The 114481-nt window shown below is 58.0% G+C and carries 111 protein-coding genes and 2 tRNA genes (1 of these 113 cut by a window edge); 49 read left to right on the forward strand and 64 right to left on the reverse strand.

The genetic code is table 11. The features are described from left to right. The 4 genes from I9182_RS13025 to I9182_RS13040 form a co-directional block, all read left to right on the forward strand. Positions 1-193: hypothetical protein (locus I9182_RS13025; protein ID WP_209598541.1), on the forward strand; the 193-nt coding region annotated here is incomplete at its 5' end. Positions 194-519: 326 nt separating this feature from the next. Then, on the forward strand, positions 520-1269 hold the full coding sequence (locus I9182_RS13030) for a carboxyltransferase domain-containing protein (protein ID WP_209598542.1): 750 nt from the start codon (positions 520-522) through the stop codon (positions 1267-1269). Continuing rightward, positions 1266-2264: a biotin-dependent carboxyltransferase family protein gene (locus I9182_RS13035; protein ID WP_209598543.1), complete on the forward strand. Its 999-nt coding sequence runs from the start codon at positions 1266-1268 to the stop codon at positions 2262-2264. The genes I9182_RS13030 and I9182_RS13035 overlap by 4 nt, the downstream gene beginning before the upstream one ends. A gap of 12 nt (positions 2265-2276) precedes the next feature. Continuing rightward, positions 2277-3038 carry a 5-oxoprolinase subunit PxpA gene (locus I9182_RS13040; protein ID WP_209507808.1) on the forward strand — a complete coding sequence of 254 codons (762 nt, stop codon included), beginning with the start codon at positions 2277-2279 and terminating at the stop codon, positions 3036-3038. Between the two features lie 258 nt (positions 3039-3296). Here I9182_RS13040 and I9182_RS13045 read toward each other — a convergent pair whose 3' ends face one another. Then, positions 3297-4229: a choline/ethanolamine kinase family protein gene (locus I9182_RS13045; protein ID WP_209598544.1), complete on the reverse strand. Its 933-nt coding sequence runs from the start codon at positions 4227-4229 to the stop codon at positions 3297-3299. Positions 4230-4246: 17 nt separating this feature from the next. Then, positions 4247-6670 (reverse strand): FAD-dependent oxidoreductase, encoded by a 2424-nt coding sequence (locus I9182_RS13050; protein WP_209598545.1) that lies wholly within the window; start codon positions 6668-6670, stop codon positions 4247-4249. Between the two features lie 147 nt (positions 6671-6817). Between I9182_RS13050 and I9182_RS13055 the strand changes: the two genes are divergently transcribed. The 4 genes from I9182_RS13055 (at position 6818) to I9182_RS13070 (ending at position 11842) form a co-directional block, all read left to right on the forward strand. Continuing rightward, positions 6818-7579: a DeoR/GlpR family DNA-binding transcription regulator gene (locus I9182_RS13055; RefSeq protein ID WP_209598546.1), complete on the forward strand. Its 762-nt coding sequence runs from the start codon at positions 6818-6820 to the stop codon at positions 7577-7579. A 142-nt stretch (positions 7580-7721) separates the two neighbouring features. Further along, the gene (locus tag I9182_RS13060; RefSeq protein WP_209507816.1) at positions 7722-8741 is read left to right on the forward strand and encodes an AraC family transcriptional regulator; all 1020 of its coding nucleotides are present in this window, start codon (positions 7722-7724) and stop codon (positions 8739-8741) included. 193 nt (positions 8742-8934) lie between these two features. Beyond that, positions 8935-10113: an acyl-CoA dehydrogenase family protein gene (locus tag I9182_RS13065; protein WP_209598547.1), complete on the forward strand. Its 1179-nt coding sequence runs from the start codon at positions 8935-8937 to the stop codon at positions 10111-10113. A 481-nt stretch (positions 10114-10594) separates the two neighbouring features. After that, positions 10595-11842 carry a hypothetical protein gene (locus I9182_RS13070; RefSeq protein ID WP_209598548.1) on the forward strand — a complete coding sequence of 416 codons (1248 nt, stop codon included), beginning with the start codon at positions 10595-10597 and terminating at the stop codon, positions 11840-11842. Between the two features lie 55 nt (positions 11843-11897). Here the strand turns inward: I9182_RS13070 and I9182_RS13075 are convergent, their stop codons facing one another. Then, positions 11898-13292, reverse strand: coding sequence for a D-alanyl-D-alanine carboxypeptidase family protein (locus tag I9182_RS13075; RefSeq protein WP_209598549.1), 1395 nt, complete (start codon positions 13290-13292; stop codon positions 11898-11900). A 279-nt stretch (positions 13293-13571) separates the two neighbouring features. Continuing rightward, positions 13572-14273, reverse strand: a complete 702-nt coding sequence (locus tag I9182_RS13080) for an HAD family hydrolase (RefSeq protein ID WP_209598550.1) — start codon at positions 14271-14273, stop codon at positions 13572-13574. 93 nt (positions 14274-14366) lie between these two features. Here I9182_RS13080 and clpS point away from each other — a divergent pair, with 93 nt between their 5' ends. The 4 genes from clpS to hemF are packed head-to-tail and all read left to right on the forward strand — an operon-like array spanning position 14367 to position 17446. Continuing rightward, the gene (clpS, locus tag I9182_RS13085; protein WP_209598551.1) at positions 14367-14708 is read left to right on the forward strand and encodes an ATP-dependent Clp protease adapter ClpS; all 342 of its coding nucleotides are present in this window, start codon (positions 14367-14369) and stop codon (positions 14706-14708) included. A 44-nt stretch (positions 14709-14752) separates the two neighbouring features. Beyond that, a complete protein-coding gene (locus I9182_RS13090; protein ID WP_209598552.1) occupies positions 14753-15718 on the forward strand; it encodes a class I SAM-dependent methyltransferase in 966 nt (321 codons plus the stop codon). 37 nt (positions 15719-15755) lie between these two features. Further along, the gene (locus I9182_RS13095; protein ID WP_209507832.1) at positions 15756-16556 is read left to right on the forward strand and encodes an SDR family oxidoreductase; all 801 of its coding nucleotides are present in this window, start codon (positions 15756-15758) and stop codon (positions 16554-16556) included. A 5-nt stretch (positions 16557-16561) separates the two neighbouring features. Next, positions 16562-17446 (forward strand): oxygen-dependent coproporphyrinogen oxidase, encoded by an 885-nt coding sequence (hemF, locus tag I9182_RS13100; protein ID WP_209598553.1) that lies wholly within the window; start codon positions 16562-16564, stop codon positions 17444-17446. Positions 17447-17449: 3 nt separating this feature from the next. Here hemF and I9182_RS13105 read toward each other — a convergent pair whose 3' ends face one another. Next, positions 17450-17899 (reverse strand): hypothetical protein, encoded by a 450-nt coding sequence (locus I9182_RS13105; protein ID WP_245222642.1) that lies wholly within the window; start codon positions 17897-17899, stop codon positions 17450-17452. Positions 17900-18039: 140 nt separating this feature from the next. Here I9182_RS13105 and I9182_RS13110 point away from each other — a divergent pair, with 140 nt between their 5' ends. Both I9182_RS13110 and I9182_RS13115 read left to right on the forward strand, forming a co-directional pair. Next, complete coding sequence (locus tag I9182_RS13110; RefSeq protein WP_209507836.1) at positions 18040-18552, forward strand: toxin-activating lysine-acyltransferase; 513 nt, start codon at positions 18040-18042, stop codon at positions 18550-18552. A gap of 39 nt (positions 18553-18591) precedes the next feature. Beyond that, complete coding sequence (locus tag I9182_RS13115) at positions 18592-19479, forward strand: Hint domain-containing protein (RefSeq protein WP_348540401.1); 888 nt, start codon at positions 18592-18594, stop codon at positions 19477-19479. A gap of 2 nt (positions 19480-19481) precedes the next feature. On the opposite strand, the gene modC is transcribed toward I9182_RS13115, so the two are convergent. Genes modC through modA form a run of 3 tightly spaced genes read right to left on the reverse strand, consistent with a single transcriptional unit; the run spans position 19482 to position 22056 of the window. Continuing rightward, positions 19482-20582: a molybdenum ABC transporter ATP-binding protein gene (gene modC / locus I9182_RS13120; RefSeq protein ID WP_209598555.1), complete on the reverse strand. Its 1101-nt coding sequence runs from the start codon at positions 20580-20582 to the stop codon at positions 19482-19484. Beyond that, entirely contained in the window at positions 20579-21271 is a 693-nt protein-coding gene (modB, locus tag I9182_RS13125) for a molybdate ABC transporter permease subunit (protein WP_209598758.1), read from the reverse strand. Before modB ends, modC begins: the two co-directional genes overlap by 4 nt. A 5-nt stretch (positions 21272-21276) precedes the next feature. Beyond that, entirely contained in the window at positions 21277-22056 is a 780-nt protein-coding gene (modA, locus tag I9182_RS13130; RefSeq protein WP_245222643.1) for a molybdate ABC transporter substrate-binding protein, read from the reverse strand. Positions 22057-22299: 243 nt separating this feature from the next. Here modA and I9182_RS13135 point away from each other — a divergent pair. Continuing rightward, a tRNA-Val gene (locus I9182_RS13135) sits at positions 22300-22375 on the forward strand. Between the two features lie 265 nt (positions 22376-22640). On the opposite strand, the gene I9182_RS13140 is transcribed toward I9182_RS13135, so the two are convergent. The 11 genes from I9182_RS13140 to I9182_RS13190 all read right to left on the reverse strand — a co-directional run bounded on the left by I9182_RS13140 (position 22641) and on the right by I9182_RS13190 (position 33798). Then, complete coding sequence (locus tag I9182_RS13140; RefSeq protein ID WP_209598556.1) at positions 22641-24494, reverse strand: hypothetical protein; 1854 nt, start codon at positions 24492-24494, stop codon at positions 22641-22643. Between the two features lie 9 nt (positions 24495-24503). Beyond that, positions 24504-24725: a hypothetical protein gene (locus I9182_RS13145; protein ID WP_170534732.1), complete on the reverse strand. Its 222-nt coding sequence runs from the start codon at positions 24723-24725 to the stop codon at positions 24504-24506. A 1232-nt stretch (positions 24726-25957) separates the two neighbouring features. Continuing rightward, positions 25958-26908 (reverse strand): DarT ssDNA thymidine ADP-ribosyltransferase family protein, encoded by a 951-nt coding sequence (locus tag I9182_RS13150; protein ID WP_209598557.1) that lies wholly within the window; start codon positions 26906-26908, stop codon positions 25958-25960. A 12-nt stretch (positions 26909-26920) separates the two neighbouring features. Continuing rightward, complete coding sequence (locus tag I9182_RS13155) at positions 26921-27766, reverse strand: macro domain-containing protein (RefSeq protein ID WP_209598558.1); 846 nt, start codon at positions 27764-27766, stop codon at positions 26921-26923. Positions 27767-28273: 507 nt separating this feature from the next. Continuing rightward, a complete protein-coding gene (locus I9182_RS13160; protein ID WP_209598559.1) occupies positions 28274-31288 on the reverse strand; it encodes a primase-helicase family protein in 3015 nt (1004 codons plus the stop codon). Between the two features lie 90 nt (positions 31289-31378). Next, positions 31379-31537 carry a hypothetical protein gene (locus tag I9182_RS13165; protein ID WP_209598560.1) on the reverse strand — a complete coding sequence of 53 codons (159 nt, stop codon included), beginning with the start codon at positions 31535-31537 and terminating at the stop codon, positions 31379-31381. Between the two features lie 207 nt (positions 31538-31744). After that, entirely contained in the window at positions 31745-32134 is a 390-nt protein-coding gene (locus I9182_RS13170; protein WP_209598561.1) for a hypothetical protein, read from the reverse strand. Positions 32135-32367: 233 nt separating this feature from the next. Next, positions 32368-32565, reverse strand: coding sequence for a hypothetical protein (locus I9182_RS13175; RefSeq protein WP_209598562.1), 198 nt, complete (start codon positions 32563-32565; stop codon positions 32368-32370). Further along, positions 32562-32801, reverse strand: coding sequence for a hypothetical protein (locus I9182_RS13180; protein ID WP_209598563.1), 240 nt, complete (start codon positions 32799-32801; stop codon positions 32562-32564). Before I9182_RS13180 ends, I9182_RS13175 begins: the two co-directional genes overlap by 4 nt. After that, positions 32801-33277 (reverse strand): hypothetical protein, encoded by a 477-nt coding sequence (locus I9182_RS13185; protein WP_209598564.1) that lies wholly within the window; start codon positions 33275-33277, stop codon positions 32801-32803. Before I9182_RS13185 ends, I9182_RS13180 begins: the two co-directional genes overlap by 1 nt. Positions 33278-33279: 2 nt before the next feature. Beyond that, a complete protein-coding gene (locus I9182_RS13190) occupies positions 33280-33798 on the reverse strand; it encodes a hypothetical protein (RefSeq protein ID WP_209598565.1) in 519 nt (172 codons plus the stop codon). A gap of 411 nt (positions 33799-34209) precedes the next feature. Between I9182_RS13190 and I9182_RS13195 the strand changes: the two genes are divergently transcribed. Next, a complete protein-coding gene (locus tag I9182_RS13195) occupies positions 34210-35679 on the forward strand; it encodes an SEC-C domain-containing protein (protein WP_209598566.1) in 1470 nt (489 codons plus the stop codon). A gap of 142 nt (positions 35680-35821) precedes the next feature. Here the strand turns inward: I9182_RS13195 and I9182_RS13200 are convergent, their stop codons facing one another. Continuing rightward, on the reverse strand, positions 35822-37327 hold the full coding sequence (locus tag I9182_RS13200) for a tyrosine-type recombinase/integrase (RefSeq protein WP_209598567.1): 1506 nt from the start codon (positions 37325-37327) through the stop codon (positions 35822-35824). Positions 37328-37618: 291 nt separating this feature from the next. Here I9182_RS13200 and I9182_RS13205 point away from each other — a divergent pair, with 291 nt between their 5' ends. Continuing rightward, entirely contained in the window at positions 37619-38617 is a 999-nt protein-coding gene (locus I9182_RS13205) for a LacI family DNA-binding transcriptional regulator (RefSeq protein WP_209598568.1), read from the forward strand. On the opposite strand, the gene I9182_RS13210 is transcribed toward I9182_RS13205, so the two are convergent. Beyond that, positions 38618-39751 (reverse strand): Gfo/Idh/MocA family oxidoreductase, encoded by a 1134-nt coding sequence (locus tag I9182_RS13210; RefSeq protein ID WP_209598569.1) that lies wholly within the window; start codon positions 39749-39751, stop codon positions 38618-38620. Between the two features lie 37 nt (positions 39752-39788). Then, positions 39789-40892: a Gfo/Idh/MocA family oxidoreductase gene (locus I9182_RS13215; RefSeq protein WP_209507848.1), complete on the reverse strand. Its 1104-nt coding sequence runs from the start codon at positions 40890-40892 to the stop codon at positions 39789-39791. A 124-nt stretch (positions 40893-41016) separates the two neighbouring features. Here I9182_RS13215 and iolC point away from each other — a divergent pair, with 124 nt between their 5' ends. The 3 genes from iolC to I9182_RS13230 are packed head-to-tail and all read left to right on the forward strand — an operon-like array spanning position 41017 to position 43667. Beyond that, positions 41017-41985: a 5-dehydro-2-deoxygluconokinase gene (gene iolC, locus I9182_RS13220; RefSeq protein WP_209598760.1), complete on the forward strand. Its 969-nt coding sequence runs from the start codon at positions 41017-41019 to the stop codon at positions 41983-41985. A gap of 9 nt (positions 41986-41994) precedes the next feature. Then, a complete protein-coding gene (locus tag I9182_RS13225; protein ID WP_209507850.1) occupies positions 41995-42831 on the forward strand; it encodes a 5-deoxy-glucuronate isomerase in 837 nt (278 codons plus the stop codon). Next, positions 42828-43667 (forward strand): class II fructose-bisphosphate aldolase, encoded by an 840-nt coding sequence (locus tag I9182_RS13230; protein ID WP_209507854.1) that lies wholly within the window; start codon positions 42828-42830, stop codon positions 43665-43667. The genes I9182_RS13225 and I9182_RS13230 overlap by 4 nt, the downstream gene beginning before the upstream one ends. A 15-nt stretch (positions 43668-43682) precedes the next feature. Here the strand turns inward: I9182_RS13230 and I9182_RS13235 are convergent, their stop codons facing one another. The 12 genes from I9182_RS13235 to I9182_RS13290 all read right to left on the reverse strand — a co-directional run bounded on the left by I9182_RS13235 (position 43683) and on the right by I9182_RS13290 (position 54733). Next, positions 43683-44441: an SDR family oxidoreductase gene (locus I9182_RS13235; protein WP_209598570.1), complete on the reverse strand. Its 759-nt coding sequence runs from the start codon at positions 44439-44441 to the stop codon at positions 43683-43685. Beyond that, on the reverse strand, positions 44438-45244 hold the full coding sequence (gene iolB / locus I9182_RS13240; RefSeq protein ID WP_209507858.1) for a 5-deoxy-glucuronate isomerase: 807 nt from the start codon (positions 45242-45244) through the stop codon (positions 44438-44440). The genes I9182_RS13235 and iolB overlap by 4 nt, the downstream gene beginning before the upstream one ends. A 48-nt stretch (positions 45245-45292) precedes the next feature. Beyond that, positions 45293-46474 carry a phytanoyl-CoA dioxygenase family protein gene (locus I9182_RS13245; protein ID WP_209598571.1) on the reverse strand — a complete coding sequence of 394 codons (1182 nt, stop codon included), beginning with the start codon at positions 46472-46474 and terminating at the stop codon, positions 45293-45295. 47 nt (positions 46475-46521) lie between these two features. Then, positions 46522-47421 (reverse strand): myo-inosose-2 dehydratase, encoded by a 900-nt coding sequence (gene iolE, locus I9182_RS13250; RefSeq protein WP_209507862.1) that lies wholly within the window; start codon positions 47419-47421, stop codon positions 46522-46524. Continuing rightward, positions 47418-49250: a 3D-(3,5/4)-trihydroxycyclohexane-1,2-dione acylhydrolase (decyclizing) gene (gene iolD / locus I9182_RS13255; protein ID WP_209598572.1), complete on the reverse strand. Its 1833-nt coding sequence runs from the start codon at positions 49248-49250 to the stop codon at positions 47418-47420. The genes iolE and iolD overlap by 4 nt, the downstream gene beginning before the upstream one ends. A gap of 151 nt (positions 49251-49401) precedes the next feature. After that, complete coding sequence (locus I9182_RS13260; RefSeq protein WP_209507866.1) at positions 49402-50223, reverse strand: ATP-binding cassette domain-containing protein; 822 nt, start codon at positions 50221-50223, stop codon at positions 49402-49404. A 1-nt stretch (position 50224) separates the two neighbouring features. Continuing rightward, positions 50225-51331 (reverse strand): ABC transporter permease, encoded by a 1107-nt coding sequence (locus I9182_RS13265; RefSeq protein WP_209507868.1) that lies wholly within the window; start codon positions 51329-51331, stop codon positions 50225-50227. A 68-nt stretch (positions 51332-51399) separates the two neighbouring features. Next, a complete protein-coding gene (locus tag I9182_RS13270) occupies positions 51400-52320 on the reverse strand; it encodes a sugar ABC transporter substrate-binding protein (protein WP_209507870.1) in 921 nt (306 codons plus the stop codon). A gap of 124 nt (positions 52321-52444) precedes the next feature. Continuing rightward, complete coding sequence (gene iolG / locus I9182_RS13275; RefSeq protein ID WP_209598573.1) at positions 52445-53458, reverse strand: inositol 2-dehydrogenase; 1014 nt, start codon at positions 53456-53458, stop codon at positions 52445-52447. Between the two features lie 388 nt (positions 53459-53846). Then, positions 53847-53923 (reverse strand) — tRNA-Arg (locus I9182_RS13280). Between the two features lie 21 nt (positions 53924-53944). After that, positions 53945-54421 (reverse strand): GNAT family N-acetyltransferase, encoded by a 477-nt coding sequence (locus I9182_RS13285; RefSeq protein WP_209598574.1) that lies wholly within the window; start codon positions 54419-54421, stop codon positions 53945-53947. Beyond that, positions 54422-54733 (reverse strand): ETC complex I subunit, encoded by a 312-nt coding sequence (locus tag I9182_RS13290; protein ID WP_209507877.1) that lies wholly within the window; start codon positions 54731-54733, stop codon positions 54422-54424. Between the two features lie 270 nt (positions 54734-55003). Between I9182_RS13290 and uvrB the strand changes: the two genes are divergently transcribed. After that, positions 55004-57190: an excinuclease ABC subunit UvrB gene (uvrB, locus tag I9182_RS13295; RefSeq protein ID WP_209598575.1), complete on the forward strand. Its 2187-nt coding sequence runs from the start codon at positions 55004-55006 to the stop codon at positions 57188-57190. 79 nt (positions 57191-57269) lie between these two features. Continuing rightward, the gene (locus I9182_RS13300; RefSeq protein ID WP_209598576.1) at positions 57270-57920 is read left to right on the forward strand and encodes a hypothetical protein; all 651 of its coding nucleotides are present in this window, start codon (positions 57270-57272) and stop codon (positions 57918-57920) included. Positions 57921-58098: 178 nt separating this feature from the next. Here the strand turns inward: I9182_RS13300 and I9182_RS13305 are convergent, their stop codons facing one another. Then, positions 58099-58389: a hypothetical protein gene (locus I9182_RS13305; protein WP_209507883.1), complete on the reverse strand. Its 291-nt coding sequence runs from the start codon at positions 58387-58389 to the stop codon at positions 58099-58101. 256 nt (positions 58390-58645) lie between these two features. On the opposite strand from I9182_RS13305, the gene I9182_RS13310 reads away from it, so the two are divergent. Together I9182_RS13310 and I9182_RS13315 are read left to right on the forward strand one after the other, a co-directional pair. Then, a complete protein-coding gene (locus I9182_RS13310) occupies positions 58646-59437 on the forward strand; it encodes a formate/nitrite transporter family protein (RefSeq protein ID WP_209598577.1) in 792 nt (263 codons plus the stop codon). A 111-nt stretch (positions 59438-59548) separates the two neighbouring features. Then, on the forward strand, positions 59549-60256 hold the full coding sequence (locus I9182_RS13315) for an ORF6N domain-containing protein (protein WP_209507887.1): 708 nt from the start codon (positions 59549-59551) through the stop codon (positions 60254-60256). 21 nt (positions 60257-60277) lie between these two features. Here the strand turns inward: I9182_RS13315 and I9182_RS13320 are convergent, their stop codons facing one another. The 6 genes from I9182_RS13320 to I9182_RS13345 form a co-directional block, all read right to left on the reverse strand. Further along, positions 60278-60706 (reverse strand): excalibur calcium-binding domain-containing protein, encoded by a 429-nt coding sequence (locus I9182_RS13320; RefSeq protein WP_209598578.1) that lies wholly within the window; start codon positions 60704-60706, stop codon positions 60278-60280. A gap of 132 nt (positions 60707-60838) precedes the next feature. Continuing rightward, the gene (locus I9182_RS13325) at positions 60839-61246 is read right to left on the reverse strand and encodes a universal stress protein (RefSeq protein ID WP_209507891.1); all 408 of its coding nucleotides are present in this window, start codon (positions 61244-61246) and stop codon (positions 60839-60841) included. A 64-nt stretch (positions 61247-61310) separates the two neighbouring features. Further along, positions 61311-61637, reverse strand: a complete 327-nt coding sequence (locus tag I9182_RS13330) for an antibiotic biosynthesis monooxygenase family protein (protein WP_209507893.1) — start codon at positions 61635-61637, stop codon at positions 61311-61313. 141 nt (positions 61638-61778) lie between these two features. Then, entirely contained in the window at positions 61779-64067 is a 2289-nt protein-coding gene (locus tag I9182_RS13335) for a glycosyl hydrolase family 28-related protein (protein ID WP_209598579.1), read from the reverse strand. A gap of 138 nt (positions 64068-64205) precedes the next feature. Beyond that, positions 64206-64607 carry a DUF4864 domain-containing protein gene (locus I9182_RS13340; RefSeq protein WP_209598580.1) on the reverse strand — a complete coding sequence of 134 codons (402 nt, stop codon included), beginning with the start codon at positions 64605-64607 and terminating at the stop codon, positions 64206-64208. A gap of 48 nt (positions 64608-64655) precedes the next feature. Further along, positions 64656-66230 carry a lysine--tRNA ligase gene (locus I9182_RS13345; RefSeq protein ID WP_209507899.1) on the reverse strand — a complete coding sequence of 525 codons (1575 nt, stop codon included), beginning with the start codon at positions 66228-66230 and terminating at the stop codon, positions 64656-64658. Between the two features lie 388 nt (positions 66231-66618). Between I9182_RS13345 and I9182_RS13350 the strand changes: the two genes are divergently transcribed. From I9182_RS13350 to I9182_RS13360, 3 genes are all read left to right on the forward strand, one after another. Beyond that, on the forward strand, positions 66619-67356 hold the full coding sequence (locus tag I9182_RS13350) for a class I SAM-dependent methyltransferase (RefSeq protein WP_209598581.1): 738 nt from the start codon (positions 66619-66621) through the stop codon (positions 67354-67356). Beyond that, a complete protein-coding gene (locus tag I9182_RS13355; RefSeq protein ID WP_209598582.1) occupies positions 67353-67727 on the forward strand; it encodes an EamA family transporter in 375 nt (124 codons plus the stop codon). Before I9182_RS13350 ends, I9182_RS13355 begins: the two co-directional genes overlap by 4 nt. Positions 67728-67829: 102 nt before the next feature. Next, positions 67830-68252, forward strand: coding sequence for a tellurite resistance TerB family protein (locus I9182_RS13360; protein WP_209598583.1), 423 nt, complete (start codon positions 67830-67832; stop codon positions 68250-68252). A 26-nt stretch (positions 68253-68278) separates the two neighbouring features. On the opposite strand, the gene dacB is transcribed toward I9182_RS13360, so the two are convergent. The 3 genes from dacB to I9182_RS13375 all read right to left on the reverse strand — a co-directional run bounded on the left by dacB (position 68279) and on the right by I9182_RS13375 (position 70944). Next, positions 68279-69757 (reverse strand): D-alanyl-D-alanine carboxypeptidase/D-alanyl-D-alanine-endopeptidase, encoded by a 1479-nt coding sequence (gene dacB / locus I9182_RS13365; protein WP_209598584.1) that lies wholly within the window; start codon positions 69755-69757, stop codon positions 68279-68281. A 66-nt stretch (positions 69758-69823) separates the two neighbouring features. Beyond that, positions 69824-70444, reverse strand: coding sequence for a nicotinate-nucleotide adenylyltransferase (locus tag I9182_RS13370; RefSeq protein WP_209598585.1), 621 nt, complete (start codon positions 70442-70444; stop codon positions 69824-69826). A gap of 32 nt (positions 70445-70476) precedes the next feature. Then, a complete protein-coding gene (locus tag I9182_RS13375) occupies positions 70477-70944 on the reverse strand; it encodes an MOSC domain-containing protein (RefSeq protein WP_348540402.1) in 468 nt (155 codons plus the stop codon). Positions 70945-71084: 140 nt separating this feature from the next. Here I9182_RS13375 and ettA point away from each other — a divergent pair, with 140 nt between their 5' ends. Together ettA and I9182_RS13385 are read left to right on the forward strand one after the other, a co-directional pair. Next, a complete protein-coding gene (gene ettA, locus I9182_RS13380; RefSeq protein WP_209507912.1) occupies positions 71085-72752 on the forward strand; it encodes an energy-dependent translational throttle protein EttA in 1668 nt (555 codons plus the stop codon). A gap of 18 nt (positions 72753-72770) precedes the next feature. Then, positions 72771-73625, forward strand: coding sequence for a hypothetical protein (locus I9182_RS13385; protein WP_209598586.1), 855 nt, complete (start codon positions 72771-72773; stop codon positions 73623-73625). 184 nt (positions 73626-73809) lie between these two features. On the opposite strand, the gene I9182_RS13390 is transcribed toward I9182_RS13385, so the two are convergent. Both I9182_RS13390 and I9182_RS13395 read right to left on the reverse strand, forming a co-directional pair. After that, positions 73810-74409: a transposase gene (locus tag I9182_RS13390; protein ID WP_209598587.1), complete on the reverse strand. Its 600-nt coding sequence runs from the start codon at positions 74407-74409 to the stop codon at positions 73810-73812. Positions 74410-74543: 134 nt separating this feature from the next. Then, complete coding sequence (locus I9182_RS13395; RefSeq protein WP_209598588.1) at positions 74544-74981, reverse strand: hypothetical protein; 438 nt, start codon at positions 74979-74981, stop codon at positions 74544-74546. A gap of 520 nt (positions 74982-75501) precedes the next feature. Between I9182_RS13395 and I9182_RS13400 the strand changes: the two genes are divergently transcribed. Continuing rightward, a complete protein-coding gene (locus I9182_RS13400; RefSeq protein WP_209506380.1) occupies positions 75502-75708 on the forward strand; it encodes a cold-shock protein in 207 nt (68 codons plus the stop codon). Between the two features lie 168 nt (positions 75709-75876). Continuing rightward, entirely contained in the window at positions 75877-76431 is a 555-nt protein-coding gene (locus I9182_RS13405; protein ID WP_209506382.1) for a L,D-transpeptidase, read from the forward strand. 18 nt (positions 76432-76449) lie between these two features. On the opposite strand, the gene I9182_RS13410 is transcribed toward I9182_RS13405, so the two are convergent. Next, a complete protein-coding gene (locus I9182_RS13410; RefSeq protein ID WP_209598762.1) occupies positions 76450-77076 on the reverse strand; it encodes an arylesterase in 627 nt (208 codons plus the stop codon). A gap of 66 nt (positions 77077-77142) precedes the next feature. On the opposite strand from I9182_RS13410, the gene I9182_RS13415 reads away from it, so the two are divergent. After that, positions 77143-77838, forward strand: coding sequence for an ATP-binding cassette domain-containing protein (locus I9182_RS13415; RefSeq protein ID WP_209598589.1), 696 nt, complete (start codon positions 77143-77145; stop codon positions 77836-77838). Next, positions 77835-80363 (forward strand): FtsX-like permease family protein, encoded by a 2529-nt coding sequence (locus tag I9182_RS13420; protein WP_209598590.1) that lies wholly within the window; start codon positions 77835-77837, stop codon positions 80361-80363. Before I9182_RS13415 ends, I9182_RS13420 begins: the two co-directional genes overlap by 4 nt. Before the next feature lie 2 nt (positions 80364-80365). Here the strand turns inward: I9182_RS13420 and I9182_RS13425 are convergent, their stop codons facing one another. Continuing rightward, positions 80366-80812: an Rrf2 family transcriptional regulator gene (locus I9182_RS13425; protein WP_209598591.1), complete on the reverse strand. Its 447-nt coding sequence runs from the start codon at positions 80810-80812 to the stop codon at positions 80366-80368. 93 nt (positions 80813-80905) lie between these two features. Here I9182_RS13425 and I9182_RS13430 point away from each other — a divergent pair, with 93 nt between their 5' ends. Next, positions 80906-81475, forward strand: a complete 570-nt coding sequence (locus tag I9182_RS13430) for a gamma-glutamylcyclotransferase family protein (RefSeq protein ID WP_209506390.1) — start codon at positions 80906-80908, stop codon at positions 81473-81475. A gap of 48 nt (positions 81476-81523) precedes the next feature. On the opposite strand, the gene gltX is transcribed toward I9182_RS13430, so the two are convergent. Then, positions 81524-82849 carry a glutamate--tRNA ligase gene (gene gltX / locus I9182_RS13435; protein WP_209506392.1) on the reverse strand — a complete coding sequence of 442 codons (1326 nt, stop codon included), beginning with the start codon at positions 82847-82849 and terminating at the stop codon, positions 81524-81526. Positions 82850-82924: 75 nt separating this feature from the next. Further along, the gene (locus I9182_RS13440; protein ID WP_209598592.1) at positions 82925-83359 is read right to left on the reverse strand and encodes a DUF1801 domain-containing protein; all 435 of its coding nucleotides are present in this window, start codon (positions 83357-83359) and stop codon (positions 82925-82927) included. 116 nt (positions 83360-83475) lie between these two features. On the opposite strand from I9182_RS13440, the gene I9182_RS13445 reads away from it, so the two are divergent. Continuing rightward, positions 83476-84408: an MBL fold metallo-hydrolase gene (locus tag I9182_RS13445; RefSeq protein ID WP_209598593.1), complete on the forward strand. Its 933-nt coding sequence runs from the start codon at positions 83476-83478 to the stop codon at positions 84406-84408. 4 nt (positions 84409-84412) lie between these two features. On the opposite strand, the gene I9182_RS13450 is transcribed toward I9182_RS13445, so the two are convergent. From I9182_RS13450 to I9182_RS13460, 3 genes are all read right to left on the reverse strand, one after another. Then, entirely contained in the window at positions 84413-85744 is a 1332-nt protein-coding gene (locus I9182_RS13450) for an FAD-binding oxidoreductase (RefSeq protein ID WP_209598594.1), read from the reverse strand. Between the two features lie 136 nt (positions 85745-85880). After that, positions 85881-86105 carry a hypothetical protein gene (locus I9182_RS13455; RefSeq protein ID WP_245220582.1) on the reverse strand — a complete coding sequence of 75 codons (225 nt, stop codon included), beginning with the start codon at positions 86103-86105 and terminating at the stop codon, positions 85881-85883. A gap of 308 nt (positions 86106-86413) precedes the next feature. Beyond that, the gene (locus I9182_RS13460) at positions 86414-88072 is read right to left on the reverse strand and encodes an NAD+ synthase (protein ID WP_209506401.1); all 1659 of its coding nucleotides are present in this window, start codon (positions 88070-88072) and stop codon (positions 86414-86416) included. Between the two features lie 153 nt (positions 88073-88225). Between I9182_RS13460 and I9182_RS13465 the strand changes: the two genes are divergently transcribed. Further along, the gene (locus I9182_RS13465) at positions 88226-89707 is read left to right on the forward strand and encodes a 2-isopropylmalate synthase (protein ID WP_209598595.1); all 1482 of its coding nucleotides are present in this window, start codon (positions 88226-88228) and stop codon (positions 89705-89707) included. A gap of 4 nt (positions 89708-89711) precedes the next feature. Here the strand turns inward: I9182_RS13465 and I9182_RS13470 are convergent, their stop codons facing one another. Further along, positions 89712-90377: an SDR family NAD(P)-dependent oxidoreductase gene (locus tag I9182_RS13470; RefSeq protein ID WP_209598596.1), complete on the reverse strand. Its 666-nt coding sequence runs from the start codon at positions 90375-90377 to the stop codon at positions 89712-89714. Between the two features lie 290 nt (positions 90378-90667). Between I9182_RS13470 and I9182_RS13475 the strand changes: the two genes are divergently transcribed. After that, a complete protein-coding gene (locus I9182_RS13475) occupies positions 90668-92236 on the forward strand; it encodes a 2-isopropylmalate synthase (protein ID WP_209598597.1) in 1569 nt (522 codons plus the stop codon). Between the two features lie 105 nt (positions 92237-92341). On the opposite strand, the gene rlmJ is transcribed toward I9182_RS13475, so the two are convergent. Then, complete coding sequence (gene rlmJ / locus I9182_RS13480) at positions 92342-93127, reverse strand: 23S rRNA (adenine(2030)-N(6))-methyltransferase RlmJ (protein WP_209598598.1); 786 nt, start codon at positions 93125-93127, stop codon at positions 92342-92344. Positions 93128-93282: 155 nt separating this feature from the next. Here rlmJ and I9182_RS13485 point away from each other — a divergent pair, with 155 nt between their 5' ends. Genes I9182_RS13485 through I9182_RS13510 form a run of 6 tightly spaced genes read left to right on the forward strand, consistent with a single transcriptional unit; the run spans position 93283 to position 99849 of the window. Beyond that, entirely contained in the window at positions 93283-94329 is a 1047-nt protein-coding gene (locus I9182_RS13485; RefSeq protein WP_039523195.1) for a rod shape-determining protein, read from the forward strand. 58 nt (positions 94330-94387) lie between these two features. After that, the gene (gene mreC / locus I9182_RS13490) at positions 94388-95290 is read left to right on the forward strand and encodes a rod shape-determining protein MreC (RefSeq protein ID WP_209598599.1); all 903 of its coding nucleotides are present in this window, start codon (positions 94388-94390) and stop codon (positions 95288-95290) included. Further along, on the forward strand, positions 95283-95819 hold the full coding sequence (locus tag I9182_RS13495) for a rod shape-determining protein MreD (protein ID WP_209506413.1): 537 nt from the start codon (positions 95283-95285) through the stop codon (positions 95817-95819). Before mreC ends, I9182_RS13495 begins: the two co-directional genes overlap by 8 nt. After that, positions 95816-97765 (forward strand): penicillin-binding protein 2, encoded by a 1950-nt coding sequence (gene mrdA / locus I9182_RS13500; RefSeq protein ID WP_209598600.1) that lies wholly within the window; start codon positions 95816-95818, stop codon positions 97763-97765. The genes I9182_RS13495 and mrdA overlap by 4 nt, the downstream gene beginning before the upstream one ends. After that, positions 97762-98901, forward strand: a complete 1140-nt coding sequence (gene rodA, locus I9182_RS13505) for a rod shape-determining protein RodA (protein ID WP_209506418.1) — start codon at positions 97762-97764, stop codon at positions 98899-98901. The genes mrdA and rodA overlap by 4 nt, the downstream gene beginning before the upstream one ends. A 15-nt stretch (positions 98902-98916) precedes the next feature. After that, positions 98917-99849, forward strand: a complete 933-nt coding sequence (locus I9182_RS13510) for a glyoxylate/hydroxypyruvate reductase A (protein WP_209598601.1) — start codon at positions 98917-98919, stop codon at positions 99847-99849. A 2-nt stretch (positions 99850-99851) separates the two neighbouring features. Here I9182_RS13510 and I9182_RS13515 read toward each other — a convergent pair whose 3' ends face one another. The 6 genes from I9182_RS13515 to I9182_RS13540 all read right to left on the reverse strand — a co-directional run bounded on the left by I9182_RS13515 (position 99852) and on the right by I9182_RS13540 (position 106422). Further along, positions 99852-101867 (reverse strand): M3 family metallopeptidase, encoded by a 2016-nt coding sequence (locus tag I9182_RS13515; RefSeq protein WP_209598602.1) that lies wholly within the window; start codon positions 101865-101867, stop codon positions 99852-99854. 75 nt (positions 101868-101942) lie between these two features. After that, on the reverse strand, positions 101943-102992 hold the full coding sequence (moeB, locus tag I9182_RS13520) for a molybdopterin-synthase adenylyltransferase MoeB (protein WP_209598603.1): 1050 nt from the start codon (positions 102990-102992) through the stop codon (positions 101943-101945). Next, complete coding sequence (gene dut, locus I9182_RS13525; RefSeq protein ID WP_209506428.1) at positions 102992-103447, reverse strand: dUTP diphosphatase; 456 nt, start codon at positions 103445-103447, stop codon at positions 102992-102994. The genes moeB and dut overlap by 1 nt, the downstream gene beginning before the upstream one ends. 15 nt (positions 103448-103462) lie before the next feature. Continuing rightward, complete coding sequence (gene coaBC / locus I9182_RS13530; protein WP_209598604.1) at positions 103463-104659, reverse strand: bifunctional phosphopantothenoylcysteine decarboxylase/phosphopantothenate--cysteine ligase CoaBC; 1197 nt, start codon at positions 104657-104659, stop codon at positions 103463-103465. A gap of 63 nt (positions 104660-104722) precedes the next feature. After that, entirely contained in the window at positions 104723-105547 is an 825-nt protein-coding gene (locus tag I9182_RS13535) for a ChaN family lipoprotein (RefSeq protein WP_209598605.1), read from the reverse strand. Then, positions 105544-106422: an RNA polymerase factor sigma-32 gene (locus tag I9182_RS13540; protein ID WP_209598606.1), complete on the reverse strand. Its 879-nt coding sequence runs from the start codon at positions 106420-106422 to the stop codon at positions 105544-105546. The genes I9182_RS13535 and I9182_RS13540 overlap by 4 nt, the downstream gene beginning before the upstream one ends. Positions 106423-106523: 101 nt before the next feature. Between I9182_RS13540 and cobU the strand changes: the two genes are divergently transcribed. Genes cobU through I9182_RS13560 form a run of 4 tightly spaced genes read left to right on the forward strand, consistent with a single transcriptional unit; the run spans position 106524 to position 110124 of the window. Continuing rightward, entirely contained in the window at positions 106524-107045 is a 522-nt protein-coding gene (gene cobU / locus I9182_RS13545) for a bifunctional adenosylcobinamide kinase/adenosylcobinamide-phosphate guanylyltransferase (RefSeq protein ID WP_209598607.1), read from the forward strand. Further along, positions 107042-107620, forward strand: a complete 579-nt coding sequence (locus I9182_RS13550; protein WP_209598608.1) for a histidine phosphatase family protein — start codon at positions 107042-107044, stop codon at positions 107618-107620. Before cobU ends, I9182_RS13550 begins: the two co-directional genes overlap by 4 nt. Before the next feature lie 58 nt (positions 107621-107678). Then, on the forward strand, positions 107679-108563 hold the full coding sequence (locus I9182_RS13555) for a glutathione S-transferase (protein ID WP_209598609.1): 885 nt from the start codon (positions 107679-107681) through the stop codon (positions 108561-108563). Positions 108564-108609: 46 nt separating this feature from the next. Next, positions 108610-110124, forward strand: coding sequence for a YifB family Mg chelatase-like AAA ATPase (locus tag I9182_RS13560; protein WP_209598611.1), 1515 nt, complete (start codon positions 108610-108612; stop codon positions 110122-110124). Here I9182_RS13560 and gshB read toward each other — a convergent pair. From gshB to rsmI, 3 genes are all read right to left on the reverse strand, one after another. Continuing rightward, the gene (gshB, locus tag I9182_RS13565) at positions 110121-111053 is read right to left on the reverse strand and encodes a glutathione synthase (protein WP_209598613.1); all 933 of its coding nucleotides are present in this window, start codon (positions 111051-111053) and stop codon (positions 110121-110123) included. The two genes, I9182_RS13560 and gshB, sit on opposite strands and share 4 nt — an antisense overlap. A 61-nt stretch (positions 111054-111114) precedes the next feature. Next, positions 111115-111486 (reverse strand): YraN family protein, encoded by a 372-nt coding sequence (locus I9182_RS13570; protein ID WP_209598615.1) that lies wholly within the window; start codon positions 111484-111486, stop codon positions 111115-111117. A gap of 1 nt (position 111487) precedes the next feature. Then, complete coding sequence (rsmI, locus tag I9182_RS13575) at positions 111488-112345, reverse strand: 16S rRNA (cytidine(1402)-2'-O)-methyltransferase (protein WP_209598617.1); 858 nt, start codon at positions 112343-112345, stop codon at positions 111488-111490. An 88-nt stretch (positions 112346-112433) separates the two neighbouring features. On the opposite strand from rsmI, the gene I9182_RS13580 reads away from it, so the two are divergent. Together I9182_RS13580 and I9182_RS13585 are read left to right on the forward strand one after the other, a co-directional pair. Then, positions 112434-113606 carry a penicillin-binding protein activator gene (locus I9182_RS13580; protein WP_209598619.1) on the forward strand — a complete coding sequence of 391 codons (1173 nt, stop codon included), beginning with the start codon at positions 112434-112436 and terminating at the stop codon, positions 113604-113606. Next, a protein-coding gene (locus I9182_RS13585) for a [protein-PII] uridylyltransferase (RefSeq protein ID WP_209598621.1) crosses the window boundary here: on the forward strand, positions 113566-114481 show its 5' end (the start). 1904 nt of this gene lie beyond the right edge of the window; 916 of the gene's 2820 nt are visible here — the first part of the coding sequence; it begins with the start codon at positions 113566-113568; the stop codon falls past the right edge of the window. The genes I9182_RS13580 and I9182_RS13585 overlap by 41 nt, the downstream gene beginning before the upstream one ends.

The raw sequence follows: 114481 nt of genomic DNA on the forward strand, positions 1-114481 counted from the left end.
CAAGATGCCCCAGTCTCTCCTGAGCGTCTCAACCGTCTTTCCAGTCCGTCAGGCCAACCTATGCTGCGCCGGTGAAGGGCGTTCTAAGTATTACTCTCAAAACCCGCAAGCAGAAAATGACGTTATTGATCTTTTTTTTGAACTTTCTTTTATAATTACGCTATTTCAACGACTTAAACGCCGTCGAAATTGACCGCCGCCCTTCTGTCCGGGTGCAGTTGGGCATGATCTGACTGGCAAGCCCCATAAAACAAAATGGGCCACTACAAGATATAGAGACTCCGCGATTTCAAGATACAAGTCAGGGCGACTCGAAACTGGAAAACGAGTCGGAAATGCGGCCAGAATCCGGTCGAAATCCCCTCTCCCCTACCGGACGCCTAATACTGCGGGTCGCTCCCTACAGGGATGTGGACGGAACAGGCACGATGTCCGCTATTGAACACCCTGTCTTGCGTATCCCCTAAAGATGCGGTCAGGTTCCACCAATTCACTCTTCGATCCGAAAGCAGATCAGCAATGGCGCGCAATGTTCAGTTTCCTTTGGTCAGAACCGTCGGATTTGACGGCGCGCTGGTGACCTTTGCAGATAGGATGACCGACACCGCGAACCGGGCAGCGCTGGCATTTCGAGCCGAAGTCGATCGTCTGCACTGGGATGAGGTGACCGAGTCGTCAGCCTCCCTCGGCTCGGCCTTTGTTCGGTTCGACACGCAGCGCATCTCTCATCAGAAAATGCTGCAAAAGCTTCGGGATCTGGTTGAGCAGAAGGACTGGTACACTACACCGCTGCCCGCGGGCCGCAGGTTGTGGCGCGTTCCGACGGTTTACGGGACCGACCTTGCGCCCCAGCTTGACGATGCCGCCGCTGCTGCCGGCCTGACACCAGACGAAGCAATACGAAGGCTTGGACAGTCCCGCGTGCGGGTTCTGACCATCGGCTTCGCTCCGGGGCAGCCATATCTTGGGCCTTTAGGGCCCGAGTTCAACATTCCCCGGCTGCAAAGCCTGACCCCCATGGTGCCGGAAGGCGCTTTGGTTCTGGCGATCTCGCAATTTGTTCTGTTTTCCGGGCCGACACCAACCGGGTGGCGGCATATCGGTCAGACCGCCTTTCGGTGTTTCCGCCCCGAAAGGGCCGAGGCTTTTACCCTCAGACCCGGCGATGAACTGTTGTTCGAGCCCGTTTCCCGAGACGTTCTGGAACACATCACGGTCAACAACGAGGACGGCACAGGCGGCGCAACCTGTGAGGAGATCGCGCCATGAGCCTGATTGTCCACCGGATTGGCCCGGCCTGCACCATTCAGGATCAGGGGCGGACAGGCTATCTGGATCAGGGGCTGTCCCGGTCCGGGGCTGCGGACATTCTGGCCTTGCACGAAGGGGCGGCGTTGCTGGATCAGAGCCCAAACCTTGCGGCGCTGGAAATGGCCGGGATGGGGGGCGAGTTCGAGGCGACGCATAACATGCGCATCGCCCTGACTGGCGCACGAATGCAGGCCAGCATTGATGGCAGCCCTGCGGCCTGGAACGCGTCGCACCAACTGAGCGCCGGGCAAAAGCTGAACATCGGGGCGACGCTGGCTGGAAACTATGGCTATCTGCATCTGAGCGGCGGCATTGATGCCGAAGTTTTTCTGGGGTCCCGCTCTACCCATCTGACAGCGCGGATTGGCCGGGCGCTGCAGCAGGGTGACAGGCTGACCTGTGGACCGGATGCAGGCAACAGCGGGATGAAACTGGCTGCTGCCGAGCGGTTTTCGGGTGGGGTGCTACATGTGGTTGCCAGCTTTCAGACCCCTTTGTTTGATGGCGCAACACTTGAACGGTTTGCCCAAACCAATTTCCGGCGCGGCGCACGCGCCAACCGAATGGGCATGCAGGTGGACAGCGACGGCGACGGCTTTGCGGCCTCGGGCCAGTTGAACATCTTGTCCGAGGTGATCACCCCCGGCGATATCCAGATGACCGGCACTGGCGACCCGTTCATCTTATTGCCGGAATGTCAGACCACGGGCGGGTACCCTCGTATCGCGACCGTTCTGCCATGCGATATGCCCCGCGCGGCACAGACACCCGCAGGCGGCGACATCCGGTTCGAATTTGTCAGCATGGAACAGGCTGAAGTAATGCATAAAACGTTCCTGTCAGACCTTGCGCGCCTGCCCTCAAAAGTCGAGGCACTGGTGCGTGATCCCCATGACATCCCGGACCTGTTGTCCTACCAATTGATCGGCGGAGTGATCTCTGCCACCGACTAAGGAGATGTGCCAATGCCAAGCGTCGATCTGAATGCCGATATGGGGGAAAGCTTTGGCCCCTGGAAAATGGGCGATGATGAAAGCCTGCTGAAAATCATCACCTCGGCCAACATCGCTTGTGGGTTTCATGCCGGTGATCCGGATGTGATGGCATCGACGATGAAACTGGCGGCCGAAAATGACGTAGGCATCGGCGCGCATCCCGGCTTTCCCGATTTGCAGGGGTTTGGTCGGCGGAACATGAAGTTGCCCCATGACAACCTGCGCAATCTGGTCCGGTATCAACTGGGGGCCGCAATCGGCATGGCCACCGCAGTTGGCACCAAAGTGCGGCATCTGAAACTGCACGGGGCGCTGGCCAATATGTGTTCGGCCGATATCGAAATGGCGCGCGCCTGTTATCAGGGCGCATTGGATGTTGATCCCGATATCATCGTCATGGTGCTGGCCGTGACAAAGCAGGAAGAGGCCGTGCGTGAGCTCGGGTGCAACTGGGTGGGCGAGATTTTTGCCGACCGTGCCTATAACGACGATGGAACATTGGTCGACCGCAGCCTGCCCGGCGCCGTCATCCACGATGCCGAGGTCGCAGGCCCGCGCATCCTGAACATGATCCGCGAAGGTGCGATCATCACCGAAAGCGGCAAGCGACTGGAAACATCCATCGACACGATCTGCCTGCATGGAGACGGCCCGACCGCGGTTCAAATCGCCCGCTCCGTTCGCGAAAGCCTGATCGGGGGCGGTGTCGAGGTCACGACGTTCACCCACTAGTCAGCTTGGCCAAGCGGCTTCGCTGTACGTAGTTCTTCCTTTTTGGCAGCAGGAGTTTCCCTTGCGGCCAAACCAGACCTTTGAGCAATGTGCAAAGATTTTGTGACAGAGCCAAAATTAAATATGCTTCACACCAGTCAAATGAACGCGAGCTTTACAAAGCGGGCTTTGCCGCTATGAGCGCGCGTCATTTCACTATGTTGTCAAACTAGATTGACCGGCTTTCAACAAGAATGTGGGTTGGAGATTTTTTGTCCGCTATTCGTTTGCAATTGCTTGGGCATGTTTGGGGAATTCCGGTGAAAACATCAGCGCTTTGCATCTGTCGAACCGACCCGTAGCATATGCCCAGAAGTCCTCAGCCGGATTGCCGTCGGCGTGTTGGATAAGACCCCAGAGGGTCCACAAGAGATCACACATAGCTTTGTAAATAACCATCCGCCCGATCTGCGCCGCTGTTGGAGTTGCGCCGAAATACACCGTCAGCATTTCGATCTCCTGCGTCTCGGTCAGCCCTGCTTCAACCGACAGGTCGCCAAGGTCCCAAAGGGCGTCGTTCATGCCGGAATACTCAAAGTCGACGATCCACATTCGGTTACCATCATCAAGAAAGTTTTCGCAAAGCGGATCGCAATGGCTGGGCACCAGATTGCCAGGTCTGTCCTGCAAAAGTTGCTTGATCGGAGCGGCCTCGGCGACAATTTCTGTATAGCCATCGGGGAGATTGATATCTTTGGTTGCAAGGATTTTCAGATACTCATCGATCATCGAAAACAACTCAAAACGAAACTTGAACGGACGCGGGGCATCATGCAATTGCCGCAGGGCAAGACCAGCGCGCCCAGCGGCGCCCTCACGTGTCGCAAAATGCTCGGGTGTCATGGTGACGATGTTTTTAATGCATTCGCTGATCATTACCCCGGTTTCGGCATCTGCCCACAGTACCGCGGGGCCAATGCCGGCATCGGCTGCGACCCTGGCGTTATGGATTTCAACCGCGCGGTCGATATAATCTTCGGTGCCATCGCCGGGGATCCGCACGATCACAGCCCGCTCGCCAGATTTCACGCGGTAAACCAGATTGGTCAAGCCACCCAGACGCTGCACGTCGCTGCTCTGCGCCGAGATAGCCTCGAATCCGTCCAAATTGCGGAGTTCTTTCAACACGCGCTCGATATTGTCAGTGTCCATCACACCCCCCCCTCCGATCAGGCTTTCAATTTTTCATTTTCCGGATCATAAACCGGCCCGTCAACGCGGCGGATCGGGCAGCGATCTCCGAAGAGTTCTAGTTCAAACTCCGTCTGCTCCCACATCTTCTTGGGCAGATACCCGTAGATGATTGTTTGTCCGGTGAAGTGCCCATATCCGCCGCTGCTGGCCCGTGAGACGGTTTCGCCATTGTGGAGGATGGTTTCGCCTCCGGTCATGGGCAATTTTTCGTCGGTCACAAAGGTGCACAATTTCTGAGACGCGCCGTTGGCTTTCTGCTCCTCCAAAACCGCACGACCAATGAACTCATCTTTGGATCTCAAATGAACGCGCTGGCCTAATCCCGCCTCAATCGGGGAATAGTCCGGTGTGATATCGGCGCTCCAATAGAGATATCCCTTCTCCAGGCGCAGAGACTCGATCGCCCGGTAACCGATGTCACAGATACCGTGGGGCTGGCCGGCCTGCCAAAGCAAGTCGTAGACATGTAGGGCAAACTCTGTGGGGATATGAAGCTCCCAGCCTAGCTCGCCCACATATCCGATCCGGGCGGCAAGGAGTTTTGCGGCCCCGATGGTGATTTCCCGTGCGGTTGCAAAGGGGAAGATCGCGTTCGAAACATCCTCTTCGCTGACGGCGGCCAGCACCTCACGCGCTTTCGGGCCACAAATATTGATCACTGCCCGCGCCGAGGTCATCTCGATCAGATGTACCGATCCGTCGTCAGGCAGATGGCGCTTGATCCAGTCGGCGTCGTGCACACCAAACCCGGAACCTGTCACAACATAGAAACGGTCCCGCCCTAGGCGGGTCACCGTAATATCTGCTTCGATGCCACCATTTTCGTTGCAAAGCTGCGTGTAGATCACGCTTCCAATCGGTTTATCCATGTTGGAGACCGCCAGACGTTGGATTGCGTCCAAAGCCCCGGGGCCGATCAAATCGAACTTTGAGAAACTAGATTGATCAATCAACACCACGTTTTCACGAGTGGCGCGGTGCTCGCGGCCTGCATATTCGTGCCAGCCGGGATTGAGGAAATCGAGCTGATCCACGGGTGCGACGTCCGCAGGGGCAAACCATAAGGGTCGTTCCCAGCCGTTTTTCGACCCGTAAACAGCACCGTGTTCTTTCAGCCGGGCGTGCAGCGGCGATAGGCGCAAGTTGCGGGCTGTTTCGGCCTCCTGACCAGGATATCGCATTTTGTAGTGATGCGCGTAATGCTCGACGGCGCGCGGGTACATAAAGGCCCGGGTCGCGTGATGCGGGCTGAATCTGCGCACGTCCAGCGGCCAGAGATCAAGGCTTGGCCGACCTTCAAGGATCCATTCAGCAATCATTTCACCAGCACCACCACCAGCGGCAATCCCATACAGGAACCCGGTTGACAGCATCAGGTTCTTTAGTTCCGGGGCCCAGCCCATGACAAAATCGCCATCAGCTGAATAAGGAATCGGGCCGTTAATCACCTGCCGGATACCCACCTCGTTGACAATCGGTGTTACTGCCCCGGCAAGCTCCGCAAGCGGGGCAAACCGGTCGAGATTGTCCGGCAGCAATTGGCGGACAAACTCACCCGGAATGCCCCGTTCACCAAATGGCAACGTGTCGTCTTCATATCCGCCGATCACCAACCGCCCCCCGGCATCGGGCTTGTAATAGACCAGTCTTTCGGGGTCGCGCAGGGTCGGCAAGGTTTTGACGAGGTCCTGATCCGGCAATGGTTCAGTCACGACATACTGGTGCTCGACCGCGCAGGCAGGCACCACAACGCCCAGTTTAGCTGCAAGCTCACGGCTCCACATGCCCGATGCCAGCACCACGGTTTGCGCCTCGTAATCGCCATCGGTTGTCATCACTCGGCTGATGCGCCCATTGGTTATTTCAAAATCCTCGACCTTCACGCCCTGACGGATCTGCGCACCGTGAAGGCGTGCTCCAGCGGCAATGGCCTGACACAGACCGGCTGGATCAACATGCCCATCTGTAGGAATAAAGGCGGCCCCTTCCAGCCCTTCAGCGTCAATGTACGGAAACAGCTCTTTTGCTTCTGCCGGAGAGATAATCTCCATTTCCAGATCGAAACTGCGCGCCATTGTGGCCAGGCGTTTCGCTTCCAGTAATCGTTCTTTAGTTGCAGCCAATCGTAAACTGCCAACCTTCTTCCAATCGAATTCCATGCCGGTTTCCGAGGCCAGCCGGTCGTAGAGCGCAACCGAACGCTTCAACATGCGGGTGGTATTGCGCGAAGACCGCAATTGTCCAACCAGACCGGCGGCGTGCCAAGTGGCCCCCTCTGTCAAAGACGCCTTTTCCAGCAGCACAACATCTTTTTCGCCAGACTGAGCAAGATGATAAGCAATCGAACAGCCGATGATGCCACCACCAATAATCAGATGCTTTGCCGAGTGGGTCGTCATTGTTTGCTCCTGTGCAAGGTGTCGGAGCCAGATCAGTGTAAAATTCAACAAATATCAACAAAAATATTCTTTCGATATTGATTTTTGTTGGTTGTGAAAGAGATCCGGGCCTATTATCGTCTTAAAATCCAACATTCCCGAACCTGTATGTCCAAGTACGAAAAAGATATCCTCAACGCGGTCAATCTCCATGGGCGGATCTCGGTCATGGAATTGGCGCAGTGTCTGAACGTATCAGATCAGACCATTCGCCGAATCGTGAAGCCACTGGTTGACGAAGGCAAAATTGAAAAAGCACACGGCGCTTTGGTGAGTATCCAAAAGGTTCTGGACCCGCCGTTCTTCGCGCGCATGGCAACAAACCGTGCCGCGAAAGTTGCGATCGCAAATGCAGTCCTGGATCTGATTCCCGACGATGCTTCTATCGCCATCGATACCGGTTCGACATCGGGTTTCGTCGCTCAGGTGTTGCGGGCTCGGAAGAACCTTACGGTTGTGACGAACTCTGCCTTCATCGCAGCCACGTTGGCCATGGAAAACGGAAACCGAGTTTTTATGGCAGGAACCCAGTTACGAAACCACGATGGGGCTGCATTTGACCGCGCTGCATTTGACGTTATCGGCAAAATGTCCGTCGATTTTTCCATCCTGTCGGCATCACTCGTCAATCCAAAGAGGGGATTTATGGTTTTTGAACAGTGCGAAGTGGATATGGCTGTTGCGATGAAGACGATTAGCGAACGCTGTTTCATGGCTGTTGATTCAACAAAGTTTCACGCGTCGGGCGCCAATCCAGCCTTACGTCTACCGGAACTATTGGGACGCGATTTATTGATAACCGATCAGGCGCCTGCCTCAAAATTCAAAGATGTCATTGGTCAGGCAAAGGTCGTGTTAGCTTCCCACTGAAACTCTAATGCGTCCTTTGACACCAGCCAGCTTTACGTATCAGGCGTTGCGCATGGGGTATGGCTGTACATTCGTTCCAATCCGAATTCGCGGGAAATTGATGGGTTGCTGTTGCATTGCGAGTTAACGTGACAAAACTGTTATGACCGATGTCACTCCAACGATCCTTTCCACGGTTTCCAGCCAGTTTGTCGATGATTGGCTGGCGGCGCTGCGTGTCCTTTGCCCAGAGGCGCAGATGGCGTCGCTGCTTAGCCGGTCCGGTCTGAACGCGGATACGCGCTCGCCGAATGGTCGCGTGACGCTGGATCAGATCGTGTGTCTCTATCAACTTGCCGCAGTTGAGACCGGTGATGAGATGATGGGGCTTTGGAGCAGACCCGTCCGGCCAAGGGCCCTGCAACATCTTTTGACGACTGTCAGAGAGGCAACGTCTCTTGCATCAGCACTCTACCGGTTTTCGACCTTCTGGAACCTGCTGCTGGATGACTATCAGTTCGGTCTGGATGATGTCGAAGGCGCATTGGTGCTAACCCTGAAACCACAAGGCACGGCATACGTACAGCGGTTTGGGCATATGCTGATCCTCAAACTTGCCCACGGGCTCATGTCCTGGCTGGCAGGGCACGAGGTTCCGGTCAGGGGCGTCGATTTCGCGTTTGACCGCCCGAACTTTGATCAGGATTACGCGATCATCTTTCCGGCACCGATCCGGTTCGTACAACCCGCCACCGCGATCTCGTTCGATCCGAATGCACTGGGTCCCGTGCAGGCGCGCAGTGCCTCTGATCTTGATCGGTTTTTGCAAAACGCGCCGCGAGACTGGATCTTCACCTCTTCGCGGGAGCACACCCAATCGCTGCGGGTACGCACATATCTGGGCCAAACGGGATGGGAGGCTGCCACCCTGACCCAGACAGCATCCGCCATGCACATGACCCCGCGCACCCTGATCCGCAGGTTGCATGCGGATGGGACGTCGTTTCAGGCCATAAAGGATGCCCTGCGCCGGGACATCGCGATTCGTGATCTGCAGGCGGGGCGCAAAAGCGTTGAGGCCATCGCACATGATGTCGGCTTTTCTTCGGCTGCCAATTTTCACCGGGCATTTCAACGCTGGACCGGCAGCACCCCCAGTTCGTACCGCAAGGCGAACATCTGAGGCGCGTTTTTTGTCACTTTTGGACAATACCCTGTCACCACGCGAGATAGATCAAAATTTTTTTCCGGCTAATTCTTTCGCAATACAACGCGACCGCACCGGATTTCCCTCATGAAGCATGACCCGCTACCTGCTCAGCAGGAGCTGGAGTGTGGCGTCATGTGAGAAGAGCCGTTCACAAAAGGACCGACCAATGTCAGACAAATTCGCCACCATACTGCAAGCCGCACGCGACCACGCCGAGCAGGTCATCCTGCCCAATGTCGACGCCTGGAACGCCACGAAGACATGGCCGCGCGATGCTTCGGACAAGGCCGGGGCCGCTGGCCTGACGGGGCTATACGCCCCTGAAGAATTTGGCGGCCAGGGCTTGCCACTTTCAGAAGGCATTCAGGTCTACGAACAACTGGGACTGGGCGATGGTGCCTATGCCTTTGCCTTGTCGATGCATAACATCTGTACCTTCGCGGGCTGCGGCTATGGCACCGATGCCTTCAAGGAAAAATGGGCGCGGGATCTGACGTCGGGCCGCAAACTGGCGAACTTTGCGCTGACCGAACCGCAATCCGGCTCTGACCCGATGAACATGTACAGCCGCGCCACCATCAATGGTGACGGCACTTGGACGATCAGCGGCGCGAAGGCATGGGTCAGCCTGGCGACCGAGGCTGATATCTATTTCACCGTGGTCAAAACCAGTGACGCACCCGGCCACAAGGATATGGCGATGATCGCCATTCCCGCTGACACTCCGGGCCTCAGCTTTGGTCCGTTGTACGACACCCCGTCCTACAACTTCCTGCCTCTGGCCGAGATGTACATGGACAAAGTCGTGGTTAGCGAAGACAACATCATCCTGCCCATTGGCCAAGGTCTGCAAGGTTCACTCATGGCGATCGATATCGCCCGCGTTTCGATTGCGTCAGGATGCTGCGGATTGATTCAAGCTGCCTTGGATACGGCGCTGTCTTATTCCAAGAACCGCAAGATGTTTGGTGGCAAGAACCTCGATCTGGACGGAATCCAGTGGATGCTGGGTGAGGTTGCGACCGATCTTGAAGCCTCCAAGCTTCTCTACCGAAAGGCAGCAGAGGCGCTTGGCACGTCTGAGGGCCCCCTGATGGCCGCTCATGCCAAACGGTTTGTGCCGGATGCTGCAGTGAAGGCTGCGAACACCTGCACGCAAGTGTTGGGCGGCATGGGGCTTTTGCAGCCTTATGGTCTGGATCGTTTGTCCCGTCTTGCACAAATGCTGCGGATCGTGGACGGGACGACGGAAATCAGCCGCGTGGTTATCGGACGGGCCTTGCAGAAACGTGCTGCTGCCTTGCCCGACCTGCCAGTACCAAAAGGATTCGGTGAGACCGGCTGAACATTCTAACCCGCCGGAGAAGCGGAACCGATCTGAACATACCCTCGAAGATCAGTATAACTGAAAGACCGGCCGCAAACATGCGGCCTGTTATCAAATAACGCAGACCTTGGCGCAAAACGCAGCGAATTCTCCCTTTGTCCCCGATGTGTTGATCGCTGGTCTGTTTTCGAGTGCTAGCTGTTGAGGCTTGGGCAGTTCCAACCCTACAGATCGTGACCGGCTTTTCGGGGAACAACTATGCTACCGGAATGGAAACTAATGTGCGTTTGTCAGAAATACCGGCTCTGATTCTATGCGAAAATTGGTAGTGCCGAACGAAGATCACTGAGCGTGCAACTCTAAACCTTCGTGCCCAGTTTCTCAGTTGTTGCCCGTACAGGTCTCAGCGCCTAGCATGACGGGCAAGCACATGTTCTGAAACCTACAATTTCAAACGATCGCTCGCCCCGGTTGGGGTGTCGCGCAAGGAGGTAGTCGAATGTCCTTTGATCTGATGTCCTATCAACCCCGGGGCGACAAGAAGAACTCGGACTTCTTCGCGGAATACCTGCCGAAAATCTACGAGCGCCGGACAAGCTCGGGCATCGCCGATCAGGTCGGGCCAATGCGCGCAATCTGTATGCAGGTCGAAACCGACGCGCTGTTCGATACGCTGGTCGAACTTTACGTAATGACACCCTATCGCCACACAGCCAGCTATCTGGGGCAGACCCACAAATTTTCGGTCCTGCATTCGCATCCCGACTATCCCGCGCTGATCGTGATGGCCCCGCTCAGCCCGGGTTTCGAAGACTTCATTCCCCGCATCAATCGCATGTACCCGCTGGCCCGCAACACGCCGCAAACGCGGTATGTTGGCGAGGTTTTCGCAGCCAGTGATCTGAAGGCGCTGACCGGGACGCTTGAGGATCAGAATATCCGCTTCGAATATGCCGGAGATACCGAAAACCCGTTCTACACATTGGACGGCTTCCGTTTTACGACCCCGTCCGATTTCACCTGTAACCGGGTCGGGTATTCGACACTTGATTTCAACGACACAGACAGCCTGGGCCTTGGTGATCGTGTGTTATTGAGCGACGCGGAACAAGCGCGGCTGGATCAGGCAGCCGCGTTCGGATCGGACAGCAAAATAGCGCCCTTGATGCTGGGCATCGATCATCTGGCGACGCGCGTGCTGGCGGGTGAGCGCGAGGATGCGATCCTCGAATTCCTGACCATGGTGCCCTACTATTTCTGGGGGGCTTACAACATCTTCGACATGAACTCGTCCACCAATGTGAACCGCAAAGCCAATGTGGACGATGACAAGAAATCTCCGGCCAAGGTTTTCACCGCCAACAACACGCCGTCCTTCGTCAACTCATTCGCCAAGCTGCCGATGCCGACCGAGGATTTTGTGCGCAATTTTGGCCGTCGCCTGCATCACATGGCCGTCGAGATCAAGGATGGCGACCATGGTGCTGGGGAAAAGAATGTCGACTTTGTCGTGAACACGCTTAAGGACAAGGGCGTGCCGTTCCTGGCCCATGTGGTGGGCGAATGCAAAGACGACCCGAACCTGAAACAGATCTTCTCGAAACACTCGAAGAACACGCTGCTGATCACTGAATATATCGAACGGTGTCACAAGTATGACGGGTTCTTCACCAAGGACAATGTCGCCGCCCTGACCGCCGCCGCGGGACAGGACGAACAATATCAGCACGGTCACGTCTTCGATTAAAAAAGGGCCGCGGATGACCGCAGCCCAGACCCAACAGGAGAGAATATGCCGGACCTTATGATGGCCCGATCATGAAACAGGTGACATTGCGGGCTTGCAGACGGCGACACGCCAGATCGGCCTGTTCCCGCGTCATGCCCTGGAATGTCGCATCAAAGCCGCGCGAGCTCTGACTGACCTTGCGCAGACTGCCATCCAGCGTGGTCATTTCCGACAGCGCCGTTTTCAGCAGAATCTTCTCGGCCTCGTATCGTGTGGTGTAGCGGCCCACATTGACCCCCCACAGATGCCCACCGGACGAGGACAGACGGGTAATCACTTCCTGCTCGGGCTCTGGTGGGCTGGCGGGTTCGGTCGAGGCCAGCACCAGATTGTCCGGGCGCAATGCCGGGCGGGTGTCGGATGTTTCAACCGGCGGGGCGGTTGGGGCAACATCCGCTTCGGCAATCGCCGCAGCAATACCGCTGCTGATACGGTCGCTGTTCTGGTCCGCAACGACCGCGACCGCACTTGCAACCTGTGTTGTGGCACTCGGGCGCCCAAGCGGGCGCAGGCTGGATTTCGGTGCTCCGCTCAGCGCTGCAACTTGGGTATCGCCCCCCAGCCCGACATTGCCCGCATAGACCGGGCGCTCAGGTTTGCGGATAGGTGCACGAGACGGGGCACGGCGAAACCCCAAATCCAGCAATTCCGCAACCTTGGCATTCCGCGACGCCCCGGATTTACCACCAAAGACAGTTGCAATGATACGCTCATCCTTGCGTTTGGCCGACGCCACCAGGTTGAACCCCGCCGCACGTGTGTATCCGGTCTTTATTCCGTCCGCACCCTTATAGGCCGCCAGCAGGCGGCGGTTGGTGTTGGGAACAGTCTTGATACCGGCATCCGTCGATTGGCGCGAGAACAGGTTATAATACTGCGGGTAATCATACAGCAGATGCCGTCCCAGCGTGGTCATGTCACGCGCGCTGGACAGGTGCCCTGCCTCAGTCAGACCATGCGCATTCTTGAAGGTCGTGCGGCTCATCCCCATCGCTTTGGCGGTTCGGGTCATGCGGCGGGCAAAGGCCGCTTCCGAGCCACTGATGGCAATGCCGATCGCCGTGGCCGCGTCGTTGGCCGATTTTACCGCAGCGGCGCGGATCAGATAGCGGAACGCAATCGTCTGGCCCGCGCGCAGGCCCAGCTTCGACGGGGGCTCTGCAGCTGCCTTCTGGGTAATCCGAACGGGTGTATCCAGTGTGATCTCGCCGTTTCGAACCGCCTCAAACGCGATATAGAGCGTCATCATCTTGGTCAGCGAGGCCGGGTGCAGCCGCGCATCCGCATTTCGTGAATGCAGCACCTCGCCAGTTCGGGCGTCAATCACCATAGCTGCATAAGGCGCCGCCATGGACCTGAGCGGCGCAAACGCCAGCACACATAGCAACGCTATAAGGATAAAGCCCATTCGGGCCGGAACTGTCCGCCGAATCTGCACGATCTTTGCCTCTGTCTGCCTCGCGCTGCCGGGTTTTCCCGGTCAGCAATATTTATTTTATTGTCTCCAAGGCTATCACAGCGACCCAATGAAATAAACCGAAAGCTGAGGTTTTCGCAGTTTCGTTTTGCCTCTGGGCTGAGGCTATATCTTGCGAATTTCCCCCTCAGAACCACCAGATGTGCGATAAAGGCAAAACTGCGCCCGGTTGCGGCAGGGTTTATGTGAAACTGAGGCGAAAAGGCAACATCACTTCAGGTCGCGCAACAGATCGGCCAGATCACCCAAATCCCTTAACTCGCGGAATCGGGGGCTGTCGACCGGGGCTTCTGCATGTTCCACCTCCCAGACCAGACCGTGGGGCACGTAGACACCCCAGCACCCGGCCTGAATCGGGGCCACGACATCTGACCGCATCGAATTGCCGATCATCATTGCGGCAGTCGGCCCATCACCATGACGGTCGAACACGAACCGATAGGTTTCGGGCGTCTTTTCGGAAACGATTTCCACACCATCGAACAGATCACCCAGCCCGGACTGGGCCAGTTTGCGTTCCTGATCGATCAAGTCGCCCTTGGTGATCAAGATAACCCGATACGCATCGGCAACACCTTCGACGGCCTCGCGGGCATGGGGCAACAGCTCGATCGGATGGGCCAGCATCTCTTGCCCCGCTTCGATCAGCTGCCGGATGACCCAGGCCGGAACGCGGCTTTCGGTGACTTCGATCGCCGTCTCGATCATCGACAGGACAAATCCCTTGATGCCATACCCATAGTGCCGAATGTTGCGCTTTTCAGCCGCAAGAAGTCGCTCCATCAGGTGATCACGATCAGCATGATCGGCCAAGAGTTCAGCAAAACGAGCCTGCGTCATCTGAAAAAACCGTTCGTTATGCCAAAGGGTGTCGTCTGCATCAAACCCGATTGTCGTCAGCTTGGTCGTCATCCCGTTTACGTCCGCTTGCTCTTTTCACTGGCCATGCACACGTTATATAAGCGCCAAGATAAACCCCAAGCCTGAATCGGACAGTTGCACACGATGCTTGAAATGATCTGGATGATGTCTGACAAGCCGGACGACGACAGTGACGCGTCCGTCCTGGTACAGACACGCCCAAAAACCAAGCGTCCACCTTTATACAAGGTCCTGTTGCTGAACGACGATTATACACCGATGGAGTTTGTGGTGCATGTGCTTGAACGCTTCTTCGGCATGACCCATGCGCAGGCGTTCGAGATCATGCTGACCGTTCACAAGAAAGGCGTGGCCGTTGTCGGGGTTTTCAGCCACGAGATCGCCGAGACCAAAGTTGGACAGGTGATGGACTTTGCCCGCCGGCACCAGCACCCTTTGCAATGCACAATGGAACGCGAAGAGTAAGGCCTTTGGCCTGACGCGCGCGCCTCTCTCAGCCGGAATTGCCCATGTCCCCTCGTCTGGAACTTGCCCTGCAAAACGGCCTGACGCTGTCCCCCCCTCTTAGTGTGATCTGCCCCACGCCCGACCATGATCTGTCTGCGCTGGCGGGCGGCGCACAAGTTGTGCAGCCCTTCAAACCCTTTCACGACCATTTCGCCGCGCAGGGTTTTGAAACGGTGCCCGACGCAGATGGCCCCTGTCAGGACGCCATTGTCTTTCTGCCCCGCGCCAAGGCACTGGCCCGGTCGCTCATTCATCAGGCCTGTGCGCGGGCGAGCGGCCTGATTGTCATCGACGGTGCCAAGACCGATGGTGTGGACAGCATATTGAAGGATGTGCGCAAGCGGGTTCCGGTCGAGGGACCGCTTTCCAAAGCACATGGCAAGATTTTCTGGTTTCAGGCCGATGATCAGGCTTTTGCAGACTGGGCCACGCCGAAACATCAGATGGTTGACGGATACCACACAGCACCGGGTGTGTTTTCAGCCGACGGCATTGATCCTGCCTCGGCCCTGCTGCTGAAGACTCTGCCTGACCGGCTTGGCCCCTGCGTGGCCGATCTGGGTGCGGGATGGGGGTATCTGTCTGCAGAAATCCTGAAACGCGGCGGGATAACCTCGCTGCATCTGGTCGAAGCAGGCCATGCGGCCCTGACCTGCGCGCGGCTGAACGTCACCCAATCCCAGGCGCATTTCCACTGGAGCGATGCCGTATCCTGGACCGCCCCGGAACCTATCGACACCGTTGTGATGAACCCGCCATTTCACACGTCACGCAGCGCAGATCCCGCCTTGGGGCAAGGGTTTATAACCTCCGCCGCCCGCAATCTGACACGCAACGGAACCCTTTGGATGGTCGCCAACCGGCACCTTCCCTACGAAGCTACACTGAACGAACATTTCGCTCAGGTCGGTGAAATTGCCGGCAACAACCGGTTCAAGGTGTTCCAGGCCTCTCGCCCTCGGCGTTAAGGCCCGTTAACCTGCGCCCAAATTCAGGAGGATTCGGATGTCCTTTTCCATCGCTGGCAAGACAGCAATCGTTACGGGCGGAGCCAATGGCATCGGCCTGGCCATCGGGCGGCATTTCGCGGATGCGGGCGCAAATGTCATGTTTGCCGACATAGATGAAAAACGCCTGATCGACGAGCTTGGAGAACAGGCCGAAGGCAGCAATATCCGGTACTTTGCGGGTGATCTGCGCGAAAAGCTGACCATTGCCAACCTGTTATCTGCAACGCTGGATGCGTTCGACCAGGTGGATATTCTGGTCAACGGCGCACGACAGGTGATCCCGTCTGATCCGCTGGATCCGGATGACGATTCGATGCGCACCCTGCTGAACCAGAACCTGATGCCCGCCTTGCGGCTCAGCCAGCTGGTCGCAAATCGCATGATCAAGCAGGCCGACGGCGATGTCGAAAACCCGGCGGGGACGATCATTAACCTGTCCTCGATCGCGGCCCGGCGAACCCACCCCGACCTGATGGCCTATTCCGTTTCGACCGCTGCACTGGATCAGCTGACCCGATCCCTTGCGGTTGCGCTGGCTCCGAAACGGATCCGCGTCAACTCGATTGCGCTGGGTTCGGTCATGAGCGCATCGCTGCAATCGACCCTCAAGGACAACCGAGACTACCGCGTCGATATCGAAAAGCATACGCCCCTTGCCCGTATCGCCTCGGCAACAGAACTGACGGAAACCGCGCAATATCTTGCGTCTGATGCAGCTGGTTTCGTTACCGGGCAGATCCTGACAATTGACGGTGGTCGTACCCTGCTTGACCCGGTCGCGGCCCCTGCACATTAAGACCCATGTTCGAAACAAAAAAATCTACCGCCTCCGCCTGGTTTCGCCAATTGCGCGATGACATCGTTGCAGCATTCGAAGCCCTTGAAGACAGCCACATCGACGGGCCGTTTGCCGATGCCGCACCCGGACGGTTCGAGGTCAAGGAAACCAAACGCCAGTCGGACGATGGGTCAGACGCAGGCGGCGGGCTGATGTCGGTCATGCGCGGCGGGCGTGTGTTTGAAAAGATCGGAGTCAATGTCTCGACCGTCTACGGCACGCTGGGCGACCGGGCGCAACAGGCGATGGCGGCGCGCAAGGGCATCCCCGGAATGACCGAAGATCCGCGCTTCTGGGCGTCGGGTATCAGCCTTGTCGCCCATATGCAGAACCCCCATGTCCCGGCGGTCCACATGAACACACGCATGTTCTGGACACCCCATGCCTGGTGGTTCGGTGGCGGCTCGGATCTCAACCCGTGCATCGAGTATGACGAGGACACCGCGCATTTCCACGCCACGCAAAAGGCGCATCTTGACCCGCACGGACCCGCCCATTACCCGCGCCTCAAGGACTGGGCTGACGAGTATTTCTACATCCCTCACCGCAAACGCGCGCGCGGCGTCGGCGGGATCTTCATGGACGACTATTGCACCGGTGACTGGCAGGCGGATTTTGCCCTGACACAGGACATTGGCAGGGCTTTTCTGCCCGCCTTCCTGCCCTTGGTCGAAAGACGCCGCGTTCAGAACTTCTCAGAGGCGGACAAGACCACCCAACTGGTGCATCGCGGCCTTTATGCAGAATACAACCTTGTCTATGACCGGGGCACAAAATTCGGTCTGGAAACCGGGCATGACCCGGATGCCGTTCTGATGAGCCTGCCGCCGATGGCAAAATGGGTCTGACGATCAGAACGTGTCCATGATGAAATTGTCGTAGCAATAGTTCTGCGCCGACACCGCCGACATGTTTGCTCCGACTTTCTTGACCGTGATCGAATAGCCGGGTTTCGTATCGGCCCCCGGCGGCGGAGTCATGGAAAACTGCACCGTTCGCACGCCGGGTTCATACGCCCGCCAGATATAGATCCTCTGCGAGTTCGGAACGCCCAGTGTGCGAATGGCATAATCTCCGATCCCGCACCAATAATTGACCGGCGCGGATGAACCGACAGCCTTTACTTCGTAAACCCCGTCCGGCAAGGGCGTGATCTCGGTTCGGAACTGCGGCCGGACTGACAGGCCGAACCCAACGGCCCCGGCCACCGCAGGCGTCAAAACAAGTGTGGCAGCGATGACTGGCTTGAGAAAACGCATGATCCAGATATCCCGAAACAATTGCACCAATACCGATAGCATAACCACGACACCCTGCGAGTAAAGTGGGGCAAACCAGCTGCGCCGGCACAGTTATCCGGGGAAATTCCACTATTCATATCGCCGGAAACAAGTACACTACCCGAAAGAATTAATAACGCATCAAACTGTCGGCAGTTCCGTTGAACAAGAGTTTTCCAAAAGACTGGTTCGATTTCCCACCCGAGAAATATGCGGATCTGGGGGCGATGTTCTATCTCGCGGGTCTGACAAAAACGCACCAGAAACGTAACCTTGCGCAAGTTCTTTATGCGTTCGAAACCCCGTTCCGTCTGGGCCAATACCAGATCTTCAGGCAAAATGGCTTTCCCCGCGGATTTGTCACTTTTGCCGGTCTCAGCCCCGACGCCGAATATCGCTATGCGGTGAAAGAAACGTCACTGACAGACAAGGATTTTACCAGCGGGTCTTCCTTCTGGATCATCGACCTTGTCGCGCCGTTTGGACAGACCAGCCAGATTGTTGATATCCTCAAGCAAGAGATCCCGCATCCGCGCGTGCGCACCAACCGAATGGACAGCGACATGACACGCAACCGGATTGTCGAATGGACGCGGGACGATGCAGGCGAGGTTCATATGCGCCTGTACCGAAAGAAGGAATTTGAACGGATGCTGCAACAAGGCGAGGTCTAGTTGGTTTCAGTTCCGATCACAGGTGAATTGACCGGCAACGTGACCGGGTCCCCACCCAATGTGGCGATGGGGCAACCCACGCTGAACAACGGAAACTTTACACCGCTCACCCAAACTTGGACAATTGCGACACCCCCTGCCAACGGTACAGCCACGATCGACCCAAATACCGGAGAGTGGACCTATACGGTCGATCCGACGTTTTTCGACAGCCTCGACAATGGTCAAGTTGTCTTTGATTCCTTCTTCATCAGTGTCTCGGGAACAACGCAAGCAGGTCCGATTACACTTCCGTTTACCGGCTCTCCGGACCCGGTAGAGGTGGTCATCAGGATCGAAGGCGTGTGTTTCGTAGCCGGAACCCTGATCGAGGCCGAAAACGGCCCCCGCGCCATCGAGACCCTGAAGGTCGGGGACAAGGTGGCGACAGCCGATCACGGGTTGCAACCCATTCGCTGGATCGAAAGCAGCACGATCCCACCCGACCGATTACGCGACGAACCCGCAATGTGGCCCGTTCGCATCTCGGCAGGCAGTCTGGGACCCAACATACCCTCGCGGGATCTGCTGGTGTCTCAGCAGCACCGTATTCTGGTGAAGGGCCCCCGGGTTGAGCTGCTTTTCGGAACCACCGAAGCGCTGGTTGCCGCCAAGCACCTGTGCAGATGGCCCGGAATAGGGCTCGATACCTCGGTTGAAACGGTCGAGTATCTGCACATCCTGCTGGATCGGCACGAAATCCTCTCGGCGGATGGGGCACAGGCAGAAAGCCTGTTTCTGGGGGAAGAGGCGCTACATACCCTTTCATCCGACGCGCTCCAGGAACTGGCCGCCATATTTCCCGACCGTCCCTCCTCCGGCCATCAGGGGTTTGGGCGCGCCGCGCGCCTTATCCTGCTGGAACACGAAGCCCGCGCACTTGCCTGAGGTCAGGTGCCAGTCCCGATACGGCCACCGACATTCTGCGGGGCCAGTGCAACCGTCTTGATCACGGCATGGCACGTGCTGCCCGGCTGCAAGTTCAACGCCGCAACTGACCGGCGCGTGACCCGTGCAAGAACAGTCCCAGCCAGTGTCCTGACCGACACGATCGCTCCGGGACCATCGCCCGACCGGATCGAGTCGACCGTCCCGCTGAGCACGTTCAATGCCGACAGACCCTCGGGCTTTTGGACGGACAGGATCACCTCTTGCGCCGGAATGCGAATTCGCAGATGCGCGCCGACCTCCTGCCCGATACGTGGCAGAAACAGACGCGCGCCATTTGCGTTCAGCTCGGTCAACCCGTCAGCGTGGTGCTGGTGCACCTGCACTTCCAACACGGCCCCGACCGCGCGCACACCTGCGGGCGCCACGGACGGATCCGACAGAACCTCGGACGCGGGGCCATGGCGGACGACCCTACCATCCTGCAAAGCGACAACCGATGTGGCCAGACGGGCCACCTCGTCGGCTGAGTGGGTCACATACAGGATCGGGACAGACACCTCATCCCTGAGACGCTCGAAATAGGGCAGAATCTCCGCCTTGCGGGCCTCGTCCAGCGCCGCAAGCGGTTCATCTGCAAGGATCAGTCGCGGACTGGCCAGCAACGCCCTGCCAATCGACACGCGCTGTTTCTCGCCCCCTGACAACCCGGCCGGACGGCGATTCAGAAGGTGGCCGATCCCCAGCATCTCGATGACTTTTTCCGGGTCTTCACGCCGCGCGCTTTTGGGGGCGAACCAGCGGCCATAGGCAAGGTTCTGGCGCACGGTCAGATGCGGGAACAACCGCCCTTCCTGAAAGATATAGCCCAGCCGCCGCCGGTGCGGCGGCAGCCAGTGCCCGCGTTCGGTGTCAATCAACACCCAGTCATCCACGGCCACTCTGCCCGCGCGCGGCCGCAGCAATCCGGCCACCGCGTTGACAATCGTGGTCTTGCCCGACCCGGAACGCCCGAACAGCACAGTCACACCGGGTGGCGCGTCAAAACTGACCTCCAGATCGATCCCCGGCAGCTGATGATGCAAGCGAACAGACAGGCTCATGATCCGGCCACCCGCGCGGCGGCGCGCCGTCCCACATATTCCGACAGCAGTAACGCGCCCATGGCGATGACGATCGAGATCAGGACCAGCCGCGTTGCAGCAGCCTCGCCCCCCGGCACCTGCAAAAAGGCGTAAACAGCCGATGGCAATGTCTGCGTCTGGCCCGGAATATTCGACACGAATGTAATCGTGGCCCCAAACTCACCCATGGCTTTTGCAAAGGCCAGAATGGCCCCGGCGATGACACCCGGCAGGATCATCGGCAAGGTCACGGTCAGAAACACCATAGGCCGCGACGCCCCCAGCGTCGCCCCCGCCTGTTCCAGCTTCGGGTCCACCGCCTCGATCGACAGACGTATCGCCCGGACCATCAGCGGAAACGCCATGATACCAGCGGCCAGCGCGGCCCCAGTCCAGCGAAAGGCAACCACAATGCCGAACTCGGCCAAAAACCGCCCCAACGGCCCCTGAATGCCGAAGGTCAGCAACAACAGATACCCCGTCACAACCGGCGGCAGGATCAAAGGCAAATGCACCAGACCATTCAGTACCTGCCGCCCGGGGAACCGCCAGCGGGCCAGAATGTAGGCCACGAATATCCCGACCGGCAAAGTCGCCAGCGTCGCCCAGAAAGACACGCGCAGCGACAGCTTCAGCGCTTCGACTTCAGCGGGGCCCAACCACTCCAACGCGATCACCCGCCCGGCAGGGAAAATCCCTGCTCCTGAAAAATAGCCAAAGCCGCATCGCTGTGCAGATGATCCAGAAAAGCCCGCGCCGCACCCGTGGCATTACCTGTCATCGCCGCCGGATAGATGATCGGAGGGTGCAAATCGGTCGGAATACTGGCCACAACACTGACCCGCTGTTCCGCCTGCGCATCCGATCGATAGACGATCCCCAGAGGCGCAGCACCCGTTGCCACAAGGGCCAGCGCAGCGCGCACATTGTCGGTTTGTGCCACTCGGTCCTGCACCGCCTCCCACAGGTTCAGCCCCTGCAAAGCCGCCTTGCCGTAGATACCGGCGGGCACCGCATCGACCAGCGCCATGGCCAGAAAGCCTTCGCCAAGCTCGGCCCTGAGGTCATGAACCACCCGAATGTCGCCCAGAACAGGACGCCCCGCAGCGCCGATCAGAACCAGACTGTTGCCCAGCAAATCCGACCGTGTCCCAGGCCGCAACAAGCCCTGCTGTTCCAGAAAATCCATCCAGTCGGCATTGGCCGAGATGAAAATGTCCGCAGGTGCACCCTGGTGAATCTGCCGCGCCAGCACCGAAGACGCTGCGTAAGACACGGTGACATCCTGCCCCGTCCGCTCTGTGTATTCCGTTGCGATTTCGTCCAAAGCGGTCTTGAGGCTGGCTGCGGCGAAAACCAAAACCCCTTCTGCCCCGGCCCGGACCGGAGCCAGCACAAATGCGCCAAGGACCAGTGCCACCATCCAGATACGGCAGGCGAAAGGTAGGATCATGTGTGCTCCCAACCGGAAAGTTGCAGTCTCTTCGGGCATATCGGAGGCCATAGGGCGCTTGCAAGCGCCTTTGATCTTTTTCAGACCACACGCCTGAAACCCACGCAGACCTGCCTCATTAGCCCATTCTCACCGAGGCTGGCGTCATTGAGGGCGGCATTTCCTATCCGCAACCCATCGCGGAATAAAAATCTCACAGACCCTCTTGCGCCCGCCCGCTGGCTTGGCTACATGCAGCGTCACGGGTGATTAGCTCAGTTGGTAGAGCGCTTCGTTTACACCGAAGATGTCGGGAGTTCGAGTCTCTCATCACCCACCACTTCCACAACCTCTCAAATACCTTATTTTTATAGGCCTTCGAGCGCTGCGATTTCCCGAATGTCTAGCAGGCAGTTCGAAAATGTCTAGCAGACACGACTGGCAAAACAGTCCGAGACACCTTCCAGTTGGATAGGGATTGATAAGTTTGAGGGGGCTCAACCACACTGTCCTTGTTCAATTCTAATTCCGATTCGAGCGTCTGCCCCACTTCGTGCTACGGATTGCTGCGTTGGTTTACTGTGATCACGAAGCGTTCTTCCCAATCAAACAGGTTCAGATTCTGTTACCCCACCAGACTCTGTCTTCAACTCAGTCCGCATCCATTTTCGAGCTGCATTGAGACTTTGACGGTAGTCGTCAGCCGCCACACTAAGGGACTCTGGAGAAGTGGCTCGGTCAAGGTCATCGACTGACCAATCTTCCGCTAGTCTTTTGCTGATTGCGTAGCACGTGGCTTTTCCAACGCGAAAGGCAGTGAACCGCTGTGCAGCTTGCAACACCAGCTTTCGAAGCATCTCAGCTTCCACTTGTCCCGAAAATGACAACTCAAGCTCTGAGGCCATTCTGTCGACTGCAGAATACTTGCCATTAACGAATAGTGTTTGAGCGTCCTTGTAGAACTTTCCAGCGCGCCCCTTGATGCCTTTAGCTTCAATTTCTTCGGGCTTTACCAAGATTTCTATCTGGGGCACTCGTTCAAGTGCTTTGGTTTCCTTTGACAGCTTGGCTCCATCTGGAGCCCTTCGCACGCGACGCGGAGTGGCACGTTTGGATCGTTCGTTAATGCGATCAAATATGCCGTCGACATCGTCGTCGACACCCTCTGTTTCCGCAGGTTCAGTTTCATCTGTACCTTGATCAAACAGATCGACACGGTCGGGCAGCGCCTTTGAAGGCGAGAATGCGACCGTCGGAACTTTGAACTCATCCAGCAACTTCTGAAGGTCCTTTTGGAGGTCATCAAGGTTGTCATCGCTCGGTGGATGCGCATCTTTGATAACTTCCTTCACCCACTGCGGCATAAGCTCCCTCACTTGTGCAGCGAAGTGTTCAATCGTTAACGCGGAACGATCGCTGGGCGAGGTAAGGCCATCTCGGTACTGGTTGGGAAGTGCCATTTCTTCAGGCAACATGATCTCCACTGTCAGCACTGTGGAACCAAACGGAATTCCAAAGTTTGGAGCGGCGGCAGACCAACGCTTTTTGTTTTTTAAGTCATAGCGTTCACCTTTGTGAACCAACGCACAAAAGGTCGTTGACTGCGTTGCAGGGTTTTTCAAAGAGCTTAACGTGTGCCCGTGGTTGAGGTGCTTCGGATCATGCACGTAGTGAACGATTACACCTGTTTCTGGGCAAGTCACCTGCTCGGCGTGTGGCAAAGATGGGATCACAGACGCGAGTGGTTTCAGGGAGCGAAACCTACCTTCTTCGTTCTTCCCCCCACCTTTCGTCATGGCCGTGTTGATGAACACTTCAACCCCCGGCCGGAATTTGGCAAACCTCTGAAAAATCTGAGTTGTGACGTAGCTTCGATCTACCGCAACATCTCTTCCTATCGGGCGCTCAACGGTGTCGTGTTCGCGATCCTCACCAAGCAGGACAACCTCGGTCCAGTCGATGTTCTTCGGCATCCCCTCTGAGGTCGCAGCCCAAGTAACGTCATACACTGTGTCCTCTTTTCCATCGTCGAACTGCACCGGAAATCTTACGTATGTCTTCAGTTCTTCATCGTAACCAATGGTGACTTCATGGATCACTCCGTCTTTGCAAGACCGATAGCGTATGCCCTCAGGATTTATGGTTAACCCTGAAACCTTCGCTCCGATACCAAAGTTCTCGTCCAGCGCTAGTTGCTTGTTTATTGATGACGATAGGTTGGTCGCTACACGCAAGTCACTCTCACTCATCCCCGGCCCCGTATTCCAGAAAGTGAGTTTTCGGACACCCTCGATATTCGTTGGGTAGACTCGGACTGTTCTTTCGCCTTCTGGAGCCAAGGCGGCGTTCTCTTGAGCGTTCATAAAGAATTCCCGCACGAGAGTATGGGTTGGTGCTTGCTCAATTAGACGGTTGATTAAGAATCGGTCGTTATCAATTTGAAGTGGCTCGGCACTCATACTGGTATCCTAAAGCTTAAAAGTGTCGGAATCGCTCGAAGAGGATGGGTTGAATTTTCTTTCGAGTTCGCTGGTAGCCTCTCGAAGGGCTTTGATTATCTTCTTCACGTCTTTTTCGTCGTAGTCGTAGGCCCTCTTGTTCGAGAGGTTCCCAATCTTCCGTATTGCATCCAACGCGGTACGCGTCCTTCCCTCTGCAAGTTTTACAAATTTCTCACGCTTCTCAGACATGAATGCCTCACGATTCCCAATGGTGAATCAAACATGTGCACTGAATTTCTTGATGTCAATAGGCGCATATTTGTGAATATTCTCGAGAATTTCACAATAATATTCGGCTTTTTGCCGTGCATTATCATCAGATCACGTTTCTTGACGAAGGGTACCCGCCAAAACTCGCCCCGCTCAATGCACGCATGCGGCTCATCGTGACCCCAGCTTTGACCCCGAGACGAACTTAATGATTATAGGCCATAAATGGCTGTTGCATCGCTTTGCATTGGAAAAGTGGTTGGACAAATCGCACTCTATACGCGCGAAATGTCTACCGCTGAGAAGGTAGAGAGAGTTGCCACAAGTACAATCCCATCGAGCACGGACATTGTTCAAAGGTGGTGGATGCGACCCAGCAAACCAACAGAACGGTTCATCCGGATCGGGCAGTGTTCGAACGTCGACTATGCAACACTTTTTCAATGAAATTGGAAATTTATTGAGACCGCTCTGCAAACCAAGCAAGGGGGGCCTTGGCTGCTGGTGGGTCCCCGGCTTTGGGCAACCTCGGACGCAGATTTGAGCGCGGTTGCATTAACAAATTGGGAAAGTTGCTCTGGCGCTCACGGGTAGCAACTGCGCGCCCATTTGGCGCACCCCTATACCCCCTCTCGGGTCCCTTTAAGTATATATAATTAAACAACTTTATCCGAGACCGCTCCGCTGACGCGGACTATGCCACCTCATTCAGTCTGTACGTTTCGCGCCACTGAATTCAATCAATCCAGATATTGTGAGTTAAGTGGTTTTGGGACCAGATTTAGTGGTGGTTTTCAGGATCGGGATAACTCGCGTCAGCGGGGCGGTGTTTCCCCCGTCGCCCGTGCTATACTGGCCTTCCGAGGTGCAGGGCGGAACGCACCATAACAGCCATTATGTTAAATTCGTAATTTGCAATACATACTGCAAGCCATTGTTTTTAAATAGTTATTTTCTGACCGTGATTCTTCTGCCCTGAGACGAAATCCCACGAAATATTATTACTCGACAGCACTTCTCGTAACACGTTGAAATATAATGCTTTACTCAACTTCACTGGAATCCGATTAGTGACTTGCGATGCCCTCGTGGTCGCTTCGGGAAGTGTGTCGATCACGTAAAATATGTATATACGCTGACTATGCAACATTTGCGAGTTGCACAGAGCCGCGTCAGCGGCGGCTGATAGCGCTTAGTGATGTTTGTGAGAACTATCTGGTCAGATTGACCTGTGACTCATGAGCGAAGCAATTTTCTAGATGAAACACCACTCTGTAGTTACCTGCCGGAAGATTGTGCTCGGTGTAGTAGCCCTGATGCGCTTTCAAGTTGGCATCTACCATCTGGTAGAAGCATGCGTTTGCATCATCAAAAATACTCATCTGGGTGTGGATGTCCCCACTTGATCTAGATTCCATCAGCTTGAAGTTAATTCTGCCCGGTGCGGAATCCACGTATTGAACCGCAGTGTGCTTGTGAAAGAAAACGCCGGTCCCTTGGGATTTCCTAATCTTGGGGACAAAGTGATGAAGACCTTCGCGAGTTAGTAAGAACTTCATTGTTGCGACATCCGCATCTGTTCGCACGATAATTGCGCTGAGTGCCGTTGCCACGTCGAGAGGACTTTGAGCTAAAACCTCAGCGCATCTCTTCTTTTTCTGATCATCACTAGGATTCGCCTCATCATGGAAGATTCCCTCGAAGTCCAGTTGTTCGAAGCCATCATCGCCGTCAAAGACTTGAGACAAAGGTGACTGCATATTGCACGTGGAGAACCTAGTGCCCTCCATCGTGAGAATCTTTTCACTGCTAAATGCGAGCATTACCAAGAGCCCACCGTGCCTACCCATGTAGTAGTCTGCAGGTTTACGAATCCCTTCAATGTGGAATTGGGTTGGTGTTCTTGGTCGAAAGTAAAGACGGGCGAATTGGTGTGCCACGTCGCGGTTCTGAACAATATCGGCTGGAGCAATATCTTGACGCAATACTTCTCCGGCGATGGCATCGTCGCGCGACAATAACTGGCCGCTCTTAAGAATATCAATCGCAGCTCCTATATTCGCGTGATGGAAGAGGTGCTTGGGCCACTTCTTCTTATAGTTGCTGAACCTGCCCAGCCATTCCTCAAGGTGCGCGTGGTAACGCGCAGAGCTAATTCCCATTGCTAATACCTTTTAGTGCGTACCAACTGCCACGGACGGGGGGTTACTGCTCCTAACAAACTCAACGGCGAGATTAACTCGACCACATCGATCAGCCATGCTGACAGGCCGGACGTAGGGCAATTGAGACAGCACCGAGAAAACCTTGAGTGCAGACCGCTGTACATTCTCCGGTAGATCAAATCTGGAAACGGGACACACCGTGAGGAGGTTCCATATGCGGAACAAGTCTTCTTCGGCGGCTAGGAGTTGGTCGCAACCTTTTGCACCGCGCAGTTCGCGCTTTTCGTTTAACCAGACATGGAAGGGTTCGGTCATCATTAAGGGTCGAACTTCACCACCTTGCGCGTCGATGGTAGCTTGCAGGTCCTTGTAGAAGCCATCAAATGTGTTCGGCTTGTGCCCGTGTTGCATAAGTGGCAAGTCGTGCTCTAAGCGACCAAGCTTCTTTTCGAAGTCGTGAATATAAACTGTGATTGGCAAATCATGGAGATAGTCGATCATCGTGGGTTTGACATCGGCCCAGTCCAAACCACCGTTCCCACACCCTAAACGTGGAAACGCAATCTCGCGAATTCCGTGTTCATCATAGCTGCGTCTGAATTCCATCAACCCTTCTCGGATGTACTCAATTTTGGATGGATTCCGCCAGTGCTTCTTGGTTGCAAAGTTAAGCACCCACTGGTCAGGACCTTTCCAAAGCCAGAATGAACCCGGTTTGAGTTCTCCTCGTTTACATAGTTCCTTGTACTCAAGGAACATGTCTGGGTAACGCTCCTTAAATGCTGCTGCGAGGCCTTTGCCCATGACACCGACAGTATTGACGGTATTCACAACTGTTTGTGCGGAAGATGTCATTAGGCTAGTTCGGTGAAACTGTAGCATGCAATATCCTCCCTTTCTTGCCGACTTGGGGTTGGCTCTTGTTACATCTAAGAACAAAAAGAGAACACCTCAAGAATCAAAGTCTTTTCTCTCAACATATGGTTGGTTTGCCTCCGACGTCCACCTTTTCTATGCGGTGCTCAAACATGTGACACAATTCGTGTCAATCCAAACCAATGAGAGGCAGCCGATCCCTCTGCCTCCAAGCCTCCAAGCAACCTCCAAGGTCTTGGAGGCGGATTTGGCCATAAAAATAAGGGGCGAGGCCGCCACCTCCAAACCTCCAATAGAAACTACCTCAATAAAATTTGGTTTAGACACACACACCAACAAATTCAGGTGTGTGTGTCCCCATCTGTTTTCCACTAGGGTTCGCGTTCGCCGGAGGTTTGGAGGCTGTCGCCGTACTTCCCTTTAGAATAAGCGTTTTCGTGCCTCCAAGTCACCTCCACCCCTCGACACCATTGGAGGTAGGGCCACTCACGCGGCCCCCAGCAAAACCTTGTCCACGTTCTCGCCCAAGATTTCAGGCGGAAACACCCAAAGGCGCATATCGCGGTGGTCGCCGACCTTCCCGCGCATTTCAGTGATCTCAACACCAAACAAGCGCCAAACCATCGCCACCACGTCCGTGTCGTCAACATCGTGCTTGTTAGCCGCCACCTCAATGTAGGCGCGGAACGCCGCCTTAGGAACGCGCAACCCATCTTTTCCGGGCGTGAAAACCTCATCATAGCCCGAGACCTTCAGGGTTACTTCGCACTCACGCAGGACATTCAACAAACGCCGCTGCCCCGGACGCATTGAATGGACAGCCATGACCTTCCGTTCAGGCGTTTCAGGAGCCGTACGAACGTCCGCCCAACTCTTGCCCGCTGACGCGGGATCGTACCGTTCCAGATAACCAAGAAGGCACCGCATCTCATCACCTTCAATAGCCTTGGTCAGCTTCTCAAAATACTTCGTGTTTCCTTGCTCTTCTGAATTGAACCGAAGGACGAAATAGCGACGTTCAGAACCGTTGTTCTCGATCAACACCGGCACGGCCTCGTTGGAGTCGAAGTAGTACCGCGCGCAGGAAGGCACAGTAACGATACTCATCCCCTTTGCCTCAACCTGAATCGTCACCGAGTCGACGTTCGCCTTCAAGGTACTGGAAACGCGCCGTGATGCACCGAAAACAGCTTCATTGACCACCACCAGAACGCACTTACTCAGGTGCTCACCGGCGAACTGACCGATCACATGGTTCTCATTCTCAAGCTGCTTGAAATGAGGTGCCGCCAACTTCGACAAGAGAGTGCCAAACCGACCCTTACCGATGCCGCCGTCGCCAACACCGATGATAGACGTCCCCGGCTTCTCACCGGGGCGCTGAACCATTTGCGCCATCCAAAGCAGCAGCCAGTCCAACTTGTCCTGATCGCCATCACAGACAATGCGAAGCATGAAATCGTGCAGGACCGGGAAATCCCGTTCGTCACCGAACTCACCCACAAGCGAAGTCAACTTCCGACCCTGATACATGTTGAAGTCATTCTGCCCCGGCACCAGCGGCGGCGGCGCGAATACCAAGCCGCTCTTTCGCTTTGCCGTTTCAAGAAAAACCTTCGCCGGGTTGACCAGAGCCTCCCCTACAATGATCTGCCGATCCAGATGCAGGTTCAGGAAGTCGTCCTTGCGGTAAACGGCAATCGTGGAATCAAAATCGGAGTTAAATGCGTTCAAGTCCGGCTTGCGGACAATACGGAACTGCCCGCCCAGATCGCAGGGTGCATAGCGATACGCCAAAGTCGCCAATGCGGTTTCCATGTCGTCGCCCAAAGGGTCCGCAGGGTCCAGAGACGTGTTCGCAGGTTCGGCATTCAGGGCGGCGAGGTTATCTTCGCGCTGTTCTTCCGCCTTCTCCGCCGCGTAAGCGGCCTTTTCTGCGTCCAGCAAGTCACGCCCATGCTTCTCAGCGCTCTTGCGTCGGTTCGCGTCAAGATGATCGCCGATCAAGTTGGTCCACATCGAAACGGCATTGCTCCGTTCACCACCCTTGAGAACACCAGCATAGATCGCGGCGAAATGGTCCTTGCCCGCGTTAGCGGGCAGAGCGGCGAAAGCTCGCTTTACCGCCGCAGGGGTCTTGAGCCTTTCAACCCTGATTTCCGCGTCTACGTAGTCTGCGCGGTCAATGGTGATCGCTTCACCGTCAAGTTCGTTCGGGTAGAATGCGGGATCGCACAGCAGACCAGAAAAGGTCTCCCCGTCCGGCATGGTGATCTGCTCTTCGATAAGGCGGAGGAAATCGCAGGTGTACAAGCCCTCGCAATGACTGTGGTGACAATAGATAATCGCGCTTTCGTCAGCACTCTCGCCCTCCGCTGCCCATGCCATATCCTCACCGGACGTATGCGCCGCTGCGTTTGGACAAAGAACATCGACGCCACGCCCAGCGTCTCCCCGAACGTCCCAGCCGATCATTTCCAGAAAGTCCGGCAACAGGAAGTATTCGCCGTGATCATGCCACCATGCCAGAAGATCAAAGCCATCGGAAAGATAAGCGGGTTCGCCGCGAACGGCACCACTACCACCCTTAGCGCCTGACGGCGCGCGGCGGGTGTACTGGGAAACATCTCCGACCGGCATGTCGTCCAGAGTCAGCCCACGGCCTGCAAGAATGTAGTGCTTGAAGTCAGCCCCCTTTGGACGCGCGGGCATATACATAAGCTGAGAAGGCAAACGCCCACGCGCATCAAACTCACCGGGGATCAGGTATTCACAGAAGCCAACGTAACGCGCCTGCCACTCTGCATACCTGGTCTGCCAGCCGTCACCATCTTCGCCAAGTTCAAACGGCGCTGCCAACGGAATGATAACCCGGAAACGATCACTGCTGGGTGCGCCCTTGGTGGTGTGGGAATGCGTGGTGTAGACCACGGCGAACACGCCCAATTCGCGCAGTCGAGCAATTACCGGCTCAACAGCGCATCCCCCGTCAACGTCGATGGCAACCGCATACACCCGCCGCAGCCTGTTCTTGAGCTTATACATGTACTGAAAGCGCTGCCCATTCGTCGCGACCGACTTTCCGGTCAAGTCGCCTTCCGCGAAATACAACGCATCCCCGCCCTTGTCCGAGCGTTCCGGGTGCGGGGTCATCATCTTGACCACCTCTGCCCACGTACCGCTGAACCGAACCCAATCACTGCCAAAAACCTTGGGCGCGTGGTCAGTCACACCAATCACCGCCTTGGAATTCAATAATGCATCGCAAGCGGGGGCCTCAAGGTCCCCGATGACGGTAGCAGCACTAGTCTTACTCAGCGCCGGACGGGTAAACTTGACTACATTGCCATCGCTGAAATGGTCATACACCCACAATGACGGTTCAGGCCGGTCCGGGCAATCCTGCGACGGTTCATCTCGCAACCCACGCGCAAACGCATAGACGCTCAGCCCTCCAGCTAAATAGGGATTGTTGAAGGGTGCGACTGCATCCTTTGCCATTCTGTTCTTGCTCCTCGATTTTTTGCCATCTTAGCGCCCGCTGACGCGGGCCTTGTTGGGCGGAGCGCACTAACGCGCGCCGCCACCGTTTCACTGTGCCGCTGACACATCCGCTGCTTGCTCCAGCAAGTCGGTAAGTTCCTCGCCCAACCGCGCTAACTCTTCTGCGTTGTCCCGCGTCAGCGGGCGCAGCCCAGCAGCCCGAATTGCATCCGTCACCTGCACCAGTTTCTGCTCAATTTCGTACACCCTTAATCTCCTTCTGATTGAGGTCGTGCGGAACTGATCCGCCGACACCAGACTGATTAGCAGAGCGACGGTTTCAGATCAAATTATTTAGCAATATCAGTATCTTAACTACTTGAAGTGAACTTTTCACATTGAAGTTTGACTTCAAGTCGCAGCATTTTGGCTGATCCATCTACTTCAAGTGAAGTTTCCCAGATCAGCGGTCAGTTAGACTGACAAACGCCAGTCTCCGAGATTGCCGATTGCGACTTCAGACGCCGAATCATGGTTGCCATAAACACCGGGGCGGACCTCGTGCGCGCCAAGCAATTCCAGCGCCCAGACACATTCCGTCAGGTCTGACTCTGCCTCTTCCCGGACCTCGCGCAAAGACACAGCAAAATTCAGACCGTGCCCGATATCGACTAGCTTCATATCGATAGCTTCGGCGAGACGGAGCGCGTCAGCGTAGTCCTGCGGATCAAGATGCGTAGACAGCCATGCTCGGCGTTCAAGCATTCTATGGCGAATGGTCTGCGGGTCATCGCTGATCTTCAAAGCATCTACCTGCGCCAAATACAGACGGGACTTCTCGACGGGGGTCAGCTCGATACTCATTTCTTTTCTTTCTTGTTGGGGTGATTAGTGCGCCCCAGCAATGTGGCAACCATCGCTGGGGCTGGCATTAGCGCGCAGGCTCGGGGTATTCGCGCGCCAACGTCTCCGCCACTCGGGCGGCTATCTGAGGCCATGCAGCCACAAAGGACTCATTGTCCGGGAACTGCTGGCGCTCGGCATGCCATAGCTGACAGCGCCGCAAATACCGGTCATGAGCACGACGCCGCATAGCGTCACGCTGCTTTACGGTCAGCCCAGTCTTCGATCTCTTTTGCAAGGCGTTCTTCCTCTTCCTGAAACTGTTCAGGGGGCCACTCGGATCGCTTTTCGATTGCACGTCGCCAACGCTCGTCACGCGCTGATTTTCTGCGGCGGGCGTCTTTATCCAATTCGAAGCATGCGCCGGACCCGGCTGCATCGAAAAAGCTCATCGTGCGCCTGCGCGGACATCAGCGGCGTCAGCAACCGCGCGCGCCTTATTCCGGAGGCGTTGCCGTTGCTGCTCTTCAGCCGAAAGCGACGGGGTCAGGCGTTGCCTGAGGCTGCAAAATGCTGCTGCGGTAATCGTGTCACCGGTCAAGTGGCAGTAGTAGTTGACACCGACCTTGACGAAGTGCTGTTCAATCGCCCCGCCAGCGGCTCGGAGGGCGGTTTCAAGCTCATTCATCACATCAACCCCCAAGCGCGGGCCTTAGCCAGACGCTCAACGGGATTTAGCGTCATGAGGCGGCGGAGAAGCACGGCCTCATCCTCGATACTAGTAGGTGCGGACTGCTGGCGCTTGTCGGTCATGCCAAGTTCTCGGGCGCGGGTGATGCGCTTCTCCGGCGGCAGGCGCGATAGCTCTGCATGAGCGTCTTCGTCGCCCTGCTCAAGTGCTTCGCGAAGCTCCTTCTGCCGTACCTGCTCCTTGACCCCCTCTAGCTGCTGAATTTCAGCGACATAGAGTTCTGACAGCGGCTCGTCGCTCAGGGTGAAAATGCGCGCGCTCGGCATCGACATCACGTCTTCGCGGGTCAGTTCGACTTCGAACAAACGGGCGGCGTCTGCAATGATCTTGTCAGACACAGCTTCCCACCGGGCGCGGGTCAAATCTCCCCCGGACGAAACTAGATTGCGGAAATTCTCATTCGGGTCGCTCATTCTTATGCGGCCTCCTTACTGCTCAATGATTCAAAGTGTCGTGCATTCGCCAATGCGAAGGAGAATGCGAAATGCTCGAAGTCAGGCAGATCAGCATCATCCCCCGTCGTGACGAAACGGCAGATGCCGGGGTGTAGGCATAGCTTCAGATGTAGGGCGTCGATGAACTGCCAAATCTCACTGCTAACGGTCGTGTTGTAGAGCGCAGCCGTGAAATCCACACGGCAATCCAGCAGCCGTTGCCTTTGCTCGTCGTCCAGCCATCCCTCAAAGGCCTGACAAACCGGGATAACATCGTCCCCGACGAAAAGGGTGTCTTCTAGATCGGCGACATCAATCAAACTCCGCACGGCCTCACCAGCGCGCTCACGCGCGGTCAGCGTCGGCAATACTGCGGCGACGTAATAGCGCTTGGGTAGCCCGCTGGTGGCGGGCACGATATTCTTCAATCTTGCGCAAGCGGTATTGCGAACGACGCCACACGCACGCGCATAGCCTTCCTGAGTGATGGTGATAGGCACTGCTTCCTCAATTTTCGGGGAGAGTTGGTATTGTTGTGCCTAGTTTACCACGAGAAGCACTCACGACCTAGCATTTGGCCAAAACGGGTCACGGCAAAGCTCCTACGGGAAAAGCACTCTAGCGCAAACGGAAAACACATTAACTTGCCGGAGTGCTGGCAATGTCTGAATCTGGCGAAGTTCGACTTTTCCGGCGAAGCACCAATTCTCTGAGGTCGCGTCGCTGCCGCTTTCTAAGCATTCCCCAACGTCGAAATGCGGTTGATAGAAAATTAAGTTGAAGACTAAGGTGGGAAACCCACCCGCCAATCCTAGGTGGCAGATACACCACGAGTTTGTTAGAGCCAAAACCAACCGATAGTTATTCGGTCGACATAGAGGTCGGTTCAATTCGCTTAAGATGATTGATTGATGAAAGAGAAAAAAATGGTGGGAACACGGCGAAAAGAACGCCGGGTGTATTGGAAGCCTAAGCTAAGTGAATTGTGTCCTTGCGGGTCAGGGCAAAGGTACAGGGACTGCTGTTGGAACCGGCTCCCCGGTTTCGACATCGGCAAAGCTTACACAGCAGCATGTAATGAGGATAAGCTTGGGCTCGCGCTTGTCGCTGCGCGTGCCGATGTTACCCAATACACGATTTGGCACAGGACAAATACAGCACCCGTGCTCCATGTCGGCGAGCCGATAGAGCCGTTATTGCGGATCGATGTTAATGCACTTGGGGAGTACGTAGATCGTCTTTCATGGCTCTATTTCAACACCGGAAAGTGGAATAGCTGGCCAGCAGCCCTTGAGAGATTGAGCACAAACATCGATCACAAATGGTGGCGAAAGAAGATAATTTGCAAACGGGCCGTGCTGCATCTGGCACCCGGAGGCAGTCGGTACAAGGCGCGGCAAGAACTGGCCAAGCTAGGCCCAATCACTCCCGCCGAAGATGACATTGAGGTTCTGCAAATCTTCATCGACCTTGAACTGCGAAATGCGTCGTACTCGGAACGTACCGCATTTTTTGATCGCCTAATTGATCTTGATGAGTCCGCAGAAAGCCAAATCCAATATCGAGGCGGTAAAGCTTTTGATCTTCTATTGCATGGCGACCCAAAAGCTGCGGAGACAAGGCTAAGCGACCTTTTGGACGAATACCGAAATGATGAAAATTTGTCAGCGTTTGCGATGCAAAAGCTCTACGATGTCAAAGAAACACTTGGCACCATCACTGATGACGCTGCATTGCTTCGCGAAACCGCTTCAGAGCTATCAGCAGCGGTTCAAGACGGTAGTTGGACGGATCATGGACGTTCAAACATGTATCTTCAGATAGGCGATTGTTATCGATATGCCCGGGAGTGGGAGTTGGCAATTGGTGCCTATGAAGAGGCGATTGCGTTAGATGGCAGTCAAATCTGCCGCATACATTTGGCTGAGTGTTTCTTGTACCAACAGAAGATAGAGAAAGCGATAAGTCAGATTGAATGTGTAGCTATTGAGGAACTCGATGAGCCGGGCGTGATGGACTTTGTCTTCGCGTATTCGGCGGTCTCCATTTGGAGCGCAGAAATCGAAATGTTGAATAAGGCTAAGGACTGGCTCAAATCGTTGAAGGCATCACAGCCACTTTTCGAACAACGGCGTTTGAAGCTTCTGGTGCGGGTAACAGAGACCGCTGCAAAAGGGACTGCATCCTCAGAAGCGAAAGAGGATAGCACTCCTGAAGGGGGTGTTGCGGGTGCATCGCGTGCGCTTTTGCTTCAACCGAATTTCTTTGGCATTGGGATCAACTTCAACGAGATCATTGAGCGTTTTGGACGGCGAAAGAAGGGAACACAGCTTTCTATCGAGCACCACGATACGGAGGATGGAAAGCCCGGAGACGCCTAAACACAATTCTCAAGTGGAATAAACTACGCTGTGTACTGCCCTCACACGACACGATCAACATTCCTGTGTGAACGGCATTTCTATATCGAGCACAGCGCGGGTCGGCGGGCTCCAGCGTCGCGCGCGTATGCGCACCCGGTCACTACCAATACGTTATCGCATCCAGAGATTTCTTCATGGCTGCTCGACCATGCGCAGTCTCGCCGTACGGCGTCTTGTAGTGTCGTAGCTTTCCCTGCCCGACCACATGGCCGATAATGCCGCGAATGATGTCGTCATTCATCCCTTCCTGTCGTTGCAATCGGTCAACCAGCGTATCCTTAAGACTGTAAAGGACATGCCGGTCGTTGTTGTATCCGGCGGCGCGGATCACCTTTCGGAAGTTGTCGGACAGGGTGACGGCTATCGTTTTTGATTTTCGCTCCGTATCGAAGCCGCCACTGGCGAGAAATTTTGGGAAGTCTGCGATATGATCAGAGAGTGGTAGTTTTCGAGGTGTCGTCTTTGTTCGCCGGATCGTTAGAACTCCGTTATCAATGTCTGCCGCCGTCAGGCGGAACACTTCAGCGGGGCGCAGCCCAGTATACAACATGACCCTGACAGCCATTAGAAACGCCTTACGGCGTCGGGGCGTCATTCGGCTACTAGACTTCGGTCCCCAAGCTTCGTTCAGGTGCCGCCATATCGCTTTCATTTCTTCGTCACTGAACGCCTGCCATCTCGCCTCTTCTACTGTCGTGTCACGCTTCGAAAGTCGGACGCGGGGGAATTGCAGGTCTGCCAATTCATCATATTCATCAGCCGCCCAACGCCACAGCGCCTTTAGCGGTGCAAAGTGCTTCTCAACCGTTTGAATGCTGACATTTGGATTGGCTTCCAGCATGTCGCGATGCTGGCGTAGCTTGTCCCGGTTGTAGTATGGCAACGGATGATCGCCGTTGCAGTTTGCAATCAGCTTGTTGACCATCTGGCGATATGAGCGCGCCGTATTGGCGCGTAAGGCTTGTACCTTGATATACCTTTCCATCAGTGCCGAAGCACGCATCTCCGGGCGTCCCTGATCGGGCAAGGGGGCAAGCTCATCAAGCCGTTTGGCGAGCATTGCCTTGTAAGCATCGTAGAGCATTCGATCTGCTGGATCGGTGGGCGGTGGAATCTTCGGGAACTTATTGCCTTCGACACGGCTGTCATCACCGAAAGCTATTGCTTGGGTGGCGGACAGCCGAAAATACTCGGTTCGATCATCACGGACGCTCTGCATGATCTGAGGAATACGCTTCCACATCGAACCAGTTAGCGATTCAACAGTGCCCTCGTCCCCCTCAATCGCATCCGGCGCGCCTCTCTTTTCCAATTCTGCAATGCGCGCTGAGGTACGTTCTGCGGCAAGTCTCGCAGCTTCCTGCCGCGCTGTATCTGGTTCGCGCAATCGGGCAATTGCCATGTCGTGTTCCCGGCGAAGATCAGAAGCTCGTAATACTGCCTGATCAAAATTGCGGCCTATAGAAAGGTTCCAGAGTTTCTTCCTGAATGCCTTTTGGCAATCGTCCGGGACTCGCCTATTGTATCGGTAAAGGCCGTCTTTGGTCTGAACGATATACTTTACTTTCGCTGCGTGATTTTGAGACACAGAGCTACCAATCTTCATCGCCAAAATTGGCTAATGTCTAGCAGGCAAGGTCGAAATGTCTAGCAAAAATGGAACGTAGTGAGCTTAAGAAGCCCATACATATCAACAAAATATGGGTGCGGAGATGCTATTGCGTGGTTCGAGTCTCTCATCACCCACCATCCTTTCACAATACCGAACGACCACACGTGGCTTTCGCCGCCAGTTGCCGATTGCAACCGGTTGCAAGTTTGTAGCGATGGTGCATAATGAATCTCTGATGCAAAACACCTTGATATCTCTGACCATCAACGACCGGAGCCGCACTGCGTGAGCGTGACCCTGAAAGACGTCGCCGCTTTGGCTGGTGTATCGCGATCTGCCGTGTCGCGCACCTTTACCGAAGGTGCCTCGGTCTCTGCAAAAACACGCAGCAAGGTCGAAAAGGCCGCGCGAGAGCTTGGCTACAGTCCCAACGCCCTCGCCTCTTCTCTGACCACCGGGCGCACCAAGCTGATCGGGTTGATTTCGAACAACTTTCACAACCCGATTTTTCTTGAGGTGTTCGATCAGTTTACCCGCGCCTTGCAGGAACGCGGGCTACGCCCTTTGATCGTGAACCTGACGGACGAGACCGAGCCCGCAAACTCGGTCCGCATGCTGCGCCAGTATTCGGTTGACGCGGCCATCGTTGCCTCTTCGACGCTGCCGCCCAGCTTTGCCAAGGCGTTCCACGATGCGGGCGTACCGGTGGTGCACACGTTCGGGCGCTCGGCCACCTCGCCCGAAGTGCATGTGGTGGGAATCGACAACGTCGAATGCGGGCGCATGGCCGCGCGAGAGCTTTTGGCGCGCGGATACAGGCGTGTCGGCTATCTGGGCGGGCCTGAAGATGCAACCTCGGCACTCGACCGGTATCGCGGGTTCATGGAAGAACTGGCAGATCATCCCGATATCGAAGTAAGCCATTGTTTCGCGGGGGCTTATTCCTTTGAGGCCGGCCGCGCCGAAATGTTGCGCCTGTTGGCCAACTCCCCGTCCGAGGCGTATTTCTGCGGCGATGACATCCTGTCTGTAGGCGCATTGTCCGCACTGGCTGATCATGGGCTGAAACCCGGTCAGGACATTGGAATTATCGGACTGAACGACATGGAAATGTCGCGCTGGGAAAGCGTTAACCTGACAACGATCCACCAGCCGATCAAGCAGATCATCACCTCATCCGTCGATCTGGTTGTCGAGATGCTGAAAGAGCCTCAGCGCTATCCCGAGGCCCGCATTTTCCCCTGCCGCGTGATCGAACGGGGCACATTGCGGCCCCGCCCCTGATCAGCAAAACATCGGCGGCCGCGCATCCCGCCACGCGCCATCAGCCTTGCCCGACGCAACAGCCGCGTGAACGGCTGCAATGGACCGCAGCCCATCTGCCGCACCGGGCAGACCGTCGCGCCTTTCTCCGCGGATTGCATCCGCCAGATCGCAATAGATATTGGCGATGGCCAGCGGGAACCCTTCGGGGTGCGCGATAGCGACCCGAGACAGGCGTTGCACCTCGTCGTGCAAACCGCCCTCACCCTTTTCGATGATCTGAGTACGCCCGCCGACCGGAGTATAGATCAACTGGTTGGGCTGTTCGGATGCCCAGCGCAGCCCACCGGTTTCGCCAAAGACCTGAATGTCAAAGCCATGTTGCCGCCCGATCGCCACCGAAGATGTCCACAGGCGCCCAACCGTGCCGCCCTCCATCCGGAAATTGATCATTGCATCATCTTCCAACTCACGGCTGGCGATGGTTGAGGCCATGTCGGCAGACAGGGTTTTCACCTGATCGTCACAGATGAAACTGGCCATGTGCAATGCATGGATACCGCAATCGGCAAACTGCCCCGACACCCCGGCCATCGCAGGGTCATAGCGCCAGCGTACGCGCGGGTTATCCGCATCTGTGGCGTCGCCATGATGACCGTGGCTGAAATTGGTCACCACCAGACGCACCTTGCCGATTTCACCTGCGCGCACCATCGCGCGGGCCTGACGCACCATCGGATAGGCAGAGTAACAGTAGTTCACCGCGCAGATCCTGCCCGAGGCTTCGGCCACGCGCACAATCTCTTCTCCCTCTTCAACGGTCATGGTCATCGGCTTTTCGCACAAAACGTTAAAGCCTGCCTCAAGATACGCCTTGGTAATCTCGAAATGGGTCGAATTGGGTGTCGCGATGGTTACCAGATCAATCCGATCCTCTCGGTCTTTTTCACCCGCCAGCATCTCTTGCCAGTCGCCATAGGCGCGATCGGCAGCAACCCCCAATCGCTGCGCGTATTCGCGGCCCACGTCGGGCCGGTGATCCAGCGCGCCAGCAGCAAATTCGAACAACCCGTCCGCCTGCGCCCCAAGGCGGTGTGCCGGACCAATCTGGCTGCCTTCACCACCCCCGATCATGCCCCATCTCAACTTAGCCATGGTCATTGTCTCTCATTGGAATTGTCACATAGAGCGATCAGAAATCGCTGATGTCCTGCCATTGCCGCTGATCGGACGAGGCCAGCGCGGCGGCCAGCACGCGGTTGACCTCATGCCCGTCGCGGAACGTGGGCCAGATCGCCTCGCCGGTGTGGATGGCCTGTAAAAAGTCCTTGGCCTCGATGATGATCTGATCCTGATAGCCGGTTCCGTGACCCGGACCCTGACAGAAGGGCTCATAATCCGGGTGTGCTGGGCCGGTCAGGATCTTGGTGAACCCGCGCGCGGCTTCGGGCCCTTCGCGCTTGTACAGCCACAGCGCGTTCTGGTCCTCCTGATCGAACCGGATCGCGCCTTTTGTGCCTGATATTTCATAGGCATAGCCCATTTTCCGGCCCGTCGCGACGCGGCTGAAATACAGGTTTCCCATCACCCCGTTTTCAAACCGACACATCATCTGGGCATGATCGTCATTTGTTACCTCACCACCGGGGCGGGTTTTGTGAACGGTCTCAACATCGGCCATCACCTGCGCAATGGGCCCGATCAGCGCTAATGCGCCGTTGACCATATGCGGGGCAAGATCGCCGATTGTGCCGTTGGCCCTACCGGTTGTGCGCCAGGTGGCCGGGGCCTGCGGATCGGCATAGAAATCCTCGGTATGTTCGCCCCGGAACCAAGTGATGTCACCAATCGCGCCATCGGCAATTAACTGGCGGGCATATTGGCTGGCGGGTGTGCGGATATAGTTGAACCCCACCATGTTCACCGCTCCCGAAGCCTCAGCTGCGGCAACCATCGCCCGACTGTCTTCAAGCGATGCGCCCAATGGTTTCTCGCACAAGACCGGTTTGCCCAAGGCAAAAGCCGCTTCGGCGATCTGACGATGTGTTGACTGAGGCGAGGCGATCACGATTGCTTCGACCCTGGGGTCTTCAACCAAGATGCGCCAGTCATCGGTCGCCCTCTGAAATCCATAGGCCGCCCGGTAGCGTTCGGCACTGTCCGGGCTCGACGCGCAGATGACCTCGAGCCGGGGGCGCAACGCCGTGTTGAACACCGCACCGACGGCCGACATGGCAACGGAATGGGCCTTGCCCATATAACCGCCACCCACGATTCCCACTCCGATTTCAGGCATCTGCCATGGCCTCGCACATTGTGTTTGCAACCGGTTGCAAAATCAGTATCGTGTGAATCGATTCAACGCAAGGTCCAAACTTTGCCCACCCCACTTTGCCGGAGGATATGACGTGAGCGCTTTGATGGAGGGTATCAAAGGAAACCGCTTTGCCGTTCTGGGGCGTGCGGGTATGGACCTTTACGCAGACCCGATCGGTGTCAAAAGCGAAGAGGCCGATACGTTCCATGCCGATCTTGGCGGCTCGTCCGCGAATATCTGTGCCGGTCTGGTCAAGCTGGGCAGTCAGGCATCCTTGATCACCTCCATCTCGGACGATGCAATTGGTCGGTTCTGCCTCAACCGGTTGCAACATTACGGGGTAGACACCGCTTATATCCGCGTGTTGGGGGGTGAGTATCGCACCTCTCTGGCCCTGTATGAAAGCCGGACTGAGAACTTTCAGAATGTCATCTACCGCAACGGCGCGGTCGATTTTCAGGTTACCGACGCGGATATGGACAGGGTTGATTACACATCCTTCTCGGCCCTGATCTCGGCTGGCACCGTCTTTGCATCCGAACCCTCGCGCAGCGCCACGTTCCGAGGGTTTGAAAACGCGCGCAAAGCTGGTCTTCCGATCATTTTCGATGTTGATTACCGCCCCTACAGCTGGCCATCGCCAGAAATTGCCGCTGACGTTCTGTCCCGTGCGGGCGAAGCCAGTGACCTGATTGTCGGCAATGATGAAGAGTTCGGGTTCATGGCCGGCGGCATGGAAAAGGGCTTTGCCAAGGCACAGGACCTAGCCAGAAAACCGGGCCGGGTAGTCATTTACAAGATGGGCGAAAAAGGCGCCGTCACGCTGGCGGATGGGCAGGAAATCAAAACCGGGATCTACCCAGTCGACGCCATCAAGCCCGTCGGGGCTGGTGACAGTTTCATGGCAGGGCTTCTGGCTTCGATCGCGGCGGGGCACGCGCTGAAAGACTCGGTGATGCGCGGGTCCGCCTGCGCATCCATTGTCGTTTCCAAACCCGGCTGCGCCCCCGCCATGCCCACGACCCCCGAACTGAACGCGTTCCTCGCCTCTCACCCCGGTCCGGCCACATAGGAGTATCCCATGCATATCGCGCCCTATGACAATCAGAACAAGCCCATCGTTGACGCCGGTGATCCGACCGTTCCGCTGAACTATTTCAACATCGTCAAACTGAAAAAAGGCGAGGCGTTCGAATACCAGGTGCCGGGCTACGAGACCTGCATCGTCCCTGCAACCGGCAGCGTTGATGTGGATGTCGAAGGCGTTTCCTTCCCCAGGCTGGGCAACCGGGGCGAAGACGTCTGGGATGGCGAGCCCGAGGGCGCCTACGTGCCTGTCGGCGCAAAGGTACAGATGGTCTGCGTTTCTGACGCGGCCGAGGTGTTTATTGCCGGTGCGAAATACGACAAGGTGCTGGACCCGTTCGATGTGCGCGAACACGACCTTGTGCAATATGGCAGCGACGACACCAAAACCCACCGCAAAATCAAACACATCCTTGGCCAAAAGCAACACGACAAGGTCGGCCGCCTATTGGTGAGTGAGCTGTTCACCGTCGGTCAGGGCGGCTGGTCGGGCTTTCCCAGCCACAAGCACGACACCAACCGCCTGCCGGACGAAACCCGCCACGACGAGACCTACAATTTCAGGTTCAAGCCCAACTGGGGCTCGGGCCTTCAGATGTTGCAGCGCGAAGATAACCAGCCGGGCGACGCCTATCACATCGTGGATGGATCGACCGTTTGCATCGACAAGGGTTATCACCCCTGCTGCGTTTTGCCGGGGTACGAGATGTATTATTTCACCATCCTCGGCGGCCTGACCCAGCGTTCTCTGGTGCAGTATTTCCAGCCCACACATGCCTATCAGATCGAGACCATTCCCGGCATCAAAGACATGATTGCGAAATTCAAATGACCCTCGTGACACTGAAAGACGTCCTGCAACCCGCTTATGAACAGGGCTATGCCGTGGGCGGGCTGGTCACACTCGGCTGGGAAGATATGCGCGCCTATGTGGCCGCGGCCGAGGCCGAGAATGCGCCCGTGATCCTGCAAGCCGGACCCAGCTGCCGCGACCACACTCCGCTACCCGTACTGGGCAAGATGTTCCGGTATCTGGCGGAAAACGCCTCGGTGCCCGTCGTTGCGCATCTGGATCACGGCTACACGTTCGAAGACTGCAAGATCGCGCTCGACAGCGGTTTTACGTCCCTGATGTTCGACGGATCGCGCAAGCCCCTGCGGCAAAACATCGATGAAACTGCCGCAATTGCCGAGATGGCGCATACGGCAGGGATTTCCTGCGAAGGCGAGATTGGTTTTGTCGGGTACTCGGGCGGTGAAGGATCGAACGGCACCGACCCGGCAGAAGCGGCCCAGTTCGCACGTGAAAGCGGTGTGGATGCGATGGCGATATCGGTCGGCAACGTCCACCTGCAACAAAACAAGGAAGGCGGTCTGGACGAAGCCCGCATCGCCGAGATCGACGCCTTGACCACAGTGCCTCTGGTCATTCATGGCGGGTCGGGCGTGCCGGTAGATCAACGCATGAAGCTGTCCCGCGAAACCTCGATCTGCAAATTCAACATCGGGACCGAGCTGCGCATGGCCTTCGGCAATGCCCTGCGAGACGCTGTCAATCGCGATCCCGAACGGTTTGACCGCGTGACCATCCTGAAAGAAACCCACAACCCGGTCGAAGCTGCCGCGCGCATGGTCATCCGTGCCTTTGGTGCACCCCCGCAACGCTAACGCGCGCTTTCGCCTTCAGATCGAACCGCCCTCGACCATGAAGTTGCCCGCGCTGCACATGGCGGCGTCGTCCGAGGCCAGAAACAGCACCATGCGCGCGACATAGACAGGCTCAATCGGATCGGGCAGGCATTGGCGGTCGACCTGTTTGGCCAGCGCCTCGGGCGTGACCCACAGGTCTTTCTGGCGGTCGGTCATGATCCAGCCCGGCACAACCGTGTTCACACGAATGCGGTGATCGCCCAATTCGCGCGCCATGGTGCGCGTCAGGCCGTGCACCGCCGATTTCGCGGTGGCATAGGCCGGAAAACCTGCCCCGGCCTCCCACCACGAATTCGATCCGATATTGACGATCGAACCTGCGCCCTTGGCGATCATACCCGGGGCCACTGCCTGAATGGCAAAGAATATATGGCGGATATTGGTCGCCATCCGCTCATCCCAATAGTCCGGCGTCACCTCGCGCCAGTCGTGGCGGTCATCCTGGGCAGCGTTGTTGACCAGCACATCCGCCTCGCCCAGCTCCTCGACCAGTTGCTCCAGCGCAGCCCGCATTGCTTCGATATCGCGCAGGTCGCATCGCGCAAAGGCGTGTTCACCGTCCAGTTCCGCCAGCAGAGCAAGGCCCGCATCCGCATTGATATCCAGAAACCCGACCTTCGCCCCTTGTGCCGCAAAGGCGCGAACGGTTTCCGCACCAATCCCCCCGGCCCCGCCCGTGATGATAACCTTTTTGCCCGCAAGGCTTGGGTAATTGGCGAAGTCTTGGCTCATCCGTCACGCTCCATGATCCATTCGACCTCGGGGGCCAGGGCAAACCGCCATTTGCGCAGGGGGCCCGCCATGACGTTCAGGTAATACATCTCAAACCCATAGGGCGCGCCGCAAGGGTGATGGCCACGCGGAACGATCACAACATCGCCATCGGAGACGGCCATCGTCTCATCCAACTGGCCGTCATCGGTATAGACCCGCTGAATTCCGAACCCGTTGGCCGGGTTGAGGCGGTGATAATATGTTTCTTCCAGATAGGTGATGCGGGGAAAATCATCCTCATCATGTCGATGACTGGGGTAAGAGGACCAGTGCCCATTGGGCGTAAAGACTTCGGTCACCAGAAGACTGTCAGCACAATCCTCGTTCTCCATCGCTATATTGTTGATATATCGCGTATTCACACCCTTGCCGCGTTCGGTCAGCGTGATGCCATCCGGCCCGATCCGGCGCGCTTTGTGGCCGCCCTTGCCCGGGGCCGAGCAGACCGCCACAACACAATCGGTTTCCGCCACAGCCTCCCACTCGGTTCCGTTGGGCAGATACAGGCTATGCGGCGGCGTCTTTTCGAACACGTTCATCCGACCGCCCAATACGCCCCAGTCCTGCCCGGCCCCGGTGATCCGCGCCTTGCCTTCGACCATCACCAGAATGACTTCGCGGTCTCCTGTCGCCTCGGCCGCCCTGTCGCCCGCTTGCAGATGATACAGCCCAAAACCCACATATCGCCATCCGGCACTGTCCGGGGTTATGTCATGTACCTTGCCACGGGTTCCAATAGGCTTCTTCAGCAGGTCTGCCATTCTTGTTCTCCTTATTGGGCGGGCCTAAACGGCCCGCCTGTATCGCCCTCAGGCCGCTTGCCGTGCTTGCAGGGCCGAAAGCGCCTCGGACAGTCGGGCCTCGGCCCACCCTTCCGATACGGCCCGGTGCAATATGTCGGCCTGGCTTTCAGGCGCGTTGCCACCAATCGGCGGGTCGGTGTCCAGATTGGTCGGGAACGGATAGCCCTCAGCCGTTGCGGCAATCGCCGCATTCAGCTCTGCCGCACTCAGCGCCCCACGTTGTTTCAGGGTGACCAGCGACGGAAACACCGTCTGCGACATGGACTGCCGGTCAACCATCTCCATCGCACGGCCGAAGGCAGATGAGACCTGCAACAGGTTCGCCATCCGCTGAATATCCGCACTGCTGTTTTCCCCGGCAGCGTGGAACAGCGCCGGGTTGAAGAACACCGCATCCCCCTTTTCAAGGGGCAACTGAATGTAGTTCTCTTCGAAAAACGCCCGGTGTGCCGCGTCATGGAAGGCGAGATATCCCGGCGCATAAAGCTGCGAAAACGGCAACAGTTTGGTTGGGCCGCTTTCCACGGGCATGTCACAATGCGCAACCGCCCCCTGCAAGGTCAGCGAAGCCGTCACCAGATGGGCATGGGCCGGATACCGGGCGGCGCTGTCGGCGGTTTGAAAGCCCAGATGATAATCCCGATGCGCCTGCTGTGCCTTGCCGCCGGGGCGCACCTGATTGATTTGCGCGGTCATTTGATAGTTCGGCCCCAGCCACGCCTCGCAAGCCGCTGCAATGGCCACATTCCCGAAATAGAGCGCAAAGCCCTCGGGATCGCGCAAGCACTGTTTCTGCAATGCGTTCCATATCCGGTCATTCGCGCCCGAGGCCGCGAAGTGGTCACCTTCCCCGGCCCCGCCCTGACGTTCTTCCTCGATGATCTGATGGAACACAGCGGTCGCCCGGTCGATCACGGACGTATCCGCAAATGCGCCTTTTAGAACGATCACACCCGCAGATTTGTCCAACACGCCTGCCCATTCTGCCAGCAGTTCTTTTCTTTGATCCGCATTCTCCAGCGCCGGGCGCAGGGCGTGCATATCATAGATCGGAACGTTCTTTTGCACCGATGCGGCATGAGGCACCGCACCGGTTGTCAGGTTTTGCGAGGTCAACACCTTGAACTCATCCAGATCGCAGGATTCCCGGTCAAAATAGCCGACGTATCCAAGTTCTTGATGTACCATGACAAACTCCTCTTTCATGGCTTCGGTGTTGCCCCGAGGGGCGGTGATTAAACGGTGATCTCCAACCCTGCCTTGCCGCAAACCTCGACGATGTGGTCATAGCCCAATTTGGAGTACTCATAGGGCGGCGCCTTGGCGGGGTCCTGCTCGGCCTCGACCACGATCCAGCCGCTGTAATCCATTGCTTTCAACGCGTTGGCTACGGCCTGAAAGTCGATGCACCCATCACCCGGCACGGTGAACGCGCCGGCGATCACCGCATCCAGAAAGCTGCGATTGTTCTCGCGCGTGTCCCGCACGATGTCCGGGCGGATATCCTTGAAGTGGACATGGTGCACACGGTCGCCCCAACGGTTCAGTGTGGCCATCACGTCGCCGCCACCAAACAGCAGATGGCCCGTATCGAAGCACAAGCTCAATTCGGGGCCGGAACCCTCCATCAACCAGTTCACATCCTCTTCGCTTTCGATGATCGTGCCCATGTGATGGTGATAGGCCATCGGCATACCCTGATCTGCCATCCATTTGGCAAGCTCGGTCAGTTTGCCCGCATAGGCCAACACATCGTCTTTGGACAGCTTCGGGCGGTCATTGACCGGCGTTCCGATCTGCCCCTGAACGGTATTTGAACACTCGGCGTAAACGATGCAGGGGCTGTTCAGGGCAACAAACTGTTCCACCTGTTCACGCACGATGGCGATTTCGGCCTCAAGGTCATTGACCAGAGTACTGCCCGAACACCAGCCGCCACACAGCGCGATGTCACTGGCATCCAGATAGGCGCGCAACCCTTCGGTGTCGCCGGGCATCCGCTGGCCGCGCTCAACACCGGTATAGCCGATCTCGCGCGCTTCTTTCAGCGCCTGCTCCATCGTGTAGGCTGCGGTCAGGTCCGGCAAATCGTCATTCTGCCAGGCAATCGGAGAGATACCGATCTTCACGCTCATTTCGTGTTTCTTTCCTTGATGGCGACCTCATAGGCCGCACGTTTTTCGTTTACTTCCGGACGGATGCTGACCTCGGGCACCGCCACTTCCCACCACGTTCCACCATATTCGGTCGATGGGTAGGGATCGGTGTCGATCACCACCACATAGGGGCCTTTGACCTCGCCACGTTTGGCCAGTGCCTCCTCAAGCTCGGCGATCGAGCTGACCTTGACCGCCGTCGCCCCCATTGCTTCGGCATGTTTGGCAAAGTCGATCACCGAATTTTCACCGCCGATTGCGTGATCCAGCAGGTTGTTAAACTCGGCCCCGCCGGTTCCTATCTGCAAACGGTTGATGCAGCCAAAGCCGCGATTGTCGGTGACCACAACGGTGAACGAAATCCCCATCATCGCCGCCGTCGCCATTTCCGAGTTCGCCATCATATATGTGCCGTCACCGGTAAAGCAGATCACGTCGCGGTCGGGCTGGGCCATCTTGATGCCCATGGCACCGGCGATCTCATACCCCATGCAGCTGAAGCCATATTCCATGTGATAGGCACCGGGGCGCGGTGCCTTCCACAGCTTGTGCAGCTCACCCGGCATCGTGCCTGCGGCACACATGGCAACGGTGTTTTCATTGGCCGCCCGCTGCACGGCACCAATCACCTGCATGTCCGTGGGCAGCGCATTGCTGTCCACCGGCGCGTCGGTCAATGCGTCGACCTTGGCAAACCACTCGGGTTTCAGCGTCGCGGACATATCCGGCGCGCGGTAACCGCCCAACGCGTCGCTCAGGTCACCCAGCCCTACGCGGGCGTCAGCCTGCAGCGGCATCGCGCCGTGCTTTGCCGCGTCATAGGCGGCGGTGTTCAGGCTGATCAATTCCCGCTCGGGGTTCGCGAACAATCCCCATGACCCGGTGGTGAAATCCTGAAACCGGGTGCCGACGCCCAGCACAAGATCCGCCTTTGCGCAGATATCGTTGGCAGGCTCACCACCCGTGACGCCAATCGGACCCAGGTTCAGGGGGTGATCCCAGGCCAGCGCGGATTTACCGGCCTGCGTCTCGGCCACCGGCACGTTGTGCGCTTCGGCAAAGCGCTGCAACGCGGCGGTCGCATCCGAATAATGCACACCGCCCCCGGCCACGATCACAAGGCGCTTGGCTGCCTTGATTGCGGCCACGGCTCGTGCCAATTCACCTTCATCCGGACGAATGCGGCGCTGATACCAGACGCGCGGCTCAAAAAAGCTTTCGGGATAATCATAAGCCTCGGCCTGCACGTCCTGACAAAAGGCCAGCGTCACCGGACCGCAATCCGCCGGGTCCGTCATGGTGCGGAAGGCACGCGGCAGCGCCGTCAACAGATGCTCCGGCCGGGTGATGCGGTCGAAATAGCGGCTGACCGGTCTGAAACAGTCATTCGCACTAATAGTTCCGTCCGAGAACACTTCGGGTTGCTGCAAGACCGGGTCAGGGCCACGCGTGGCGAACACGTCACCGGGCAGCAACAAAACCGGCAGGCGGTTCACATGGGCCAGCGCCGCAGCGGTAACCATGTTGGTGGCCCCCGGCCCGATGGACGAAGTGACCGCCATCGCACGCCTGCGCCCCAACTGCTTGGCATAGGCAATCGCACAATGTGCCATCGTTTGTTCATTATGACCGCGATAGGTGGGCAGGCTGTCTTTCACACCGTGCAGCGCCTCGCCCAGACCGGCCACATTGCCGTGGCCGAAAATCGCCCAGACACCTGCGATAAAGGGCTCTCCAGCCTCGTTCATCTGCGCGCCCAGATAGCGCACCAGAGCCTGCGCCGCGGTCAGTCGGACTGTCTTGCTCATCATGATCCCTTTCAACTCAGCTCCGCCTTTGGCGGCCTGCGGGTTTTCTCATTTACGAAGGTGCCAGCTTTTGTATCAAAGCCTGAAAACAGAGTGGCGTCACGTGCCACCGCCCGATGGATGCCCCATTGGGGCATCCAAGTTCTGAACTTTAAACCGTGCCGCCCAGCGATCCTTCAAGCTCGGCCATTTCCTGACCGCCCGCCATCAGGTCCTGCAACTGCTCTGGCGTGATCTCGCCACGCGTTGCTGTGCCCAGCGTCTTGCCCCGGTTCAAAACGGTGAACCTGTCGCCCACCGCCAACGCGTGACGCACGTTGTGGCTGATGAAAACCACGCCGACGCCCTGACTTCGCACCTTGTCGATGGTGGCCAGAACGTTCGAGGTCTGGCGCACACCCAGGGCCGAGGTCGGTTCGTCCAGGATCAGGATCTTGGCCCCGAAGTACACGGCGCGGGCAATGGCGACGGTCTGCCGCTCCCCCCCAGACAGGGTGCCAACCGCCTGATCCGGCCCGCGCAGGTTGATGCCCATCTTGCGCATCTCTTCCATGCAGACCTCATTCGCGTGTTCAACATCGAACCGTTTCAGCAGACCTTTACCCTTGGTCGGCTCGCGCCCCATGAAGAAGTTGCGCGTGACGCTCATCAGCGGGATCATCGCAAGGTCCTGGAACACGGTCGCGATACCTGCCTCCATCGCATCCCGAGGGGTGTCGAAATGCAGCGGCTTGCCTTCGAAATAGATCTCGCCCTTGGTGGGTTTATGTACCCCGGACATGGTCTTGATGAAGGTTGATTTACCCGCGCCGTTATCGCCCAGCAGGCAGTGGCATTCACCCGGCTTGACGTCGAAACTGACACCCGCCAATGCGATGATGTTGCCAAAGTGCTTTTCGATATCCTTCATTTCCACGATGGGGGCCTGATCACCCGCCGCATCGCCGTGGTGGAACTTGGTATCTTCGGTCATATCAGCGCTCCCCGGTTACGCGTTTGCGGATCGCGTTGTTGAACAGAACGGCTATCAGCAGCATCGCGCCCAGGAACACCTGGAACCAGTCCTGATCGAAATCCGTATAGGTCAGTCCGATGACAACCATGCCAAAGATGATCGACCCAAAGAACGCCCCGATGGCCGAGCCATATCCGCCCGTCAGCAGGCAACCCCCGATCACGGCGGCGATGATCGCCTCGAATTCTTTCTGAAAACCGCGCCGCGCGTCGGTCGAGCCCGCGTCGATCACCGTAATGATGGCCACCAGTGCAGCGCAGCAGGCGGTCAGCATGAACAGGGACACCTTGATCTTGCTCACGGGAACACCTGAGTTCGAAGCAGCAGTGCTGTCACCGCCCGCCGCGAAAATCCAGTTCCCGGCAGGGGTCCGCAGCAACACGTAGGTGGCTGCCAATGCCAGCACGATGAACCACAGGATTTCGACCGGAACGCCGGGTACCTTGGGTGCCCCGCTTTTGAAGGTGTCAATCATGCCGTTGGCCGCCAGCCAGGTAAACAGGCTGCCAAAGGCTTCGCCCGAAAAGAACGGTGCCAGCCAGTCGTTTTCAACCACGTCACGCACACCGCGCAACTGGGTCGATCCTCCGGTCGCCGCCTTGAGGCCAACCAACGACAGACCGCGTAGAATAAACAGGAAAGCCAGCGTCACGATAAAGGACGGCAGGCCGGATCTTATGACGATATTGCCGTTCACCGCCCCGACGAATGCCGCGAATACAAATGTCATGGGGATCGCAACGATCAGTGGCAACTGCCATGTCACCACACAGACGCCGAAAAACAAGCCCGCGAACGCCACCATTGAACCGATGGACAAATCAAACTCGCCACCGATCATCAAAAGGGCCGCACCGATTGCCAGAATGCCCAGCTGTGCCGCAGGTGTCATGAAGTTCATGACCCCGGCCAGGGTAAACATCGAATCGTCTGCTGTGATGGCAAAGAAGATGACCACCAGAACGACGCCCGCCATCGCACCGAGTTCGGGCCGTTTCATGAGCTTGGTCATGAAAGGTTCTTTCTTGACCCTTTCGTCCCCGGCGATTTGCGCTGAGTCACTCATCGTTTCCTCCCACTTGGGTGGGAACGGCGCCACCGCGCCGCCCCGTTTTGTTCAGGTTGCGGTATGGATCAGCGGATGCCCTGCGCGGACAGCTCGATCACCTGCGCGGCCTTGTCCTGAGTGATCAGGTTCGGACCCGAAGGAACATTACCACCGGGCATCAGGCCGTATTTGGCGTGCAGGCCCATGAAGTTCACCGACAGGTACCCTTGCAGATACTGCTGCTGGTCGATGGCAAAGGCCGCGTCGCCATCCGCAATCGATTGCAGGAAGTTGGCCGACAGGTCGAAGGATGCAACATTCACGTCACGGCCCGACGCTTTGACAGCGGCAACAGTCGGCTCACCGGCCGAGCTTGCACCCAGCGCCATGACCGTATCGACGGCTTCGTTTGCAGCCAGAGCAGCCGCAACTTTAGACTCGATCTCCGACGGGTCGTTCGAGGTCGGCAGAACTTCGACATTACCGCCAAAGCCTTCCGCGAAACCTGCACAGCGCAGGTCCAGCGCAACGTTGCCCACTTCGTGGTTCACGCAGATCGCGGTTTTGCCCCCCATCGAAGCCAGTTGTTCGCCCGCAGCTTTACCTGCGTCAAACTCGTCCTGACCCACGTGCAGCAATGCACCCAGCTGTTTCGACACATCCGACCCCGAGTTGATCGAGATCACCGGGATGCCTGCGGCAACGGCACGTTCGATTGACGGGCCAAGCGCATCCGCATCCGGGATCGAAACGATCAGGCCATCGGGTTCCTGGTTCACGGCAGCGTCGATCAGCTGCGACATGGCCACCATGTCGAAAGTTTCCGGCGCGCGGTATTCCACATTCACACCGACGTCCTTGCCAGCCTGTTCAACACCGTTCTTCACGACGTTCCAGAATGCGTCATTGGCCTGGCCATGCGATACGACCACGATGTCCTGCGCAAGTGCGGGCGTAGCCAGGGCCAGTGCCCCCGCGGCAAGTGCACCCTTAACGAATTTCTTCATTTCAGTTTCCTCCCATTGGTTCAGTCTGATCTTCTGCTGGGGTACCGGCCCCAATCATCCGGCAGTGCCGAATCTCAGTGGCTGCGGCGCAAAGCCGAGCTGTCTTTAGTTTGAAGAATTTCGGTCATTTTGCAACCGGTTTCAAAATTTCCTCCATTCGAACGGGCTTTCCCGTCTGCGCTGACAGGGTCGCGGCCTCGGCCATTGCCAGCGCCGCCACACCATCCTGCAACGTGACGGGAACGTCGGAACCGCCGCCGACAGCATCAACAAATGCGGCCCATTCAACGCGGTAGGCCGGCATATAGCGTTCCAGAAAGAAATAAGTCGGCTTTGCGCCCACAACGCCATCCGCCGTCGATTTCACGACGGTGTTTTCCAGCATGTTATGCGCCTGCAACAACCCTTCCGAACCCAGCAACTCGACCCGCTGATCATACCCATAGGCCGCCCGGCGCGAGTTCTTGATGACCGCAATCCGGCCGTCTGCGTAAGTCATTGTGACCACAGCCGTGTCCACATCGCCTGCCGCGCCGATCTCTGCATCCACAAGCGACGATCCCACCGCCGTGACGGTCTGGGGCACATCCCCCATCAGAAAGTTCGCCATGTCGAAATCGTGGATCATCATGTCCCGAAACAGTCCACCGGACACTTTTACATAGCTGACCGGTGGCGGGGCCGGGTCAAATGACGTGATCGACAACAGTTCGGCCTTGCCGATTTCACCTGCGTCCAAATCGGCCTTCAAAGCTGCAAAATTAGGATCGAACCGCCGGTTAAACCCAATCATGACAGGTTTGCCGCGCCCCGCGACGGCTTTCAGACAGTCCTGTGCCCTCTGAAGGCTCAGATCGACGGGCTTTTCGCACAGAACGGCTTTGCCAGCACCCGTGGCCGCCTCGATCAGGTCGGAATGCGTATCCGTCGGCGTTGCAATCAGAACCGCGTCAATTTCGGGATCAGCGATAATTTCTTCTGAACTGCGTGCCTCGGCCCCATATTCATCCGCGAGGTTGTTCGCCGCCTCGGGCAGCGCATCGGATACCGCACACAGCCTGCTTCCCGGATGGGAAGATATGGCCTGCGCATGAACGCGCCCGATACGTCCGGCACCCAGCAATCCGACCCTCAACATGCAGCTCTCCCGAATCTTGTTGTTGTGCGTAACAATGATTTTCTTTGCAACCGGTTGCAATATATTTTTTACATCACCCTCGGTTTTGCCAGCGGTTCCCGCAGCCTCAACACGAATACCGCGCAAAAAACCGGTCTGATCTCAACAGGATTGCACTGCCTGACACGCATATTTCCGCGCAAATACCAGCCTACGGGAATCCCCCAATATCGCCGCACGGTGAATCACGTTAGATTGTACGTAAGGAACACGTACTACCACTCTGTGACCCCCTTAGAGGGGCTGGCATGACCCCCTCGTCCAGCCCCTCATACCACACCAAACAGCCACAAAATCACGACGCGCCAACCAAAGCAGGCGCATGTCCGGTATTGATCTGGTTTGACAATGGCGATCCCTGAAGGACTCGAACCCTCAACCTGCTGATTAGAAGTCAGCTGCTCTATCCAGTTGAGCTAAGGGACCGCTGCGCCCTTCTTGCGGTTTTTACCCGCGGGGTTCAAGAGGCAAGCGCATGAATGCGCTGTTGGGATCGTCAACATACCCAAAGATAGGCCCGCAATAGGAATAACCCAGCGACTCATACAGCTTGCGCGCGGCATCATATTCGCGAAGTTGGCTCGCCCCGGTCTCAAGAACCAAAGCCTCGCACCCCTCTGCGCCAGCCTGTTCAGCCAGATGCACCATCAGAACGCGCGCCAGCCCGCGCCCTCTTGCCTGCGCCAGAATATGCACCGATTTCACTTCGGCGGTACCATCAGGCAGCGCCTTCAGCGCACCGCACCCCAATGGCTGCTGTCCGTCAAAAATGGCCCAGAACCGCACCCCCGGGCCAGCCAGTGCTTGGGCGTCCATCGTGTGGTTGCTTTCCGCAGGTCCCGCAGTTTCGCCATGGGCAAAATGCGCCTCGACAATCGGGCGCAATACGTCCGATGTCGGGTCAGCCTCGCGGATTTCGATCATTCAGTGTGTCCAGGGGCCGCGCCGGTCGGTTGCGAAATTCTCGCCATAGCCCCGCGCGCGCAGATTGGGCTTGCGCTTGTGCGGCTCGCTGACCTGCGCATCGATACCGTGGGCCTTGGCATAATCCAGCGCCTCTTCCCGCGTGTCGAACTTCAGGCGTACCTGAGCCTGCGTGTCACTGGACGACGTCCAGCCCATCAGCGGATCAACCTCGCGCGCCGAGGCCGGGGCGTATTCCAGAACCCATTTGCGGGTCTTGGCCATCCCCGAGGTCATCGCATTTCTTGCGGGCTGGTAGATCCGTGCGCGCATGTCGCCTCTCCGTACTCACTTGGCTGAGCCCGTTTATGCGTCAGAGCGCGCCTGGGGGCAAGATTGCAATTGTCGCGGCCCTCGCCTGCGAACTCATGTCAGAATCTGTCATCGGGCTGGGATAGGGTCTCGCCAAACATACGCAAGAACATCACACCGTCTCACCCGTCGCACGGCCTCAGACCGCATAGCGGGCAATGAATCCGGATCGGCCCTTGCAGTTGGACAAAATAAGAACAAATGTAAGGGCCTGACGCCCGGAGCCTACCAATGCCTTACGCCCATTCCGACAAGACCCAACTGACCACCGAAGACGTGCGCGCGCGCCTGAAACTGGAAGGCGGCAAGCAATTCGTGATGCATACCGAATTCAACCCGGCGGGCGATCAGCCCACGGCGATCAAGGAACTGGCGGGCGGCGTGCTGGACGGGGAACGCGATCAGGTGCTGCTGGGCGCGACCGGAACGGGCAAGACCTTCACCATGGCCAAGGTGATCGAGGAAACCCAGCGCCCCGCCATCATCCTGGCCCCCAACAAGACGCTGGCGGCGCAGTTATACGGTGAATTCAAAGGCTTCTTTCCCGAAAACTCGGTCGAATATTTCGTGTCCTACTACGACTATTACCAACCCGAAGCCTATGTGCCGCGCTCTGACACCTACATAGAAAAAGAATCCCAGATCAACGAACAGATCGACCGGATGCGCCACTCGGCCACGCGGGCGTTGCTGGAACGCGATGACGTGATCATCGTCGCCTCGGTCAGCTGCATCTACGGTATCGGCTCGGTCGAAACCTACGGGGCGATGACGCAGGATCTGAAGGTCGGTCACGAATACGACCAGCGGCAGGTGATGGCCGATCTGGTGGCCCAGCAATACCGTCGCAACGATCAGGGGTTTCAGCGCGGCTCGTTCCGGGTGCGGGGCGACAGCTTGGAAATCTGGCCCGCCCACCTCGAAGACCGCGCCTGGAAGCTGTCCTTCTTCGGCGAGGAACTGGAACAGGTCACCGAATTCGACCCGCTGACCGGCGAAAAAACCGACACGATGGACCATATCCGGGTCTATGCGAATTCCCACTACGTGACGCCGAAACCGACGATGCAGCAGGCGATCATCGGGATCAAAAAAGAACTGCGGATGCGCCTCGACCAGCTGGTCGGCGAAGGCAAACTGCTCGAGGCGCAGCGGCTGGAACAGCGCACCAATTTCGATCTGGAAATGCTCGAGGCCACCGGCGTCTGCAACGGGATCGAGAACTATTCGCGCTATCTGACCGGCCGCGCTCCGGGCGAACCGCCACCAACCCTGTTCGAATTCATCCCCGACAACGCCATCGTCTTTGCCGACGAATCCCATGTCAGCGTGCCGCAGATCGGCGGCATGTACCGGGGCGACTACCGGCGCAAGTTCACGCTGGCCGAACACGGATTCCGCCTGCCGTCCTGCATGGACAACCGGCCTTTGAAGTTCGAGGAATGGGATGCCATGCGCCCGCAATCCGTCTTCGTCTCGGCCACCCCCGCCGCGTGGGAGCTGGACCAGACAGGCGGCGTCTTCACCGAACAGGTGATCCGCCCCACCGGCCTGCTGGACCCGCAGGTCGAAATCCGCCCCGTGTCGATGCAGGTCGACGACCTGCTGGACGAGGTGCGAAAGGTCGCCGCCGATGGCTATCGCACATTGGTCACAACGCTGACCAAACGCATGGCCGAGGATCTGACCGAGTACCTGCACGAACAGGGCATCAAGGTCCGCTACATGCATTCCGATATCGACACGCTGGAACGGATCGAGATTCTGCGCGACCTGCGTCTGGGCGCCTTCGACGTGCTGGTCGGCATCAACCTGCTGCGTGAAGGGCTCGACATTCCCGAATGCGGGCTGGTCGCCATTCTGGATGCCGACAAGGAAGGCTTTCTGCGGTCCGAGACCTCGCTGGTTCAGACCATCGGCCGCGCCGCGCGCAACGCCGAGGGTAGGGTGATCATGTATGCCGACAAGATCACCGGTTCGATGGAACGCGCGCTGGCCGAAACCGACCGCCGCCGCGCCAAGCAGATGGCCTATAACGAGGAACACGGCATCACGCCCGCGACCGTGAAAAAGAATGTCGAGGATGTTCTGGCCGGGCTGTACGAGGGCGACGTGGACATGAACCGCGTCACCGCCACCATCGACAAACCGATGCACGGCGCCAACCTCGAGGCGCATCTGAACGGGCTGCGCGACCAGATGCGCAAAGCCGCCGAGAATCTGGAATTCGAAGAGGCCGCCAACATCCGGGATGAGATTAAACGCCTGGAAGCGGTCGATCTGGCCATCGCCGACGACCCCATGGCCCGCCAATGGGCGGTCGAGAAAGCCTCGGAAGATGCCGTGAAATCGCGTGGGCGGTCTACGGCTGGACGGCCGGGGCAAAGGGGTGGGAATGTTAAGCGGCGGAAGAGGTAGGTTAAAACGCAACTGACGGTTGCAATTTGCCTCAAAGCAGGAAATCTATCTTCTTAGACAATCGGTTTAGGAAAGTTTTTTGATCACGCTTCTTATTGTAGTTGGACTGCTCGGAACAATTTCACTCCTAGCAATGGTTTGGGTATGGGTAAGTGTGCTCGCAGGATGGCGCGAAGCGTCGCCCGGCAGAAGTTTATCAATGCTATGGTTCGTGCTCCTATTGATGATCATCTGGGGACTTGGAGTAGATTCGAACTTTAGCGGCTTACGAATGCTGGCGCTCGCTGTATGGCCCGCCTCAATCCTATTTTTACTGGGAGATGCTTTAACCGCGAGACTTTTTGTTTTTTTCTTTGCGGCGTTGATTTTACTGTTTTTGGTGGCCGCAGCCGCTGCGATCATGCCGGGCAAGGCAAAAATACCGACTATTATTGTTGGCGCAATGCTTACAGTGATAGGTCCGGTCGCGTTGCAAAACCTGCAAGTGCAATGGCAAATGAAAAGATACGCGAAAGCATCCGAGTTACGCATCATAGAACGTTCGTCTTTGTTCAAGTCCATTCGAGAACGCTCCGACGGTTACCAGTCCCCACATGGCGTCGCGTGTAACAGCGAGAATTGGCCGTTTCTTTGGAGTTATCGGCACAGAGACTGGATCGCACTGCCGTCCAACACCCGTTACGGCGGTGATACTAAGGAAAGAGTTATGAGCGTTTGCCTGAGTAGGTAAGTCACATCCCACACTCCACCCTTGCAGCCCAGCGCGCACTCCTCCACGTTTGAATTCACAAATTGTGTTTCCAAGCGGTTGCCATGACGAACCCGAACACCCTGGCCAGACCACATGAGGTCCAAATCGCTGTTCTCTCCAAATAAAAGAAAGGGCGGGTCTATCCCCGCCCTAACCGCTACCCCTTATCCCAATGGGCAATCACGTCGTACCCAACCGGCGTCGGCGGGCCTTCCATGAATTCAGCGAAATGGCCCCACAGCTCTGCCACTTTGGGCGCGTTTGCGTTCGAGGTCGCCTCGCTTTCGACCACCGAGATCACATAGCCTGAACCATCCTCGTTCATCACATTGGTAAAACTGTGCATGCCGGGCATACCCATGATGTCGGATTTCAATTCATTCATCTTCGCCGTCGCCGCTTCGCGCGTACCGGGCTTCATTTTGTATTGGGTAATTCGTGCAAACATCACTTTCCTCCCTCGTCTGGCGAAATTGCTATGTAACACGGCCGGAACGGCCCCGCCGCGCGTACCCTAGCACGACGGCCCGAAATCTCGCATTGATACCGGCGATTTGCGCCGATTTTCAACCATACACCGCACTGCATCCGGGCGGCTGTCCCTTCAGGGTTGCAGCCTCGCCCCCAGTGCGGTTGTTTTTGCACCGATGGATGCTTGATCCCAATCAATGTCGAAACGCGAATGCGTCGGCAAAGTGGGTCCCATGCAAACACAGAATCCAACCGGCATAGACGCCTACAAACCCGCCCAGATCGCCGAGCTGGTTGAAACCGCAGGTGTGGCCAAGGCACATCTCACGGTCGGCCAAACTCTGACTCTGGCGATACTCGCGGGTGTGTTCATCGGCTTCGGCGGGGCCGCCTTCACCATGGTCATGACCGGTGTTGACCCGGGGTTTGGACCGGCCCGGTTTCTGGGTGGGGTCGTGTTCTCGCTGGGCCTGATCCTTGTGATCGTCGGCGGGGCCGAGCTGTTCACCGGTAACGCCCTGATGACCATCGCGGCGGTGGACGGGAAAATCTCGCCGCGCGCCCTGCTGCGCAACTGGAGCCTCGTGTACCTTGGGAATTTGGTCGGGTCTATCGCGCTGGCTCTGGCCTTCGCTGCAACCGGCTTGCTGGACGGGCCCATGGGGGCCACCGCATCAGCAATCGCAAATGGCAAGGCCGACCTCTCGGCCACCCAGGCGTTTGCGCGCGGCGTTCTGTGCAACGCGTTGGTCTGCCTTGCCGTCTGGCTGAGCTTCGCGGCCAGAACAGCAGCGGGCAAGATCATGGCGGTACTCTGGCCCATAGCGGCGTTTGTCCTCTTGGGGCTCGAACATTCGGTCGCCAACATGTACCTGCTGCCGCAGGGCGCGCTTGCCGGTGCCGATTTCGGTTTGGGCGCGGCCATGGGCAACCTGTTCTGGGTCACGATCGGCAATATTGTCGGCGGCGCAGGCGGCGTCGCGCTTGCCTATCGCTTTGCCTATCTGCGCAAGAAACCCCAATGAACACGCCGACCATTTGATCGGGGACGCGGCAAACCCCGGCATTTCAAACTTGCACCCCGCTCCACCCTCCTCCACGTTTGAAATCACAAGTTGTGATTCCAAACGGCTGCCATGACGAACCCGAAAAACCTGCCCAGCGCGCATGAGGTGCAAAGCGCCATTCACAGGGTGCGCGGCACCCGTGTGGTGCTGGCCGAGGATCTGGCGCAGTTCTACGGAAAATCCGTCAGTGCGTTTAATCAGGCGGTGTCGCGCAACACCGACCTGTTCGAGGGCTACCGCTTTCAGTTGACCGATGCCGAGGTCGCTGATTTGCAATCACAGAATGTGATTTCAAAACCCAAAGGCCGCGGCGGGCGGCGGGTCAATCCGTGGGTCTATACCGATTACGGCGTGGCCATCGCCTCGGCTCTGTTCAAGGACCCGCGCGCGATCAAGATCACGCGGATGATCACCGAAGCCTTTGTCGATGGCGCGAACGCTCTGGCCGAGGTTCCACGCAACCTGCCGGAAATCCTGCCGCCCGAGGATGCACCCACCCCGCTGCTGCCCAATGGCGACCAACTGCGCGAACTGGCCGAAAACATCCTCGATTCCGGCCAGCAGAGCCTTGTCGATTATATCGCCAACCCCACCACCAAGCGCCAACAGGCCGTGGCGGTGATCATGAAGACGCTGGCCGAAACCGCCGGGGAAGAGGTCCGCACTCAACAGGAACGCCTGCGCCTGCGTATCGCCGAACGGCTGGCCACCGGCGATTATGCCAGTGACGACGATCGCAAAGGGTTGTTGGAATTGCTACAGGCGATGAAAGGCTAGCCCCTTCCCGCCCCCCGAAAATCAGGGGCGCACGAACTTGGCGCTTCCCACCGACCGTTCGCGCGGCTTTGGCTGGTCCTGCGCCTGCACGGTGGTCGCGCGTGGCAACTCCAGCTCGGCATACCCGCAGGCCACCCCGTCACCATCCGGGTCGTTGCGCTCATGATATCCCGGCTGCCCTGCGCGGAATGGACCGATCCCCATGGCCTGTGTCGCATCACACCCCGCCAGCGCGATAAGATGGATCACCGCCTCGTCCCGCTCATAGCCCGAGGTGCGCAGAAAGACGCCCGTGGCAATCAGCGCGGTCGTCAGCGGCAGCAGCAGAACCATGATCAGTATCCGCAGCGGGGACAGCGCCTGCCGCCGCGCCGCCTCGGCGCGCTGGTGTCGTCTGGCCGAGCGCGGGTTCAGATCAGGTGCTTCCTGCGAGGGTTTCTTGAACAACATGCCCCGACCCATAAGGGCAATATGTGGCAAAGCCGAGGCAACACAGTTCCACCGGGTTCAAAAAATCTGGCCCGGCCCAAAACCACCGCCCGCACAGGCACAATTTTGCTTACTGCCGGTGATGTCCGACCGTTACCGGACCACATGTACCGCGCAAGGGGCGTGGCGTACGATATGGGACGCGGTTGACCCCAACAGCAGATCCTGCATCCCCGGCCGGTGCGAGGCCACGATGATCAGGTCCGGGTGATGCGCCTCGGCCCAGTCCAGAATGGTCCGGCCGGAATGCCCTTCGACCACCACGCCCGTGGCATTCGGCAATTGCGACGCCAGCGTGTCAAGCTCTGACTGAATCGCCTTTCGGGCCTCGGACAGATATTCCGCCGGCATGTACGAGATTGCATAATTCGGAATATGCTCAACCACATGCAGCAATGTGACCTGCGCGTCAGGTGTGGCCAGAACCCGGGCCAGTTTCAACGGCCCGGACGTATCTCTTTCAGCATCGAAAGAGATCGGAACGAGAATGTTGTGATACATAGCATGCGCCTCCGTTTTGCAGACTTACTTTGAAACAGACATGCACCGCAGGCTTTGATTCAGGTCAGGTAGAGCCAAATGTCTCTGCAACGTCATACATGACCGGCTCAAAGCTCTTGCACAGCTCGTTGATCTTGCGGTTGCGGTCGCGCATCTCGGGGGTCCGCAGCATGGCCAGGAAATCCTCGCGGCGTTGCCATTGCGAATAGTTGGCGATCCGGGTTTGCGCATCATTCACATGAAGCCCGGCAGAAACAAAGCCGGGCTGCTTCGAAATGAACTCGGAATAGGCGTCGGTCAGCGCTTCCAAAAGGTCCTGACAGGTGCCGGGCGTCATTTCAAACGTGGTGATAACTGTCTGAACACTGGCGTTTTTGGCGATTTTCGGCATCGGGATTCTCCATTTCTTTCCCCAAGCCTAGCACATCAGATTGAAACGTCGCCTATTTCCTTGCCGATGCGCCAATCGGCGCTTTTCTGCGCCCGTTTGTCAGGCGGCTGGCCACCCCGGAATGGGCGGCCAGCCGCTATTTCAACGCTCCATTCGCATCGTGACCGAGACTTCGCCTTTCAGGTGATCCGGCCAGCGCAGAATAAGACTGTCGCCACTGACCCCCTGTTCGGTCAGAACATGAGGGGCCGAATAGACAAGGTTGTTGAACACCCCGGTCAGCGACCCGATGGCAGTGACCCCGTCGCAGCCGCGCGCCTTGCCGCCAAATGGCAATTCCCCGTTTGCCGAAACCGCCCAGATATTCGCAACCGAGTTCTGCTGGCTGCGGACGCGCAGCGGGTTCGAGGATCTCTTGCCAATCCCGTGATAGGTATTGTTGTGGTAGGTCACGTTCGAATGCCTGTTATTGTCCAGATCGGCAAAAGACGTATCGACCCGTTCCGCCCGCTCAATCGAACCGCTGGTGGCGCGGAACTTGTTGCCAGTTACCGTCACGCCATTCAGGTAATGGCCAGCGCCATAGGGGCGGATGATGATATAACTGAACCAGGCCGGTGCATCGCTTGAGAAAAAGATATTGTCCGTGATGCTCATCGAACTGAACGAGAATCCACTGGTATAGGTGGGTGCCGCATCGCGTTCATTGGTCCATTCTATAAAGCAGTTGTCGACATAGTTCTCGGCAATGGTCGAGGTGTTGTAGGTGCCGATCATGATCAGCCCTGCGGTGCGGACCCCTTGCGGGATGCCATCGCCCTGGAAGAAATGGTTGCCCAGAACCAAGTTGGTACCGCCGCCCAGAACGGCAAAATGCTTGAACCGCACCGCCCGATTGTGACGCAGCTTCACGTCGTTCGAGTTGGTGTTCAGCCCGATGGAATTCCGGTCCGTCACGTCAAGCGCTTCTTCTGAGGACAAGAACTGGCAATTGTCGATCAGCAGCCCCTTGCACCCCGTCGCGGTCGAGGTCAGTCCCCGATCCTTCGGGCGACTGATAAAACAGTCCTTCAACGAAAATGTGCTGCCCGAGGCCGCCAGACGAATGCCGCTGCACCGGCTGTTGCACTGAAACTCGATCTGTTCCATGCCGAATTTCCGCAACGTATCGAAACCGCTGAAATCCAGCAGGTATTTGAACGACTGAAAGGTAAAGGTCTGGGTACCGGCGGCGTCATAGATGGGCGCACTCAGGGTTATCTCACCGGCACCTATGTTCTTCGAGCGCACATAAACCTCACGCCCGACACCACTGCCCTCAACCAGCGATCCTACCGGAATATTGGCCACATTGGCGACATTGGTCAGGCGTGTCTTGTCCGACGGGTCATAGGTAGCGACAGAGGTGAAGGTTTCGGTGTCCCAGGCGGCACCGCTTTTGACATCGAACTGCCCGTTACGGATCACGCGCCGCGTGGAAAAGCCGCTTTGCTTGTTGGGAACCGCAGCGGCCATGTCGATCGGCGCGGAAACGGAAATCTTGCGCCCGCCCAGATCCAGCGAGTCATGATCCGAATTGTTCAGCAGAGCCTGAAACGCCTTCTTGAAGGCCAGCTCCTCATCTCCAAACGCCTCAATATATGCGGGCAGATGGAAATCCTTGGTCAGCAACAGCATCTTGTCATCCGGCATGGTGACGGTGCCTTCGAATTCAATTTCCGCATCGATGCTGGTGTTCTCCGCAAGGTGATAGCTGCCTTGCGGAACAAAGACCCGGCGGCCACCGGCGGCCTGATCCGCCGCCTCAAACGCAACCGAGTCATCCGTCACACCGTCACCAACGGCACCAAAGTCGCGCACATCGACCAGGCTGATCATCTCGCGCAGAAAGAACCCGGTGACATCGGTGATCTCAAGATCATCGACGCGCACCAGCGCGCCGTTGGCCCCTTCGATATCCAGGCCGAAATGCCCGTAAAGGGCGGCCAGCCCCCAGGACATGTCCACGCCCGGGCGCTGGCCGGTTCCGACAATCGCGGTGATCTCGTGAACCGTGCCATAGCCCGACAGCTGGGTGGCCGGACCCTGCTCCACAACACCGGCCACATGCGCATCGCCCGCGCCACCGGCCCAGGCTGCGATGCGCACCGACGGCAACGGTCCACTGATCGCCTTGACCCGGGCTTTGATCTGCAAATAGCAACCGGGCAGGATCGGCGTCTGCCCCATGTAACGCAAGTGCTGCGTTGTGTTGACCTTCAGGATCTCAAGACAACCGGCAAAATCCGCATCCGCCGGAACAAATACCCCGGTGCCGGACCCGCCATATGTGGGCGATCCGGGCGTTCCGTCCCCCGCAGACCAGACGGTCAGACCATTCGCGAATTGAGGCGGCATGAACACGATGCCGTCGGTGATTGCCTTGTTCATTGAAAACCCTTTCCCAATCGCGCCGCGCATATCCGGCGACGCGTTCAAACCCCGTGTTCAGGTCCGCCCCGAACGCGACAGTCTGGATATCGAAAAGGAATTAACCACGGCTCATCTCACCGTGACGGTGGTGTTGCCTCAGGCCGCAGGGTCGGCGGCACCCAACAGTTGCACCCCGTTGATCTTCCAGCCTTCCGTCAGCGGGATCATCTGATAGTCCAGAAGATGCACCCGCCCGTTACCGTCCGTAATCATCACCTTCTGCCACAGCGCGCCATCGACCTCGCGCAGTTCCAGAAAACGCACGTCGGCAGGACGCCAGACCATGGGATAGCCATTGCGCACCATCGCGCCGAAATTGTCGGGGTTTCGGAACAGACGCTGGATGTTGGGGCTGGCAAAGGTGAAAGCGGTGGCAAAGTCATCCGCCCGGAAGGCCTGTATCTGTGCCGCGATATTGGCCTCGATCTCGGCACTCTGCGCAAATGCGCCCGACGCCAGCCCGGCGCTCAGGGATAATGCAAGCAGTAGTCGACGCATGGGGCCACCTCCTGTTCCAAGGATAGCCCCATGCCGGTTCAGGTCAAATCAGACCAGCTCTCCGGCCAGTGCCTTGTCGATCAGCGCGATGGTCTCGGGCACGCCGTAAAGCGCGATAAAACCCCCGAAACGCGGCCCTTGCGAGGCCCCCAGCAGCACCTCGTACAGCGCCGAGAACCACCCTTTCATCGGATCAAACCGCTCGCGGCCGATGGCATAGACCACCGATTGCAACGCCTCATCCTCGGTCGGGCCATCATATGCCTCAAGCGCCGCCTTCAGCGCTTCCAGCGCCTCGCGCTCCTGATCCGTCGGCGCGCGATGCTTGCGCGTCGGCTTGACGAAATCGTTGAAGTACCGCACGGCGAAACCGGCCGCCTTGTCCAGATCGGGGTGGCTCTCTGCCGTTGCCTCGGGCGCATAGCGGCGGATAAAGCCCCACAGCGCCTCTTTGTCTTCGGCACCGGAAACCGATGCCAAATTCAGCAGCATTGCAAAGGGTACGATCAGGGTCGATTCAGGCACTTCGCCGCCGTGGATATGCCAGACCGGGTTGTTCAACTGCGCCTTCAGGTCCTGCCCCGGATAGGCGCGCAGCTGCTGATGATACTCATCATAGGCTTTCGGGATCACGTCGAAATGCATCCGCTTGGCCGTCTTGGGCTTTTGGTACATGAAATAAGCCAGCGACTCGGTCGGCGCATATGTCAGCCATTCGTCAATCGAGACACCATTGCCCGACGATTTCGAAATCTTCTGTCCGTTCTCGTCCAGAAACAGCTCATAGCTGAAATGCTCGGGCGCGCGGCCACCCAAGGCCCGGCAGATCCCGTCATAGATTTTTTCGTTGGTCGCGTGTTCCTTGCCGTACATCTCGAAATCAACGCCCAGTGCCGCCCAGCGCGCCCCGAAATCCGGCTTCCATTGCAGCTTCACGTTGCCGCCGGTGACGGGAACGGTCCATTCCTTGCCGTCTTCATCATCGAAGGTGACGGTATAGGTCTCGGCGCAGACCTTTTTCATCGGCACATACAGAACCCGCCCGGTTTCCGGGTGGATCGGCAGGAAGATCGAATAGGTCTGCTGGCGTTCTTCCCGCAGGCTTTTCAGCATGATGGCCATCACGTCGTCATATTTCTCGACGGCACGCTTCAGGATCTCGTCGAACTGGCCCGAGCGATAGAAATCACGCGCCGAATAGAACTCATATTCGAACCCGAAGGTATCAAGGAACCGGCGCAGCATCGCGTTGTTATGCTCGCCAAAGCTGTCATACTCGCCAAACGGATCAGGAACCGAGGTCAGCGGGCGCTGCAAATGCTCTTCCAACGCCTCGGGGTTCGGCACGTTGCTGGGAACCTTGCGCATCCCGTCCAGATCGTCCGAAAAACAGATCAGCTTGGTCGGGATATCCGACAGCGCCTCAAAGGCGCGCTTGACCATCGTGGTCCGCGCCACCTCGCCGAACGTGCCGATATGCGGCAGGCCCGACGGGCCGTATCCGGTTTCAAACAGCACATACCCCTTTTCCGGAGAACCTTTCTGATAGCGTTTGAGCAACCGGCGTGCCTCTTCAAAGGGCCAGGCCTTGGACGACATCGCGGTTTCGCGCAGTTCAGACATTTCAATGTGCTCCATTGGGGAAACGGTCGCGGCTGCACCACGCAACCCGACCGGCCCCTCCTATTGTGCCAGTGCAGCATGAGTCAATAAAGCACCGGTGTTTTCACCGCCCGGAACCCTGGAAAACCGCCTTGTCACGGGGTTTTGCCGCTAATTGACTGTTCTGCCCGCCCTCAGCCTCTGATCCACGCCCCCTGCGTCCACCATCCCGCACCGGTTTTTCCATCCGCAGGCCTTACTCCAGCCACACTCATGGGGTGGGTTTGGCGCGCGAAACATAAAAGACACGGGCGACAGGCTTTGACCTGATCCGGATATTTCGCGTGTTTGCACTGCGGTGCTACGATGGAAAGACGCCGGGAAACCTCCCCGGACCAAAGGAAACGAGATGCGACGCGAAACCACCAACCTGATCCGCTTTGTGCTCGAGGATATCGTCCCGCCGATCCTGCGCGACAGCGCCGCCTTTCACTGGCTGGCGCGCCGTGTCTGGGGGGAACACATTACCCGGCTGGCGGCGTTCCGCGAACGCGCACCTTTTCTGACAGACGAAGAATACGAAATGCTCTACCGGGAACACCCGCGCGTACATGACGGAACCGACAATTCCGACGCCTGCATCGACCGGATCGCCAGCGACATTGTTGGCGACAGCATCTGCGATGTCGGCTGCGGCACCGGGGCCCTGCTTCAACGCATCCGCGCCTTGCGCCCGGATATCACGGCCATGACCGGTGTCGATTTCGTTGTCGATGACGCTGAAGCCATCGAAAACATCAAATATGTTGCCGCCCGGATCGAGGACCTGCCTTTTGAGGACAACAGTTTCGACACAGTCATCTGCACCCATGTGATCGAACATCTGCTGGATTACCGCCGCGCCATCGCTGAATTGCGCCGGGTCGCGCGCAAGCGGGTCATCATCGTGGTCCCGCGCGAACGGGAATATCGCTACAGCTTCAACCCGCATTTCAATTTCTTTCCCTACACCCACAGCTTTCTGCGCGCCGTGCATCCCAGCCCCAGGTTTCACACCTGCGAGGATATCGGGCGTGACATCTATTACTGCGAGGATCGCCCGGCCGAGGAACCCACCGAAAAGCCCCTCAAGGATCAGGCTGCATGAGCGCAACCGCACCCACAGCGCTGATCTGGACCGGGCTGCTTCTGACACCTGTCATGATTTCGGTCGGACAGGTGCTGTTCAAACTTGCCGGCGGGCGGATCGACGGCCGCACCGCGACCGGGGCGATGGGGGTGTTGCAGACCCTGCTCGACCCTTTCCTGCTCGTCGCGCTGGCGATTTACGGCACGGCGACGATACTCTGGATCTACGTCCTCAGGCATGTGCCGCTGTCGCAGGCCTATCCTTTCATGGCCCTCAGTTTCGTACTGGTCCCCCTCGCCTCGTGGCTGTTCTTCGGTGAAACGCTGGGGCTGCGCTATTGGATCGGGGCGGGCCTTTTGCTCAGCGGTATGGCGATAATGAACACCTGACCGGTTCAACCTGCCGCACAGTTGGGTCAAAACAAGATGTTGAACCTGCCCTGCCCCCCTTCTATCCTGCGCCATTGACGAACCCCAAGCAGGATGCCCCGAATGACCGAGCAAGTTCCCCACCCGATGTCCCCACAGGATTGCCTTGTGGCGATCATGGTTGCGATCTCGGCCTCCGACGAAACCATCCGAACCGCCGAGTTGGTCAAGATCGAGGTCGCCGTGAACATGTTGCCGGTCTTCGCCGGGTACGACATCGACCGGATGCGCCACGTGTCGCAGGTCGTGTTTGACTTGTTCGAACAGGAAGACGGGCTGGATGCGCTGTTTGGCCTGATCCGGGACAACCTGCCCGAACGCCTGAACGAAACGGCCTATGCTCTGGCCTGTGACGTCGCCGCCGCTGACGGAACGCTGGCCGAATCCGAACTGCGCCTGCTGGAAGAAATCCGGTACGAGCTGGACATCGACCGCCTGCACGCGGCCGCGATCGAGCGCGGGGCTAGGGCGCGCCATACTGTCTGACGCCTGCTTCAGGCCGGTTTCAGGTTTCAGCTTCCGTAAAGTGACCCCCAGCGCTCCAACAAGGCGCGCTGCAATTTCCGTGATCTGCTGTTCCAGCTGCGTGCGCCGTCCGGGCGTTCACGCTGCGCGCGTGGGATCGTTGCGCGATGGTCCACATCAGCGGTAAATATCGCGAATGCCAGATCGACCCCGTCCGCAGTTGTCAGGAACCCGCCCAACCCGGATACAAAGTTCAATGTTCCCGTCTTGGCATCAACCTTGATCGGGTGGTTCTTGACGGGCCGCCCGTTCCGGTCGGTCAGTGCAAAAGGTTTCATCAGGGGCCGCAACATCCCCGACTTCTGTGTTGCAACAAGGGCCGCAACCAAATCCGCCGGTACCATGCGCGAGGCATCGCTCAGACCAGAATGATCAACCATGGCGATCCCGGTCACGCCGAAACGACTGGCCGCCCACCGGTTCATCTCGGCCGCTGATTCCGCCAGGGTGTGCGGGTCAACACCGCGCGCCCTGGTTGCGGCCAGCCCGACCATCTCGGCCGTCAGGTTGGTCGAGTATTTCAGCATCCCGCGCAGGATATGATCCAATCTGTCGCTGCGATGCACAACAAGGTCGACACCCTGCACGCTCTGGCGTGTCACCTGAACACGCTTCAAAACGATTCCGTTCGACCGCGCCAAGGTGCGAAACACATCGCCCGCGTACAAAGCGGGCTTGCGCACCGGCAACCAGCGGGCCCCGCCATTGCCCAACGCGCCCTTGGCCACGGTCCAGCGATCCTGCCGCGCGCTTGCCTGATAGGTATAGATCGGCAGGCTGCGATCCTCGACCCGCATGGCCGAGACATCCACCGCAGGCACATAACGCGCGCTGCGGGCATCCATGGTTATGTCATAGCCACTCCCTGCGCGTTTCCATTCGAAATGGACACGATTGAAGTTCATGGAAATGCCGCTGACGGCCGGGCTATAGCCCACATGATCCGGCTGTTCGGGATCGATGCTGAACACATAAGGCAACGCCCCGTCATAAACCCTGAACGCGCCGCGCACTTCGATAATCCCGGCCTCGCGCAAATTGGCCGCCATCGAGGCCAGCGCATCCGTATCCAGCAGCGGGTCGCCGCCCCCAACCAGAATCAAATCGCCGTGCAGAACGCCCTTCTCGATCCGGCCATCCGCCACCAGGCGAGTTTCGAACCGGTGTTCCGGCCCCAGAACATCCAGCGCATAAAGCGCGGTCATTGCCTTTCCAACGCTGGCCGGGGGCAGACTTGCGCCCTCGCCAAACACTTCCAGTTGCGCCCCGGTCGCCACATCCGCAACCGCAAACACAACTTCGCCTTTCAGGCCTGCTGCGGCCACCAATCGCTCGGCACCGCTTAATATGACCCCGCGCGCCTGCGGCCTCAGCGATACAAGCGGTGCCTGCGCAAGGCCCGCTGCCGGGATCAGGGACGCCCCTAATCCCCCCAGAAACAAACGACGTGAAAAACGACCAGCCATAGCCGAATTAAAATCCCACAGATCAAAAGCACACAACCACTGTGTTTGATTATGCGCCCGTTGGGGCTATTCCGGCAACACTTCTGCGCCCCATTCGCCGCGCGTCCGGAGTTCGGTCGAACTGACATCGATCATCGGCACGTTCACGAAACACCACGCCGGGGCCTGCGCCTGCCCCAGAAGATGCCGCGCCTGCCCGTTGATCCGGTACTTCGCATAAACCCGCGCCGCAGGCGACATCCGGGCCGAGATCCGCTCGCCCGGCCGCGCCACCACGCCCACCGGCACTGTGTCCATGATCAGCCGCCAGTCTTTCCAGCGATGAAACTGCGCCAGATTATCCGCGCCCATCAGCCAGACAAACCGCACCTGCGGGTAAAGCCGCCTGAGCGCTGTCAGAGTGTCCGCCGTCGCCCGCGTTCCGACCAGCGCCTCGATATCTGTCACATCCACTTTCGGATGCCGCATCACCTGCCGCGCCGCCGCCATTCGCCGCGCAATCGGCGCAGGCCCCCGCTCTTTCAACGGATTGCCGGGTGACACCAGCCACCACACCCGATCCAGACCAAAGGCCTTCATCGCCTCACGCGTTACATGCACATGGCCCCGATGCGGCGGATCGAATGACCCGCCGAACAGCCCAACGACCTGCCCAGGCCGCGCGTATGGGATGTCGTATCGCTCCATACCCAGCTGATGTTCAGAACCGGGCCGCGTTGTCAATCAATCGGTTGCACGGCGTCGCCCAGCGCAACCCGCCCCGGCCTGACAACTTCGGCACACCATCCCCCATGCCCCCGCACGGCAGAATAGCCGCCCTTGCCCAGCGCCTCTTCCATCCGGCTGCACGGCGCGCAGATCACGGTAAAGCGCAAAACAGCCTCGCCCACCTGCACCTCGCGCCCCTTGAGCGCGGCAAGATTGATCCCCGAAACCACCAGATTGCGCCGCAGGGTTTCCGGGGCCACGGGTCCCCGCCCCAGATAAGACCCAATCGCCACCAGATGCTCCTGTTGGATCAAAGAAACCGCCCGCTTGCCCGCACGGCCCCGGTCACCTTCCAGCCCATCGGCCGAGACCACCGCCTCCCTCACCACCTCCACCCCAACCCGCCGCTCGGGCCGGACGCCTATCCATTCGACACGTCCTGGCTGCGCCCAGCCTGATATCAGTTCCGCCAGTTCCACTACTTCATGCCCCTCATACAGCCCGGCAAACCTAGCCCATGCAGATACGGGACGAAATTCACAAAACCACCAGCTTGCCCCGCCCGCCCCGCTCGGATATCCAGCGTTTCAACCCAATTTCCCGACCCAGAGGACGCGACATGGCCGCCTATCAATATGTCTACCACATGCAGGGTGTCTCCAAGACCTATCCCGGTGGCAAGAAGTGCTTTGAAAACATCCACCTCAGCTTTCTGCCCGGCGTGAAAATCGGTGTTGTCGGCGTCAACGGCGCCGGTAAATCGACGCTGATGAAGATCATGGCCGGCCTCGACACTGACTTCACAGGTGAGGCATGGGCCGCCCAAGGTGCCAAGGTCGGTTACCTGCCGCAGGAACCGCAGCTGGATGAATCGCTCACCGTCCGTGAAAACGTGATGCTGGGCGTCGCGGCGAAAAAGGCCAAAGTTGATCGCTTCAACGAGATCGCCATGGAGATCGCCGAGAATTACTCGGACGAGCTGATGGAGGAAATGACCACCCTGCAGGACGCGATCGACGCGGAAAACCTCTGGGACCTCGACAGCCAGATCGACGTGTCGATGGAGGCGCTGCGCTGCCCGCCGGACGATGCCAACATCGCCAACCTTTCGGGGGGTGAGAAACGCCGCGTGGCGCTCTGCAAGCTGCTGCTCGAAGCGCCCGACATGCTGCTCCTGGACGAACCGACCAACCACCTGGACGCCGAAACCATCGCATGGCTGCAACAGCACCTGATCGACTACAAGGGCACCATCCTGATCGTCACCCACGACCGTTACTTCCTGGATGATATCACTGGCTGGATTCTCGAACTCGACCGCGGCCGCGGCATTCCGTACGAAGGCAACTATTCCGCATGGCTGGAACAAAAGGCCAAACGGCTCGAGCAGGAAGCCCGCGAGGACAAGTCCAAGCAGAAAACCTTGCAGCGCGAACTGGAATGGATGCGTCAGGGCCAGAAGGCCCGTCAGGCCAAATCCAAGGCCCGGATCAACGCCTATAACGAGCTGGCCGAACAGTCCGAACGCGAAAAGCTGACCCGTGCCCAGATCGTCATCCCCAACGGCCAGCGCCTTGGCGGCAAGGTGATCGAGGTCGAGGGCCTGTCGAAACACATGGGCGACAAGCAACTGATCGAAGGGCTGGACTTCGCCCTGCCCCCCGGCGGCATCGTCGGCGTCATCGGCCCCAACGGTGCCGGTAAATCGACCCTGTTCAAAATGCTGACCGGTCAGGAACAGCCCGACAGCGGCACCATCACGCTGGGCGACACGGTCGAGCTGTCTTATGTCGACCAGTCCCGCGACGACCTGAAAGACAACGACACCGTGTGGGAGGCGATCACCGGCGGCGCCGAGATCATCCAACTGGGCGACGCGCAGGTCAATTCCCGCGCCTATTGCTCGTCCTTCAACTTCAAGGGCGGCGACCAGCAGAAAAAGGTCTCGTTGCTATCTGGCGGTGAGCGCAACCGCGTCCACATGGCCCGCCTGCTGAAAGAGGGCGGCAACGTCCTGCTGCTGGACGAACCCACCAACGACCTCGACGTCGAAACCCTGCGCGCACTGGAAGACGCGCTGGTCGATTTCGCCGGCTGCGCCGTCGTCATCTCACACGATCGCTTCTTCCTCGACCGGATTTGCACGCATATTCTGGCCTTCGAAGGCGACGCGCATGTGGAGTGGTTCGAGGGCAACTTCGAGGATTACGAAGAGGACAAAAAACGGCGGTTGGGGCCTGATGCGCTGGAGCCAAAGCGGTTGAAGCATAAGAAGTTCGCGCGGTGATTGCAGGAAAAGCCGAACATGGATTGGTACGAAGTAAGTAAATTCAAGGACGAACTTAGACTTGTTCGCCAATTCTTGTTTGAGGCTGCGTCCAGACAGGAGGAACTAGATTTGTTTGGGCTTTCCGCGTTCAAACGGATAGACAATTTTGAAGAGGCTCAAGATATCCTCAGAATTCTTGAAAGCAAACTGTACTCGCTCGAAAGAACGACTAAGTTCGTGGCACCTGAATTTCACGACAGGCTTTCTGCGCTTATTTCGGAAAGCCCATTAATCAAACAAGGTACGGAATTTGCACTGTCGCTAGAGCTCCAAGATCAAAAGAAACAAACTGCCCGATTGGTTCCGGCTTTACACAAGCTCGGCAATACACTTCGCAGAGCATACGGAATAAGTTTGTACAAAAAGCAATTTGCTGATAGCGGCGAAATACCGTTGCGACGGATGCTGACGGACCTCGACAGGTTGCTACCGCTGGTTTCTGACATCGCCGATCTCTATTTTCAGCGAACCTCTGATGACAATGAGATTTTCGAACCCTCAAGAGTAAATCCAGAAGATGTCAGAGTATTTATCGATAAGGCAATAATTCAAATTAGTGCTGAACAGGGAATAGACCAAGGTACTCGTGATAAACTAGTCGAATATCTGTCTGAAGCGAATGCAGAATTGGGTAAAAGCCAGCCTGCATGGAAAAGGGTTATCGGAGCTCTAATTATTACCTCAACAATCTTGGGTGGCCTAGCTGTTGCTCCTGAGGCTTTGAACAACGTGGAAGCCGCTGTGAGATACATTTTGGGCACATCAATCCAGCTCCACCAAAACGAGCATGAACCGGAACGTAATTTTCTTCCTCCTGCTATCGATACATAGCAAACGTAAGATGAGCACTCGCTCCCTTCACGCCAACTGGTAGGCCGGGCTTCAGCCCGGCACCCCTCAACACACCCACACCTTTACCAGCATCCGCCGATGGATTGCCTCAAAACCCTTCAATCGCCTTAAGGGGAATGGTGGATGCCGGGCTGAAGCCCGGCCTACGGGGGTGTTCTTTGTATCACGGCTCTCCGAATGCGCCGTCCGTCACACCACCAACCCATTCCGGATCAACCCGGCCTGCGCGGATATCACGATGGATCGACGAATATGGCCAATCGGTCGGGCGGGCCACCAACCCGTGCTTGACCGGGTTCCCCCAACAATAGGCCATATGATTACGATAATCCCGTTCGTCCCGAATGGTATGCTCCCAAAACCGACGCTGCCAAACCGCCCCTTCGCGTTTGTTGGCCCGTAGGCCGGGCTTCAGCCCGGCATATCTGCCAAAGGTCACAACGGGCAGAACTGTCGGTATCGGTGCCGGGCTGAAGCCCGGCCTACGGTTTGCCTTGTTCACGCGCATGGTAAACCGAGCTTTGATCGCACCCCACCGCGTGGAATAATCCGCATCCCCCGGCGGCAAGGACCACACCGCGTGCAGGTGATCGGGCAACACCACAAACGCATCACACCAAAACGGACGCTCCCGCTGCGCTTCGGCAAAAGCCGCGCGCAGATGTGCGACCTCGCGGATCAACAGGTCTGACGACCGGTCGGCCAGCGAAACCGTAAAGAAATATCTGGCTCCGGGAATGCGGACGCGGCGATAGTCACTCATGCGCGCAAGGTGGCGCAGGTATGACTACCAAGTGGTTAACACGCACCTTTTCAGGCAACCATCGCAGGTCGGCAGGCCCACCAACCTTCGGCGTCACATATCACAGCATTCAAGGATGATTGCAGGTGCAGCGCTTACCCGGATCGGTTGCCGCGCAGCCGTCCGACGCCGAACAGCCCCGTCAGCGCCCCAACCAGCAGCAGCCAACTGGCCGGAAGCGGCACGGCCGAGACGTTCACGTCCACCGGCGTTTCTTCTGACCCGGGCTCATTGCACCACAGCTCGCAGAACTCGGGCCCTGATTCTTCCACGACCTCCGTCCGTTCAGCCAGAATCTCGGGCAAACGCTTGGGTCCTCCAAGCTCGACAAGACGACGACGTCTTTCATTACGGCGCGGATTCTCTTTCGCGAAGACCGGTGCCTTCATCTCGTGTTCAAACTCGAGCATGTTGTAGAATTTGAGCCCGCCTTCACGCGCGCCCGGCATCGAACCCTCTGTCCCATATGGAACAGTCAAGGCCTGCGCGGCTCCGGCCCAGCACAACAAGGTTATCGTACAGACAACTTTCATATCCGCCCCCACAGCTGCCAAATAGTATAGCACCGGATAGCGAAATTTCCAAACATAGTGATTAATGAATAAAAACCGTCAGTTGTGAGAAGACCCCCCGCACAACCGGCCAGAATGACACTGGTCCTGACCACGTGCCTGCAACCAAAAAAGTGTCACTCTCCCGCGCAGGTATGGCACGCGGTGACCGCTCCGCATGGCCGACCGGAAAAGTGTGGGTCCGGGTTTTTCACTACCGTCGCGTATCAACAGACAGGGTGATCAAAGCACCCGGGATGCCATCAAACGGCGTCAAACCCGTCAGCGGATTCTTGTACAAATTGGGCTTTCTGCCCTCTGACCCCTGTACAATCCGTACAAACCACTCTTGCCACAGGCTTACCTCAATGCCATATGCAAGGTGCTAACGTTTTTCTATTTCGACCTACTGTCTCCTTCTACGGCGCTCAGTCTATCGATCCAGACCTACGACGCCAGGCTGCCGCAACTCCGTGGGCAGCACCAAACAGGAGACACGGATATGCCAGCAGGCACCGTAAAATGGTTCAACACCACCAAAGGCTACGGCTTTATCGCGCCCGAAGATGGCGGCAAGGACATCTTCGTCCACATCTCGTCCGTCGAACGCTCGGGCCTCACCGGTCTGGCCGACAACCAGAAAGTCACGTACGAACTGCGTTCGGGTCGTGACGGCCGCGAAAGCGCAGACAACATCCAGCTTGCATAAGCTCTTGAAAGGGTGAGGGAAATCCCTCACCCTTTTGTTCAACCGCTACCGATTTGGTGGCTGTTTGATCACATCACGGATACGTGATGCTTGCCCCAGAATTGACCAAATAACATATCATGATGAAACTGGCTCTTAGGTTTCATTGGTCAATTGATGAGGGTTTCGATGTTTACACGCAGAGTTTTTCTGGCCGGAACAGCGGCCACGCTGCTGCCGGGCATTGCCAGCGCCAAGAAAGCGGTCGAGTATGATCCGACACCGCAATTCGTGCGCATCAAAAAGCAGTTCCTGCCCGGACAGCTGCTGGTCGCCCCCCGTTCATTCTATCTTTACTATGTCACCGAACCACGCAAAGCGATCCGCTATGGCTGCGGCGTCGGCAAGGCTGGTCTGGAATTCACCGGCACCGCTACCATTGATGTGAAAAAGGAATGGCCGACCTGGCGCCCGACCCAAGAGATGATCCAGCGCGATCCGGTGGCCTATGCAAAATTCAAGGACAATGACTATGTGCAGCCGGGAGGTGGGGATAATCCCCTCGGCGCGCGTGCGATGTATTTGTTCCAGAACGGTGTCGATACCTATTTCCGAATCCACGGCACGACACAGCCACAAACCATAGGCAGGGCGGTGTCAAACGGGTGCATTCGGATGCTGAATGAACATGTAATCGATCTGTATAACCGGGTCCCCATCGGAACGGTTGTTACGGTCGTCTGATCGCTATCACGGGGATGGCTAACCTTCCCCGCCCGCCTGCGTCACGAGTTGCAACACGGACGGACCCATTGCGTCGACGATCTTCGCCACCCCTGCCGCATTTGGATGAATGCCGTCCGATTGCATGTATTGCGATACGGCTGCGGGATCATCCTCCGCTGCAAGCCCCTCGAAGAAACTACTGAAAAACAGAACTTCAAACTCCTGCGCCAGTGCGGGGTACATGCCATCGAACGCCTGCTTGTATTCAGCTCCGTAGTTGCCCGGCGCCTGCATTCCGATCAACAAAACACGAACCTGCGCTTTTCGTGCAACCTCAAGGATCTTGCGCAGATTGGCTTGCGAAACAGCAGGATCGATCCCGCGCAACACGTCGTTCCCGCCTAAGGCAACAATCATTCCGTCCACATCGGGTGTCAGGGTCCATTCCACCCGCGCGGCACCCCCCGCCGTTGTATCGCCCGAGACACCGGCGTTGATAACGCGAACTTCTGCGCCCTGCGCCTGCAACCAACGGTCAAGCTGGGGAACAAACCCATTCTCTTCCACCAACCCGTAGCCCTGTGTCAGCGAGTCCCCAAGGGCTGCAATCGCCACCTGATCGGCTGTGGCCGCAAAACCGCAGAACACAAATGGGCTTGTCATCAAAACCTTGCGCAATACGGTGATCACTCCATATCCCAAAAAACCGCTCCTTTGTCGGGAAGACCCATGACGCCTGCTGTTCTCGCTCTTCAAAATGCCGCTTTATCGCTGGATGGCAATGCCGGGCGGGTCGATATTTTGCATGACATTACGTTGAACGTGAACAGGGGGGAAACGCTGGGGCTGATCGGGCCATCGGGGTCGGGAAAATCGTCATTGTTGATGCTGATGGGTGGATTGGAACAGGCAACAAGCGGTCAAATCTTGGCCTTGGATCAGAATTTGACAAGCATGGACGAGGACGCCATGGCGCGGTTTCGGCGCGACAACATGGGCGTCGTGTTTCAGAATTTCCACCTGATCCCGACGATGACTGCGCTGGAAAACGTGGCGACACCGCTGGAACTGGCAGGGCACAAAGATGCGTTTCACCGGGCTGAGACTGAACTGAATGCCGTGGGATTATCGCATCGCCGCGATCATTACCCAGCACAGTTGTCGGGTGGCGAGCAGCAACGAGTTGCCCTGGCGCGCGCATCGGCACCACGCCCCAAGATCTTGCTGGCGGACGAACCGACCGGGAATCTGGATGAGACAAACGGTGCCGCGATCGTTGATCTGCTGTTCGGGCTTCGGCGTAAATATGAAGCGACGCTGGTTCTTGTGACACACAGCCGTTCACTGGCTGAACGATGTGACCGGGTGATCCGGCTGCGCGACGGCAGGATTGCCGACGAGACCCGGCAGGAGGCCGCAGAATGAGCCTTCGGCTAGCCGCGCGGCTGGCCCGTCGAGAGCTGCGCGGGGGCCTGCGCGGGTTTCGCATCTTTCTGGCTTGTCTGGCCTTGGGCGTCGCAGCCATCGCAGCCGTCGGATCGGTGCGTCAGGCGATTCAGGCCGGGCTGACCCGCGAAAGCGCATCCCTGCTGGGCGGCGATGCCGAGCTTGAGTTCACCTATCGTTTTGCCACTGAGGTTGAACGCAGCTGGATGCAACAGGCATCCGAGCAGGTGTCCGAGATTGTCGATTTCCGCTCGATGGCGGTTGTACCCCGCGACACCGGGCCGGAGCGTGCTCTGACCCAGGTCAAATCTGTGGATAAGGCTTACCCGCTGGTCGGATCGGTTAAGCTGGAGCCGGATATCACGCTGAGCGACGCCCTGAATGGCAGGGCCGGATTGCCCGGTGCCGTTATGGAACCCGTTCTGATCGACCGGCTTGGTTTGTCGGTCGGTGATCACTTCGCGCTAGGCACGCAAGAGTTCATTCTGATGGCCGCACTTCGGAATGAACCCGACAGCGCCGCGGCTGGTTTTGCCTTGGGGCCACGTACAATGGTGCGTACCGAAGCCATGCAGGCATCTGGCCTGCTGGAACCCGGAACGCTTTTTTCGACCAGGTACCGGCTGACCTTGCCCCAAGACGCGAACCTGTCGGAGGTAGCCGCACATGCCAGCGCGGCACTTGAGGGCTCGGGGATGCGCTGGAGCGACGCGCGCAACGGCGCGCCGGGCATATCGGAATTCGTCAACCGCCTGAGTGCCTTTCTGGTCCTTGTCGGGTTGTCGGGGCTTGCCGTCGGTGGCATCGGTGTGTCCGCCGCCGTGCGGGCCTATCTGAGCCAGAGAACGGAAACCATTGCGACATTGCGGACATTGGGCGCGGATCGCTCCACCATTTTTCAAACTTACATGATTCAGATCGGGGTGCTGTCCCTGACTGGCATTGTAATTGGACTGCTACTGGGTGGGGTGGCTCCGCTTTTGCTGGCGCCGCTGCTGGAATACCGGTTGCCGGTTCCGGCGGTGTTCTCGCTCTATCCGCGACCGCTGATCGAGGCCGCACTTTATGGCCTGCTGACAGCGTTTCTGTTCACACTCTGGCCGCTGGCCAGAACCGAAGATGTGCGCGCCGCAACTCTGTTTCGCGATGCACTGAGTGCGGCTCGTCCCATCCCACGCGCGATTTATGTCGTGGCAACCGGGATTGGATTGGCGTCCCTGATCGTGATTGCGTCCTGGTTCAGCGGCTCTACTCGCCTAACCCTGTGGACCAGTGGCGGACTTGCGGGCGCACTGATCTTGTTGGCGCTCGCAGCCTATGCCATTCGCAATCTGGCGCGGGTCGGAACACCTTTGGCGCGGGGCCGCCCTGCCCTGCGATGGGCCTTGTCCGCCATCTCTGATCCGCGTGAAGGCGCGGGGTCGGTGGTTTTGTCGCTTGGCCTGGGTTTGTCAGTGCTGGCGGCGGTTGGGCAGATTGACGGAACGCTGCGCAATGCGATCTCCGGCAATCTGCCGGAAGTGGCGCCTTCATACTTCTTTGTCGATATTCAAAAAGACCAGATGCCCGGTTTTACCGAACGGCTGCAAACCGATCCTGCTGTCAGCCGCATTGAAAGCGCACCAATGCTGCGGGGCATCATCACCCAGATAAACGGCCGCCCCGCTCGTGAGGTGGCCGGTGACCATTGGGTACTGGAGGGAGATCGCGGCGTCACCTATTCAGCCCGACCCCCGGCAAATGCACGGGTGACAGCGGGGGAATGGTGGGCCGAGGATTATTCTGGCGCACCACAGATCAGCTTTGCAGCCGAAGAAGCCGAAGAGATGGGTCTGAAACTCGGCGATCAGATAACTGTCAACATCCTGGGGCGGGATATCACCGCAGAGCTGACCTCAACCCGAGAGGTGGATTTTTCCACAGCGGGTATGGGTTTTGTCATGTCGATGAACCCGTCGGCGCTGGCGGGCGCACCACACAGCTTTATTGCGACGGCATATGCAGAAGAACAGGCCGAGGCCGCCATTCTGCGAGATCTTGCGGGCCAGTTCCCCAACATCACGGCCATCCGTGTGCGCGACGCCATTGACCGTGTTTCGGGCCTATTGGCAGGGATCGCCGCTGCTACCTCGTATGGCGCGGGCGTGTCTTTGTTGACCGGATTTCTGGTTCTGATCGGTGCGGCAGCAGCCGGTGAACCCGCTCGCAGATACGAGGCGGCAATCCTCAAGACGCTGGGGGCTGACCGTGGCCGCATCCTGCGCAGTTTTGGACTGCGCTCGGTCCTGCTGGGTGCCGCGGCGGGTTGCGTCGCCTTGCTGGTTGGCATCCTGGGCGGCTGGGCTGTGGCCACCTATATCTTCGACACAGGTTTTACCGTGATCTGGTCTTCGGCCATTGGCATTGTTCTGGCCGGTGTCGGCGTCACGCTCTGCGCAGGATTTGCCTTCGCACTGCGCCCTCTCTCTGCCCGGCCAGCCCGAATTTTGCGGGCCAGCGACTAAGATCAGCGTATGCAGGCCACGGGCTGCAACAGCTTCAGCAACGGGTCGTTGTCACAAACCAGCGCATCCAACGACACTTCGTCCAGAGATGCATAAAAAACTTCCGCCGCATCCTGCAACGCCAGCCGCAGCCTACAGGCATCGGTCAAAGGACAGGTGTTATCCGCATCCGCAAAACACTCGGCGATGGGCAAGGCCCCTTCTACGTGCCTGAACACCGCGCCGATCCGGATTTGGCTTGCTGGACGTGCCAACGACATACCGCCGTTGCGGCCGCGCTGAGTGCTCAGGTAATTCAACTGGCTTAACTGGTTGATCACCTGAGCCAGATGGTTTTCCGAGATGTTGCAGACTTCGGCAATCTCGGCTTTGGTGACCAGCCGGTCCGGGTGTGCAGCACAATACATCAACAGGCGCACAGCGATATTCGTCCGTTTGGTAATCCGCATGAGGGCCTCCCTGAAAACAAGATGAAGCCTTATTGCATGTCGCGGAAAAAAGCGGTTTGACATACATCAATCGATCAAAAGGAAGCCGTTCCAATGGCCGACCCGTATTTCTTTGGTTATGGAAGCCTTGTGAACCTCGCCACCCATGATTTTCCCGACCCCCGCCCGGCAAAGCTTAAGGGTTGGAAACGTGCATGGCGACACACTGATCTGCGCCCGGTCGCGTTCCTGACGGCTGTCCCGGACCCGGAGTCTGAGATCGAAGGCATGATCGCGCATGTCCCCAAGAACGACTGGGCTGCGCTGGATGAACGGGAATGGGCCTATGACCGATTTCCGGCAACCCGGTCGGTTTCACATCCGCTGACACATGAAGTTGAAATTGCGGTCTACGCCGTCCCGCAAGGTCGGCACAACAAGCCCAGCAACCGCCATCCCTTGTTGCTCAGTTATATCGACGTTGTCGTGCAAGGCTATCTACGGGCATTTGGAGAGGAAGGGGCAGACCGGTTCTTTGCAACAACCAGCGGCTGGGATGCCCCGATCCTGAATGACCGGGCCGAGCCCCGTTACCCACGACATCAACAACTGAAACCAGCCGAACGTGACTTCGTTGATGATCGACTGATCAGATTGTCGGCCCGGATTGAACAGCCGGAATAAATATGGGCCGCGCCTGTGCACGACCCTTTTTGCTGGAATAGTATCGATTTACCCGCGCGCGCGGATCACCTGCAACAGTGGCAGCAACGCAGCCATTTCAGGGCCACGCTCGGCACCGGTCAACGCCTTGCGCAGCGGCATGAACAGACCTTTGCCCTTGCGCCCTGTTGCCTCTTTCACGGCATTGGTCCAGGCTCCCCAGGTGTCGCCATCAAACGGGCCTTCGGGCAGCAGCGACATGGCTTTAGCGATGAATTCGCGATCTTCTTCCGCAACCAACGGCTCGGCACCATCACGGCAAAGGTCCCACCACCCTTTAAGGTCGGCTAAAGTGGTAATGTTTTCCCGCGCCATGGCCCAGAACGGCTCGGCTAACTCAGCAGGCACCCCGGCATCCGCGACAGCATCGGCCACATTCGCCAGCGGCAGAGATTGCAGGTGTTTGGCGGTCAGCGGGAACAGGTCCTGCACGTCGAACTTGGTCGGCGCGGCACCAAACCGGCTCACGTCAAAGCCGTCGATCAACTCGGCCATTTCCGAGCGCAGTTCGACCGGATCGGACGAACCCAGACGCGCCATAAGGCTCAGCAGTGCCATCGGTTGCACGCCCTGTTCGCGCAGATCGCGCAGGGCCAGCGTACCCAAGCGTTTCGACAGAGCTTCGCCCTGCGGGCCGGTCAGCAGCGAGTGATGCGCAAAGCGCGGGCAATCCCCGCCCAGTGCCTTGATGATCTGAATCTGGGTCGCAGTGTTGGTCACGTGGTCCGAGCCGCGCACGACATCAGTCACGCCCATTTCAGTGTCGTCTACCACCGAAGCGATCGTATAAAGAACCTGCCCATCACCACGGATCAGCACCGGATCAGAAACCGAGGCCGCATCGATCGAGATGTCGCCCAAAATACCGTCGGTCCACTCGATCCGTTCGTGATCCAGCTTGAAACGCCAGACACCATTGCCACGTTCGGCGCGCAGCGCATCCTTCTCGGCATCCGACAGGTTCAGCGCGGCACGGTCATAAACCGGCGGCTTGCCCATGTTCAGCTGTTTCTTGCGCTTCAGGTCCAGCTCGGTCGGTGTCTCAAACGCTTCATAGAACCTCCCCATCGCGCGCAACTTGTCAGCCGCTTCGGCGTAGCGGTCCAAACGCTCGGATTGACGCTCAACACGATCCCAGTGCAAACCCAGCCATTCAAGATCCTGTTTGATGGCATCGACATATTCCTCTTTCGAGCGTTCGGGGTCGGTGTCATCGATGCGCAGGATGAACGTACCGCCCGCTTTGCGGGCGATCAGATAGTTCATCAGGGCGGTGCGCAGGTTGCCCACATGGATGTAACCGGTGGGCGACGGGGCAAAACGGGTGGTTGTCATGGGTGTCTCCTGTTGGCGCGGCTCTTGTCACATGGGCGCGTTTTTGTCCAGCCGCCGCTTGATCCATCAGGTGATTCAACGCGGTTCCACGGGCCATATCCTGCCAAGGTCGGTCAACCCGGCGCGGATGAGTTCCGACAGAACCTGCACGTCGATATCCGCCAGCTTGTTCACGTACAGGCAGGACTTGCCCAGCTTGTGCTTGCCCAACCGGGCCAGAATGCCGCCAAAATCCGCGTAACCCGGCATGATATAGATCACCAGCGACGACTTGCGCGGGGAAAACCCGGTTGCAAGAAAATCGCCCTCTCGGCCCGAGGCGTAGCGATAGTGATAACGGCCATACCCGATCATCGACGGGCCCCACATGACCGGATCAAACCCGGTGGCGGCCCGAAAAAGTTCATCCAGAGCGCGCGCCTCTTCGGCCCGACGTTCTGATTGGACCGAGTTAAGGAAATCTTCTACACTTTGATCTGTTGGAACGGTTTTGTTCTGCGATCGCGACATGAACAAAAATTAACACGTATTGTTCATCCATGCACCCTACGTGGATGTCGTAACATCTGGTCAGAATCTCACACCGTTCTAGTTTTTCTAAAGGTGTTCAGACAGGGAGAACGATAATGACAATCAAACTTACTCGCCGTGCCGCCTTGGGAACTGCTGCCGCCTTGCCGTTTGCCACGGCAGCAGCGCCGGTTTTGGCCGCAGGCTCTGACGCCAAGGCCAACTCGTCCATCGCCAAAACCTTCAAGGTCGGCGACTTAACAGTCACGACCTTGCTGGATGGCAGCCTGCCGCGCGACGGCGCCAAGGATATCTTTGGCGGCGGAGCGTCTGATGAAGACTTTGCAAAGGTTTCGGCTGAGAACTTTATTCCCGCCGACACCGCCCAGTTCTTCTTCACCCCCTCACTGGTCAACACCGGATCGGAACTGGTGTTGTTCGACACCGGTCTGGGGCAGGGTGGCATTCAGGCCGCTTTGGCCGATGCAGGTGTCAGCCCGGATCAGATCGACGTTGTCGTGCTGACCCATATGCATCCAGACCATATTGGCGGCATGACAACGGATGGCGCACCAACCTTTGCCAACGCACGCTATGTGACCTCGGCAACGGAATACGATTTCTGGTCCGCGCAAGAGGCCGGAAACAATGTCGGTGATCTTGTAGCCGCAAAAGTCACACCGCTGGCCGAGAAGATGAGCTTTATCGGTGATGGAGAGCAAGTGGCGTCGGGCATAACTGCGGTGGCGGCCCACGGCCATACTCCGGGCCATACGGTCTATCATCTGGAAAGCAACGGACAGCGCCTTCTGCTGACAGCGGATTTGGCCAACCATTACGTTTGGTCCTTTGCCCATCCGGAATGGGAGGTTCGGTTTGACATGGACAAGGCCGCCGCAACAGCCGCGCGCCGTAATGTTCTTGGCATGCTGGCAGCCGACAAGGTGCCGATGGTCGGCTATCACATGCCCTTCCCTGCCGCGGGCTTTGTCGAGACACGGGGCGAGGGCTTCCGCTTTGTTCCGGTCAGCTATCAGATGATGGGCTAAGCCCCTAGTAACCCGGATCCGGTCGCACCTTTGAGCCGTCAGTGAACCGAGACAGACGGAACGCGGTCGGATCCACACAAGGGGTTAAATCAGTGACAAGGTCAGCCGTCAGGCGGCCGGCGCCGGGCCCGATGCCAAAGCCGTGGCCGGAAAAGCCCGTGGCGATATACATACCCGGCATGTCATCCACGCCCGAGATTATGGGAATGGCGTCGGGGGTAACATCAATCATACCCGCCCAACTTTGGACGATTTCACTATCCTGCATTGCAGGAATTCCTTTTCGTGCACTGGCCCAGGCTTGTCGCAAAAACTTCTGCGAAGGTTCAGGATCCAAAACCCGGCACAGCTCGAACGGGGTCACGTCGGTCGGCAACCATCTTCTGTTCTGACGGGCCTCGATAGCCCACTGTTTTGACCAGCGAAAGCGCAGGGATTTCCATTCCTGCGCAAAGGCAAAGCGAAACTGCAACCCCAGCCGGAAACTGTCCGGCACGATATCGACCGTGTTCTGATGTCCGGACGCGATGGTGTGCCCCCCATCTGCGCGCTTTCGGATCGCAAAATCATCCGACCATAGCGCAGTTTCGGGCCCATCTTTTACCGGAGAGGTCCGCAGAACCGTGTTCAAAACCTTTAACTGCGGCAGATTGATACCTGCATTGCCCGCAAAAAGACGCGACCACGCGCCCCCCGCCAGAACCACGCGCCCGCAGGCGACCTTGCCGCGCTCGGTGAAAACACCCGCGATACGCCCATCCTGAATGTCTAAACTTCGCACGGCGCATCCTGTCATGATCACAGCACCCAGACGCCGTGCGGATTCGGCGATGGCCGGGGCGGCCCATTGCGGTTCAGCCCGCCCGTCCTGCGGCATGTACAGGGCGGATGTCAGGCCGGTTTCATGCCCGTGCAACAACTCTGCCAACTCGCGTCCCGACACCATTTTTGCCCCGGTCTGCAATCCCTCCACGTGGCGCATCCAACGTTTCAGGTTGACTTCTCCCCGCTTGCCGGACGCGCCGAAAAGAATGCCGGATTGCGTATAGCCGGTATTGCCATCCAGGCGGGCATCAAGGGTCTGCCAGATCCGCAACGCCTCTTGCATCAGGGGAATTTCGCGCGGGTCACGCATACCCAAACGCACCCACCCCCAATTGCGCGAGCTTTGTTCTGCCGCAATCTGTCCCTTTTCGCATAAAAGGACGGAAGCGCCGCGTTCTGCCAGTTCCAGCGCGGTTGAAACGCCGATTATGCCGCCGCCAATAACGACAACATCAACAGATTTGGGAAGGGCAAGATCGGATTCTACGGGGTTCGGTTTTGGTGCCGTCATAAATACGCATTACTCTGTCGCCTGAACCCGTATGGGGACCAAGGCCCAGAAGTTTGGCAACACGAATTGTCACTACATCGGCACTATTTTTGTGTCTGTGGCCCAGACGCCAATGGCAGCGAAAGCCCTCAGCACATCACGCTGCGCCGGACAGTTCCGCCCATTTCTGACGCAGCTTCGCGGTCAGCCCGGTGTCTTTTTGCACGGTCTGCGCGGTTACGTCCTTCTGCGGCAACAAGCTTGGAAACTCAGCCCGAAGCGACGCCGCTGCCTGTTCGTCGGACAGCCGCTGTTCATTCAGGACACCGGCAATCGCCGCTTCCAGCTTTTCCTCATCCAACTCTTGCGGCGGAGATTCCATTGTCCGCCGGGTCAAAAGAGCATGATGCGATCCTTGATATTCCTCATACATGTCAAAACCAAACCATTTACTCAGACATCCAACCCCGGATGCGTCACACTTCATCAAAATCAGCTTGCGACTTTGAGAATTGCGTCGCATCCGCCCCACATTGGGCAAATTTCAAGCTAAAATGTGGCAGAAAGTTGTCACTGCAACAAGTCAGAGGCCGGTTTTAGCGCCCGTGGCAGACCCATAACGAGAAATCGAAAAACAATCAAAAGGAAAGAAGCTTTACTGTTTCCAATTCAGCGCGCGAATTGCGGCAATCAGGGGCGATCGCGCCAGCGATTCACAATCGGATACCGCCGGTCCAGCCAGAACGCGCGATTGCTCAGGCGCGTACCGGGGGCGGACTGGAACCGTTTATACTCGCTGATATAGACCAGATGTTCGACCCGCTGAGCATCTGCTTCGTTGTACCCAGCAGCGACGCAATCCGCGATCGATCCGTCCTGATCGACCAGGATCTCAAGTATTCCGTCCAGCACCGGGTAATCCGGAAGGCTGTCGCTGTCTTTCTGATCTTCGCGCAGTTCCGCACTGGGCGGTTTGTCGATGACAGAGGGACGGATCACTTCGCCTGCAGGGCCCATCATCCAGTCGCGGTGATTGGCATTGCGCCAGCGGCAGGTTTCGAACACACGGGTCTTGTACAGATCCTTGATCGGATTATAGCCGCCGTTCATGTCGCCATAGATCGTGGCATAGCCCACGGCGACTTCGGATTTGTTGCCGGTGGTCAACAGCATTTCGCCGAACTTGTTCGAGATCGCCATCAACAGCAACCCGCGCAGGCGGGATTGAATGTTTTCTTCGGTCAACCCTTCTTCCAGCCCTGCAAACAACGGGGCTAAAGTACTGGTGACGGCTGCGCGACTGTCCGAGATCGGCACGTAGTCATAATGCACGCCCAGCGCTTTGGCGACCGCCTCGGCATCGTCAAGCGAGGCCTGGCTGGTGTATTCCGACGGCAGCATCACGCAGCGGACATTTTCGGCCCCGATGGCATCGACCGCAATGGTCGCGACCAGCGCGGAATCGACCCCGCCGGACAAGCCCAGCAGCGCCTTTTTGAATCCCGTTTTCCCCATGTAGTCGCAAAGGGACTGCACCATCGCGCGATAATCCTGCTCCCACTCATCCGGTTGGGGCACGATTTCGCCTGATGCGATCCGCCAGCCGTCTTCGCCGCGCTCAAGATCGACATGCGAGAGCAGCTCGTCGAAAACAGGCATCCGGAACGCCAATTCCCCGCCCGGATTCAGGCCAAAACTGGCACCATCAAAGATCTGATCATCCTGCCCGCCCACCATATTCAGGTAGATCAGCGGCAGGCCCGTTTCGACCACGCGCGCGACCATGTGGTTCAGTCGCACATCGTATTTATCCCGGAAATAGGGTGACCCATTGGGGATCAACAAAAACTCGGCCCCGGTTTCCTCCAGCGTTTCTGCCACGTCAGGGTGCCAGCTGTCTTCGCAGATCGGGCTGCCAATCCGGAAATTTCCTACCGAATACGGCCCACCCAATGGTCCCGCATCGTAAAGGCGCACTTCGTCGAACACCGTCTCATTCGGCAAGTGGTGCTTCAGAACCTTGCTGGTGATCCGGCCACCCTTCAGGATCAGGTAGGCGTTGTACAGCTTTCCATCATCGACCCAGGGGCCACCTATGGCAATTGCAGGACCTTCGGCGCATTTTGCGGCCAGCGCTTCGACCGCAGACATGGCTGCGCGGTGGAATACCGGTTTGAGAACCAGATCCTGCGTGTTGTAGCCGGTGATGAACATCTCGGGGAAAGCCACCAGATTCGCGCCCGCTGCTTTGCCTTGTTCCCATGCCGCAACGGCCTTTGCCGCGTTGCCTTCGATATCGCCAACGGTCGGATTCAGTTGCGCCAGAGTGATGCGGAAACGGTCGGCCATGCTGCCCTCTTGCCTCGTAAGTCCTATTGCCATTTAGCAGATCACCGCGCGAGTAAAAGACCAATGCGGCAAAAGCCGTTGCTCTGCCTGCAACGGTACCTTAGTTTTGCACAAGAGATATCACCAGCGACGACCGGGCAGACAGGACCAGAAATGAACGTGATCCGAAACTCAATTTTGGCGGCGGGGATGAGTCTGGCGGCGGCCACTGCTTTCGCGCAGGACGGGACTGTCATCGTCAAGGATGATGAAGTTGGCGGTGTCTATGAGGGCACTTATGAGAACGGGTTGCGGCACGGGACAGGAACGTATCGGCTGCCGAACGGATTTGAATACACCGGGCAATGGGTAGAAGGCGAAATTCAGGGTCAGGGTACGACACACTACCCCGACGGGTCAGTCTACGAAGGCATGTTCGCCAAGGGTCAACCCGAAGGGCGCGGCAAGATCATCTATGCCAATGGCAGCAGCTACGATGGCGATTGGTTGAACGGATCAATCAACGGCACCGGCATCGCTGAATTCGCGAACGGCACGCGCTATGAGGGTGAATTCAGGAACGCCCAGCGACATGGCAAAGGCGTGCTGAGTTTTCCCGACGGATACATCTATGATGGCGACTGGGTCGACGGTGAACGGCAGGGCAAAGCAAAGATCACATATGCCGACGGCAGCGTTTACGACGGCGACGTCAACGCAGGCTTGCGCGATGGCACCGGCACACAGACAATGCCAGACGGGATGGTGTATTCAGGGGATTGGTCCGGGGATCAGATCACCGGGATGGGTAACCTGACCTACTCCAACGGTGACGTATACGAAGGCGAGCTTCTAGAAGGGCGCCGCCACGGCAAGGGCAAAGTGACCCACGCCCAAGGGGATGTGTACGAAGGCGATTTCGTCGACGACCGCCGCCACGGCAAAGGTACGTTCACCGGAACAGACGGCTTTGTGTATACCGGCGACTGGAACGCCGGGCAGATTGAAGGCCTTGGCGAAGTGACCTATCCGGATGGCTCTGTCTATGTCGGCGATTTCGTTGCCGATCTGGCCGAAGGAAACGGCAGCATCACCTATCCGGACGGATCGACCTATGAAGGCGAATGGATCGCGGGTGTTATCGAGGGTCAGGGCACGGCCACCTATACCAATGGTATGATCTACAAAGGCCAGTTCAAGAACGCGCAAAGCCACGGCAAGGGTGTGGTTACGCGCGCAGATGGCTCGGTATATGACGGCGACTGGGTTGAAGGCGTGCGTCAGGGCAAAGGCAAGGCGACCTATTCCGATGGCACGGTCTACACCGGTGATTTCCTGAACGGAAAACGGCACGGCAAAGGGGAAATCATAACCCCTGCCGGGTTCAAGTATACGGGCGACTGGTCGGACGGAAAAATCAACGGCGTGGGTACCGCCACCTACTCGAACGGGGATGTGTATGAGGGCAGCTTTGTCGACAACAAACGGCAGGGCAGTGGGACGATGCGCTATGCCAACGGCCAGGAGGAAAGCGGTGTCTGGGAAAACGGCGTGTTGCCGGATCAGACCTCGGACCAGCAGAGCGACGCTGACACCCCTGCCCCGCAACCCAACCCTGATGCAAATACAGAGGCAACCGGAACCTCGGACGGGTGAAGGCTCACCACGGGACCGGCTTACCGGCCCAATCATAGAACCCGCCGGTATCAGCGAGCGTTAACCCGCGTATCACGTTCAACAGGTTATCGGCGGCTGCTTCAGGTTCGACGGCAGGATGACGACCCAGGTATTTGTTCGTGAACTCTGTTTTTACTGTGCCGGGGTGAAGGGCGACGCAAATCGCCTGTTTATGTGTTCGGGCCAATTCAATTGCGGCAGTACGGACGACCTGATTGACCGCTGCCTTGGCCGCACGGTAGCTGATCCAGCCGCCTGTTCGATTATCCCCGATTGATCCCACCCGCGCCGACAGCACCGCGAATACAGATCGTCTATGTCGCGGCAACAGATGATACGCGCGGCTTAGCACCAATGCCGGACCAACGGCATTCAACGCGAACTGATCCATCATGGCACTGGCTGAAATCGCCCGAAGGGTTTTTTCCGGCACAGCGCCGTTTATCTCTAAGGCACCCGAAGCCACCAGAATCAGATCAAACTGACCTGGTAGGTTATCAAGCTTCAGCATCACCCCGGCCGGATCGGTCAGGTCAAAGCCTTCTTCCGACCGGGACAAACGCGTGACCGAAACGCCCTGCTCAACCAGCCGTCTGGTAACAGCTGCGCCAATCCCGCCAGAAGCGCCAATTATCAATGCAGTTTCCATCCGTGATCAGCTAGCGGCGCAGTGCGAACAATCAAGGTGGTTTAAACACGGGCAGTTGCCGGAAGTTCGCGTATTGCAAATTGGTTCTTTTCATTCCCGGCGGGCTCTGTATAACCTCAATCCCATGATCAACCGCGCAGATATCCCTTGTGTCGACACCGCCCTTCGCGGTGCGTCGCTGCGTGGCCTACTGATCCTAATCCGCCTCTGAGCGTGCCATCCGGCGCGCCCGCTCAGAGGAGGACGCCCGCGCGCCATAGGCTTTAGGACAGAAGAAGAAAGAGAACCCCATGACCAACGTGACCGACCAAGACCGCGTCTTGATCTTCGATACGACTTTGCGCGACGGCGAACAGAGCCCTGGCGCCACCATGACCCATGATGAAAAGCTGGAAATTGCCGAGCTGCTGGATGACATGGGCGTCGACATCATCGAAGCCGGTTTTCCGATCGCATCCGAAGGTGACTTCAAAGCGGTATCCGAGATCGCGCAGCGGTCAAAGAACAGCCGTATCTGCGGTCTGGCCCGCGCAAATTTTGCCGATATCGACCGCTGCTGGGAGGCGGTAAAACACGCCGAGAATAACCGCATTCACACGTTCATCGGCACTTCACCCCTGCATCGCGCCATTCCGAACCTGACGATGGACGAGATGGCCGACAAGATCCACGAAACGGTCAGCCACGCGCGCAACCTGTGCGAAAACGTGCAGTGGTCTCCGATGGACGCGACCCGAACCGAATGGGATTACCTGTGCCGGGTGATCGAGATCGCAATTAAGGCCGGGGCAACCACGATCAACATCCCGGATACGGTGGGCTATACCGCTCCGGTGGAAAGCGCGGACCTGATCAAGCGTCTGATCGAAACAGTGCCGGGGGCGGATGACGTGGTCTTTGCCACCCATTGCCACAACGATCTTGGCATGGCGACCGCGAACTCGCTGGCCGCTGTCGCAGGCGGTGCCCGTCAGATTGAATGCACCATCAACGGTCTGGGCGAACGCGCAGGCAACACGGCGCTGGAAGAAGTGGTCATGGCACTGCGCACGCGCAACGATATCATGCCGTGGCATACTGGCATCGACACCACTAAGATCATGCACATCTCGCGTCGGGTTGCGACGGTCTCGGGCTTTCCGGTGCAGTTCAACAAGGCAATTGTCGGCAAGAACGCTTTTGCCCATGAAAGTGGCATCCATCAGGACGGGATGCTGAAAAACCGCGAAAACTTTGAAATCATGCGTCCTGAGGACATTGGTCTGTCGGGAACATCCTTACCGCTGGGCAAACATTCAGGCCGCGCAGCCTTGCGTGACAAGCTTGAAACGCTGGGATTTGAGGTGGGCGATAACCAGCTCAAGGATATCTTTGTTCGGTTCAAGGATCTGGCGGATCGCAAGAAAGAGGTGTTCGACGACGATCTCATTGCACTGATGACGCTGGACGAGGCTGACGACCACCTGCAGCTGGTTTCGATGAAGGTGACCTGCGGCACGGGCGGTCAGGCGGAATCGACGGTCGAGCTTGAAGTTGAAGGCCTGGACAAAACCGCCACCGAACATGGCGATGGCCCGGTGGATGCGACCTTTAAGGCGATCCGTGCGATTTACCCCAACACGGCACGGCTTCAGCTTTATCAGGTTCATGCCGTAACCGAGGGCACGGACGCACAGGCGACGGTTTCCGTGCGCCTGGAAGAGGATGGAATGATTGCAACCGGCCAGTCGGCAAACACCGACACCGTCGTGGCGTCAGCAAAGGCTTATATCCACGCTCTCAACCGCCTGATTGTGCGCCGTGAAAAAGCTGGACCGGGTGCAGATGCGCGCGAGATAAGCTATAAAGACCTGACGTGATTGCATAAATCATCCGGGCAACCGCAAGTTTGGTTGCCCGGAAAATCCAACACGACCCACGGTGATGGATTGGGTGCTTTATCCCGACCAGCGTCTCGTCTGCTGCTAAAGCTGCGCGAAAAGCTTGGAAAGGCGGTTCATTTCGTCGCAGATACCGAACGGCGCATTCACAATAAACATACCAGACCCAATCATCCGGTGCCCCTCACGCGCAGGCGGGAACGTCACTTCGTGGCAAATGGCTTTGGGGTAGTTTCGCGATTTGAGAGCCGCAGTCATCCCAGCATGTCGATTGTCCGTCAGGATCGGGTACCAAAGGGCAATCACGCCCACATTCCACTTGCGGTGCAACTTGGCGATAATGCCGGGCAAGCGGTCGTAATCGGCTTTCACCTCGTAACTGGGGTCAATCAGCATCATGCCCCGGCGCGGCACTGGAGGCAGCAAGGACTGCGCCAGATCGAACCCGTCCTGCTGATAAACCTTCGCCCCAAACGGCGACATCGCCAACGACAGGGCCGCAAATTCCTGTGGGTGCAGTTCCGCGAGGTGCAAACTGTCCTGTTCCCGTAACATAGTCGCAGCAATCATCGGCGATCCCGGATAGGCCGTTTCGCCGTACCGGGCCTGTACCTGCTTCAGGACCTGCTCCATCGGGTGGTCGGGCCCGAACCACCCTTCCCGCTGTGCGCGACCGATCCCTGCCTCTGCCTCTCCTGTCTGAATGGATTCGTCTGCATCCAACCGGTACAACCCACGCCCGGAATGCGTCTCGACATAACTGAGCGGCTTGTCCTTGCGTGTCAGATAATCCAGCACCCACGCCAGTAATGCGTGCTTTTGGACATCCGCCAGATTCCCGGCGTGGTAAATGTGTTGATAAGAGAGCATCTTGCCTTCTAAAGTCCCATTCAATAAGGCGGAAAGGTGCTGATTGTCGCGGAATCAGCCCTTTTACCGGGCGTGATGGCACCCTATAAGTCATCCGTCCCGGAACCGTCGAGTCGCGGGCAGTAGAAAACCGACATTACAGGATCAGGGAAAACATGGGGATCTTTGGCAATCTGGGCGGCCTGTTCACAGCGGACATGGCTATCGACCTTGGAACAGCAAACACGCTGGTTTACGTCAAGGGGCGCGGTGTCATCCTGTCTGAACCTTCGGTTGTGGCCTATCACGTCAAGGACGGTGTGAAGAAAGTTCTGGCTGTTGGCGAAGATGCCAAGCTTATGCTGGGTCGGACGCCCGGTTCGATCGAAGCCATCCGCCCCATGCGCGAAGGTGTGATTGCTGACTTCGATACGGCCGAAGAAATGATCAAGCACTTCATCCGCAAGGTGCACAAGCGTTCGACTTTCTCGAAGCCCAAGATCATCGTCTGCGTCCCCCATGGCGCGACACCCGTTGAAAAGCGGGCGATCCGTCAGTCGGTTCTGTCCGCTGGTGCCCGCCGCGCCGGCCTGATTGCCGAACCGATCGCTGCCGCGATTGGGGCCGGTATGCCGATCACCGACCCGACCGGCAACATGGTTGTCGATATTGGCGGTGGCACCACCGAGGTTGCTGTTCTATCGCTGGGTGACATCGTATATGCCCGTTCGGTCCGCGTTGGTGGTGACCGGATGGACGAGGCAATCATTTCCTACCTGCGTCGCCAACAGAACCTTTTAGTTGGTGAATCCACGGCTGAGCGTATCAAGACAACCATCGGTACCGCCCGGATGCCCGACGATGGGCGCGGTCAGTCGATGCATATCCGGGGGCGTGACCTGCTGAACGGCGTGCCCAAGGAAATTGAGATCAGCCAGGCCCAGGTGGCCGAAGCGCTGTCAGAGCCCGTGCAACAGATCTGCGAGGCGGTTATGACCGCGCTTGAGACAACGCCGCCCGACTTGGCTGCGGACATTGTCGACCGCGGTGTAATGCTGACCGGTGGCGGTGCGCTGCTGGGCGATCTGGACCTGGCCCTACGCGAACAGACAGGCCTGGCGGTTTCCATTGCGGACGAAAGCCTGAATTGTGTGGCTTTGGGCACCGGCAAAGCACTGGAATATGAAAAACAGCTGCGCCACGCGATTGACTACGAAAGCTAAGGCGCGCACCCTCGGAAGATAGGGTTATATCGGCGCGAGCAGCACGGGAAGGTAACCTGTGGCAAAAGACCGATCACAGCGCGATGAGTATACGACCCCCCTGCGCCGCTTGTTGTTGGGGATCGTTGTGCTGTGCCTGCTTGGTATCTTCCTTCTGTGGCGCATCGACAGCCCGCGCGTAGAACTGTTCCGCGCGCGAATCGTGGATACGGTTGTACCATCTATGGAATGGGCCATGGTCCCGGTGACTGCCGCCGTCAATCTGGTGCGTGACTTCCAAAGCTATCAGCGCCTGAGCGAGCAGAACAGGGAACTGCGTAGCGAACTGCGCCTGATGCGCGCCTGGAAAGAGGCTGCTTTGCAGCTTGAACAGGAAAACGCACGACTGCTGGATCTGAACAATGTCCGCCTTGACCCTCGTCTGACCTACATCACCGGCGTTGTCATGGCCGACAGCGGGTCGCCATTCCGGCAATCCGTTCTGCTGAATGTCGGAGAGCGTGACGGGATCGTGGATGGATGGGCCACGATGGACGGCATTGGCCTGGTCGGCAGGATATCAGGTGTTGGCCCTGACACGGCACGCGTGATCCTTGTGACGGACGCCACCAGCGCCATTCCCGCAACCATTCAGCCTTCTGGCCAGACCGCTTTGATCAAAGGCGACAACAACCCCGCACCCGCGGTGGAGTTTCTTGAAAACCGCGAGTTGGTTCGCCCCGGCGACCGGGTGATCACTTCGGGTGATGGCGGCGTTTTTCCTGCGGGCCTGCTGATCGGTCAAATCGCGGCAGATCCCGGGGGGCGCCTGAGGGTCCGCCTGTCAGCAGATTTCGAAAGGCTCGAATTTCTTAGGGTTCTGCGGTTTCACTCGGCTCCGCCCATTCAGGATCCGGGCAGTATCGTCGGACCTACCCGCCCAGAGGCAGCGCTGACCCCGGATGAGGTCAGCGATGGATAGACCGGCCTCGCAAATCTGGGCTATGCGCAGCCTTTATGCCTTGCTGGCTTTTGCTGTGCTGTTTCTGCATCTGTTACCGTTGGACGCTCAACCCGATCGCTGGCCTTTTCCCGACGTCCTGATTGCCCTGACTTTTGCCTGGGTGTTGCGGCGGCCCGATTTCGTCCCGACTGTATTGGTTGCGCTTGTCATGCTGATGGCTGACTTTCTGCTGCAACGTCCACCGGGCCTTTTGGCCGCGCTGACCGTAGTCGGGTCAGCCTATCTGCGGTCAGCGGCGTTGGGCATGAGGGATGCGGGGTTTGCCGGCGAGTGGATGTCTGTCGGCATTGTGATCACGGCGGTCATATTGATGAACAGGCTCATACTATCGGTGATGTCCGTGCAACAGGCCGCATTGGGGCCGGTCGTGATTCAGCTTGTGTTGACGGTCGCTGTCTACCCGCTGGTCGTGTTGCTTAGCCAAAGCGCGTTGGGGGTCCGCCGCATTTCCGCTGCTGATGTCAGCGCTGTCGGAAGCCGGGCATGAAACAGCGTAAACCCAAATCCCAGGGCCTTGCCTATAAGCGCCTGCCACGCAGAGCCTTGTTGCTGGGTGGTCTACAGGCGGTGTTCATAGGCGGGCTGGCTGCTCGAATGCGGTTCATGCAGGTAGAACAGGCCGACGAATACCGCCTGTTGGCCGAAGAAAACCGCATCAATATCCGGCTTATCCCGCCAACCCGAGGGCGTATCTATGACCGGAACGGCCAGATCATCGGCCAGAACTCACCTTCCTATCGCATCGTCATCGTGCGTGAAGACGCCGATGACGTGGAAAAAGTCATCGCCAAACTGTCGGAACTGATCCCTCTGAACGAAGATGAGATCGAGCGCGCCAGGACTGAAATGCGCCGCTCGGCCCCGTTTCTGCCGGTGACGCTGGCGGATCAGGTTACGTGGGAGGATATCTCGAAAGTTGCGGTCAATGCTCCGGCCCTGCCGGGTGTAACGCCCGAGGTCGGCCTGACGCGGCAGTACCCACGATACGAAGATTTCGCACATATCGTGGGCTATGTCGGCCCGGTCAGTGACTATGACCTCAGCAAGATCGAAGACCCTGAGCCGGTATTGCGCATTCCAAGGTTCCAGATTGGAAAGGTTGGCCTTGAGGCCAAACAGGAAATCGAACTCCGCGGCAAAGCCGGTGCGAAGCGGGTCGAGGTCAACGCGACGGGGCGCGTTATGCGCGAACTTGACCGGCAGGAAGGACAACCCGGCGCAGATCTGCAACTGTCCATCGACGCTGATCTGCAACAATATGCACAGGCGCGACTGGCGGGTGAAAGTGCGGCCGCAGTTGTCATAGACTGCGAAACCGGTGACTTGCGTGCGGTCGCCTCTGCACCCAGTTTCGATCCAAACCTGTTTGTTCGTGGCATTTCGGTCGCAGATTACCGGGCACTGACAGAGGACAAGTACCGCCCGCTGGCGAATAAATCCGTGCAAGGCACATATCCTCCGGGATCGACCTTTAAGATGGTCACCGCGCTGGCCGCGTTGGAAGCTGGCGTAGTTTCCCCCGGCAATACCGTGTACTGCCCCGGACACCTGAAGGTCGGCAGCCGTCGTTTCCATTGCTGGAAGCGAGGCGGACATGGGACGGTCGACCTAAATCTTTCGCTGAAACGCAGCTGCGATGTCTATTACTATGACGTGGCTCTGCGGGTTGGCATCGACAAGATCTCTGACATGGCCCGCACATTGGGACTGGGGGTCAAGCATGACATCCCGATGTCGGCGGTGGCAGATGGGCTGGCCCCGAATCAGGAATGGAAGCGGCGCGCGCACGGTCAGGAGTGGCTTGTGGGCGATACGGCCAACGCGTCCATCGGTCAGGGCTTCATGCTGGCTTCGCCGTTGCAACTGGCTGTAATGGCAGCCCGCATCGCCACCGGTCGCGCAGTCACGCCGCGCCTGGTGCGCTCGATCGACGGTGTCGAACGACCCTCAGGCGCCGGAGAGCCACTGGGCCTTAACTCCTACAATCTGGAACAGGTCCGCAAGGCTATGTTCTCGGTCTCGAATGACAGGCGAGGAACGGCATATCGAAGCCGCATCATCGCGGATGAGTTCCGGATGGCGGGGAAAACCGGAACCAGTCAGGTTCGAAACATCACAAAAGCCGAACGGGCCGCAGGCGTGATCCGAAACGAGGACTTGCCATGGGAGCGTCGCGACCACGCGCTGTTCGTTTGCTTCGCACCGTATGATAACCCAAAATATGCCGTGGCCGTGGTTGTTGAACATGGCGGCGGCGGGTCCACAGCCGCAGCGCCGGTCGCACGCGACATCATGCTGCAAGCTCTTTATGACGGCACACCGCCGCTTGAAGCCTACCCCGTCGCCGACCGCGAACGCATCAAGGAACAACAAAAACGGCTAGAGGGTGACAAGCGCCCCAAGGCGCGACCGGATGAAAAGGACCGTGCATGAGCTATCTTGAATATGCCGTCAAGTCCACGCCGTCGGGATTTCGCAAGTTTCTGTATATGAACTGGCCGCTGACGTTGCTGTTGATCAGCACCGCCAGCGCGGGCTTTTTGATGCTGTATTCTGTTGCGGGCGGTTCGTGGACGCCCTGGGCCGAGCCGCAAATGGAACGTTTCGGGCTTGGCCTGACAGTGATGTTCATCATCGCACTGGTTCCGATCTGGTTCTGGCGCAACATGTCGGTGCTGGCCTATCTCGGCTCGGTGGCATTGCTGGTATTTGTTGAACTGTTCGGCACCATCGGCATGGGTGCGCAGCGCTGGATCGACCTTGGGTTCATGCGCCTGCAACCCTCGGAGGTCATGAAAGTCACGCTGGTCATGTTGCTTGCCGCTTATTACGACTGGCTTCCTTCGCACAAAACGTCTCGTCCGCTTTGGGTTCTTATCCCGGTTGTCCTGATCATCCTGCCTACTTTGCTGGTTCTGAAACAGCCCGATCTTGGCACATCCATCCTGCTTCTCGCCGCAGGAGGTGGTTTGATGTTTCTGGCAGGGGTTCACTGGGCCTATTTTGCCGCCGTTATTGCTGCTGTCGTGGGCCTGATCGCCGCTGTGTTCAACAGCCGGGGGACCGACTGGCAATTGTTGAAGGACTATCAGTTTCGGCGCATCGACACCTTTCTGGACCCGTCCACCGACCCATTGGGGGCCGGATACCACATTACCCAGTCCAAGATTGCCTTGGGGTCCGGGGGCTGGAACGGGCGTGGTTTCATGCAAGGCACGCAGTCCCGCCTGAACTTCCTGCCCGAGAAGCATACCGATTTCATTTTCACGACGTTGGCCGAAGAGTTCGGATTTGTCGGGGGAACGACCCTGTTGACCCTTTATGCCTTGATTCTGGTTTTCTGCATGGTCACGGCACTGGCAACCAAGGACCGGTTTTCATCTCTGGTCACGCTGGGTATCGCGCTGAACTTCTTCCTGTTTTTTGCCGTCAACATGTCGATGGTGATGGGCATGGCTCCGGTCGTGGGTGTACCACTGCCAATGGTCAGCTATGGTGGCTCGGCCATGCTGGTTCTGATGGCGGCCTTTGGCATCGTACAAAGCGCCCATATTCACCGCCCCCGTTGATCTGAAAGGGCTCTGATGTCTGTGAACGTCCTGTTTTCCGCGCGCCCTGCCCTATGGCCGGTGTATGAGCCGCTGCTGACCCAATATCTTGATGAAGCGGGTCTGGACGTCCAGCTAGGAACCGAGTTCGAACCGGATCAGGTCGATTACGTTGTTTACGCCCCAAACGGAGGGGTACAGGATTTCAGACCTTTCACGCGCCTGAAAGCGGTGCTGAGCCTTTGGGCCGGGGTCGAAAAAATCGTGGGTAACGAAACACTGACCGTTCCACTGGCGCGGATGGTGGATCACGGTCTGACGCAGGGCATGATCGAGTGGGTGGTTGGCCACGTGCTGCGCTACCATCTGGGGATGGACCGGCACATCACGGTACAGGACGGTGTCTGGACCCCAGATGTCCCACCGCTGGCGCAAGAGCGCAACGTTTGTGTTCTGGGGCTTGGAGCATTGGGCGAAGCCGTGGCCCGCGCGCTGACCGCGCTTGAGTTTCAGGTCTCTGGCTGGAGCCGTACAGCCAAGGACATCCCCGGCGTAACCTGCCTGCATGATGCCGAAGGGCTGCGCCAGGCGCTTTCTCACGCCGAAATCGTAGTCTTGTTATTGCCTGACACGCCTACCACTGAAAATGCGCTGAACGCGGAAACCCTGGCCCTGCTGCCCAAAGGTGCGCGGATCATCAACCCGGGACGCGGACCGCTGATTGACGATGACGCGCTATTGGACGCTTTGAACACGGGTCAGGTTGGCCATGCAACGCTGGATGTGTTCCGTGTCGAGCCCTTGCCCGCCGATCACGCCTATTGGGCGCATCCGAATGTCACCGTGACCCCGCATATTGCGTCCGAAACCCGCCCAGTCACGGCCGCACAGGTCATTTGCGAAAACATCCGGCGTGGGGAAGCCGGTGAGCCCTTTGTGCACCTGGTCGACCGCACGCTGGGCTACTGACGTCACGCCGCAATCAGACCGCGGCCTTTCAACAGGGCGTCAACCCCCGGCAATCGACCGCGGAACGCCAGATACAGATCCTCTGCCTCGCGCGAACCGCCGGTGGACAAGATATTGTCTTCCAGCGCTTTGGCCCGTTCGGGATCAAAGGCGCCACCTGCTTCTTCGAAGGCGGCAAAGGCGTCAGCATCCATCACCTCGGACCACATGTAGCTGTAGTAGCCCGAGCTATAGCCATCGCCTGCGAACACATGCGCAAAGTGGGGCGTGGCATGGCGCATTCCAATGGCTTGCGGCATCCCCAACCCGGCAAGAACCTCGGCCTGTTTTGCCATCGGGTCAGCCGGGGCGTCGCCATCGTGGAAAGCCAGATCGACAAGGGCCGAGGCGACATATTCCACCGTCTGGAACCCCTGGTCGAAATTGGCGGCATTCAGCACTTTTTCAAGCATCTCCTTCGGCATCGGTTCGTTCGTTTCGGCATGGGTGGCGAACTCGGCCAGAACTTCGGGCACTTCCAGCCAGTGTTCATAAAGCTGGCTGGGCAGTTCGACAAAATCGCGCGCAACCGAGGTACCCGAGATGCTTTCATAGGTCACATTGGACAGCATCTGGTGCAATGCATGGCCAAATTCGTGGAACAGGGTGCGTGCATCGTCATAAGACAGCAGTGCCGGATCGCCCTTGGCGAAGTTGCAGACATTGATGACAATCGGTGCCTGTTCTTTCGGGAATTTGGCTTGTGCCCGCATCGCGCTGCACCAGGCACCTGACCGCTTGGACCCTCGTGCAAAGTAGTCACCGATGAACACGGCGACGTGCCGACCGTTGCGCGTAACCTCCCACGCGCGGCAATCAGCGTGATAAAGCGGCACGTTCAAAGGCTTGAATTCCAGCCCGAACAAGCGGTTTGCGCAAGCAAACGATGCCTCGATCATTCGGTCCAGTTGCAGGTAGGGTTTCAGTTCCGCCTCATCCAGATCATGTTCCGCCTTGCGCCGCTTTTCAGCGTAATAGCGCCAGTCCCAAGCTTCCAGCGGACCATTGACGCCGTCTTCCTGCATCATCTGGGTCAGGATTTCTGCGTCCGCATCGGCGCGGGCCCTGGCAGGTTCCCACACCTGCATCAACAACTCGCGTACCCGGTCCGGCGTGCGCGCCATCTCGGTTTCCAACTTGTAATCGGCGAAATTGTCATAGCCCAACAGCTTGGCGCGTTCCTCACGCAAGCCCAGAATCTCAGCCGCGATGTCGCGGTTGTCGGTCTCGCCACCATTCGCCCCGCGGGCAGCCCAGGCGCGATATGCTTTTTCGCGCAGGTCCCGACGAGGTGAAAACTGAAGAAACGGCACGATCAGCGACCGGGACAGGGTAACAACCGGCCCCCCCGCGCCCTTTTCCGCACCAGCAGCGCGCGCCGCATTCACAACGAATTCCGGCAGGCCCTGCAGATCTTGTTCGGTCAGGTCCATGAACCAATCCCGCTCATCCGCCAGCAGGTTCTGGGTAAAGGATGTCCCCAACGACGCGAGGCGCGACTTGATTTCCTGCATTCGAGCGTCTTCGTCCCCGTCCAACGCCGCACCTGCACGAACAAAGCCCCGATGGGTCAGCATCAGAACACGTGCCTGTTCCTCGGTCAGGTTCAGGTCTTCGCGCCGCGCCCAAAGGTCGGCAACGCGTTCAAACAGCGCCTTGTTCGAGGAAATTCCCGAGAAATGCGCCGACAGCTTGGGTGAAAACACGCGCTGCAACTCTTCCCGCTTGGGGTTGCTGTCTGCGCCTGCAACGGTGAAGAAGACCGACAGAACCTTGTCCAGCTGCTCGCCCGCAGCCTCAAGGGCTTCGACCGTGTTGGCGAATGTGGGGGTATCCGGATTTGCCGCTATCGCGTCAATCTCGGCGTTATGCGCGGTCATCGCCTGATCCAGAGCCGGGGCAAAATCTTCATCCGAAATATCGGCGAAAGGGGCTATTTCGAATGGGGTGGTCCAGTTGGACAGGATCGGGTTGGTCATGCGGATCTCCTTTGATCCTATAGCTAGTTCGCCATGGCCGGGTGTTCCAGAACCCCCAGCCCACATTAAGAAAGGTTAATTGCTTGCGGCACCACAAATGGGGCAATCGGCACGGCGGGTCAGAGTGATCTTGCGACTTTCACCGTACAGGGCGTCGTAGATCAGCATCTCGCCCCGCAGCGCCATGCCAGCGCCCGTTATCACCTTGATCGCCTCGACCGCCATCATCGATCCGACGACGCCCGGCAATGGGCCAATCACACCAGCCTCGGAACAGGACGGGGCCAGACCGGGGGCCGGGGCTTCGGGAAAGATACACTGATAGCACGGGCTGCCATTGGCTGGGTCAAACACGCTGAGCTGCCCTTCCCACTGCGACAAGGCCCCCGAGATCAGTGGCTTGCCCAACGCGACAGCAGTCCGGTTGGCCAGATAGCGGGTCTCAAAATTATCCGTACCGTCAAGGATCAGATCGAAGTCCGCAAAAAGATCTGCTGCGATTTCATCGCTCAATCTGCGATGAAAGGGCAGAACCTCCACATTCGGGTTCTGCGCCTCCATCGCTTGTTGGGCGGAAAAGACCTTGGGCATATCGATATCTGCATCGCGGTGGATCACCTGCCGCTGCAGGTTCGCATTCTCGACTATGTCGTCGTCAATGACCCCGATTGTACCCACACCTGCGGCCGCCAGGTATTGCAGCGCCGGGGCGCCTAAACCTCCCGCGCCGATCACCAGAACACGGGCCTGTTTCAACTTTTTCTGACCCGGCCCGCCCAATTCGCGCAGCACAATGTGACGGGCATACCGGTTCAGTTCGGTTTCGGTGAAACGGTCAGAGGGCATGGTGGTTTCCGGCTTGGATGCTTGTACTGCGCGGTTACGCAGGGCCTTCAGCACACGGCCATATAACAAAACGATGCCCGCGAAACCTGCAAGGATCAGCCACAGCGCCGCAGACCCACCGGTTGCTTCGCGCAGAGGATGCCCATCCGGCAAGATCAGATGAGACAGGATCACCCCGACCAACAACACACTCACCGACACCACGCGCGCGGTTTTTGACGTGCCGACGACATAGCCAACGCCCCATAACCCCGCTGCCAGAACAAGAACCAGCAGCATCAGCCGCGCCCGGTCGAGCCGAAACCGCCAGCCCCGCGATCTGTTTTACCCAATGCCTCAGCCAGTTCGAATGCAGCCTGCACGACAGGGGCAACTACCAGCTGCGCGATACGATCGCCATGGGCAATCTCGAACGGTTCCTGACCGGCATTCATCACGATTACCCCTAGAGGTCCGCGATAGTCACTGTCGATAGTGCCCGGCGTATTGGGCAGCGTGATCCCGTGTTTCAGTGCAAGGCCCGAGCGGGGACGAACCTGAACCTCGTATCCCTGCGGGATTTCAATGCGCAGACCGGTCGGAACAAGCGCCCGCTGTCCGGGCTCCAGCATGATCGAAGCCCCCTGGGGCAAGTTGGCCCGCACGTCCGCGCCAGCAGCACCCGCAGTTTCGTAAGACGGAAGCGCCACGGCGGGGTCTGCCCCGTCTTCGCGGATCACTCGAATTGCAACCATGGTTTTGCCTTTCCTTCAGCCCGCCAACGCGTCCGCGATCCTGCTTGCCAACCGCCGCGCAACCTCGGCCTTGCCCATACGCGGCCATTCCTCGGCTCCGCTGTCCGAAATCAGGATAACCGCATTCTCGGACCCGCCCATGATCCCGGTGGTAGGGCTGACATCGTTGGCAACAATCCAGTCACAGCCTTTGCGCAGCCGCTTGGCGGTGGCATGTTCGATCACGTCATCGGTCTCGGCCGCAAAGCCGACAACCAAAGGTGGGCGCCCATTTTCCATCCGCGAGACACGTTTGAGAATGTCGGGGTTCTCGGCAAACTCCAGAACCGGCAAACCGTCCCGGCTTTTCTTCAGCTTCTTGTCCGACGCACTGGCCACGCGCCAATCTGCCACCGCCGCCGCAAACACGCCCGCATCGACGGGCAGCGCCGCATCAACCGCGTCCGACATCTGTTGCGCGGTCTCGACCGGCACGACCTGCACACCCGACGGTGGCGGTACGTCCGCGGGGCCCGTGACAAAGATCACCTCGGCCCCTAATTCCGCAAGTGCCTGTGCCACGGCCGAGCCCTGCGCCCCGGAAGAGCGGTTCGCGATATACCGGACCGGATCAATCGGCTCATGCGTCGGACCCGAAGTTACCAGCACGCGCTTACCCACCAAAGGTCCTGCCGCAAATTGCGCCTCAACCGCCGCGACGATTTCCAGCGGTTCCGACATGCGCCCAGGGCCATATTCACCGCAGGCCATATCACCTTCGTTTGGGCCAACAAAGCACACGCCATCCGCTTGAAGCTGCTTCAGGTTGCGTCGCGTCGCCGGGTGTTCCCACATGCGTACATTCATCGCGGGTGCACACAGAACGGGCGTGTCCGTTGCCATCAGAAGGGTCGATGCCAGATCATTTGCCAACCCCCCCGCCATCTTGCCCATCAGGTCCGCTGTTGCGGGGGCCACGACGATCAGATCGGCAGAGCGTGACAGCTGGATATGACCCATCTCGGCCTCGGCGGTCAGATCGAACAGGTCACCATAGACCTTTTCTGAGGCAAGGGCAGACACGGACAGAGGTGTTACAAATTCCTCTGCCGCACGCGTCAGCACAGGCGTTACGGCCGCGCCACGTTCACGCAGCCTGCGGATCAGGTCCAGCGATTTGTAGGCCGCGATGCCGCCGCCGATGATCAGCAGAATGCGTTTGGATGACAGCATGTTCAGCCCTTCCTGTCCCGGTCGGCCCCGACATTAGGCAAGCCCAGCAGGTTGTTCCAGCGATTAATTCTGAACCTGAAACGCCGCACAGGGATCTTCACGCTCGACTGTGGGGCTGTCGATTACGATATCAAAGTCACCGTCGATGATGTCGTCCTCGGACTGTCCGACCGAGACCACCTTCCATCCGGGTTGAAGGCGTTCAAGAAATGTCGGGATACCTCGGTCTTTGCGCGCATGCCCGTTCCCAGTGATCACGGCAACCGGGCCGCCGGTTTCTTCCATCGCGCGCATCACCGCGCGCGCAAGAACCGCATCGCGCAAACGCTGGATCGCGACCATCTGGGGTAACATTTCGGGTGGGAGAGCATCGCAATGCGCGGCCATTTGATCTGCCTCACGCGCCTCCTGCTCCTCGGGCGTCAGCGGTACAGTCAAACCATAGCGCGCCGCGTCTGCACCCAGCGCCGTGGCGGCCCCGCGTTCCATCGCAGCCCGCGCGGCAGCACGCGGCACCATGGCCCCGTAAACCGGCGCACCGGAGGCCTTGAACACCGGATAATACAGCCTAAGTGGTGGCCAGCCGCTTTCTGCCCATTGCAGAATTCGGCTCAACTCTTCCGGGTTGGACACCGCTTTTTGCGCCAGCCGTTGCGCGCCTTCTTCGGTGACCATCTCCCAGACAACGGCCGAGGGTGAGATCTTCATAATCGCTTCAGCTTGAACAAGGTGGTGGCGGGGATTGTCGTGAACCTCACCCAGAATTACCACATCTGCATCCCGCATCGCGAGAGCCGCATCATCGGAAATAAGATCTTCCGCCAGTCCGGGTCGCGCCGCTGTGACCATAAGGCCCAGAACACACGCAAGAATCGCAAGCTGTTTCATGCGATGAAGTGTTGCACCTCGCTCGACTGGGCTTCAAGGTTCTTGCGCATTTTTGCGAACGCTGCGGCCTCAAGCTGTCGCACCCGCTCCTTGGACAGTCCCAACTCGACGCCGAGACTCTCCAGTGTCCGCGCAGGCTCGCGCAGTTTGCGTTCGCGCACAATGAACCGCTCGCGGTCATTCAGTGCGTTCATCGCGATCAGCAACCACTGGCGCAACTGTTCGGTGTCGTGGGTGTGTTCAACTGCTTCGGCGGCCTGTTCGCGTTCATCTTCCAGCGCATCGATCCATTCACGCCCGTCTTCGTCGGCGGATTGCACCGCGTTCAGGGAAAAATCCGACCCTGACAGCCGACCTTCCATCAGTTCAACGTCGCGCAATGGAACCCCGATTTCCGTGGCGATCATCTGACGCAGCTGGTGGCGATCCAGCTCAAGCCCTTCGGTCGCGGCCTCGCGTTCCAGCCGGGCCTGAACCCGACGCATGTTAAAAAACAGCGATTTCTGCGCCGAGGTGGACCCCGTTCGCACCATGGACCAGTTCCGCATCACATAATCCTGAATGCTCGCCTTGATCCACCACACCGCATAAGTCGAAAACCGCACCCCACGATCAGGGTCGAACTTGTCTGCGGCCTTCATCAAACCCAGACCGGCCTCCTGGATAAGGTCATTCATCGGCGCGCCATAGCGTTTGAACTTGGCCGCCATCGAAATTGCCAGCCGCATATACGCTGTGATCAGGCGGTGCAGCGCCTGTTCATCACGCTGGTCACGCCAGGCATAGGCCAGCCTCAGTTCCGTTTCCGCATCCAGCAACTCGGCCTTCATCGCTTGCCGGGACATCGAAAAATCTGTCGCGTTGTCCAGTGCCATAAACCTCTCCCCCTGATTTGCAGGCGTTGGCCGGGCTTGCCATGCCGACCTATGACCGATACGCAAAACAGCACTAATTGGATCATCTTTAGGTAAGTACTGTGGCGTCAGATTTAACCTTAATTCTGGGCGGAGCTGCTTCAGGCAAGTCGGCATTTGCCGAGAACCTCGTTGTTTCCACAAGGAAAAATCGAGTTTACCTGGCGACATCACAAGTGTTTGATGACGAGATGCGGCAGAAGGTTGATCGCCATCTGGAACAGCGGGGCGGCGGGTGGACCACGATTGAAGAGCCTCTTGACCTGGGGCCGGTGCTGTCCAGCCTGTCCTCGGATCAGGTATGTCTGGTCGATTGCGCCACCATGTGGCTCAGCAATCACTTGCTGGCCGAAACCGATATGGGCGAGGTCCAAACTGGCCTGCTAAAGGAGCTGCGCGCATGCCCGGCGCAGATTGTGATCGTGTCGAACGAAGTCGGACACGGTATTGTTCCCGATAACACGCTTGCCCGCCGCTTTCGCGAAGCGCAGGGCCGGCTGAACATTGCACTTGCGGCGCAGGCTAAACTGGTGGTCCAGGTGACCGCGGGGTTGCCGTTGGTCCTGAAAGGGCAGCTGCCGTGACGCGACTGCATCTTGTTCGCCACGGGCCCACGCATGCAAAGACGATGGTTGGCTGGTCCGATCTGCCTGCTGATCTAAGCGATACAGCAGCCCTGAAGCGCCTGCACGACCATTTGCCACCCGATGCACTTGTGATTTCGTCCGACCTGTCGCGTGCAATTGACACTGCTTCTGCCATTCAAGGCCAGCGTCGCCGTCTGCCACATCACCCGGACCTGCGGGAAATCCATTTCGGTCAGTGGGAGCTTCGCGAATTTGCCGAGATTGAAGCCGAAGACCCCGAGCTGGCTTTTGCCTATTGGGACAACCCCGGTGATGTCCGCCCACCGCAAGGTGAAAGCTGGAATGAGGTCCGCGACCGGGTAGATTCCGCGATCAACGCGCTTGTTTCCGCGCATACAGGCCGCAATCTGGTGATCGTCGCCCATTTCGGTGTAATCCTTACGCAAGTACAACGCGCCCTTGGTCTGGACGGGCAGCAGACATTTGCGCATCGGATCGACAACCTTTCCGTTACGGATATTGCCGTCAACGGCGGGGCGTGGACTGTCGGATCGATCAATCACCTTCCGTGAACAGGCCCAACACAAATCACTGTTTTACCGGTCGTCAAAGCTGCGGCATCGTCCGCACATGACTTATGACCTTTATATCGGCGATCGCCTCTTCTCCAGTTGGTCAATGCGCGGCTGGTTGATGCTTGAGAAATTCAACCTGCCCTATCGCAGCCACATGATCGGCCTCTATTCCGGCACCATGGCGCAAGACATGGAACCGCTGGCCCCTGCCCGCCTTGTTCCTGCATTGCACCTACCGGATGGAACGGTTGTGGGGGAAAGCCTGGCGATGGCCGAAACCCTGGCCGAACGCCACCCCGATGCCGGATTGTGGCCTTCGGATGCCGCAGCCCGGGCAACCGCCCGCTGGCTATGCGCCGAAATGGTAGCCGGATTCAGCGCCCTGCGTGGAGAATGCGCCATGCAGCTGCGCAACGTGTGGCAAGGCTTTACGCCGTCTGAGGCGATTTTATCAGACCTAGAGAGGATTGAAACACTCTGGGCACATGCGCGGAGCGTGTCAGGGGCAGACCGGGGCCCGTTATTTGGTGCCTATTCACTGGCGGACGTCTTCTACACACCTGTCGCTGCGCGGATCGTCGGATATGGGCTGGCGGTGTCAGAGGCGAACCGTGCTTATTGCATGGAATTGCTCTCTGATCCCCTCGTCAGACAGTGGCGCGCCATGGGATTGACCGTTGAGTACGACACCTTCCCATACGCGCAGGACTTGCCGTCCAGCCCTTGGCCGGTCGGGGGTGTATCTGCCGCGAAGCCGGTTTCAGGTGGTCCGTCAGTCAACGCCGTCTGCCCGTATTCCGGCAAGCCTGTGACCGAGTTCCTGGAGCTAGACGGACAATGCTGGGGGTTCTGCAACCCATTCTGCCGGAACAAAACTGTGGCCGACCCCGAAGCATGGCCCAAATTCGCGGCCATGCGCGCAGCCGTTAACGACTCTTAAACCAGAACCGTGGCAGCAACGTCCTGTTAACCAAAACAGGACTGCCATGGTCGCCCGCGCCCACACCGTTGCTTTTCAAGGAGTCGATGCCCGCCCGGTCGAGGTGCAATGCGCAGTCTCACCCGGACTGCCCGCCTTTTCCATCGTGGGCCTGCCCGACAAAGCCGTGTCCGAGGCGCGTGACCGCGTCCGCAGCGCGCTGAGCGCGATGGCCATTGCGCTGCCGTCCAAGCGGATCACCATCAACCTGTCCCCCGCCGATCTTCCCAAAGAAGGCAGTCATTTCGACCTGCCCATCGCGGTGGCGCTTTTGTCCGCGCTCGATATCATCCCTGCCGATGCCGCAGAAAGTACCGTTGCATTGGGGGAATTGTCGCTCGACGGTTCTCTGGTGCCCGTTGTTGGTGCCTTGCCTGCCGCCATGACGGCCGCTACAGAAGACCGCGCATTGCTTTGCCCGCGCGCCTCCAGCGCCGAGGCCGCTTGGGTAGATGCCACCCAGGTGATCGGCGCCGGATCGCTTGGAGAGGTCGTGCGCCACTTCTCGGGCCAATCCCCTTTGCCAGCGGCGCAACCCGGCGAAGTGACCCTGATACCGTCCAACCGCGACCTGCGCGATGTGAAAGGGCAGGAGCGCGCCAAACGTGCCTTGGAAATCGCCGCGGCCGGACGTCACCATCTGATCATGATCGGCACACCGGGATCGGGCAAATCCATGTTGGCGGCACGGCTTCCCGGTATTCTACCGCCGCTTACAGCCGTGGAAGCCCTGGAAACGTCGATGATCCAATCGCTATGCGGGTTACTGGATGAAGGTGGAATAAACCGCACACGCCCATTTCGCGAACCGCACCACACAGCCTCGATGGCAGCCATAGTTGGTGGTGGGAAAGGGGCCAAACCGGGCGAAATCTCGTTGGCCCATAATGGTGTGCTGTTCATGGATGAATTCCCTGAGTTTCCACGAACGGTTCTGGAAACTCTGCGGCAACCCATTGAAACCGGCGAAGTCATGGTAGCGCGGGCCAATGCCCATGTGAAATACCCCTGTCGTTTCATGCTGGTCGCTGCCGCCAACCCTTGCAAATGCGGTTACCTGACCGATCCGTCCCGTGCCTGTTCGCGAGCACCGGGATGTGGTGAAGATTACCTGAACCGAATCTCGGGTCCGTTAATGGACAGATTCGACCTGCGGATCGAAGTTCCGCCTGTGGGTTTCACTGATCTTGATCTGCCTCCTTCGGGCGACAGTTCGGCGACGGTTGCAGCACGTGTCGAAAGGGCGCGAGCCATTCAGGCAGACCGGTTTTGTGACACGCCGGAGTTACGACAAAACGCTGATGCAGAAGGCAAAATACTGGAAGAGATCGCCACGCCCGATGCCGAAGGAAAAGAGCTGCTGTTGAAAGCCGCAGATCGTTTCGGCCTGTCAGCCCGGGCCTTCCATAGAATCCTGAGGGTGGCGCGCACCATTGCCGATCTGGACGGTGTGACCGATATCCGCCGCCCACACGTGGCTGAAGCGCTGAGTTTTCGCATCTCTGCCCGGGTTATGGCTTAAAGCCTGGCCTCTATGGCCTGCCATATCTTTTCGGCAATATTTACGCCGTCAAACCGTTCCAGTTCCTGAATGCCGGTCGGTGAAGTCACGTTAATCTCGGTCAGATAGTCGCCAATAACGTCAATTCCTACAAAGACCTGACCTTTTTCCTTCAGCAGAGGCCCAATCGCCGCGCAGATCTCAAGATCGCGTTCGGACAAGCCGATCTTTTCCGGACGTCCGCCAACATGCATGTTCGACCGCGTTTCGCCTTCGGCTGGTACCCGGTTAATCGCACCAACCGCTTCGCCATCCACCAGGATCACCCGTTTGTCGCCATTGCTGACATCCGGCAGGAATTTCTGCACGATCAGAGGTTCGCGCGAGAATCCGGTGAACAGCTCATGCAAGGAAGTCAGGTTGCGGTCATTGGCATCAAGCCGGAACACACCCGCGCCGCCGTTCCCGTAAAGTGGTTTGAGAATGATATCGCCGTGCTTTTCTTTGAACGCCTTGATCGTCTGTAAATCGCGCGCAATCGTTGTTGGCGGGGTCAGGTCGGGGAAATCCAGCACCAACAGCTTTTCCGGGTAGTTGCGCACCCAGAACGGATCGTTGACGACCAGCGTCTGACCCTTGAGACGATCCAGCAAATGCGTGGACGTGATGTAGTGCATATCAAAAGGCGGGTCCTGGCGCAGCCAGACGACATCGAAATTGGCAAGATCCACCTCGCGTTCGGGGCCCAGAACCGCAGGATCTCCGGCAACCCTTTGCACGGTCATGTCGTGACCTCGTGCGGTGATGCGACCCTGCTGATAGGCCAAGTGATCCGGACCGTAGAAAAACAAAGAATGCCCGCGCGCCTGTGCCTCTTCCGCCAGACGGAATGAACTGTCAGCTTTGATATCCACAGCCCCGATCGGGTCCATTTGAAAGGCGATTTTCATGGCATGTCCCTCAGTTTCCCGCCAGATACATGGACCAGCACGCCTGTGGGTTCAATGGGGCTTAGCCAAAACCAAAGGCGTTTTCGATGATATGAACCGCGCCAGAGCCATCCACAAGTGCCGCGTCAAAGCGCACGTTTGTCAGCTGCCCGTCCGGCTCGTTTTCCAAGAACTGCGCTGCGGAGGCATAAATTCGTTCGATCTGCCTGCGGCTGATCCGGGCAGCGGCTTTTTCAAAGCTGGTGCTTTTCTTAACTTCGATAAACACAAGCCCGTCGCCGTCGCGCGCAATCAGGTCGATCTCTCCGCCAGCGCCCCGCCAGCGACGATGCGCTATGGCAAAGCCCCGACGTTCGTAATCTGCAGCGACCTGTGACTCTGCGGCCTGTCCGGCATGGTAAGAGATCGAACCCTGTCGTTCACGCCGCCCCATGTCATCCCTTGCCCAATTTCAGAGCTTTCTGGTAAATCGGTCGGCGCGGCAGGTCGTACATTTCCGAGACAAGATCCGCTGCATCCCGAACCGAGTGATTTTCCAAAGCTCGTTTCAAAGCTTCTTCTAAGTCGGATTCGTTAACACTTTGCGAATGACTGCGGTCCACCAGCAGGACGATCTCGCCTTTGACGGTCTTGTCCCGATACTCCTCTGCCAATTCGGACAGGCTGCCGCGGCGGACCTCTTCAAACTTTTTCGTCAGCTCTCGACAAAGCGCAGCCTGCCGTTCAGGCCCCAGGCACTCAGCCAGGTCCGACAGACAGGCGGCAACGCGTTTTGGAGATTCGTAGAACACCAATGTGCCGGGGATGTCCTTCAACGCCTCGATACGGGTACGGCGTGCTTTGGATGCGTTGGGAAGGAAGCCTGCAAAAAAGAAGGCGTCGGTGGGAAGCCCCGCCAACGTCAGGGCCGTTACAACAGCTGATGCGCCGGGGGCGCAGGTCACGGTATACCCGGCTTCCGCGGCCTGCTTGCCCAGATCATAGCCCGGATCTGCAATCAGCGGCATTCCCGCTTCGGACGCGTAGGCCACCGATTGCCCTTGCGCCAGCGCCTCCATGATCTTGCCGCGCGCGCCTGCGCCGCTGTGGTCGTGATAGGCTTGGATTCGCCGACCTTCCAGCGGGATGCCATGTATTTCCATCAAGCGACGTAAACTGCGGGTGTCTTCTGCCGCAATCACATCGGCTGAGGCCAAAACATCCAGGGCTCTGAGCGTAATGTCGCGTGCAGTTCCAATCGGAGTGGCAACAAAATACAGGCCCGCAGCCAACTTGATCTTTTGGAAATTCAAAGCTGGACCCTCACAGCGTGACGTTTATTATCGCGGCTCAACAGAACAGAAGCATTCGCAGCCGTCGGATCAGGGAGTTTTCATTTAGATGTTTACCGTTTGCAAGCCCGTAAGCAAGCTGGCGAAAGTCGCCGCTGCCCTGACGACCGCAGCGTTTCTTGCTGCCTGTGAACCGAGTGGTCTTGGCGGAGGTCCATCGATCAATACCTCGAAACCGGTTCCTGTCGCCTTGCTGGTTCCCAGAGGATCTGCGCAATCTGGTGATGCAGCGCTGGCGCAAAGCCTTGAGAATGCCGCGCGTCTTGCGATGTCGGATTTGCCGAATGTCCAGATCGACTTACGCGTTTATGACACGGCCGGAAACCCGAACACGGCGACGGCCGTTGCACAGCAGGCTGTCGCGGACGGGGCAAAAATCATCATTGGTCCGGTATATGCCCAGGCAGCAAATGCTGCCGGGTTGGCGGTGCTGAGCAAGAACGTCAACGTTCTTTCGTTTTCAAACAACGCCAGCATTGCAGGCGGCAACGTCTTTGTATTGGGCCCGACCTTTGACAACACGGCCAACCGGCTGGTGAATTATGCGAGCAGTCAGGGCAAGGTCAACACGGTGGTCGTGCACAGCAACGACGCCGCAGGACAACTGGGCCGGTCCGCAATCGCCAATGCCATAGCGAACAGTCGGGTCAACAATGCAGGGACCGTCGCATACGACCGGTCGCAACAGGGCGTCATCAATGCGGTTCCCACGATCAAGGCCACCGTCGATTCGACGGGCGCGGATTCGATCTTTCTGACGGCGACCACGGCGGGGGCATTGCCGCTGTTCTCGCAATTGCTGCCAGAGGCCGGTGTTTCTCCGGCAACCACGCAATTCATTGGCCTGACACGTTGGGATATCCCTCCGCAAACTCTGGAGCTTCCAGGGGTTCAGGGGGGGTGGTTTGCGTTGCCTGACCCGTCCAAGGCACAAGCCTACCGTCAGCGTTACAACGCAACCTACGGCGAAGCACCGCACCCGATCAGCGGCTTGGCCTATGACGGCATCGCCGCAATTGGTGCCTTGGTCAGCCAGGGCAAATCTGACGCCCTGACCGCTTCGGCCCTGACACAGAACGCCGGTTTCCAGGGTGTTGGCGGAATCTTCCGCCTACGCCCGGACGGCACCAACGAACGCGGTCTGGCCGTTGCCACGATCCAGAACAAACAGGTGGTTGTGATTGACCCTGCCCCACAAAGCTTCTCTGGTGCCGGTTTCTGATCTGACAGGCGCGATCAACGTGCCCGAAAGCGCGTTGATCTGCCCCGCCGGGGACATCTTCGACAGCACTGCCGTCAATGATGCGCTGGCTCAGGCCTTTGAGGTCTGTCCGGACAACACCAAAATGCGGTCCGAGACGGTGCGCATTCTGCGCGAGGCTCAAAAGGCCGGCCGCGCGGCCATTGCTGAGGCATTTGGCGAACGTCCTTTCGACGCGCGCGCACTCACGCGCTCATATACATACCTGACGGATCAACTGGTTGGGACGGCGATGCTGGTCTCAAGCACACGCCTGCATCCGCTTGCAACGCCAACCCAAGGAGAAAAGATCGCCGTTCTGGCTGTTGGCGGTTACGGGCGCGGGGAAATGGCGCCGTTTTCCGACGTCGATCTGCTGTTCCTCACCCCCTACAAGATCACCGCATGGGCCGAGAGCGTCATCGAGTCGATGCTTTATATCCTGTGGGATTTGCGGCTGAAGGTCGGGCATTCGTCACGCACGATCAAGGATTGTCTGCGGCTGGGTGCCGAGGATTTCACAATCCGCACAGCGATGTTGGAGCAACGCTATCTGGCCGGTGACAAGGCGCTGGCGGACGGGTTGGACCGACGGCTGAAAGACGAACTGTTCAAGGGAACCGAACGCGAGTTCATTGAAGCCAAATTGCACGAACGTGATGAACGCCACCACAAACAAGGCGAACGTTACATGGTCGAACCCAACGTGAAAGAAGGCAAAGGCGGCTTGCGCGATTTGCAATCCCTCTACTGGATCGCGAAATATATCTATGGCGTTCAGGACGTGGCCGAACTGGTGCCTTTGGGCTTGTTCACCCCCGAAGAGTTCAAAACCTTTGTTCAGGCCGAAGAATTCC

Source organism: Ruegeria sp. HKCCSP351, from assembly GCF_017872535.1.
Lineage (GTDB): Bacteria > Pseudomonadota > Alphaproteobacteria > Rhodobacterales > Rhodobacteraceae > Ruegeria.

What these genes read in the sequence shown, in the direction of transcription:
- I9182_RS13180 (WP_209598563.1), bottom strand. Translation starts at nt 32,801, where the DNA reads ATGAATGAGCTTGAAACCGCCCTCCGAGCCGCTGGCGGGGCGATTGAA.
- moeB (WP_209598603.1), bottom strand. Translation starts at nt 102,992, where the DNA reads ATGCTGCTGGTTCTTGTTCTGGCAGCGGGGTTATGGGGCGTTGGCTAT.
- I9182_RS13340 (WP_209598580.1), bottom strand. Translation starts at nt 64,607, where the DNA reads ATGCGTCGACTACTGCTTGCATTATCCCTGAGCGCCGGGCTGGCGTCG.
- dut (WP_209506428.1), bottom strand. Translation starts at nt 103,447, where the DNA reads ATGGTTGCAATTCGAGTGATCCGCGAAGACGGGGCAGACCCCGCCGTG.
- I9182_RS13335 (WP_209598579.1), bottom strand. Translation starts at nt 64,067, where the DNA reads ATGAACAAGGCAATCACCGACGGCATCGTGTTCATGCCGCCTCAATTC.
- I9182_RS13070 (WP_209598548.1), top strand. Translation starts at nt 10,595, where the DNA reads ATGTCCTTTGATCTGATGTCCTATCAACCCCGGGGCGACAAGAAGAAC.
- I9182_RS13285 (WP_209598574.1), bottom strand. Translation starts at nt 54,421, where the DNA reads ATGATCGAAATCCGCGAGGCTGACCCGACATCGGACGTATTGCGCCCG.
- I9182_RS13515 (WP_209598602.1), bottom strand. Translation starts at nt 101,867, where the DNA reads ATGACCAACCCGATCCTGTCCAACTGGACCACCCCATTCGAAATAGCC.
- I9182_RS13105 (WP_245222642.1), bottom strand. Translation starts at nt 17,899, where the DNA reads ATGCTATCGGTATTGGTGCAATTGTTTCGGGATATCTGGATCATGCGT.
- I9182_RS13325 (WP_209507891.1), bottom strand. Translation starts at nt 61,246, where the DNA reads ATGTATCACAACATTCTCGTTCCGATCTCTTTCGATGCTGAAAGAGAT.
- I9182_RS13350 (WP_209598581.1), top strand. Translation starts at nt 66,619, where the DNA reads ATGCGACGCGAAACCACCAACCTGATCCGCTTTGTGCTCGAGGATATC.
- I9182_RS13265 (WP_209507868.1), bottom strand. Translation starts at nt 51,331, where the DNA reads ATGAGTGACTCAGCGCAAATCGCCGGGGACGAAAGGGTCAAGAAAGAA.
- dacB (WP_209598584.1), bottom strand. Translation starts at nt 69,757, where the DNA reads ATGGCTGGTCGTTTTTCACGTCGTTTGTTTCTGGGGGGATTAGGGGCG.
- iolC (WP_209598760.1), top strand. Translation starts at nt 41,017, where the DNA reads ATGGAGGGTATCAAAGGAAACCGCTTTGCCGTTCTGGGGCGTGCGGGT.
- I9182_RS13355 (WP_209598582.1), top strand. Translation starts at nt 67,353, where the DNA reads ATGAGCGCAACCGCACCCACAGCGCTGATCTGGACCGGGCTGCTTCTG.
- I9182_RS13195 (WP_209598566.1), top strand. Translation starts at nt 34,210, where the DNA reads ATGAAAGAGAAAAAAATGGTGGGAACACGGCGAAAAGAACGCCGGGTG.
- I9182_RS13035 (WP_209598543.1), top strand. Translation starts at nt 1,266, where the DNA reads ATGAGCCTGATTGTCCACCGGATTGGCCCGGCCTGCACCATTCAGGAT.
- I9182_RS13175 (WP_209598562.1), bottom strand. Translation starts at nt 32,565, where the DNA reads ATGAGCTTTTTCGATGCAGCCGGGTCCGGCGCATGCTTCGAATTGGAT.
- I9182_RS13230 (WP_209507854.1), top strand. Translation starts at nt 42,828, where the DNA reads ATGACCCTCGTGACACTGAAAGACGTCCTGCAACCCGCTTATGAACAG.
- I9182_RS13460 (WP_209506401.1), bottom strand. Translation starts at nt 88,072, where the DNA reads ATGGCCGACCGTTTCCGCATCACTCTGGCGCAACTGAATCCGACCGTT.
- I9182_RS13385 (WP_209598586.1), top strand. Translation starts at nt 72,771, where the DNA reads ATGGATTGGTACGAAGTAAGTAAATTCAAGGACGAACTTAGACTTGTT.
- I9182_RS13410 (WP_209598762.1), bottom strand. Translation starts at nt 77,076, where the DNA reads ATGACAAGCCCATTTGTGTTCTGCGGTTTTGCGGCCACAGCCGATCAG.
- clpS (WP_209598551.1), top strand. Translation starts at nt 14,367, where the DNA reads ATGCTTGAAATGATCTGGATGATGTCTGACAAGCCGGACGACGACAGT.
- I9182_RS13145 (WP_170534732.1), bottom strand. Translation starts at nt 24,725, where the DNA reads ATGTCTGAGAAGCGTGAGAAATTTGTAAAACTTGCAGAGGGAAGGACG.
- gltX (WP_209506392.1), bottom strand. Translation starts at nt 82,849, where the DNA reads ATGACAACCACCCGTTTTGCCCCGTCGCCCACCGGTTACATCCATGTG.
- I9182_RS13415 (WP_209598589.1), top strand. Translation starts at nt 77,143, where the DNA reads ATGACGCCTGCTGTTCTCGCTCTTCAAAATGCCGCTTTATCGCTGGAT.
- I9182_RS13405 (WP_209506382.1), top strand. Translation starts at nt 75,877, where the DNA reads ATGTTTACACGCAGAGTTTTTCTGGCCGGAACAGCGGCCACGCTGCTG.
- I9182_RS13050 (WP_209598545.1), bottom strand. Translation starts at nt 6,670, where the DNA reads ATGACGACCCACTCGGCAAAGCATCTGATTATTGGTGGTGGCATCATC.
- I9182_RS13210 (WP_209598569.1), bottom strand. Translation starts at nt 39,751, where the DNA reads ATGGCTAAGTTGAGATGGGGCATGATCGGGGGTGGTGAAGGCAGCCAG.
- I9182_RS13080 (WP_209598550.1), bottom strand. Translation starts at nt 14,273, where the DNA reads ATGACGACCAAGCTGACGACAATCGGGTTTGATGCAGACGACACCCTT.
- I9182_RS13090 (WP_209598552.1), top strand. Translation starts at nt 14,753, where the DNA reads ATGTCCCCTCGTCTGGAACTTGCCCTGCAAAACGGCCTGACGCTGTCC.
- uvrB (WP_209598575.1), top strand. Translation starts at nt 55,004, where the DNA reads ATGCCTTACGCCCATTCCGACAAGACCCAACTGACCACCGAAGACGTG.
- hemF (WP_209598553.1), top strand. Translation starts at nt 16,562, where the DNA reads ATGTTCGAAACAAAAAAATCTACCGCCTCCGCCTGGTTTCGCCAATTG.
- I9182_RS13065 (WP_209598547.1), top strand. Translation starts at nt 8,935, where the DNA reads ATGTCAGACAAATTCGCCACCATACTGCAAGCCGCACGCGACCACGCC.
- I9182_RS13400 (WP_209506380.1), top strand. Translation starts at nt 75,502, where the DNA reads ATGCCAGCAGGCACCGTAAAATGGTTCAACACCACCAAAGGCTACGGC.
- I9182_RS13185 (WP_209598564.1), bottom strand. Translation starts at nt 33,277, where the DNA reads ATGAGCGACCCGAATGAGAATTTCCGCAATCTAGTTTCGTCCGGGGGA.
- I9182_RS13290 (WP_209507877.1), bottom strand. Translation starts at nt 54,733, where the DNA reads ATGCGCGCACGGATCTACCAGCCCGCAAGAAATGCGATGACCTCGGGG.
- I9182_RS13245 (WP_209598571.1), bottom strand. Translation starts at nt 46,474, where the DNA reads ATGGTACATCAAGAACTTGGATACGTCGGCTATTTTGACCGGGAATCC.
- I9182_RS13315 (WP_209507887.1), top strand. Translation starts at nt 59,549, where the DNA reads ATGACGAACCCGAAAAACCTGCCCAGCGCGCATGAGGTGCAAAGCGCC.
- I9182_RS13495 (WP_209506413.1), top strand. Translation starts at nt 95,283, where the DNA reads ATGGATAGACCGGCCTCGCAAATCTGGGCTATGCGCAGCCTTTATGCC.
- I9182_RS13150 (WP_209598557.1), bottom strand. Translation starts at nt 26,908, where the DNA reads ATGGGAATTAGCTCTGCGCGTTACCACGCGCACCTTGAGGAATGGCTG.
- I9182_RS13420 (WP_209598590.1), top strand. Translation starts at nt 77,835, where the DNA reads ATGAGCCTTCGGCTAGCCGCGCGGCTGGCCCGTCGAGAGCTGCGCGGG.
- I9182_RS13535 (WP_209598605.1), bottom strand. Translation starts at nt 105,547, where the DNA reads ATGAAACAGCTTGCGATTCTTGCGTGTGTTCTGGGCCTTATGGTCACA.
- I9182_RS13430 (WP_209506390.1), top strand. Translation starts at nt 80,906, where the DNA reads ATGGCCGACCCGTATTTCTTTGGTTATGGAAGCCTTGTGAACCTCGCC.
- modA (WP_245222643.1), bottom strand. Translation starts at nt 22,056, where the DNA reads ATGATCCTACCTTTCGCCTGCCGTATCTGGATGGTGGCACTGGTCCTT.
- iolE (WP_209507862.1), bottom strand. Translation starts at nt 47,421, where the DNA reads ATGAGCGTGAAGATCGGTATCTCTCCGATTGCCTGGCAGAATGACGAT.
- I9182_RS13455 (WP_245220582.1), bottom strand. Translation starts at nt 86,105, where the DNA reads ATGGAATCTCCGCCGCAAGAGTTGGATGAGGAAAAGCTGGAAGCGGCG.
- I9182_RS13260 (WP_209507866.1), bottom strand. Translation starts at nt 50,223, where the DNA reads ATGACCGAAGATACCAAGTTCCACCACGGCGATGCGGCGGGTGATCAG.
- I9182_RS13060 (WP_209507816.1), top strand. Translation starts at nt 7,722, where the DNA reads ATGACCGATGTCACTCCAACGATCCTTTCCACGGTTTCCAGCCAGTTT.
- rodA (WP_209506418.1), top strand. Translation starts at nt 97,762, where the DNA reads ATGAGCTATCTTGAATATGCCGTCAAGTCCACGCCGTCGGGATTTCGC.
- I9182_RS13030 (WP_209598542.1), top strand. Translation starts at nt 520, where the DNA reads ATGGCGCGCAATGTTCAGTTTCCTTTGGTCAGAACCGTCGGATTTGAC.
- coaBC (WP_209598604.1), bottom strand. Translation starts at nt 104,659, where the DNA reads ATGCTGTCATCCAAACGCATTCTGCTGATCATCGGCGGCGGCATCGCG.
- I9182_RS13445 (WP_209598593.1), top strand. Translation starts at nt 83,476, where the DNA reads ATGACAATCAAACTTACTCGCCGTGCCGCCTTGGGAACTGCTGCCGCC.
- I9182_RS13465 (WP_209598595.1), top strand. Translation starts at nt 88,226, where the DNA reads ATGAACGTGATCCGAAACTCAATTTTGGCGGCGGGGATGAGTCTGGCG.
- I9182_RS13360 (WP_209598583.1), top strand. Translation starts at nt 67,830, where the DNA reads ATGACCGAGCAAGTTCCCCACCCGATGTCCCCACAGGATTGCCTTGTG.
- rlmJ (WP_209598598.1), bottom strand. Translation starts at nt 93,127, where the DNA reads ATGCTCTCTTATCAACACATTTACCACGCCGGGAATCTGGCGGATGTC.
- I9182_RS13320 (WP_209598578.1), bottom strand. Translation starts at nt 60,706, where the DNA reads ATGTTGTTCAAGAAACCCTCGCAGGAAGCACCTGATCTGAACCCGCGC.
- I9182_RS13225 (WP_209507850.1), top strand. Translation starts at nt 41,995, where the DNA reads ATGCATATCGCGCCCTATGACAATCAGAACAAGCCCATCGTTGACGCC.
- I9182_RS13040 (WP_209507808.1), top strand. Translation starts at nt 2,277, where the DNA reads ATGCCAAGCGTCGATCTGAATGCCGATATGGGGGAAAGCTTTGGCCCC.
- I9182_RS13200 (WP_209598567.1), bottom strand. Translation starts at nt 37,327, where the DNA reads ATGAAGATTGGTAGCTCTGTGTCTCAAAATCACGCAGCGAAAGTAAAG.
- I9182_RS13425 (WP_209598591.1), bottom strand. Translation starts at nt 80,812, where the DNA reads ATGCGGATTACCAAACGGACGAATATCGCTGTGCGCCTGTTGATGTAT.
- I9182_RS13310 (WP_209598577.1), top strand. Translation starts at nt 58,646, where the DNA reads ATGCAAACACAGAATCCAACCGGCATAGACGCCTACAAACCCGCCCAG.
- I9182_RS13560 (WP_209598611.1), top strand. Translation starts at nt 108,610, where the DNA reads ATGGTCGCCCGCGCCCACACCGTTGCTTTTCAAGGAGTCGATGCCCGC.
- I9182_RS13095 (WP_209507832.1), top strand. Translation starts at nt 15,756, where the DNA reads ATGTCCTTTTCCATCGCTGGCAAGACAGCAATCGTTACGGGCGGAGCC.
- iolB (WP_209507858.1), bottom strand. Translation starts at nt 45,244, where the DNA reads ATGGCAGACCTGCTGAAGAAGCCTATTGGAACCCGTGGCAAGGTACAT.
- I9182_RS13540 (WP_209598606.1), bottom strand. Translation starts at nt 106,422, where the DNA reads ATGGCACTGGACAACGCGACAGATTTTTCGATGTCCCGGCAAGCGATG.
- I9182_RS13440 (WP_209598592.1), bottom strand. Translation starts at nt 83,359, where the DNA reads ATGTCGCGATCGCAGAACAAAACCGTTCCAACAGATCAAAGTGTAGAA.
- I9182_RS13160 (WP_209598559.1), bottom strand. Translation starts at nt 31,288, where the DNA reads ATGGCAAAGGATGCAGTCGCACCCTTCAACAATCCCTATTTAGCTGGA.
- I9182_RS13395 (WP_209598588.1), bottom strand. Translation starts at nt 74,981, where the DNA reads ATGAAAGTTGTCTGTACGATAACCTTGTTGTGCTGGGCCGGAGCCGCG.
- I9182_RS13215 (WP_209507848.1), bottom strand. Translation starts at nt 40,892, where the DNA reads ATGCCTGAAATCGGAGTGGGAATCGTGGGTGGCGGTTATATGGGCAAG.
- iolD (WP_209598572.1), bottom strand. Translation starts at nt 49,250, where the DNA reads ATGAGCAAGACAGTCCGACTGACCGCGGCGCAGGCTCTGGTGCGCTAT.
- I9182_RS13345 (WP_209507899.1), bottom strand. Translation starts at nt 66,230, where the DNA reads ATGTCTGAACTGCGCGAAACCGCGATGTCGTCCAAGGCCTGGCCCTTT.
- I9182_RS13045 (WP_209598544.1), bottom strand. Translation starts at nt 4,229, where the DNA reads ATGGACACTGACAATATCGAGCGCGTGTTGAAAGAACTCCGCAATTTG.
- I9182_RS13140 (WP_209598556.1), bottom strand. Translation starts at nt 24,494, where the DNA reads ATGAGTGCCGAGCCACTTCAAATTGATAACGACCGATTCTTAATCAAC.
- I9182_RS13170 (WP_209598561.1), bottom strand. Translation starts at nt 32,134, where the DNA reads ATGAGTATCGAGCTGACCCCCGTCGAGAAGTCCCGTCTGTATTTGGCG.
- gshB (WP_209598613.1), bottom strand. Translation starts at nt 111,053, where the DNA reads ATGAAAATCGCCTTTCAAATGGACCCGATCGGGGCTGTGGATATCAAA.
- mrdA (WP_209598600.1), top strand. Translation starts at nt 95,816, where the DNA reads ATGAAACAGCGTAAACCCAAATCCCAGGGCCTTGCCTATAAGCGCCTG.
- I9182_RS13305 (WP_209507883.1), bottom strand. Translation starts at nt 58,389, where the DNA reads ATGTTTGCACGAATTACCCAATACAAAATGAAGCCCGGTACGCGCGAA.
- I9182_RS13510 (WP_209598601.1), top strand. Translation starts at nt 98,917, where the DNA reads ATGTCTGTGAACGTCCTGTTTTCCGCGCGCCCTGCCCTATGGCCGGTG.
- I9182_RS13055 (WP_209598546.1), top strand. Translation starts at nt 6,818, where the DNA reads ATGTCCAAGTACGAAAAAGATATCCTCAACGCGGTCAATCTCCATGGG.
- I9182_RS13470 (WP_209598596.1), bottom strand. Translation starts at nt 90,377, where the DNA reads ATGGAAACTGCATTGATAATTGGCGCTTCTGGCGGGATTGGCGCAGCT.
- I9182_RS13475 (WP_209598597.1), top strand. Translation starts at nt 90,668, where the DNA reads ATGACCAACGTGACCGACCAAGACCGCGTCTTGATCTTCGATACGACT.
- I9182_RS13580 (WP_209598619.1), top strand. Translation starts at nt 112,434, where the DNA reads ATGTTTACCGTTTGCAAGCCCGTAAGCAAGCTGGCGAAAGTCGCCGCT.
- I9182_RS13485 (WP_039523195.1), top strand. Translation starts at nt 93,283, where the DNA reads ATGGGGATCTTTGGCAATCTGGGCGGCCTGTTCACAGCGGACATGGCT.
- I9182_RS13370 (WP_209598585.1), bottom strand. Translation starts at nt 70,444, where the DNA reads ATGGAGCGATACGACATCCCATACGCGCGGCCTGGGCAGGTCGTTGGG.
- I9182_RS13075 (WP_209598549.1), bottom strand. Translation starts at nt 13,292, where the DNA reads ATGGGCTTTATCCTTATAGCGTTGCTATGTGTGCTGGCGTTTGCGCCG.
- I9182_RS13390 (WP_209598587.1), bottom strand. Translation starts at nt 74,409, where the DNA reads ATGAGTGACTATCGCCGCGTCCGCATTCCCGGAGCCAGATATTTCTTT.
- I9182_RS13450 (WP_209598594.1), bottom strand. Translation starts at nt 85,744, where the DNA reads ATGACGGCACCAAAACCGAACCCCGTAGAATCCGATCTTGCCCTTCCC.
- modC (WP_209598555.1), bottom strand. Translation starts at nt 20,582, where the DNA reads ATGAGCCTGTCTGTTCGCTTGCATCATCAGCTGCCGGGGATCGATCTG.
- I9182_RS13270 (WP_209507870.1), bottom strand. Translation starts at nt 52,320, where the DNA reads ATGAAGAAATTCGTTAAGGGTGCACTTGCCGCGGGGGCACTGGCCCTG.
- I9182_RS13155 (WP_209598558.1), bottom strand. Translation starts at nt 27,766, where the DNA reads ATGACATCTTCCGCACAAACAGTTGTGAATACCGTCAATACTGTCGGT.
- I9182_RS13570 (WP_209598615.1), bottom strand. Translation starts at nt 111,486, where the DNA reads ATGGGGCGGCGTGAACGACAGGGTTCGATCTCTTACCATGCCGGACAG.
- I9182_RS13235 (WP_209598570.1), bottom strand. Translation starts at nt 44,441, where the DNA reads ATGAGCCAAGACTTCGCCAATTACCCAAGCCTTGCGGGCAAAAAGGTT.
- ettA (WP_209507912.1), top strand. Translation starts at nt 71,085, where the DNA reads ATGGCCGCCTATCAATATGTCTACCACATGCAGGGTGTCTCCAAGACC.
- I9182_RS13555 (WP_209598609.1), top strand. Translation starts at nt 107,679, where the DNA reads ATGACTTATGACCTTTATATCGGCGATCGCCTCTTCTCCAGTTGGTCA.
- I9182_RS13330 (WP_209507893.1), bottom strand. Translation starts at nt 61,637, where the DNA reads ATGCCGAAAATCGCCAAAAACGCCAGTGTTCAGACAGTTATCACCACG.
- iolG (WP_209598573.1), bottom strand. Translation starts at nt 53,458, where the DNA reads ATGTTGAGGGTCGGATTGCTGGGTGCCGGACGTATCGGGCGCGTTCAT.